We start from the raw sequence: 111,147 nt of genomic DNA on the forward strand, positions 1-111,147 counted from the left end.
GCGAGCACCTCGATATCCCGCTCGGCTACATCAGGGATTACATCGTCCGTGTCGAACGAGGCGAGGAGATCGACCGCCCCACTGCGAAGATAGCCGCCGAGCGCGACCGCATCACGAAGGAATATGCCGAGCTGCTCGACGCGGACGCCCGCGCCGCGTTCGAAGGCAAGCTCGGCCTGGCGCGCACCGTGTTTCCCTATGTCGAGAACCACAATTTCTACATCGAGCATTGGTCGATGGGCGTGTTCTGGCGCAAGATGCGCGGGCTGAGCCGCATGCTCCATGAAGCGGGCTTGTGGGAACAGCCCGACGACATGTTCTATTTGACGCGGCAGGAAGTCCGCGACGCGCTGTTCGACTACGGCAATGCCTGGGCAGTCGGCACCGATCCGATTGGGCCTGATTACTGGCCGGCGGAGATCGCGAGCCGCCGGAAGATCATGGCGGCGCTGGCGACACAGGCGCCGCAGCCGGCGCTGAACGAACCTCCCGCCGTGATCACCGAACCCTTCACCATCATGCTGTGGGGTATCACCACCGAGAGCGTCGGACGCTGGTTGAACGGGTCCGCCGACAAATCGGTCCTCACCGGAATGGCGGCGTCTCCAGGCACCGTCGAGGGCCGGGCGCGCGTGCTGCGGTCCGCCGACGATCTCGGTCTGATCGAACCCGGAGAAATTCTCGTTACCCCCGTCACGGCGCCAAGCTGGGCGCCGGTGTTCGGCAAGATCAAGGCGACCGTCACCGACATCGGCGGGATGATGTCGCACGCGGCGATCGTGTGCCGCGAATACGGCCTGCCGGCCGTGACCGGCACCGGTAATGCGACCACGTCAATCAAGACCGGACAGATGCTCCGTGTGAACGGCTCGACGGGCGAGGTCACCATCCTGTCCTGACGAAAAGCAACGGCGTGGCGGTGAAACCGCCGTCACGCGAAACGGAATCCTGAATATGCTGACCAGATCAGATACAACCGGCCGCTACGATGCCGTCTGGCGTGAAGCCGAACCCTATATGCGCGCCCGCAAGAACGACGTGCATATCCCGCTGTCCTTTGCCTTCGCGCAGGCGCTGCTGAAGCTTCATCCCGACGCCGACGAGGATATCGTTTCGCTCGCCATCCTGCTGCACGACATCGGCTGGTGGTCGATCGACATGACCGACATCATCGAGAAAGGGTTTGGGCCGAACATGATGCAATCCGACGTGCGCTTCCTGCACGAGAAGGAAGGCGTGCGGCTGTCGCGCGAGGTACTGGCGAACACCGGCTGGTCGGAGCCCATCATCGTGGCCGTCGGCGAGATCATCGACGGCCACGACACGCGGCCGTATCCCCGTTCGCTCAACGACCGGCTGGTGCGCGACGCCGACAAGCTCTGGCGTTTTACGGTCACGGGTGTTGCGGTCGCCTGCGACTGGTTCAAGCTCAATCCGCGCCAATATGCCGATCGCCTCGATGGCCAGTTTGCACTGCTGGAAACCGAGGCCGGTCGACAGATGGCGACGCAGGAGCTGGCCAGCACCAGGCAGGCTCTGATGCTCCATTTGATCTGAGCGAAGCCGATGGGTGAGCTCGAACTGGGCGGAAAGCGGGTGATCGTCACTGGGGCAGCGGGCGGCCTCGGCCGCGCCTTTGCCGAAGCCTTCGCCGCTGCCGGCGCCAGCGTGGTCGCCGCCGACATCGACGTTGCCGGCGCCGAAGAGACCGCGCGATTGATCGTGGCAAAAGGCGGCCAGGCCCTTCCGCAGGCCGTCGACGTAACCGACCTCGCCTCGGCCGAGCGGCTGGCCCGTGCGGCGCACGAGGGTTTCGGTGGCGCCGACGTGCTGGTCAACAACGCTGCTGTCTATGCGGGGCTCCAACGCACGAGCTTTGAATCGATTTCCGAAGCGGAATGGGATCGCGTGATGAGCGTCAACGTGAAGGGCACCTGGATCATGACCAGGGCCATCGCGCCGCTGCTTCGCGCGTCAGGCGGCGGCGCGATCGTCAATGTGTCGTCCGCGACCGTCATGAGCGGATCGCCGATGTGGCTGCACTACGTTTCCTCAAAGGGCGCGATCATCGCCATGACCAGGGCGCTCGCCCGCGAACTCGGCGACGATAACGTCACGGTCAACGCGATCGCGCCCGGCCTCACGCTGACCGAGGCGAGCCTGGGGCTCGTGGACAATGCCGCCGAATACGGCGTGATGCGGGGTGCGCTGAAGCGTGCGGCGGTGAGCGGCGACATCGTCGGCGCCGCGCTGTTTCTGGCCTCTCCCCACGCAACCTTCGTTACCGGCCAGACGCTCGTGGTCGATGGCGGAAGGCAGTTCCTCTAGCGTTCAGGCCGCGACGCTCACCGCGACGCCGATTTCGCCGATGGCGTTACGCGCCAGATCGTGTTGCCGACGTCGTCGGCAACCAAAAGCGCGCCCTGCTTGTCGAGCCGGACGCCGACGGGGCGGCCCTGCGCCTCGCCCTTGTCGTTGAGGAATCCGGTCAGCACGTCCTGTGGCGCACCCGAAGGTTTGCCGTCCTTGAACGGAACGAAGATCACCTTGTAGCCGGCGCGGGGCTTGCGATTCCACGAACCGTGCTGGCCGATGAAGGCGCCGTCTTTCATCTCGGGCGGAAACAGATTGCCGGTGTTGAAGGTAAGACCAAGCGAAGCTGTATGCGCGCCGAGCGCATAATCCGGGGCCATCGCTTTCTGCACCAGGTCGGGCCGCCGCGGCTCGACGCGCGTGTCGACGTGATCGCCGTAATAGCTGTACGGCCAGCCGTAGAAGGCGCCTGATTTCACCGAGGTCATGTAATCGGGGACGAGATCATTACCGAGTTCGTCGCGCTCGTTGACGACAACCCAGAGTTCGCCGGTTTTCGGATTCCATGACGGACCGTTCGGATTGCGCAGGCCGGATGCAAAGACGCGCCATTGGCCGCTGGCACGGTCGACTTCCAGCACCGCGGCGCGATCCTTCTCGGCCTCGATGCCGTTTTCGCCGACATTGCTGTTGGAGCCAACGGTTGCATACAGCTTCGTCCCGTCTGGACTGGCGGTGAGGTCCTTGGTCCAGTGGTGATTGATGGTACCGGCGGGCAGGTCCGCAAGCTTGACGCCGGGCGCGCTGATTTTGGTGTCCCCCTCGTGGTAGGGGAATTTCATGATCGCATTGGAATTGGCGACATAGAAATCCTCGCCGACCAGCACCATGCCGAAGGGCGAATTCAGCCCGCTGAGGAAGGTGCTGCGCGTTTCGGCAACACCGTCGCCGTCGGCATCACGCAGCAGCGTGATGCGGTTGGCGCTCGGCACGCCGGCACCCGCCCATTTCTGCGCCTGCCTGTAGACAAAACCCTTGATGCCCTTGCCGTCGTCCGGCTTCGGCGGCGCGTTGCTCTCGGCGACCAGCACGTCGCCGTTCGGCAGCACATAGATCGTGCGCGGATGCTCGAGCCCGGTCGCAAGGGCCGTGACCGTCATGCCGTTGGCGGCGATCGGCTTGGCGCCGTCGGGCCAGCGGCTGACCGAAGCGATATCGACCATCGGGATCCACGAATGTTCCGGCGGCGGCAGGTTCGGCGAAGGACCGTAGCTCTGCGCCACGGTCGCGGTGTCTTTGGGGTCGTTACAGGCGGCAAGCGGCAGCGCCAGTACGGCGACGCAAGTTGCCAGGAGGATGTTCTTGGACATGGCGGGGTTCCCTGGGGGTGTCGCTTTACCAATGCGATGCCGGCCCAAACGTTCGTGAGGGCGGCATGAATTCCCCGTGAAATGGCCGCCGAGTCGAGCCTCGCGCTCAGGTGGAGGGTAGAGTGCGACCGTGCTGTACAATCCCGCAGGCCCCCATTGCACCCTACGCACGTGGAATCACCCCCTGCCGTGCTAGGAACAGCCGCGCCGCGGCCCAAGCCCGCGCGCGGGGAGTAGAAATGTCCGATATCGGCGTTGCCGAAATTCCCGTCGACGAGGACGAACGCCCGCTTCCGCCGCCGGCGGCGCTGGTGAAGAACGCGCTGCTCGACGGCCCGATCCTGCGCACGCTGTTATGGCTGGCCTGGCCGAACGTGATCGCGCTGACCGCCGGCACCTGCGTCGTGATCGCGGAGACTTCCTATATCGGCCGGCTGGGCGTGGAATCGCTGGCCGCGATGGCGCTGGTGTTCCCAATCGTGATCCTAACCATGACCATGTCGGGCGGGGCCATGGGCGGCGGCGTGGCCTCGGCGATTGCGCGCGCGCTCGGTGCCGGCGATATCGACCGTGCCTCGGCGCTGGCCGCGCATGCGCTGCTGATCGGCGTCTGCTTCGGTCTGACCTTCATGCTGGGCATGCTGATCTTCGGCCCCGCTTTGCTCGAACTGCTCGGCGGCCGCGGCAAGGTGCTGACGCAGGCGGTGGCCTATACGCAGATCTTCTTCGGCGGCGCCGTGCTGCCCTGGCTGATGAACACGATGTCCGGCATTTTGCGCGGCACCGGCAACATGAAGCTGCCGTCGCTCATGATGCTCTGCTCGGCGGTTTGCCAGATCATTCTCGGCGGCACGCTGGGCCTGGGCCTCGGCCCGATTCCGCAATTCGGCATGCGTGGTGTCGCCGCCGGTTCGTTGACCGCCTATTTGATCAGCATCTCCGTGATGTCCTGGTATCTCTTCTCGGGCCGCGCGCGTGTCGTTCCCAAGATTCGCGGCCTTCGCATTCGCATGCCGATGTTCATCGATATCCTGAAGGTCGGCGCCATCGCCTGCTTGTCGCCGCTGCAGTCGGTTCTGACCATCAGCATCTTCACCCACATGCTGGCGAGCTTCGGCACCGAAATACTCGCCGGCTATGGCATCGGCGCGCGGCTCGAATTCATGCTGACCTCGATCGCGTTCGCGGTCGGCATCGCCTCGGTGCCGATGGTCGGCATGGCGATCGGCGCGGAGCGCATCGCGCGGGCTCGCAGGATCTGCTGGATCGCGGGGTTCGTCGCATTCGTTTCGGTCGGCGCGGTCGCAAGCTTCATTGCGGTATTTCCCGACATCTGGGTGAATCTTTTTACCCATGATGCGAGCGTGCGCGCCGCCAGCCGGCAATATCTGTCAACGGCGGCGCCGATGTATGCTTTTCTCGGCCTTTCGACGACGTGCTATTTTTCATCGCAAGGCGCGGCCAAGGTGATCGGCCCGGTGCTGGCGCAGACCGCGCGGTTGCTGTTTATCGGCACCGGCGGCTGGTGGCTGTCGACGCATGATGCGACCGCACAGGACTTCTTCAAGCTGGCGGCGGCCTCGATGATATTGCTGGGCGTGCTCTCATGCATCAGCGTGATGTTGACCCGATGGGGGCCGAAACAGCGGCCCGCGCCCGCAGCGCGGCCGGCGTTGTCGTGATACGCGTCATTGCGAGCCACCGGGTCGCGCGAATGCGCGCCCGATGACAGGCTCCGCGAAGCAATCCATTACGCGGTACTGGAGATGGATTGCTTCCGCCTTCGCTCGCTGAGCTACGGCGGACAAGTCGTCGCTACACTCCTCGCATTGACGGAAACGATTACCGCCGCCGGTGACGCCGGCCATGACGGCGGCCGCCGACATTGGCCATGCGCATCAGTTGCGGCGCCATGCCCATCAGCTCGCCAGCGCCAGCACCGCCGAGCATGCCCATGACGTCGCCGCCGCCGAAGCCGCCGATGTTCATACCGCCGGTGGTTACGCCGTATCCTTCGGGTACGTAACCGACGCCAAAGCCGCCGGGAATTCCGCCGCCGCCCATCATGCCGCCGCCGCCTTCCATCATGCGGCTCATCATCGGGCCCATGGTCTGCATCATCGCGGCGAAGCGGCGCTTGCCCATCTTCGCCTTCATCATTTCGAGCATCGGCGCCATCTGCGTCATCATGTCTTGGCCGCCGCCGCTGCCTCCACCGCCGAATTGTGCCTTGGCCGGCGTCAAGGTCAGCGTGAACAGCAAAAGCAGCGTGGCCGCCTGACAGACTATTTTGTCAGCTCCAGTCATGGTTCGACTCCTCATGCGCGGGCGGCCGCGAACGCGGCACCATTCGAACGCGCGGGTCGAGGCTAGGAGCGGGCCGGGAGCCGATCTGTGAGAAAGATCACGCGTCCCTGCGGCGGGCGGTGAACTCGGTGACGACACGCCATGTCGCGCCGTGGTCGGCCGAGACTTCGCCGCGCCAGAGGAATGAATCGACGCTGATGTCTCTAAAACTCCAGCGCGCGCGTTGGCCGTCCGGCCGCGTGCCCAGTTGCACGATGTCGCGGCCTTCTGCGCGGCCGATCATCTGCAAAAAATTCCGCGTCACCGGGTCGGTCCACTGAATCCGCCAGGCATCGATATCGGGATCGTAGATCCGCAGCGTGGTGCCGTATGAGTTGAAATTGGCCGCGGCATCGCCGTGCCGCCGTTCGCCACGTGGCGGCACGATCCAGACATCCTGGACCGCGCGGCCCTCCAGCGCCCAGCCAAAATGCCATTCGCCGGCGCGGCGGTGCTCCCTGCCGTCTTCGGAAAACTGCCTGACATCGAGATCCCAGGAGCCGACGAAGCGGCCATAGAGATCCATCCTGCCGGCGCGGTCGGCTGAGGGGCCGTCCGCGCCGAGAGCGTTGAGGAAAGCCGACGTCATGCGGCGCTGCGTCCCAGTGACTTCTGCATCGCGAGCAGACCCAGGTCCATCTGTGCGTCCATATAGGGCGCGATCTCGTTCGGAAGCACGTCGGCGATCCATACGAAACGGGTGCGGCCATCGCTTTCGGCGAACACCTGTGCGGAGGCGCTGTGCTGCTTGATGCGCTCGCTGACGATGGCATAGACCAGCCGCCGCTTCGCATCGTCGCAATCGACCAGGATTTCGCGCGCCACCGTGCCGTTGGCGAAGGTGACGATGCGCGCGTCGCCGTCGAGTTTGGTGTCGGTCACGAAGCCGGGCACCAGCCGCGTATGCAGCGCGCCGAAATCGCGCAGCGCGTCCCAGACGTGATCGGGAGAGGCGTCGATGATGATTTCTTTGTGGATGGAAGCCATGATTCTAGTCCGTTGTTGTTGGGGGATGGTGTCAGTAGTTGTCATTGCGAGGAGCGGAGCGACGAAGCAATCCATCGCTCCGCTGCGGCTCCATGGATTGCTTCGCTTCGCTCGCAATGACGCTGAGGGGTCACGTACAAACCGCCTCGACATTGTTGCCGTCGGGGTCGATCAGGAACGCTGCAAAGTAGGTCGGGCTGTAATCCGCGCGCGGCCCGGCGCCGCCATTGTCGCGGCCGCCGGCTTTCAGGCCTTCGGCGTGGAATTGCCTGATCGTTGCGTGATCATTCCCGCGGAACGCGACATGCGCCGCTGACCCTGCCGATCCCTTGTGCAGATGCAGCCAGAGCGCGGGGGCGCCCTTCGGGCCGAAGCCCGCACCGGAATCGTCCTGCGAGCACAGCACAAAACCGAGCGGCGCGAGCGCGGCCGTATAGAAGCGCACGCTGGCTTCGAGATTTTCGACGCGTAATCCGATGTGGTCGTACATGACATTCTCCAGTTCAAAAGCGCGCGAAGCCGCGCGGCCTGGAGAAAGCCTAGCTAGTGGAGGGCCAGCCGTTCTTGGAAAATCTTGCGGTCACCCCGCGAGGCCTGACGGAATTTCAGCGGCGAGGCGCCGGCGGCGCGGCCAAACGTGCGCACGAAATTGGACAAGTCTGCGAAACCGACATCATAGGCGATATCGGTGACCGGGCTGTCGTCATCGGCGAGCCGTCGCGCGGCATTGCGCAGTCGCGAGCGCACCAGATATTGGTGCGGCGTGACGCCGAGCGCTTGCGAGAACAGCCGCAGGAAGTGGAACGGGCTGATCCCGGCCTGCGCTGCGGCATCTTCCAGATTGATCTGGTGGCGTGAGTTGGCGTCGATCCACAGCGCGGTCTCGACCGCGCGGCGGCGGTCGCGCGCCGCATCAGGACCGGATTTGCGTGGCTTGCCGGAAACCACCTCGACAAAGCGGCTCGCCAGCACCTGACCGATCTCGTCGAGACCGATGCCGCTGCTGCCATCTGCTGCCGCTTGCGCCAGTTCGCCCAGCACCACCAGTTCGGGCAATGGCGGCGCGGACCCGATCTGCCAGGGTGCCCCGCTGTCGCCGATCGCTTCCACGAGTTCGGGCGCCAGGAAGAACGACAGGCACTCGTCGCCGCAGACGTGCTCGTGGGTGCAGGTATACTCATCGCCGGGATGGCCGATCAGCACCGATCCCGCCACCAGCTCGCTGAACTTGCCGCGGCAGTGCAGGCCGAAACTGCCCTTGCGCACATAGGAGATCGAGTGGCAGCGATGCTGCTCCGCAAACGGCTCGTCGCCGGGCCCCGCGGTGCAGCGAAAGTCGGAAACGGAAATGGATTTGCGTTCGAGAAGCCTGGTGGACGTCATCCCGTTGATTTAGGGATGCGCGCGGGGCGGCGCAACCGGCAGCAGCACGTCGCGCGCCTGGAAGTTTAGGAAGTTAACAGTGAGGCGAAAAGGGAGATGGAACAGCTTGGCGGATGGCGCGAGGTCGGCTAATCATGGGGACGATCGCGGGCGTAGTTCAATGGTAGAACGGCAGCTTCCCAAGCTGCATACGAGGGTTCGATTCCCTTCGCCCGCTCCAAAACACCCGTACCCCAGATGCTTCTCCACAGCGCAAGAGTTTGGATAGAGCTGCGGTCGTAGCTTATTGTGGACATAGCGCGCGTTGCGAGAAATCTGTAGAGCGGGCGATCAATCTAACGTCTCGTGAGAAAGATCGGACCCTCCGCGAAAGTCTGCTGCGGAGCTGCGATTGCCGAGCTGAATAGAAAGCCGGGTGTGTACTCGCTACTACCGGCGATTGATTGATGGAGGCAACGAATGGCCAACGAAGAGGAGAGGGCGCGTTTAGAACGCATCGTGGCCATTGCCTGTGATCAAGGTGGCTTTACCCTTAAAGAATCTCTGAAAGTCGCTTTGCCCGATGTGAAGTGGCTGGATTTGGGCACAGATAGCGCCGCTTCCGTCGACTATCCCGATTTCGCTGACAAGCTGGCCGATGCCATCAAGGCCGGTAGGGCCGGATGCGGCATTCTGATCTGCGGATCGGGCATCGGCATTTCGATCGCTGCCAACCGCCATGCGCATATCCGCTGCGCGCTTGCGCATGATGTCACGGGCGCGCGGCTGTGCCGCCAGCATAATAACGCGAATGTTTTGGCGATGGGCGGACGAATGATCGGCGAAGCGGTGGCGAAAGAATGCGTCGAAGTGTTCTTGAACACGAAATTCGACGGCGGTCGCCATCAACAGCGCGTCGATAAACTGGGTTCCTGTTAGGACTGCAGAGTTCGGGTGCGTCAGCCGTGTGCCAGTTCTGTTCAGCGCCGCCGCGAGTCGGACGCCCTTCGTGATGTTGAGTTCTTGGCGCTTGGCGTGATTGCATCGACGAGTGCGGCCCGCATCCGGCTTCCCCGTGTTTCTACGGTCAAGAGCGCGTTCAACGGTCGATCGGTGCGTTGACTAAGCACGCCGACAGCTTCTTCGCAGCACTGGCTCTATGTTCCAAATCGTTCCGCACCAACAGGAAAGCAACAGTCTTGCCTGAAAAAGCTGGCCGCTCAGAAAATGAGCTCCCATTTTTTTTGGAATCTGGCCTCCTTAGTTGCCGGGAGTTCGTGTGATTCGCGAATTGATGACAGTCCACAATGGAGGCTGCCATGAAAGCGTTCGGTCGCGTACTAACGATGTTCGGTATTCTTCTTCTGGTGTGCTTTCGCGTTGACGCTCACGATCCGTCGATGGAGCACCACGAGTGGTTCAACGCGCAGGAAATGAATCCGGCCGCACGGAAACGGCTCGGCGTCCCCTGGAAATCGTGTTGCGACAACGGCGATGTCTTCAAAACCCGCTTCAGGGTAGCTGAAGATCGCTCGGACCAGTGGCAATACCTGAAGGATGGACAGTGGAGAACCGTCCCGCCTGACATCATCAAGGAAGAGGATACGCCGGACCATCTGCCCGTGCTGTTCATCAACAAGCACACGGGAACGGAACTCTGCTTCTTCGTGCCGAAGGGTGGATTGTGACGCTTTAGGCCTGTCGCCAGTTCGACCGCCGACTGTGGGCAACAGAAGCCTATCTTTCGCGAGCGATCACGCGTAGGGTCGCCTGGTCGCAAGACGATGGCGCTGAACCTTAGAGTGGACTGCGGGCAGACCCGGGGGCAGTACCCGGCGCCTCCACCTTAGCAGCTTGAGCTTAAAGGTCTCATTTCGGTGAGATCGATTCTGCCGAAAGGCCGAATCCCAGGGCTGCTAGGGCGGGGGCGAACCAGGATCGATGGTCGCAAAGAAACTCTGAATTGTGCTCGGCATGATACCGCCGTTATCGGGTCAAAAACCTAAATGCAAACGATAACGTTGCATTGAACGAAGTGCGCCTCGCGGCGTAACCTGTTCGGGGTTGGTCCACCTGGCAACAGAACGGCCATCGCCGCGTCAACCTTCGGGTTGGCGCGGCTTTTATTTGGGCCGGACTCGCGCCTCGCCCGCTGCCTTCAATTTCCATCGCTGTCGTGCTAGGCGTTGCGCTGGTCGCAAAAAAGGAGTGCGCGTTGAGCCAGGCGATCACGTCCGCTGACACTTCCCGCAACCTCCTCATCGTCGCCGCCGGCGGCGTCATCTCCGGCATCCTCACGCCACTGTTGCCGGCGCTGATCGACCACGTTGTCGGCTTGCCGGGCCAGCTTCGCATTTCGCTGATCGCGGTGCCGTTCGCCGTGCTCGTCTTCATTCTGGTGCAGCGCTTCAGCGCCAATCCGCTTTGGGCAGCGATGCTTGCCGCCATCATCACCATGATCGCGTTTGTCTGCGCGGTGAACGCGGCCATCTTTATCGAGGGACAGACCACGGGCGCTGCGGCGGTCATGCGCTATCTGCTCGCCGGATTGACCGGCGGTCTTGTCGGCACTGCCGTGATGGCGCTGGGGATCGGTCGGTTGCCATCAGGGCCGCATGCGGCCGCCGCGTGGTGGCCGATGCTGATCACGGGAACGCTCGCCGGCACGCTGCTGGCGCTCGACAATGCGCTCGGCCTCGACCGGACGTCGTTCCTCTATCCGGTCTGGCAGGCTGGCGTCGCGGTGCGGCTGGTGACGGCGCTGCGATCCTGACGGACCGGAGTCGCGAGCAGCTCCGTAATTCTACCGACCCGCATTTAAGCCTGCATTAAGGCTGCCTTAGCCGGGCTCCGCATACGTTGGATGCTCCCTCACGCAACGGAATCACAACATGCGGATCGGTCGGCTCTTTGCGGTTTCGATGCTTTCAGTGACGGTCCTGACGGTCGTGCTTGGCGCCGGTGTGCTTGTCCCGCAGTACCTGACCTTTGCCAGCAAGACCGAGGCGATCAAGGCGGTGGAGGCCTACGGCACGGTGCTGGCGGTTGGCCAGCAGGTTGCTGGCTATCGGGCGCCCTATGTCGGACCGCTATTCCAGGAATCAGCCGCGACGCCCGCGCAGATCGAGACAGCCGCGAAGGCCGGGCAGGCGGCAGAGGCAGCATTCGCGAAAGCACGGACCGCCGTCGGCGCGCTCAGCGATGGCGCGGCGATCGTCCAGGGTCTCAATCAGGCGGCGGCGAAACTGGCCGAGGTTCGCACAGCGAGCGATCGCGCGATGGCGCTACCGATGAGCGCGCGCGATACTGCGGCGATGAAAGGCTTCCTGCCAGGCATTGCCGCGGTTGTCGGGATTCTCGAACCGCTGTTGAACCGGCTGGAAAACCGGGTGGCGACGGCGGATGCGTCGTTGACGGCGCTGTTGAATATCGCGCGCACGTCGCAGGATCTGCGGATCTCGGCCGGCGGCCGGGCTGCTACCGTATCGCTTGCGATCAGCACCCGCCGTCCGCTGACGGCGGCTGAAATATCCGTCACCGATCGCGCCCAGGGCCGCATCGATCTCGATCGTGAGCGGATCGAGGCTGGTGTGGACCAGATCGGCAGCCCGCCGCGCATTGTGAAAGCGATGAGCGACGCCGTCGAAGGCTATTTCGGGAAAGTCGCGCCGTGGCTCGAAAGAGAGATCGCGGCCGGACGCGCAGATGGCAACTACGCCATCAACGAGAGTCAACTCGCCGGCACGATCGTGCCGGCGGTGCAGGCCTTCTTCGCCGTGCGCGACGCCGCGCTGGCGGAAGCGGAACAACGCGCGGGCGCTGCGCGCGATACCGCCCTGACCATGCTGGCGCTGGCCGGCCTTGCCGTCGTGGCACTGCTCGGCGTGCTCGCGGGCGTCACCGTGATGTTGCGCCGTCGCATGATCATCCCGCTGGCGACCATGACCGGCATCGTCGGCGACCTCGCCGCCGGCCGGCATGACGTCACGATCCCGACTGCCGAGCGTGCCGATGAAATCGGCGCCATGGCCGGCTCGCTGCAGGTTTTCAAGGACGCCCTGATCGCCAAGAAGGCCGCCGACGAGACCGCTGCAGTCGAAGCGGATGCCAAGATCAAGCGCGGCCAGCGCGTCGACCGGATCACCAGCGATTTCGAGACGATGATCGGCGAAATCGTCGAGATCGTGTCACAGGCTTCGACCGAGCTGGAAGCCTCCGCCGGGACGCTGACGGCGACCGCGGAGCGTTCCGAAGAACTTGCCACCACGGTTGCGGCGGCGTCCGAGGAAGCCTCCACCAACGTGCAGTCGGTCGCATCCGCGACGGAAGAGATGGCTTCCTCGGTCAACGAGATCAGCCGCCAGGTCCAGGGCTCGGCGCGGATCGCCGGTGAGGCGGTGGAGCAGGCGCGGAAGACCAACGACCGTGTCGGTGAACTCGCCAAGGCGGCCACGCGGATCGGCGACGTGGTGGAACTGATCAACACCATCGCCGGCCAGACCAATCTGCTGGCGCTCAATGCCACCATCGAGGCGGCGCGGGCCGGCGAAGCGGGGCGCGGCTTTGCGGTTGTGGCGTCCGAGGTGAAGGCGCTCGCCGAGCAGACAGCGAAAGCGACCGGCGAGATCAGCCAGCAGATATCGGGCATCCAGGCGGCGACCCAGGAATCGGTCGCGGCCATCAAGGAGATCGGCGACACCATCGGGCGAATGTCGGAGATCGCCTCCACGATCGCCGCCGCGGTCGAGGAGCAGGGCGCGGCGACCCAGGAAATTTCCCGCAACGTGCAACAGGCCGCGAACGGTACGCAGCAGGTTTCCGCCAACATCGTCGACGTGCAGCGCGGCGCCAGCGAGACCGGGTCCGCTTCGGGCCAGGTGCTCGGCGCGGCAAAGTCATTGTCCGGCGAAAGCGAGCGGCTCAAGCGCGAGGTCGGCAAGTTCCTCAGTTCGGTGCGGGCGGCCTGAGCCGACAGCAACCACAAAGGCGGACGACGCTACGGCGCGATCGTCAGCACGGCCTTCATGTTGGGATGGAAGCGACAGTAATACTCCACCGTGCCGGCCTTCTTCAGAATCGACATGACGGTCTTTTTCGGCGGCGTAGTCACGTCGAAATCGCCGTTGCGGGCGGTCGCGGTGTGCGCGAGCACATCCTTGTTGATCCATTCGATGGTGTCGCCGACCTTGGCGGAAACCTCAGTCGGTGCGAACACCATATTGTCGATCGTGATCTGGATCGTCGCCCCATGCGCCGGAACGGCTATCGCGCCGAGCAGCAGGGCGGCCATAGCCAGCAGATAGCGTCCCGGACGCATGGCAAGCTCCTTACTTCAGCGTGGCGGCGACGTGTTCGGCATGTTGCTGATGGCCCTGAAAAATCTTCAGGCCGGTCTGCAGCAGGCTTTTCAACTCGGCATTGCTGGCCGACGGAATCAACTGCGTCTCCAGCGCGCCGTTGACGGCCTTATGGTAGGCGACCTCGTTGGCGACATAGGCCTTGTCGTAGTCCGCGCCTTTCAGCTTGGCGAGTTCGGCGAGCTTCTCAGTGGCCTGCTTCGACAGCGCCTTGCTGGTGTCGTTGTCCTCCGGCGTCACCTTCAGCTTCTTGACGAGATCGAGCGCCTGCTTGTTCACGGCTTCATGGTCGCGCACCATGTCCTGCGCGAATGCCTTGACGTCCTTGTTGCCGGCCTTCTCGATCGCCTGCTTGGCGGCGGCGATGTCGATGACCCCTGCGGTGTAGGCGACATGCGCGATCTGCGGATCGGTGGGCTTTGCGCCCTGCGCCAGCGCGGGGCCGGTCAGCAGGCTTAGTGCGGCGATCGCCGCGCTCAATCGAACGAACATGGTTGATACTCCTGTGGCGCGGGGCAGATGCCGCGCGTTGTTGATGCACAGGAGTTGGATGGTCTTGGAGTGGAGAGGTTCCCGGATAATTGCAGCGGATGGACAGCAGTTGGGCTTTCATGGTTCGCCCGGCGATGCAGCGCATCGTCCGGAGACGCGCGGCGATGCCGCGCTCCTCAACATGAGGATCACGATCACACCTCATCCTGAGGAGCGCGCTTGCGCGCGTCTCGAAGGATGAAAGCCCCCGCTTTCGGTTGCGCTAGAAATCCAGCCGCTTCAACACGGCGTCCGTCAGCCGCTCGCAGCGCTTGCCGGCAAAGGGAAACGCTTCCATCACCACCGGGCCAATCTTCTTCTCGACGATGTCGCGCAGCATGTTGCGGGCGCGATGCAGCCGGCTCTTTACCGTCTCGGGCTTGAGCGAGAGAATCTCGGCGGTCTCTTCCACATTCATGCCTTCGATCACGCGGGTGATGAAGACGAGACGGAAGGCCTCCGGCAACTCATCGATGGCGTGCTCGACGACGGCTTGAATTTCACGTTGGGCCATGGATTTTTCCGGATCGGCGGCGGCGGAGAGGGGGAACTGGATGATCTCCGCTTCGAGCGCGCCTTGCGGCAAGGAGTCCAGTTCCACGGCGGGCCGCCGGCGGCGCAGCCGGCCCAGCGCCTCGTTCATGGCGATCCGCGACAGCCAGGTCGACAGGCTGGAATCGCCGCGAAAGCTCTCCAGATGGGTGAAGGCGCGGACATAGGCTTCCTGCACCACGTCCTCGGCGTCGCTGTCGTTGCGCAGGATGCCGCGGGCGAGGCGATAGAGCCTGCGGTTGTTCGCCTGCATGATGGCGCGAACCGCCGCCTCGTCACGCGCCAGCGCCCGCCGCACCAGTTCGGTGTCGCCGGATTCGACGGGCGCGATTTGCGGTATCTGGGCCTGGCGCATGATGTCCACCAATAACAGGGTATTGGGGTTGGATGCGTCAAGGGGAGGGAGGTTCCCGAAATAATTTCGGCTTTGTAGCTTCGTAGGGTGGGCAAAGCGAAGCGTGCCCACCATGACCTTCGCTGGTTGACGAGGGTGGGCACGCTTCGCTTTGCCCACCCTACACCCCGCTACGCCTTCGGCACCTGATCCAGGAACCCGGTGATGCTGCGGATGCGGCCGTCGCTCAGCACGGCGAAATCCGTGCCCTTGATCGGGCTGTCGCCGCCGTCAGGGCCCAGCCCCCAGGAGAAACGGACGTGGTCGCCAAAGCCGTTGGGTTCGCCGATCAGCCTGAATTTGAAATCCGGAAAGCGCTGCTGCACGCCGGCGACGAGTGCATCGACGCCGTCATGGCCATCGCCCGACATCAGCGGATCGACATATCGGGCATCGCTGGTCCAGTTCTGGCTGAGAATTTCGCGGCGGCGGCTTGGCGTCCGCTCGTTCCACAAATCGATGTAGCGGCTCGCGACGGTCTTGTGATCGGTCATGTTGCTCTCCTTCGGTAGCGCCGGATATTTCGGCTGAACCCACTATCGAAGGTTCGTACGCGCCAATCGATTACCTCGGAGGTCAAGAATTGACCTTCCGAGGTCAAGGAATTCGATTTTGCAAGTCCTGCGTTCCGCCGCCGCCCCGGCCATGAGCGTCCAGGGCGTCGAGGAAGCATCGCACTTTTGCGGGAACGAACTGGCGGGCCGGCAGCAGTGCGTGAATGTTGAGCGGCTCGCAGACATGATCGGTGAGGATTCGCCGCAGCAGTCCCGCTTCCACCGCCGCGTTGGTAAAACTCGCCGTCACCCGCAACACCCCGAGGCCGGCGAGCGCCGCCTGCAAGCGGATGTCGGCGTTCGAGCTCACCAGCCGCGCTTTCTGCACCGTGAGATGTTCGGTGACGCCGGCCGGTGTGGTCAGCGCCCAGGGCGCGTCGTTGGGGCCGGTCAGCATCGGAAGGCGGGCGAGCTCTTCCAGCGTGCGCGGCTCGCCGAATTTTTCCACCAGCGCCGGCGCCGCGTATAGTCCGCGCTCGAGCGATGACACCCTGCGAATAACGATTCCTGTCGACGGCAGCGGCTGTTCCAGCATCGCAAACACGATGTCGTAATTCTCGGCGACGGGACTGACGATCTCGTGCTCGACATCGATCCGGATCACGAGATCCGGATAGCGAGCCATCAGTTCGAGCGCGACCGGGCCGGCATGGTGCGCGCCGAACTCGTAGGGCGACTTGATGCGAAGCGTGCCGGCGACGGCGCTGCTCATCGCCAGCGCCTCGCCATGCGTATCGTGCAGCGCAATGAACAGCGGCCGAACCCGCTGATAGATGGTGTCGCCGGCATCCGTCAGCCGCAAATGGCGTGTGGTGCGCTCGATCAGACGCAGGCCGAGATTGGCTTCCAGCCGTTGCACTGCAGCACTGAGGCTCGACTTGGGATGGCCGAGCACGCGCGCGGCGGCGCTAAAGCCGCCATGCTGCACCACCTCGCAAAACAGCTCCCAATCGCGCCAGTCCATCGGGGCCATCGTCCATGTGGCGGGACGGTGTGTCCAGGAAATCCGGATACAAGCGAAGCCGCCTATCCCATAGAAGATGACACAAAAGCAGCGCGGTTCGCAAAACACACCGAGGGAGAAACGGCATGTCGGATGACGGAATCTTTCTGCGCAATTCCTGGTATGTCGCGGCCTGGAATCACGAGCTGATCGACGGCCGAAAACTCGCCCGCACCATTCTCGAACGGCCCGTGGTGATTTATCGGGGCGCCAGCGGCAGGGTCGTCGCGCTCGACGATCGCTGCTGCCATCGCGCGGCGCCGCTCTCGATGGGCCGGATCGAAGGCGACGATATCCGCTGCATGTATCACGGCATGAAGTTCGAGCCGGGCGGCAGGTGCATCCAGATCCCCGGCCAGGACGTGATCCCGCCCAAGCTCGGCGTGCGCGGCTATCCCGTGGTCGAGCGCTACAATCTGATCTGGATCTGGATGGGCGATATCGAACAGGCCGATCCGAACCTGATCGTGGATTATCCGCCGCTCGCCGATCCCAAATGGCGGGGCTTGCCCGGCTACATGCACTACAAGGCGAACTGGCTCTTGATCGTCGACAATCTGAGCGACTTCGCCCATCTCGCCTTCGTGCATACGCATACGCTCGGCGGCTCCGAGGAATATGCCTACAAGACCAAACCGGTCGCGATCGAGAAGCTCGATGACGGGTTTCGCGTCGAGCGCTGGCACATGAGCGCCGATCCGCCGCCCTATCATTGCAAGGTGATTTCCAACAAGACCGACAAGATCGATCGCCGCAATATCGGCCGCATGCTGATCCCCGGCATCTTCCTGCTCGACACGATGTTTGCGCCGGCCGGGCAGGGTGCTGAGAAAGGCGTCCAGGTGCCGGGCACGCGGCAGTATCGCAACGCGCAATTCATGACCCCGGAGACGCGCAGCACCACGCATTTCTTCTGGAACTATCTGCACGATTTCGACCTCGACAACCCGAACATCGCGCTGTCGCTGCGCAACAGCCTCGAAGAGGCTTTCAACGAGGATCTGGCGATCATCGAGGCGCAGCAGAAAGTGTTCGACGCCGATCCGAACTATCAGTTGCTCGCCATCGGCGCGGATGCCGCGCTGACCTATTTCCGCTGGCTGCTGGCGCGGCGGATCGAGGCGGAGGGGAACACGGCCCGGGCGGCATAGGGGAACGGCGCGGCCGCGGCCGCGTTACCCGCGGTCGCATGACCGTTGATCGGGCTGGGGCCTGCGCGAGATTTGGCGTAGAAGCTGACCGACCTCGCTGGTTTTGATCGGGGTCAAAGCCTGGGCCCTCGCCATCCTCATCATGGTGGGATGGTCAATCGGTGAACCGCTATGGCAGAACAGACCAAGGACCCGCATGCGGGCGCCGACTGGGCGCAGCAGGTCTGGCTGTGGCCGCTGGAAGCCACGAAACTGGCGCTGCACTCTTATGCGCAATTGTTCGCCGCTCAGAAATCCGCGCCTTCCCGCGCGCCGGAGCAGGAGCCGCTGGCCTGGACCACGCCGAACGCGGTGGTGCTGGAACTTCCATCGATGCGATTGCGGGAGTTTTCGCGGGGGAACAGGGCGCAGCAGCCGGTTGTCGTCTGCGCTCCCTATGCGCTTCACGGCGCGCTGATTGCGGACTTTGCACCCGGCCACAGTCTGGTGGAGGCGCTGCAGAAAGACGGGGTGAACCGGATCTATGTTCCGGACTGGCGCTCTGCCTCGCCGGAAATGCGCTATCTCTCGATCGACAATTATCTCGCCGATCTCAATGTGGCGATCGACGAGATCGGCGCGCCGGTCGATCTGGTCGGCCTGTGTCAGGGCGGATGGCTGTCGCTGGTCTATGCCGCCCGGTTTCCCGGCAAGGTGCGGCGGCTCGTGCTCGCAGGCGCCCCTGTCGATATCTCCACGCCGTCAGAACTCTCGAAGATGGTGGCCGCACTTCCACAGCAAGCCTTCGAGCAGATGGTGCAGCAGGGCGACGGGCTCGTCAGCGGCGAGCACATGCTCAAGCTCTGGAATCTTCCGTTCAACCAGCAAGACGTGGAAGCCGTGCTGCAACGGAATCTCGGCGATGGATCGGGTGAGGCGGGGCGGCTGCTGGATCGTTTCGAGCGCTGGGACAACGCGACGCTGGATTTGCCGGGGACCTATTATCTTGAGGTGACCGACCAGGTTTTCCGGCAGAATCAGATCGCCGGAGGCCGCTTCGTGGCGCTCGGTCACAGGATCGATCTCGCCGAGGTGCACGTGCCGGTCTTCCTGCTGGCGGGAGCGGATGACATCGTCGTTCCCATTGATCAGGCGTTCGCCACCGCACGACTGTTGGGCACGCGGCCGGCGTGGCTGGAACAGGCCTGCGAGCCGTGCGGCCACCTCAGTCTTTTCATGGGACGCAAGGTCTTGGGCCATTCCTGGCGCCGGATCGCCCGATGGCTCCAGGCCGACATCGGCGATGCCGCCGGCACGAGGATCAGCGCGTGATATGAAAATGCCCCGGACTGCGCGTGCAATCCGAGGCAAGATTCTCTGTGGCGCATGGCGTTACTTCGCCGCGACCACCATGATCTCGACATTGTACTGCGGCGAGGCCAGCTTGGCCTCGACGGTGGCGCGCGCCGGCGTATTGCCGGCCGACACCCAACCGTCCCAAACCTTATTCATGTCGCCGAACGTCTTCATGTCGGTGATGTAGATCGTGGCCGACAGCAGCTTCGACTTGTCGGTGCCGGCCTTGGCGAGATGGCTGTCGATGGTCGCCAGGATGTCCTGGGTCTGTTCGGTCACGCTCTTGCCGGCCGCGTTGCTGGCGACGACGCCGGCCAGATAGACGGTGTTGCCGTGGACGACGACCTGGCTCATGCGAGGTCCGGTTTCGAAGCGCTGGATGGTCATGTTTTTCTCCTGTGAGGGGCGGCGGCTTCTTAGCGCGCTCGGGTCGTGAGGGCTACTGCGTTATTTGCATTGAACCTCGGCTTAGGCGAGCGAAAGCGACGCTGTCCTTCAGACGGCTATGTCAGGGCTTGACGAGAACGCGTTTCACCCTGCCGCCTTCGCCGCCGCGCGTCCCGCATTTCGCCCTGAGAACAGGCAGCCACCGAGAAAGGTGCCTTCCAGCGAACGGTAGCCGTGCACGCCGCCGCCGCCGAAGCCTGCGGCTTCGCCTGCGGCATAAAGTCCCCGGATGATCTCGCCGTTGCTGCCGAACACGCGCGAGTCCAGATCGGTCTCGAAGCCACCCAGGGTCTTGCGCGTCAGGATGTTGAGCTTGACCGCGATCAGCGGGCCATGTTCGGGATCGAGGATGCGATGCGGCTTCGCGGTGCGGATCAGCTTGTCGCCGATATAACGCCGCGCGTTATGGATGTTCATCACCTGCGCGTCCTTGACGTAGGGGTTTGACATCTCGCGGTCGCGCGCCTCGATCTGCGCCTTGATGTGATCAAGCTGGAGCAGATTGTCGCCGGACAGCGCGTTCATCGCGCTGACGAGATCGGCGAGATTGTCGCGCACGATGAAATCCGCGCCGTTCTTCTTGAACGCTTCCACCGGTGCCGGTGCGCCCTTGTTGGTGGCGCGCTTGATCGTCATGCGCCAGCTCTTGCCAGTGAGGTCAGGATTTTGCTCGGAGCCGGAGAGCGCAAACTCCTTCTTGATGATGCTCTGGGTCAGGATGAACCAGGAGTAATCGTAGCCGGTGCTCATGATGTATTCGAGCTGGCCGAGCGTGTCGGAGCCCGGGAACAGCGGCGCGGGCAGCCGCTTGCCGGTGGCGTCGAACCACATCGAGGACGGGCCAGGCAGGATGCGGATGCCGTGGCGCGGCCAGATCGGATTCCAGTTTTGGATGCCCTCGACGTAATGCCACATCCGGTCGCGGTTGATCAGCCGAGCGCCGGCTGCCTCGGTGATGCCGATCATGCGACCGTCGACATGTTCGGGCACGCCGGAGATCATAAATTTCGGCGGCTCGCCCAGGCGCTTCGGCCAGTTCTGCCGGACCATGTCGTGGTTGCCGCCGATGCCGCCAGAGGCGACGATCACCGCCTGTGCACGCAGCATGAAATCGCCGATCACCTTGCGTGACGAGCTCTTGCCGCGTTCGACGCTGTCAGGCTCGAGCACCGAGCCGCTGATGCCCTCGACCACGCCGTTCGTCATCACGAGTGTGTCGACGCGGTGGCGAAACCTAAACGTTAATCGGCCGTTTCTTTGCGCTTCGCGTGCGCGGCGTTCGAACGGCTCGACGATGCCGGGGCCGGTGCCCCAGGTGACGTGAAAGCGTGGCACCGAATTGCCGTGGCCCATCGCGTCATAGCCGCCGCGCTCGGCCCAGCCGACCACCGGAAAGATACGGTGGCCCATCGCGCGCAGCCAGTCGCGCTTCTCGCCGGCCGCGAACGCGACATAGGCTTCCGCCCACCGCTTCGGCCAATGGTCGTCGTCGCGGTCGAAGCCCGCGGTCCCCATCCAGTCTTGCAACGCGAGATCGTAGCAATCCTTGATGCCGAGCCGGCGCTGTTCGGGAGAGTCCACCAGGAAGAGTCCGCCGAACGACCAAAAGGCTTGTCCGCCAAGGCTTTGCTCGCCTTCCTGGTCGACGACGACGACGCGCTTGCCGGCATCTGCGATCTCCGTCGCTGCGACCAGCCCGGCCAGTCCGCCGCCGACCACGATTACGTCTGTGACCTCAGTCATCGTTTCCTCCCCCGTGCCATTTATGATTCAAGCCCGCGTCCTTGTGCGCGGTCAACGCCAAAGGGAGCTTGCCTGTAACCCCGTCGCCACCTCGGCGAGAGTCGCTTGTTCCAGTTTGGGACCTTTTCGCGCGGAGGGTGCAGCGGCCCGGCAACACTTGATTTGAATTTGTTTTGAGGAGCTGTGTCTGCCTAGACAAAATCACGATCTCAAACGACGCTACATCCTGTCTTGCATCACTGAGACGATCAGATTCGGTTTCGACATTCTTCGACTGGGGCTGGGAAATGAAGCTGCTGACGGGGTTGCTTGCCGCGGTACTGCTGCTGGCGGGAGTGGGGACGAGCCAGGCGGTGGTGCGGATAGCCGACGACCGCGGCGGCCGGATCGGCACCTATGTCGACAAGTACCAGGGCCTGCGCACCTCGGGCGAAACCGTCATCATCGACGGCCTGTGCGCCTCGGCCTGTACCATCGTGCTCGGCGCGGTTCCCCATGACCGGATCTGCGTCACCTCGCACGCCAATCTCGGCTTCCATGCCGCCTGGGATTTCGGCTCCAACGGCCGCGCCGTCACCAACACCGAAGCCACCCACATGCTGTATTCGATGTATCCGCCGGTGGTCCGCAAATGGATTGCTGCGCGCGGCGGCCTGACCCCCCGCATGATCTTCCTGCGTGGCAAGCAACTGCAGTCGATGTACAAGCCCTGCTACCTCGACGCGCAGGCCTCCGCCAACAAGCCGGCTTCGCGCTGAACCAGGGCGTTTCGCCGCAAAAGTGACGTGGTGGCCGGGTCTTCCCGGCCATTTACTTTTCGTGCACCTCTCGCCAGCCTGCCCCTCCGCATGACGTGATGTCGGGCGCGGCCATTCCGCTTGCCTGCCCCCGGAACTAGCCCTATCTGAAACGCATGGCTCAGCCGATTTCCACCCAAGACGGAATGATGACCGCGACCCCGCGTCAGGGCAGGGTGGCCTCGATCATTGTTTGGAGCGCAGCCACATCGAGCGCGCTGGCCGTGCTCGGGGCGGCGGCATTGTGGTTCCATTACGGCACCGCGGTGTTTTTCGAAATGATCGCCGCTGGCATCTCGGCCTGCTTCTGATACGGCGAAAAGGAAATCGACGATGGACCGGACGATCCGCCCGCTGGTGATTATCGCTGCCTTCGCCGCAAGCCTCGTGGTTGGGCTGGTGATCATGCTGTGGGCGATGGGCGGCCTGCGCACCGTCACGGCGCCGGCAGCGATCGGTGGGCCCTTTCAACTGACCGACCAGGCCGGCCAGGCCGTCACCGAGCAGAGCTTGAAGGGCAAGCCGACGCTGATCTTCTTCGGCTTTACCCACTGCCCGGACGTTTGCCCGACCTCTCTGTTCGAGATCTCGGAAGTGCTGAAGGCGATGGGCACGGACGCCGACAAGGTCAATGCGTGGTTCGTGTCCGTCGATCCCGAGCGCGACACGGCCGCAGCGATGAAGGATTACCTCTCCAGCTTCGATCCGCATCTCAAGGGGCTGACCGGCGAGCCGCAGGCGGTGGCCAAGGTGATTTCGGCCTATCGGGTCTATGCCCGGAAAGTCCCGCTCAAGGACGGCGACTACACCATGGACCATACCGCGCTGATCTACCTGATGGACCGCGACGGCAATTTCGTCGCGCCCTTCAACCTGAAACGGACGCCGGAGGAAGCCGCCAAGGATTTGAAGCGGTATCTCTGAGCCGGCAAGGCTCGCCAAAAGCCGTAAAACGGTCCTCGCATCGCGGGCCGGATGGTCTATAAGGCCGTGAAATTCCGCTAGCATTGCCGAAGATGCCATATCCTAACGCCCCGTTAACCAATTCAAGACTGCATCGAACCATCAGCGCCTGGCTGGCCGGGTTTCTGGTCGCGTCTGCATTGATGGCGGCTGGCGGTGCTGCGGCGCAGGCGCAAACGCAGCCCCGCCCGGCGGTCGGGGCGGCTCCGCAGGCGGTGCCCGGTTTCTGGGATCCGCGGCGGCGTCCGGACCGGCCGGACATGTCGCGCCTCACCGTGATCCGGTTCCTGACCGAGACCGATTACCCGCCGTTCAACTTCACCGGCGCCGATGGCAATCCGGCCGGCTTCAATGTCGATCTGGCGCGCGCGCTGTGCGACGAGATCAAGATTTCCTGCACCGTTCAGATGCGCCGGTTCGAGACGCTGGTCGACGCCATCACCAGCAACCGGGGTGATGCCATCATCGCCTCCATGGCGGTGACGCCGGCCCTGCGTGCCCGACTCGATTTCACCGATCCCTATTACCGCGCGCCGGCGCGCTTCGTGTCGCGGCGCGACGCCGTGATGCCGGAGGTCCGCCCGGAATATCTCGAAGGCAAGAAGGTCGGCGTCATCGCCGGCACCTCGCACGAGGCCTATCTGAAGGCGATGTTCACCGACGCCGAGATCAAGTCCTACGGCAATGACGACGCACTGCGGCTGGCGCTGCGGCGGAGCGAAGTCGACTTCATCTTCGGCGACGCGATCTCGCTGGCGTTCTGGATCAACGGCACCGATTCAGGTGAATGCTGCGCCTTCTCCGGCGGGCCCTTTGTCGAGAGCCGCTACTTCGGCGAGGGCATCGGCATCGCCGTCCGCAAGGGCAACGATCTGCTGCGGACGTCGCTGAACTGGGCGCTGTTCCGGCTCTGGGAGAAAGGCCGCTTCACGGATTTGTGGCTGCGGTATTTTTCCATCAGCCCGTTTTGACCCCTCGTCAGCTTCGTAGGGTGGGCAAAGCGAAGCGTGCCCACCATCGCAGCTGCGGGTCGGTGAGAGATGGTGGGCACGTCGCTTGCGCTCCTTTGCCCACCCTACGGACCGCCCGTCATTTTGCATTTTGCCCCGGAAACGCTAGTTTCCGCGGCTTCCGAAGAGAGCCCTGATAAATGTCCATGATCGATCCTCCCTTTAGCCCGAGCGATTTGCGCGCGCTCGCCGAACAATCCAATGCCTGGCCGTTCGAGCAGGCCAAGGCGATTGTCGCGCGGCTGAAGAAAAGCCCGAAGGAAGAGGTGCTGTTCGAGACCGGCTACGGCCCGTCGGGCCTGCCGCATATCGGAACCTTCGGCGAGGTCGCGCGCACCTCGATGGTGCGCCATGCCTTCCGCGTGCTCACCGAGGACAAGATCAAGACGCGGCTGCTCGCGTTCTCCGACGACATGGACGGCCTGCGCAAGGTGCCGGACAACGTGCCGAACAAGGAACTGTTGGAAGCCAATCTTGGCAAGCCGCTGACCAAGGTGCCCGACCCCTTCGGCACCCATCCGAGCTTCGGCCAGCACAACAACGCGCGGCTGCGCGCCTTCCTTGATCAGTTCGGATTCGACTACGAATTCGCGAGCGCGACCGATTACTACACTTCGGGCAAGTTCGACGCGGCGCTTCTGCGCATGCTGGAGCGGATCGAGAAGGTGATGGCGATCATGCTGCCGTCGCTGCGCGAGGAGCGCGCGGCAAGCTATTCGCCATTCCTCCCGATCTGCCCGCGCACGGGGCTGGTGCTCTACGTGCCGGTGACCGCGCATGACGCCATGGCCGGCACCATCTCCTATGAAGATCCGGAGACCAGGGAGAGCGTCACCGTTCCCGTCACCGGCGGTCACTGCAAGCTACAATGGAAGCCGGACTGGGCGATGCGCTGGTTCGCGCTCGGCGTCGACTATGAAATGGCCGGCAAGGACCTGATCGACTCGGTGAAGCTTTCCGGCAAGATCTGCTCGGCGCTTGGCGGCACGCCGCCGGAGGGGTTCAATTTCGAACTGTTTCTCGACGAAAAGGGCCAGAAGATTTCGAAGTCGAAGGGCAATGGCCTCACCATCGACGAATGGCTGCGCTATGCCTCGCCGGAATCGCTGTCGCTGTTCATGTACCGCGAGCCGAAGGCGGCGAAGCGGCTGTACTTCGACGTCATCCCGCGCAACGTCGATGACTATCAGCAATTCCTCGACGGCTTTACGCGGCAGGATGCCAAGCAGCAGCTCGCCAATCCGGTCTGGCACATCCATTCCAGCAAGCCGCCCAAGGCCGACATGCCGGTCACGTTCCAGCTGCTGCTGACGCTGGTGTCGTCATCGAATGCGGAAAACGCCGAGACGCTGTGGGGCTTCATCGGGCGCTATCGCCCGGGCGTGACGCCGCAGACCCATCCGAAGCTCGACGCGATGGTCGGCTACGCCATCAACTACTATCGCGACTTCGTGGCGCCAACGAAGCTGTTCCGCGAACCGACCGACGGCGAGCGCGCAGCGCTGCAGGATCTGCGCGATGCGCTGTCGCAATTGCCAGCGGGATCGAGCGCCGAAGACATCCAGAACGTGGTCTACGAAATCGGCCGCCGCGAGCCGTTTTTGGATCCGGTGAAGAAGGGCAAGGACGGCCGGCCCGGCGTCTCGCTCGACTGGTTCAACATGCTCTACCAAGTGCTGCTCGGCCAGGAGAAGGGCCCGCGCTTCGGCTCGTTCGTCGCGGTGTATGGCGTGCAGAACGCCGTCAACATGATCGACGGCGCGCTGGCGAGGAGTGCGTAATCTTCCTTCTCCCCTTGTGGGAGAAGGTGGCATAGGCGGCTTATGGCCGCCGTCTCTTAGAACGCCGATGCTTTGCATCGGCTATGGCGCCGGATGAGGGGTTCTCTCAACGAGCATGACTCGCGAAGACAGACCCTCATCCGCCTCGGCTTCGCTCCGGCACCTTCTCCCACAAGGGAGAAGGGAAGGCGCGACAAATTGAGATAGCAGGCCCGCCGCAATTTCAGCCACGGCCGCGCTGGATTGCGCTACAATGACTCGCATAACAGCCATCGAAGCCCCCGCTGAGGGGCAGGCAGCATAGCGGGAGAAGGTTTATGCAGTTCAGGGTTTCGCCGCAATCGCTCGAGAACTACAGCACCGAGGAATGGCGGGCGCGTATCGACCTCGCCGCGGCGCACCGGCTGGCGTTCAACCAGGGTTTTTCCGAAGGCATCTTCAACCATCTGACCTTCGTGGTGCCGGGCCGCAGCGACCGCTACTACCAGATTCCGTTCGGCATGCATTGGTCCGAGGTCACGGCGTCCTGCTTCATGGAAGTCGGCATCGACGACGGCGAGGTCAAGCGCGGTGAAGGCGAGGTGGAGCGCTCCTGCTATTGCATCCATGCCCCGATCCACAAGGCGCTGCCACAGGCGAAAGCGGTGTTTCACACCCACATGCCCTATGCCAGCGCGCTGACCCGGCTCGAAGATCCCCGCATCAAGGAGATCGGCCAGACTGAAGTCGGCCTTTCCGGCGCCATTGCCTATGACGACGAGTATACCGGTCCGGCGCTCGACCCGGCCGAAGGTGCGCGTCTGGCCGGCGTGATCGGCGACAAGTCCGTGCTGTTCATGGCCAATCACGGCATCTCCACCGTCGGCGCGACCGTCGCGGACGCCTATGACATGCTGTATTACGTCGAGCGCGCCGCCCAGGTGCAGATCTACGCCATGTGGACCGGCCAGAGGCTGAAGCAGCTTCCGGCGCCCGTGGTGGAGAAAACCAAGCGCGATTACAAGGACGAGCAGCTCTACAAGGGGCCGACCCCGGCCCAGCGGCACTTCGATGCGCTGAAGCGGATGCTGGACCGCAAGGAGCCCGACTACGCGACGTAGCGCTTCTTCCCTTCTTCCCTTCTCCCCTTGTGGGAGAAGGTGGCGCGAAGCGCCGGATGAGGGGTTCCTTCAACGAGCAGGGCTCGCGGAGACAAACCCCTCATCCGCCTTCGCTTCGCTACGGCACCTTCTCCCACAAGGGGAGAAGGGACGGCGTCACCCCGCCGCTCTCACCTCATCCGCAAACTGCTGCCAGATCTCCGGACGCCAGCTTCCATTGGCGGCGCCGGAGGTCGACGGCAATATCCACACCCTGGTGTCGCCGATCACCTCCGCCTGCTCGCCGTACTCTCGCTTGCCATCGAAGAATTTCTGTCCGGCCGTCTTGCTGGTGAAGGCGAGGAATTGCGGGCGAAATGTTGCGATGGCGCTGCTCAATCGCGCGCGATCCGCCGGCGTCAGTTTCGGAAGCGTCGCGCGGTCCATCCCCGCGCCTGCTTTCACGAGATCGGTCAAGCCGATCCCATGTTGCAGCAGGCTGCGATATTGACGCGGCTGCAACTGCTCCGGCGTGAGCCTCGTCTCGTGAAGGATCTTCCAGAACTTGTTTTGCCGGTGCGCGTAGTAGGCCCGCTCGGCCGCGGATGTCGTCCCCGCGGCGGTCCCGCACAACACGATGCGAAGGGAATGTTGCAGCAGGTCGCTCAGCACATCCGTCACGGTGGCGACAATCCTACTGGCTCGCCCACACGATCCTTGCGATCCAGGCGACGTCGTCGGCATCCAGCGTACGGTCGGCCTGGGCCGGGTTCAGCGAGGCCAGTTCCAGCGTCCTGGTGGTGCGGCGCTTCAATTCCTTGACCATCACTTCGCCATCAGATGTTTTGAGCACGACGCGGTCGCCGCGCCGGATCGCCGTGCCCGGCGACACCACGATGATGTCGCCGTCGCGATAGGCAGGCTTCATCGCATCGCCGGAGATCTCCAGCGCATAGGCATGCTCATCGGAGGCCTGTGGCAGCGCCACCTCGTCCCAGCCTCGGCCGGCGGGAAAGCCGCTGTCGTCGAAATGACCGCCGCTGCCGGCTTGCGCCAGCCCCAGCAGCGGCACCGATTGCAGGCTGCGCGCGCCGTCGCCGATCAACTGCACAAAGGTGTCGATCGATGAATTGGTTGCGGCCAGCGCCTTGGAAACCGATTCGGTCGATGGCCACCGTTCGCGGCCGTCGGCGGTGATGCGCTTGGATTTGTTGAAGGTGGTGGGGTCCAGGCCACTGCGTTTGGCGAGGCCAGAAGGCGACATCCCGGCGCGTTCGGCCAGCCGGTCGAGCGCGGTCCAGACCTGGCTGTGGGTCAGAATCCGTTGCGCCTTGGATTGTCTCGCCATCGCAAATCTCTGAATCGCCTAGGAATTATTGCCTCATTCGGCCGGTTTGTGCAAATCTCCCTTGGCGCTCTCCGGTAGGATGGATGCCGGTTCGTGGGGAGAAAACGTCGCAAAACAGGAAATTGGCACGCCGTTCTGTCGAATCAGAGCCGGACAGGCGCTTTGCCTGCCGCAGCAGCGCTTGAGTTGGCGGCCTGCCGCCTTTACGGTCGGCCGCCACCCGGCCATTTTCCGGGAAAATCCCAACCGTCTCAACGACAAGCCCGGAAAGCCGTGCGCACGATCTATAAAATCACTCCCGCCTCGGCCTGGCGCGAGGCCGAACGGCAGGGCGTCTACCGGGGCGGTCCCGACGATCTGCGCGACGGCTACATTCATTTCTCCACGGCGTCGCAGGTCGCCGAAACGGCGCGAAAGCATTATTTCGGCCAGACCGGCCTGTTTCTGGTCGCGGTCGATGCGGACACGCTCGGCGATGCCTTGCGTTGGGAGCCCTCGCGCAACGATGAACTGTTTCCGCATCTCTATGGCGAACTCGATCTCGGCGCGGTGACCGCCATTCTCGACATGCGCGCGCGATCGGATGGCTATCACGACATTCCGGAGCTTATCCCGTGATCCGCGCCTTCGATGCCTTTTCGCTGCCGCTGCTGCGCTGGTTCGATCCGGAGGACGCGCATCGCATGGCCATTCAAGGCCTGCGGCTGCTGCCGCCGGTCAAGCCGCGGGCCGACGACCACAAGCTGGCGGTGCGGGCCTTCGGTCTGAATTTTCCCAATCCGATCGGCATGGCCGCAGGCTTCGACAAGAGCGCGGAGGTGCCCGACGCGCTGTTGCGGCTCGGCTTCGGCTTTGTCGAGATTGGCACGGTGACGCCGAAGCCGCAGGGCGGCAATCCGCGGCCGCGGCTGTTTCGTCTCGAGCGCGATGAAGCCGTGATCAACCGCATGGGCTTCAACAATGACGGCGCCGAGGTTGCGCTGCGCCGGCTGGCGGCGCGCGCCAACCATGGCGGCATCGTCGGCGTCAATGTCGGGGCCAACAAGGATTCGTCCGACCGCGTCGCCGACTACGTCAAGCTGATCGAGACGTTCGCGCCGGTGGCGAGCTATTTCACCGTCAACGTCTCTTCGCCGAACACGCCGGGCCTGCGCAATTTGCAGCAATCCGCGGCGCTCGACGATTTGCTCGCCAAGGTCATCGATGCGCGCGAGCGGGTGCGCAAGAATGCCGGCGATTCGCCGGTGCTGCTGAAGATCGCACCGGATCTCAGCCTGACCGAACTCGATGACGTCGTGCACATCGCGCGCTCGCGCCGGGTCGACGGCATGATCGTCGCCAACACGACGCTGGCGCGTCCCTCGGTGTTGCGTGAACAGGCGAGAGCGAAAGAGCAGGGCGGATTGTCGGGGCGCCCGCTGTTTCGATTGTCGACGCGGATGGTGGCCGAGACCTATGTCCGCACCGAAGGTGCATTTCCACTAATCGGCGTCGGCGGCATCGATTCCGGTGGCGCGGCGCTCACAAAAATCCGCGCCGGCGCCAGCCTGATCCAGCTCTATTCGTCGCTGGTCTACAAGGGGCTTGGCCTGGTCGAGGACATCAAGAACGATCTGGCTTCGACGCTATTGCGGACCGGTCGCGACTCGCTGTCGGAGATCGTCGGCGCGGATGCGGCGACGATCACGGCCGAGGACTGGCCGGTGCAGTAGCCGCATTCTCGTAGCCCGGATGGAGCGAAGCGTAATCCGGGACAGACTAACCGCTTGCACCAAGGTCCCGGATTGCGCTGCGCTCCATCCGGGCTACGAGTAAACGACTTCTTCAACAGCGCTGGATAACGCAGCGCTTCCAGCCCGCCGCGGGCGGCGTAGTGCACCAGCAGCGCGCCCCATAGTCCGGCATTGCCGAACGATCGTAGCGCAAACCATGCGGTGAGGAAGATCAACAGCGAAGCCACCATCAGATTGCGCATGTCGCGCGCCCAGGTCGCGCCGATATAGATGCCGTCAAAGGCAAAGGCGAATACGCCAAGCAGCGGCGCAAAAATCACGAACGGCAGATAATCCCGCGCGATGCGCCGCACCTCCGCGCTCGCCGTCATGATGTCGATAAACGCAGGCCCGAACACCAGGAAACAGGCGGCGACTGCGAGCGCGAAGCCAAAGCCCCACATCACGACGAGTTTTACGGTGCCTGCGAAGGCCGCCTTGTCGCGGGCGCCATAGGCACGGCCGCAGAGCTGCTCGGCTGCATTGGCGAGACCGTCGAGGAAAAACGCGCCGAACAGCAGAAAATTGTTGAGGACCGCATTGGCGGCCAGCGTCATGTCGCCGGCACGCGCGCCCTGCGCGGTGAAAAACAAAAACGCCGCGATCAGCGACGCGGTGCGGATCATGATGTCGCGGTTGACGGAAAGCATTCGCGCCAGCTTGGCGCGATCGAACAGCAAAGCGCGGGAAGCCGCGAATTGCCCTTTCGAAAGGTGGCGCGCGACCAGCAAACCGAGCACGAAGCCTGCGGCCTCCGCGATTAACGCCGCGATGGCCGCGCCAGCAATTCCGAAGTCGAACACCAGCACCAGCACGACGGTCGCCGCCACGTTGATGAGGTTGATTGATATCTGCATGCCGAGCGCCAATTTGGCGCGAGCCTGCCCGATCAGCCATCCCAGCACGACATAATTGCCGAGCGCCAGCGGCGAAGACCAGATCCGGATGATGAAGTAGGTTTGGGCCGCATTCGTGACGCCCTCGCTGCCGCCCATCGCATTGAGCAGAAGGGTGGCGAGCGGAATCTGCAGGGCGATCAGCGCAGCCCCAACCAGCGCCGCGACGATCAGCCCGCGCAGCAGGATCGCGCGTAATTCCGACGTCTCGCCGGCGCCGAGCGACTGCGCCGTGAAGGCGACCGTGCTCATGCGCAGGAAGCCGAACAGCCAGAACATGCAGTCGAACAGTACCGAGGCCATCGCGACGCCGCCGAGCAGCGTGGCGTCGCCGAGCCGGCCGATCGCCGTGGTCGAGACGATGCCGATCAGCGGCGTGGTCAGGTTCGCGACCATCGCGGGCCCGGCGATGGCAAATACCTGTGCCGTCGTGACCCTGGATGCAGTTACGGGCGAATGCATGCCTAGAGCTCGACAATCATGCCGTCTTCGGCAGCCGCATAGGGCAGTTCGCCCAGCCGAGCGAGCATGTCCTCGCTCATATGCGTCAGCACCAGCCGCTTGGCGTTGATCTCAGGCAGGTGCGCTTCCAGCGTCTTCAGGCTGAGATGGTTCTTGACGAGCTTGTCGTAATAATACGCCTCGGCAATGAACAGGTCCGCGCCGCGCGCCGCCGGGATCAGCATATCCGTCCATTCGGTATCGGCGCTGTAGGTGATGACGCGGCCCTCGGCCTCGATGCGATAGGCCAGGAATGGCCCGCCGGATTCGCCGTGAACCACGGGATACGGCGTCACTTTGAGCTCGCCAAACGCCCGGCTCTGCTCCGGCTCGAGCGCAACGACCGAGAGATCGAACCGCTGCTTTGTCTTTGAGGAATGCTCGAACAGCGCCTCCATCAAATTGGCGAGCTTCGTCTCGATACCTGCCGGCCCGGCGATGACGAGCGGCCGGGCGCGGCGCGTGAACTGCGCGTCCAGCAGCAAAAACGGCAGGCCGCCAAAATGGTCGCCATGGAAATGCGTGATCAGGATCAGGTCGATGTCGTCGCGCACGATGCCGAGGCGTTTCAGCGCGGGCAGCGACGACGCGCCGCAATCGATCAGGAAATTGACGCTGTTACCCGTGACGTGGAAGCAGGTGTTGAACCTGCCGCCGGAGCCGAGCGCGTCGCCGCAGCCGACAAATCGCAATTGCATCGGCTGCGGCCTTACGCGTTCAATCTATCGCCCGCGGGGGCTGCCGAACAGCCGCGACAGCAGCCAGATCGGGATCACGATGACAGCGCCGAGCAGGAAGTAGCGCCACAGCCAGTTGACGGCGTCGAAGCCGAGATCCCACAGCCGCCGGAACAGCATCTGGATGCTGTGCAGGATATTCCAGGGATCGAAGCCGATTGCGGCGAGCACCACGCCGACCAGGATCGACAGCAGGATCAGCCGGAACGCCACCGCCAGCGGCGAGCCGCCGAGGAAGCGGTACAGGCCGTCATTGCTGGCCGGCAGGTCCCTGACGTCGTTCGGCATCGGTTTCTCCCGCGGAAGGTCTCGCAAACAGTATAGAGCACGGCGGGGCAGATGGGGAACCCGCTAGTCTCAGTCAATGGCCGCCATGCGCCGCCGGAATGTTAATTTGCCGTCACATCCTTCAGCATCCGCTCCAGCGTTTCCAGCCGGTCGGCCTCGCGTGGCGGCTTGTCCCAGCGCAGCCGGCTGATGCGTGGAAACCGCATCGCGACGCCGGATTTGTGCCGTGGCGAGCGCGCCAGCCCCTCGAAGGCGACTTCCAGCACCAGGCCTTGGTCCGGCTCATGCACGACGTGGCGCACGGGACCGAATTTTTCTGTCGTGTTGCGGCGGACGAAGCGGTCGATCTGCAACAGTTCCTCGTCAGTGAAGCCGAAATAGGCTTTTCCGACCGGCACCAGCTGCTCGCCGTCCTCGCCATTGGTCCAGACGCCAAACGTGTAATCCGAATAGTAGGACGAGCGCTTGCCATGACCGCGCTGGGCATACATCAAGACGGCGTCGATGATGTGCGGGTCGCGCTTCCATTTCCACCACTGGCCTTTTGGGCGACCCGGCAAATAGGGCGCGTCGCGCCGCTTCAGCATGACGCCCTCGACGGCTTCGGCATCCTCGCCGGCGCCGGCGCTTGAGGGATCGGCCCGCGCTGCCGTCAGCGCCTCCCAGCTATCGAAGGCAACCGTCGGCGACAGGTCGATGCGCGGATCGTCCAGCTTCCCGATGAATTTCTCAAGATGCGCGCGGCGCTCGGCAAACGGCAGCTCGCGCAGATCGTTCTCGTCGTCGCCGAGCAGGTCGTAGGCGCGCAAGTGAATAGGAAAATCCTTGATCAGTTTCGGCGAGACGACTTTTCGATTGAGCCGCTGTTGCAGCACGTTAAAAGTCTGCACGCGGCCCTCGCGCAGCACCAGTAGCTCGCCATCGATGGCGCCGGGCAGATGCAGCGACGGCGCCAGGTCGGGAAAGCTTTTTGTAATGTCCTCGCCGGTGCGCGAATAAAGCCGCGCCTGCATGTGGCCGCGCTCATCGCGGCCCGAGACTGCCTGCACGCGAATGCCGTCCCATTTCCATTCTGCAATGAAGTCCGCAGGATCGAGACTGGCGAAATCCGTATCCTCGATCGCATGCGCCAGCATTACCGGGCGGAACGGCGCTGGGTCGCGGTTGACCGGCTTGTCACCGCGCCCTTCCAGCCACGCGAACAGGTCAAGATAGGGCGGGGCTAGTCCGGGCCAGATCAACTCGATCTCATGCGGATCCTTGTCGCCAAGCGCGGCCGCGGCGGTTTTCGCCAGCCGTGCCGAAATCCCGATCCGCATTGCACCCGTCACGAGTTTTAAAAGCGCCCAGCGGCCGGTCTCGTCCAGCTCGTCGAGCCAACGCGCGAGCTGCTTTGGCAGTTCGGTCTTGCCGAGGGTGCGGAGGGTCGTGACGACCTCGGAGAGGGTGGGTGGCGGCGGATTGTTGTGGCCGGGCAGCGGGACCTTCGGCCACATCAGCGCCACCGTCTCGGATAAATCGCCGACATAGTCATACGACAGTCCGAACAGCACCGGATCGGTACGATCCATGATCAGATCGCGGATCAGCCCCGGCTTGGCGTGCTTGAACGACAGCGCGCCGGTCAGCGCCGCCAGTGCGTAGCCGCGGTCGGGATCGGGCGTCTCGCGAAAATACGCCGTGATCAGCCGCAGCTTGTTGTTGCGGCCGGGCTCGTAGGCGAGGCGGTCGAGCAGTTCGGCAAAACGGTTCATGCCTCGGCCTCGTCGGCCGCGACCGCCTCGTGCTCTTCCTCATCGCCGTAGCCGACGAGATCAAGCGGCCGTGCGGCAAGCCCACGCGCCCTGCACCAATGCACCAGCGCGTCTTCCTGGCCGTGCGTGACCCAGACCTCGCCGGCGCCGGTTGCGGCGATGGTCGCGGTCAGCCCGTCCCAGTCGGCATGGTCCGAGATCACCAGCGGCAACTCGATGCCGCGCTGGCGGGCGCGCGCCCGCACCCGCATCCAGCCCGAGGCGAACGCGGTGATCGGGTCGGGAAAGCGTCGCGTCCAGATATCTGAGGTGGCTGACGGCGGCGCCAGCGTGATGGTGCCGGCGAGATCGGCCTTCTTCATCCCCTTGACCAGGCGTAGTTCGCCGAGCGCGATGCCACGGCTTTCATAATAGCGCGTGATCGCTTCCATTGCGCCGTGCAGATAGATCGGCGCGTCGTAGCCCTGCTCACGCAACAGCGCGATCACGCGCTGCGCCTTGCCGAGCGAATAGGCCCCGACCAGATGCGCGCGCTCCGGAAACAGCGCGACCGACGCCAGCAGTTTCTTCACCTCATCTGCCGCATTGCCATGGCGGAACACCGGCAGGCCAAACGTCGCCTCGGTGATGAAGACGTCGCAGGGCACGACTTCAAATGGCGTGCAGGTCGGATCGATGGCGTCCTTGTAGTCGCCGGAGGCGACGATGCAGGTATCCTTGCAGGTCACCGCAATCTGTGCCGAGCCCAGCACATGGCCCGCGGGATGGAATTTGATCTTGACGTCGCCGAGCCGGATTTCCTCGCCGTAGCGAATGGCCTGAGTGGTCGAAGCAAAGTTGTCGCCATAGCGCAGCCGCATCATGTCGAGCGTTTCCTGCGTGGCGAGCACGGCGCCATGGCCGGGCCGGGCATGGTCGGAATGGCCATGGGTAATGACGGCCCGCTCGACCGCGCGGACCGGGTCGATATGGAAGCCGCCCGGCTTGCAGCACAGGCCAGCGGGAGCGGGGATCAGGATGTCTTGCGGACGCATGCGGGGTTATATAGGAGGTCTTGGGTCGAATTTTACCCGTCATGCGTGGGCCTGACCCGCGCATCCATATTGGAACCCATGTCCTCGCGCCTGTTTGTCTCCTCCGGCGATCTGATGGCCGACCGCCGGTTTGATTTCGCGCGCGACCTGCAATTGAAGGGCGATCCGGCCGCTGCTGCCGATCTGCTGATGCAGGCGATCGAGCTGGCGCCGAATTTTGCTTCGGCCTGGTTCACGCTCGGCGGCATCCGCGAAGAACTCGGCGAGCACCGGGCGGCGATTGCGGCCTATCAAAAGGCGCAGGCCAGCGATCCCGGCGATCGCCACGGCGCAGGTCTTCGATTGATGCGGCTTGGCGCAGAGCCCGTGTCCGGCATGCCGCAGGCCTACGTGCAAACGCTGTTCGACCAGTATGCGCCGCGGTTCGAAGCCTCATTGGTGGGCGATCTCGGCTATCGCGGCCCGGCGCTGCTCTTCAAGGCGGTGCTGTCGGTGCGATCGGCCGCGCGCAAGCCGGCGTTTTTCAAGCGCGCCATCGACCTCGGCTGCGGCACCGGACTGGCGGCGGCAGCGTTTGCAAACGGAGTGGATCATTTCACCGGCGTCGATCTGTCGCCGCGCATGATCGAGCGGGCGCGCGCCACCGGCTTCTACGCCGAGTTGGAAGTTGCCGATATGCTGCAGGGTCTGCGGGCGCGGGGGGATGGCAGCGCCGATCTCATTCTCGCCGCGGATGCGATGGTATACGTCGCCGATCTCGCGCCGGTGCTGGCTGAAGCCGCGCGTGTGCTTGCGCCGGGCGGGCTGCTCGCCTTCACCACCGAAACCCATGGCGGCGAAGGCGTCGTGATCGGCCAGGGGCTGCGCTATGCCCATGCGGGGGCTTACGTGCGCGCCGCGGTCAAATCCGCCAGCCTCAAACTGTCCCTGCTGGAGGATCGCTCCGCCCGCAACGAGGACAACGCGCCGGTTCCCGGCCTGGTCGCCGTTGCCGCGAAAACTTGAGTCTAGACGCTAGGCGCTCGCCGAATAGCGGCATGCGTGCGACATGTCTGCTATTGCCAGTAGCGGCGGAATGCCGGATCAAGACTCCCATAAGGGAGAAAACAACAATGAAGAACAAACAAACCCGGCGCGAATTCGGCGCCACGGCGCTTGCCGCCGCGCTCGCATCGGCGATGCCTGCGCCCTTCGTCTGGGCGGCGGAGAAGAAATACGATCCGGGCGCCAGCGACACTGAAATCAAGCTCGGACAAACCGTGCCGCACTCCGGGCCCGGCTCGCTCTACGGCGTGCTCGGCCGCGTCGGCGAGGCCTATTTCCAGATGCTCAACGAAAAGGGCGGCATCAACGGCCGCAAGGTGAAGTTCCTCACCATGGACGACGCCTACAGCGCGCCGAAATGCGTCGAGGCGACGCGGCGGCTGGTCGAGCAGGAGGAAGTGCTGGCGCTGTACGGTTCGCTTGGCACCGCGCCGCAGACCGCCGTGCACAAATATCTCAACTCGAAAGGCGTGCCGCAGCTATTGCTCAATACCGGCGCGTCGAAGTGGAACGACCCCAAGAATTTCAAATGGACCATGGCGGGCCTGCCGCTCTATCCGACCGAAGCACGCATTCTCGCCAAGCATGTCGTGGGCGTGAAGCCGAACGCCAAGATCGGCATCCTCTACCAGAACGACGATTTCGGCCGCGATTTCCTTGGGCCCTTCAAGAAGGTGCTCGCGGATGCCGGCGGCACGGCCAAGGTGATCATGGAGCAGACCTACGATCTGACCGATCCGACGATCGATTCCCAGCTCATCAATCTCTCGAAATCCGGCGCGGACGTTTTCTACAACATCACTACTGGCAAGGCGACGTCGCAGTCGATCCGCAAGGTGGTCGAGCTCGGTTGGAAGCCGTTGCAATTGCTCTCGGCGGGATCGACCGGACGTTCGATCCTCAGTGCCGCCGGCTTCGAGAATGCCACCGGCATCGTCGCGATCCGTTACGCCAAGGAAGTCGGTGTCCCGCGCTGGGAAAAGGACCCCGACGTGATGGCATTCGAGGAGTTGCGCAAGAAATATCTGCCCAATGTCGATCCTGACAACACCATCGCCTTTGCCGGCTATGGCCAGGTCGCGAGCATGGCGGAAATCCTGCGCCGCTGCGGCGACGAACTCACCCGCGCCAACGTGCTGAAGCATGCGACGACGCTGGCGGGCTTCCACTCGCCGTACTTCCTCGACGGCATCAATTTCAGCTACACGCCCGAGGACTATACGCCGATGAAGACGCTCTACATCTCGGAGTTCAACGGCAAGGATTGGGATATTTCCGACAAGCCCGTGACGGAGTAGGGCCGGGCGCGCCGCTGTCTCTTAACCCTCTCCCCGTTCTTCACGGGGAGAGGGTTGGGGTGAGCGGCTCTCTCCGCGCAAAGGTGCCCGCCGATAGTCCGGTACCCCCTCACCCGGATCGCAAGGGCGATCCGACCTCTCCCCGCAAGCGGGGCGAGGTAAGGGCAGCCCCTCGACGAAGCCGCTTCGACAGCTTAGCTCTAACGGGTGCCGTCGCCTGATCCCTTGCCCTTCACGCCGCTTGAAACGGCTGCGCTCTTGCCCGACCGCTTCCGGCGTTGGTTTGCCGCGCGGGGCTGGTCGCCGCGTGAGCATCAGCTGGCGCTGCTGGCAAAAGCCGACGACGACCGCTCGGCGCTGCTGATTGCCCCGACGGGTGCCGGCAAGACGCTGGCCGGCTTTCTGCCGACGCTGGTGGAGCTATCTTCTCCGGCCGCCTCAAAGGGCACCGGCGAGAAGAGCCTCATCTCCACCGGCCGCACCGTGAAGCGCACTGGCGGCCTCCACACCCTCTACATCTCGCCGCTGAAGGCGCTCGCGGTCGACATCGCGCGCAATCTGGAGACGCCGATTGCCGAGATGAGCCTGCCGATCAAGGTCGAGACTCGCACCGGCGACACGCCGGTGTCGCGGCGGCAGCGGCAGCGGCGCTATCCGCCGGACATTCTGCTCACCACGCCCGAGCAACTGGCGTTGTTATTGTCGTCCGACGACGCGCCGTTTCTGTTCTCCTCGCTCAAGCGCATCGTGCTCGACGAACTGCATGCGCTGGTCACCTCCAAGCGCGGTGATCTGTTGTCGCTCGGGTTGGCGCGGTTGTGGCGGCTGGCGCCGGAGATGCGCGCGATCGGGCTGTCCGCGACGGTGGCCGAGCCGGAATCGCTGGCGCGCTTTCTGGTGCCGCAGCGCGACGGCAAGGAGGTCTCCGCCGATATCGTCGTGGCCGGTGGCGCCGCGGCGCCGGTCGTCGAGATGCTCGATACCAAAGAACGCCTGCCTTGGGCCGGGCACACCGCGCGCCATGCGCTCGGCGAAATGTACGATCTGATCAAGCGCAACAAGACCACGCTGATCTTCGTCAACACCCGCAGCCAGGCCGAAATGCTGTTCCAGGATTTCTGGCGCATGAACGACGATGGCCTTGCGATTGCGCTTCATCACGGCTCGCTCGACGTCGCCCAGCGTCGCAAGGTCGAGGACGCGATGGCGGCCGGCAAACTGCGGGGCGTGGTCTGCACGTCCTCGCTGGATCTCGGTATCGACTGGGGCGACATCGATCTTGTCATCAATGTCGGCGCGCCAAAAGGCTCTTCGCGCCTGATGCAGCGGATCGGCCGCGCCAACCACCGGCTCGACGAGCCCTCGCGCGCCGTCTTGATCCCCGCCAATCGTTTCGAGGTGCTGGAATGCCGCGTCGCGATCGATGCAATCGCGGAAAACGCGCAGGACACGCCGCCCTTGCGCACCGGCGGGCTCGACGTGCTGGCGCAGCACGTATTGGGTTGCGCCTGCGGCGAGCCGTTTCTTTCCGACGAACTCTATGCCGAAGTGCTGACCGCGGCGCCTTATTCAGCGTTGACGCGAACCGATTTCGACGATGTGGTCGATTTCGTAGCCACCGGCGGCTACGCGCTGAAGACCTACGAACGCTTCGCGCGCATCAAACAGGACAAGCAGGGCCGCTGGCGCGTCACCAATCCGCGGGTGCGGCAGAGCTATCGTCTCAATGTCGGCACCATCGTTGAAGAGGCGATGCTCAAGGTGAAGCTGGTGCGTGGCCGCGGTGGTGGGGGCGGCTCCACCGGAATGATCGGCCGCGGCGGCCGGATGCTCGGCGAGATCGAGGAATATTTTATCGAGGGACTGGTCGCCGGCGATACTTTTGTGTTCGGCGGCGAGATCGTGCGCTACGAGGCGCTGGTCGAGGACCAGGTCTATGTCTCTCGCGCCAACGACAAGGACGCCAAAGTGCCGTCCTATATGGGCGGCAAGTTTCCGCTGTCGACCTATCTGGCCGAACGCGTGCGGAAACTGCTCGACGACCGCCGCCAGTGGAATGCGCTGCCGGAGCAGGTGCGCGACTGGCTGTCGCTGCAGCGGCATTTTTCCCGCGTGCCGGCCGTGCGCGAACTTTTGATCGAAACCTTTCCGCGCGGCGGCAAGCATTACATGGTGTGCTATCCCTTCGAGGGTCGGCTCGCACATCAGACGCTCGGCATGCTGCTGACGCGTCGGCTGGAGCGCGCCCGCGCCCGGCCGCTGGGATTTGTGGCGAACGAATATGCGCTCGCGATCTGGGGGCTCGGCGACGTCTCCTTCATGGTTCGCCATGGCAAGCTCGATTTCGCCGCGCTGTTCGCGCCCGACATGCTCGGCGACGACCTCGAGGCGTGGCTGGCCGAATCCGCGCTGATGAAGCGCACCTTCCGCAACTGCGCACTGATCTCCGGCCTGATTCCGCGCCGTTTCACCGGTGAGGAAAAGAGCCGCCGTCAGGTCTTGTTCTCGACCGATCTCGTCTATGACGTGCTGCGCAAGCATCAGGCCGACCACGTGCTGTTGCGCGCGGCGCGCGCCGATGCCGCCGCCGGCCTACTCGATCTCAAGCGTCTTGGTGATATGCTCTCGCGCATTCAGGGCCGAATCACCCACCGGGAACTCGAACATGTTTCGCCACTCGCAGTTCCCGTGATGCTGGAAATCGGCCGCGAGTCAGTTTATGGCGAAGCGGCGGATGAGTTGCTGGCGGAAGCCGCCGATGAACTCGTCAAAGAAGCGATGGGGTAAGACGTGACGGCAGGGGTGCAATCTTCGGAAGACGACCAGCAGATGCGCGTCTCAAAGGTCATGGTCGCAGATGTGACGTTCATCGCCGACCTTTCCGGCGCGCTGTTCTGGCAGGAGCAGCGCCTGCTCGTCGTCTCCGATCTGCATCTGGAAAAAGGTTCCAGCTTTGCCATGCGCGGTGTGCTGCTGCCACCCTATGACACGGTGGCGACGCTCGGCCGTCTCGCCGCCGTCATCGCGCGGCACGACCCGCGCATGGTGATCGCGCTCGGCGACAGTTTTCATGATCGCGACGCGCATGAACGGCTGTCGGCGTCCGACCGTGAGGCGCTCTCGGCGATGCAGGCGCGGCGCGACTGGATCTGGATTTCGGGCAATCACGATCCGGCGCTGCCGTCCGATCTCGGCGGCGTGGTCGCGAGCGAAGTCGCGATCGGCCCGATCGTGTTCCGCCATGAGCCGACCGGGACTGCGGGTGAAATCGCCGGCCATCTTCATCCCAAGGCCCGCGTCGCCACAAGGGGACGCTCGATGGAGCGGCGGTGTTTTGCGAGCGATGGCGAACGCGCGGTAATGCCGGCGTTCGGCGCCTATACCGGCGGCTTGAGCATTCGCGACGTCGCGTTTTCAAAAATCTTTGGCGCGCCCGGCTTCATGGCGCACGTGCTCGGTGACAACCGGGTACATGCGATCGCGGCTTCGCGCTGTTATTGAGAAGTCGCTGCGAGCCGCGGCGCCGTAGGGTGGGCAAAGCGCAGCGTGCCCACCATCTCGCAGCGAATCCTATGACAGATGGTGGGCACGTCGCTTCGCTCCTTTGCCCACCCTACCATTGATCACGCCGCCTTCGCCTGCACCGTGCTGCAGAATTCGGCGAGCCGGTCCGCCAGCCGCAAGGTCGCGGGACTGGCATCCGGGGCCGCCACCAATGCCACTTCGGTCCGGTCGATCGGTGCAAAACCATCCTTCGCCGTCAGTACGCGGTGATCGGCCTGGATCGCCATTTCCGAGAGAATGGAAAGGCCCATGCCGGCGGCGACCGCAGCCTGGATGCCGGAGAGGTTGGAAGAGGTATAAGCCATATGCCAGTTGCGTCCGGCGCTTTCCAGCGCATGGATCGCGCCCGCCCGGTACAGGCAGCCGGTAGGAAAGCCGATCAGCGGCACCGAGCCCGTGCGGGTATCGCGCGGATGGCTTTTGCTGGTGACCCAGTGCACGCGCTCCGGCCACACCGCGATGCCGCCCTTTTCCCCCGCGGCGCGCTTGAACAATGCGAGATCGAGTTCGCCGCGTTCGAGCTCCCGCTTGAGGTTGGCGCTTTGATCGGCGCGGACGTCGAGCCGCAGGCCGGCATGCGAGCGCGAGAATGCCGCCAGCAGTTTCGCCAAGCGATAGGCGGCAAAATCCTCGGGCACACCGAGCCGCACCGCGCCCTCGCTTCCGGGACGCGCCACCACGTCGCGCGCCTCTTCCGCCAGCGCCAGCAGGCGCCGCGCATAGGACAACAGCCGCTCGCCGGCTTCCGTCGGCGTCACGTCCTTGCCGTTACGATTCAGCAGCGGCTGGCCGACATCGTCTTCCAGCCGCTTGATCTGCTGGCTGACGGTCGACTGGGTGCGGTGGACGCGTTCGCCGGCGCGGGTAAAGCCGCCGGCATCGACCACGCTGACGAAACTGCGCAGGAGCTCCAGATCGAGCATGCGAATGCTCCATTTATAAATCCACTGCATATCAGTTTATCATTTAATTTCCAAATAGCAAGACGCGGGCCTAGATCATGGACAAAGGAGACTTCCCATGTCGCTCGCGCCCTCGGTCGCGGTTCCCCGCGCCACCTTTAATCCGCTCCCGCTCTATATCGGCCTGTTCTGCCTGCTCTGGAGCTTTGCCTTCGTCGCCGGCAAGATCGGCGTCACCGATTGCCCGCCGCTGATCCTGCTTGCCGCGCGCTTCTCGCTGGCTGGCATCCTGATCCTCGGCATTACGGCACTGCGTGGGGAAGCATGGTCTTCGCTCACCTGGCGCGACGCCGCCATCTTCGCGATCCTCGGCGTTGCCAACAATGCGCTCTATCTCGGTCTCGGCTATACCGGGCTGCAGACCGTATCCGCCGGCCTCGGCGGCCTCATCGTCAGTGCCAATCCGGTGTTCACCGCCGTGCTCGCGGCGGCCTTTCTGGGCGAGGCGCTGACCGGGCGCAAGGTGATAGGCCTCATGCTCGGCATCGCCGGCGTCGGCTTTATCGTCTGGCACCGCATGTCGGTCGGTACCGATGACTGGCACGGCATCCTGTTCACACTGGCCTCGCTGGCCTCGATCGTAGCCGGCACGATCCTGTTCAAGGTGCTGGCGCCGAAAGGCAGTCTGTGGGTCGGCAACGGCGTGCAGAATCTTTCAGCCGGCATCGTGCTGCTGCCGTTCGCGTTCACGCTGGCTGATGTCGGCGACATCGTGCCGAGCGCGCGGCTCGTGGGCGCGTTCGCCTTCCTCGTGCTTGGCGGCTCGATCCTCGCCTATCTGCTCTGGTTTCATCTGTTGAAGGTTTGTGGCGCGACCGCCGCGAGCGCCTATCACTTCCTGATGCCGCCGCTGGGCATGCTGTTCGCCTTTCTCGTGCTCGGCGAACATGTCGAATTCCGCGACCTGCTCGGAATCGTTCCCGTAGCCCTCGGCATTTATCTGGTGACCCGCCCAGCGGCATCGATCGAGAAGAGTGCGGCATGACTTCGATCCTGATGCCGGCTCGCTTGTCTGCCACGGCGTCCTCGGGCAAGGTCACGGCCAGGAACCTGTTCCCGTCAGGTTCGTTGTCGCTGCGGCTGGACCGGGAATGGCAGAGCACAACAAGTCGAATCCGAAACATCACGCGAACAAGCATCCCGGTGGTGGCAAGCCGGCCGCGACGGCCGCATCGGCCCGGCCGTTTCGCCTCCGCGATGCGCTGAAGGCGCTCGGTCCCGGCCTGATCACCGGCGCGTCCGACGACGATCCGTCGGGGATCGGCACCTACAGCCAGGCCGGCGCGCAGCTCGGCTACGGCATCGGCTGGACCATGCTGCTGACGTTTCCGCTGATGGTCGCGATCCAGGAAATCTCCGCGCGCGTCGGTCGCGTCACCGGGCACGGCATTTCAGGCAATGTCTGTCGGCATTATTCGTCATGGCTGCTCAATGTGGTGGTGGCGCTGCTGTTCATCGCCAACACCATCAACATCGCCGCCGACCTCGGCGCCATGGCGGACGCCAGCAAACTGCTGATCGGCGGCCACAGCATCGTCTATGTGCTGCTGTTCGGCGTGACGTCGGTGGTGGCGCAGATCTTCCTCGATTACAAACGCTACGTCTCGGTGCTGAAATGGCTGACGCTCAGCCTGTTCGCCTATGTCGCGGCGCTCGCCTTTGCAAAAGTATCGTGGGGCGAAGCGCTGGCCGGCGTTCTCGTTCCGCGCCTGACCTGGAGCCTCGACTATTTCACCACCATCGTCGCCATCCTCGGCACCACGATCTCGCCCTATCTGTTCTTCTGGCAGGCCTCGCAGGAAGCCGAGGACCAGCGCGTCGATGCGACCAAGCGGCCGCTGATCGAAAAGCATTACGGCGCGCGCAAGGAATTTTACCGCATCCGCGCCGACACCATCATCGGCATGGCGTTTTCCAATCTGATCGCGCTGTCGATCATTGTCACCGCTGCGGCGACGCTGCATGCGGCCGGCAAGACGGATATCCAGACCTCGGCGCAGGCAGCCGAAGCGCTGCGTCCGATCGCCGGCGCGTTTGCGGAAGTGATCTTTGCGCTCGGCATCGTCGGCACCGGGTTGTTGGCGATTCCCGTGCTTGCCGGCGCCACGGCGTACGCCGTCGGCGAGGGGCGGCAATGGCCGGTGGGACTCGCGCGCAAGCCGAAAGAGGCCGCCGCCTTCTATGGCGTGCTGGCGTTGTCGGCGGGCATCGGCATCGCGCTGAACTTCACCTCCATCAACCCGATCTCGGCGCTGTACTGGAGCGCCGTCGTCAACGGTGTCCTCGCCGTGCCTGTGATGGTGTTGTTGATGTTGATGGCGCGGCGCAAGGACGTGATGGGCCGCTTCGTCGTCGGTGGCACGCTCTATTGGCTGGGCTGGCTGTCGACGCTGGCGATGCTGCTCAGCGTAGTGGCGATGGGCGTCGGATTCTTTGTCGGTAAGTCGTAGGGTGGGCAAAGGCGCCCTTGCGCCGCGCCCACCATCTATCCAACTCGTCGTCGGAATGGTGGGCACGCTTCGCTTTTGCCTACCCTACGAACTGAGCGACTGGCTCAATCCTTCCGGAACACGATCGATGCCATCCAGCCGGTCATCAGCGCCATGAAGGCGGTGATCAGCCCGTAAACAAAACCGTGCTGCTGCGCGGTGGTGGCGACGAACTGCTCGAAGCCGACCTTGACGATTTCGAACGCGGTGTCGGTCTTGGCTACCAGCGCGCCTTCGGCGAACAGCTTGATCTCGACGTTATAGAGGCCGATCGGCACTTCAGCGGGCAGCGGAATGCCGGTGCGGAATAGCGTCGGCGTCAGAAACGTCACCGCCGAGGTCTCCTCGCGATAGAGGCCGTGCTGCCGGCGCAGCCGCACGAAGGCGCTGCGGAACACGTCGTCGGGCACCACGTCGGCGTAATCGCCGCCGACCCGCTGGGTCAGCAGGACGTTATTCAGCCCAAGCTGCTGCCGCCGCTGCACCTCGGGCGAGGCGATGGCGTCGAACGGCCGGTTGGAGAACAGCGCTAGGTAGCTCGGCACTTTCAGGAACTGCCGGGAGTCGGTGTTGATCCAGATCCCGAACCGGCGCTCCTTGCGGCGGGTGACCATGTCGGCGCGCGGACCGGCCACCGTCACCACCAGATCGTAGGTGCGATTGGCCGGCGTATTGGCGTCCTTCTCCACCGAGCCGAACAGCACAAGTTCCTCGCCGGAATAATTCGGTGTCACGGTGACGCGGTGGTTCGACACCGACACGATCAGCCGTTCGGCCCGCGCGGGCGAGGCCGTGAGCGCTATGCCCAGCAGCAAGCCAACAAGCGTGAGCGGGACGCGCGCGATCATCCGGTCACCCCGGTTTCGCGGATGGTGAACAGATCCTCGGGCCGGAGCACCAGCTCGACGGCAAAGCGGACGCCGACGGCGAGCACCAGCAGCCCGAGCAGCAGCCGCAAATGTTCGCCGCGGATTTTCTGTCCCGCGCGCGCGCCGAACTGCGCGCCGGTGACGCCGCCGACCATCAAAATCAGCGCCAGCACGGCATCGACCAGGTGATTGGTGATGGCGTGCAGCATGGTGGCGAACACCATCGTGACCAAGGTCAGCACCATCGAGGTGCCGATCACGGTCGAGGTCGGCACCCGCAGCACGTAGATCAACAAGGGCACCAGGATGAAGCCGCCGCCGATGCCCATCACGGCGCCGATGAAGCCGATGACCAGGCCGATCACTACGACAGGAATGACGGACAGATAGATTTTCGAGCGCTTGAAGCGCATCTTCAGCGGCAAGCCATGGATCCAGACATGGCTGCCCGGGCGGCGCATGGTGACCGGACCGCCGCGGCGAGCCCGCAACAGCGCCCGCAGGCCCTCCCAGAACATCAGGCCGCCAACGGTGGTCAGCAGGATCACGTAGGACATCGCGATCATGAGATCGAGCTGACCCAACGAGCGCAGCAGCGTGAAGGTCCATACCCCCAGCGCCGTGCCCATACTGCCGCCGGTCAACAGCACCGCCGCCAGCAGCGGATCGATGGCGCGTCGTCGCCAATAGGTGAGCGCGCCGGAGAACGAGGAGGCGGCGATGTGGCTGGCGACGGAAGCGACCGCGACCGCCGGCGTAATGCCGACGAAGATCAACAGCGGCGTCATCAGGAAGCCGCCGCCGATCCCGAACATGCCGGACACGAACCCAACCGCCGCGCCCATCGCCAGGATGAGGAAAACATTGACTGGAATGTCGGCGATCGGGAGGTAGAGCTGCACGCGCGTCTGCTTTTTTAAGCTTTGCCGCAAGCGACGGCCGGGAGGCCGCCAAGGGCATGGTTTCTGTTGTATTTGCCGGCAGTGGAAGCCGGTTCGCGCATGCACCTTTGCGTGCGCAGGGCCGGTTCCCGCATCTTTGCATAACTGAATTCGTCCGCGTGAGGGACTAAAAATGCCCGGGAAGGCAAATTTTTGCCTGACGTGCCTGCGCGTACATCAGGACGTTGAAACGCTGTTACAAATCCGGAGGCAGGTCGGTTCGTGGGACCGGCTCAGGGCTTTCCGAGCGGGTCGGTGACGAGGTTCATCGCCAGCGCCTGTTTGGGGCTGAGCCAGCGAATGTCCCGCGTTTCGGACATCGCTTCGACGATGGAGGACGAGACCCCCATTTTGGTCATGTAGCCGAGTACGGCGCCGGAAATCCGCTGCGCCTCCGCGACGGGGTCGTTCACGGGCCTGGTTGTGACAAACCGATGAACGCCTAGCGCCGAGCCCAGGACGCCGAAGCGGGTCTTGCCCCCGGCATAGACCAGCACGCAGGCACTGGCGCAATAAGCCGGCTTCACCCGGCCCGAGGCGTCGGCGTCACCGACCGCGGTCGCGAGCCCGCGTGAGCGGATGATCTCGCCCATGATCGTGGCCTGGTTCAGATCGCCGCCGGGGGAGGCCAGCAGGACGATGTCGCCGGGAGCGAGATTGGCCTGGTCCAGTCTGTCGCGAAACAGCGCTGCGGCGGCGGGGCCGATCGTGCCGCTGACAAAGAGTGCGCGACGGCCCTGCGCGGCGCCGTCGAGGTCGACCTTGTCGATCAGCGAAAAAGTCAGGCTCGGCGAGACGTACTGGTCTTTCCAGTAGTGCCAGGCCTCGGGCTGCGACAGGTCGCGGTAGGCGCGAATGCAGACGCCGGAGACCAGCAGGATAAAGATGGCGATCGACCAGAAATGCCGTCTGCGCCGAGGTGTCGGAGGTGGTGGTGGCGCCGGTGCCTGAGCGGCCGGGATGCGCGGCGGCGCGACTGCGGGGCCGGTCGGCGACCTGCGGAAGCGATTTTCGTCACCCTGGTTGTCTTCGGTCGACAATCGGTCCTCGTCGCAAGTCGACCCGTTTGGGGTCGAACTGGCCTGAAGCATTATACGAATTTGTGGCCGAGGATATGGCGGCGATGCCGGCGGCATCGCGATCGGTCTTATTGAGCAGCGGCGGTGCGCTTGGCCGGGGCGGCCGGCTTGGCGCCGGGCTTGCCGGTGGCCGGTGCGGGAGCCGAATCCCAGCCGCCGGCGGGCGAGGCTACGTTGACAGCGTCGTCGGGCTGCGGCTCCGGCGTGAAGGTCTGGATCGCGAGCCGCGCCGCCGCCTGCGACTGGACGTCGAGGCGCTTGGCGATATCGTCGCGCTTGCGCCCGGCATCCGCGTCGCCCTGGGCTGCCGCGAGGCTGAACCATTTGAAGGATTCGGCGAGGTTCTGTTCGACGCCGATGCCGCGGGCATAGAGGATGCCGAGGTTGAACTGGCTGTCGGCGACGCCGCGATCGGCGGCTTTGCGGAACCAGATCGACGCGCTTTTGTAATTGGCGCCCTTGCCGCCGCCATCGGCGTCAAGCACGGCCAGATTATGCATCGCCTTGGCGCTGCCGCGCTCGGCTGCCTGCGCATAATAGCGCCGCGCGATATCGACGTCCTTCTTCACGCTCAGACCCTTCTCGTAGAAGGTCCCGAGCCGGAACAGCGCCGGCACCACGCCGGCCTGCGCCGCGCGGTCGTACCATTTGGCGGCCTGGTCGAGATCCACGGCAACGCCCTTGCCTTCGGCAAAGCGCACGCCGATCTCGTAAGCCGCGGCCGGGTCGCCCTTCAGCGCGGCGGCGCGCAGTACCGGGCCGCCGATGCCGTCAGGCAGCCGCTCTGTCGGCGGCACCGCGATCATGACGAGCTTGCCGCCGGTACTCGGGATTGTCGTGATCGCACCAGTAATGTCGTTAGTTGCAGGCGGGGGCGGCGCGGCCTGCGACGGCACCGCAGTCCGTGTGCTGTCCAGCGTGTTCGGTGCGGAAGAATTGTTCGACTGCTTCTCGACCGGCGTCGGCGAGATCATCAAGGGCCCCGGCGTCGCCGGCATTGCCGGCTGTTTGGCGCTCTCGGCAGGCGCGGGCGCCTGCGCCGGTGCGGCCGGCTCGCTGGGCTGCTCCATCATCGGCAGTTGCAGCACGCTGCCGGTGTCAAGCAGCGTCATCGCCATCTTGAACGTGCCGAGCACGATCACGACCACGCTGGCGCCGACCAGCAGCGAGCGGATCTTGGAGGACATGGTCGAGGGGATCTTGTTGTCCGCTTTGGCCTTGTCGCCGCCCTTGTCCTTTGGCGCGGCCTTCGAACGTCCCGCCTTCTCGGGCGGCGGCGCGGCGGCCGCGGCCTGTGCGGCGCGGCGCGCGGCGGCGATGAAGCTCGACGAACTCACCGGCTCCTTCGGGCCGGAAGCGATCTCGCTGATGGCGTTTTCGGAAGCGGCGATCCGTTCCGACGGCGAAGACATGCGTCCGGGCGGCCGCGTGCCCGGCTCGAGCGGATGATCCGGCGGCAATTCCGGCGCGATCGCGGTGCGCGGCGCGGCGGCATGCGGCTCCAGGATTTCGCTGATTGCGCGCGGCGGCAGCGGCGGGGCGGCGGCCGCCAGCTCTGCGGCGTGGAATTCACGCGGCGCGGCGGCAAAATGTTCGGCTTGCAGCTCGGCGGGGTTCGGCAACTCCGGCTTCGATTGCTGCGGCCAGGTCTGCAGCGGCGTCATCAAGCGGGGCGCTTCTTCGAGCACTTCAATCGGCGGCGGAGAAGGCTGGAGTGCCGCCGGCGGCGCGGTGCGAACCGTGCGCAGATCGCCTTCGATCGTGGACAGGCGGTCGACCACGTGGCCGAGCGTGCTGTTGACGGTTTCGAGCGAATCCTGCGTGCGGCGGTCGGTTTCCGACTGGCTGAAGCGGATGTCGGACAGCTCGCGCTTGACCAGATCGACGATGCCGGAGTCCACCGGCTGGGCCGTGTCGCCGGAAGTGCGGCTGTTGGAATCGGCAAGCGCGACCAGGCTGGCGTGCTGGCGTTCGAGCGAACGCAGAATGTCGTGCAGGCCTTCCTCGACCCGTCCAAGGTCGATGGCCGGCGCGGCGGACCTGTCGTTGTTGGAGGCTTCCAGGCGCTCCAGCAGATAGGACACGCGCTGTTCGAGATGGGCAAAGGCCGACGCGTTGTCGTTGCCGACCGGGAGGCGGTCGAGCCGTTCCGACAGCGAGCGCACCGCGTTTTCGAGCAATTCCGAATGCTCGTTGGCCGCCGGCGGCTGCCTTGTTTCCAGCGTCGAGGTCAGCGCGGCCAGGCGCTGCTCGAGCATGCCGAACGCATCGCTGTTGCCGTCAGAGCGGGGAAGCTGGTCGACCTTGGCCGACAGCGTGTGCACGTCTTCGGCGAGCCGCGCCAGCGCGTCGTTGGAAGCGACGTTGGAGACGATACCGCGCAGCGCCGCAATCGCGCTTTCGAGTTGCTGCACGGTCGACGGATCGTCGTTCGAGCGCAGGATCAGATCGAGCTTGGCGCCGAGATTGCGGATCGCCTCGTCGTAGCCGGTGAGCTGCTCGGCCGGTGTCAGCGAGCGCAGTACCTCGCGGATTTCGCCGAGCGCGCTCTCGATGCCGGCCAGCGTCTGGCCGTCGCTGCCGTGCTGTCGGTTTTCGTCGATGCGGCGCGACAGCGAGCGGATTTCGTTCTCGAGCGATTCGATCTCCCGGCGCGGCACAGCCTCGGTGATGGCCTGACGAATTTCGGCGAGCTCGCTGCGGAACGCTGCAATCGAATCCTCGACATGATCGGGACGCTGCAGCGCCTCGATCTGGCTGGTGATCTTGAGCAGGTGCCGTTCGAGCGAAGAAAAATCCAGCCCGGCCGGCGCGGCCTGCATCGGCGCTTGCGAAAAATTGAGCTGCGCCGAATTGGGCTGGGCGGAAGAGGGTGCGTGCGCGGCATGGCGCTGCGGCGTCTGCCGCGGCGGCGGACTGTCGAGTTCGTTCTGGCGCGCGGTGATTTCCGCGATCGCAAAATCCATCGAGGCCGGACTGAGCGGCGGTGAGGGGCGATAGACTTGCGCTGCGGCACGCTCGACCAGGTCGGACTGACGCTGCTTTTCCTGCATCTGGGCCTGCCGGGTCGGCGCGGGGTTGGAAATCTGCGACAGCCGCGCGTCGAGGCGCGAAATGGCCTCGTTGAGCTGTCGGGCCACCGTCGGCTCGCTACAGGCAGCGTCGCCGCGCGCAGTGTCGCCGCGCGGCGTGGCAGGCCGCGAAATCTGTTCGATCTGCCGGGTGATTGAATCCAGCCGCTGGTGAATGTCGGCCACGTCGGGCATTTGCCGCGGCATCGCCGGCCGTGGCTCGGAAGGCGCGCTGAAATTGGGCGGGGCCGATTCACCGACAGTTGAATTGATCCAGTCGCTCAGCGACATGCCGGCACGGCGAGCTGCCGCCTCGGCCCTTTCGCGGACAGAGGGATCGATGCCGTCAACACTCCACGATACGCGCGAATTCATGCTTTCGTCCGGTTCCGCTTCGGCGCCCCACCTGCGCCATCAGCCTCCCCGCGCGTCCCACCCAAGAGACAATCGTATTTCCGCGCGGGTCGCCTGCCTCAGCGCTGACTTTTTCGCGTTACGGTAAAGAACGGGTTAAGGAATGGAACAGACGACGCCAAAAGTTGCCGGGGCGTCAAATCCACCGTGGGGCCGCAGGCGAAATATCGAAAACAACCCCATGCAAAGTAGAATGGAGCCTGGCGCGCACTAGCCGTTGTTTTCGCGATTTCCGCGCTGGCTGTCTTCAATCGGCACGACGTTGGTCCGCGCCGCGCCGGAAGTGAGGGCCGACAACGCCTCGATCGCCTCTTCGCACCATTCCGCCACGGCGCGCTCGTGGGCGAGGCCGATGCGAAGCCCGAGCAGCTTGCCGAGATCGGCGGGCGGTGACGTGCCGTCCGGAAAGCGTTTGTTGAGCAGGCGCTCATATCGGGCAAACCGGTCGCGGTGATGTTCCAGCCGCGCCATCAGGTCGGTGCGCAACGGTTCGACGTCGACGCTGTCGAGCGCATAGAGCCGCACCAGCAGGTCGTCCTTGATCGAGGCCGGCACGCTCGGCCGCGCGGCCCAATGCCGGAGTGCGGCCCGCCCTTCCGGGGTGAGCGTATAGACCAGCTTGTTGGGCTTGCCGGACTGCACCACCTCGCGACCCTGGATATGGCCGCGGTCGCGAAGTTTTGTCAGTTCCCGATAAATTTGCTGGTGGTCAGCCTTCCAGAAGAATCCAATGGAGTTGTCGAACGTCTTGGCGAGCTCATAGCCCGTCATCGGACGTTCGGTCAGGCAGGCAAGGATCGCGTCACCAAGCGCCACGACGCCGGCCTCCGGATTAACTGTGATTGACATTATGCATAAAGTTGCATATGCGTCAATGCGCATAAGTTCCGGAGAAGCCCATTCCCCGGCGCCAGCCCGTCACGCCCATCAGAACTGCCCGCCAGAGGAGACATGATGACCATGAGCGGCCTCGACAAGTGGTACGGCTACATGAAGTCGCATGACACGGCGGCGTTGTGGGACCTGTTGCATCCGGATGCGGTGTTCGAAAGCCCGGTCGTCCACACGCCGCAGCGCGGACGCGACATCACCTTCAAATATCTGGCGAGCGCCGAGAAGGTTCTTGGCGGCCCCGGCTTCAAATACACAGGCGAATGGCGCAGCGAGCGCGGCGCGGTCCTCGAATTCGAAAACGAGATCGAGGGCATCAAGATCAACGGCGTCGACATCATCACCTTCAGCGATGACGGTAAGATCACGCATTTCAAGGTGATGGTGCGTCCGCTGAAGGGAATCAACCTGCTGCACCGCTTGATGGGAGAGCAACTCGCCAGGCAGTGAGCCGGGCCTGTGCGATCACGCCCGCCGTTTATGTCGCAATGGCTAACGAGATATTTGCTGGCCCGCTCACTCCCTAGAATCTCCGGAAGCGGATAAGGTCTGCTTCCGGATCGCCACGACGAAATCATTTCAGCGCCTTCGCCACTCTTTGCCCCTGCCGGGAGAACAAAATGCCGATCTACAAAGCCCCCGTGGAAGACGTCACCTTCCTGCTCAACGACGTGTTCCAGATCGATCGCTACGATAATCTCCCCGGTTTCACCGACGCCTCCGCCGATGTGCGCGAAGCGATCTTGAGCGAGGCCGCAAAACTCTCCGAAGAGGTGCTGCAGCCGCTCAATCGCACCGGCGATCTCGAAGGTTGCAAGCGGAATGACGACGGCTCCGTGACCACGCCGAAGGGTTTCAAGGAAGCTTTCAAGCAGGTTGCCGAGGGCGGCTGGCTCGGACTGTCGGCGCCGGCGGAATATGGCGGGCAGGGGCTGCCGGTGACGCTGAGCCAGGTTGTCACCGAATTCCAGAGCGCGGCCAACATGGCGTTCTCGATGTATGGTGGCCTCACCATGGGCGCCACCGCGGCGCTGATGGTGCATGGCAAGCCCGAGCAGAAGAAGATGTTCGTGCCGAAGATGGTCGCAGGCGAGTGGACCGGCACCATGAACCTCACCGAGCCGCAATGCGGTACGGATCTCGGCCTGTTGCGCACCAAGGCGGTGAAGCAGGCCGACGGCAGCTACAAGATCTCGGGCACCAAGATCTTCATCTCGTCCGGCGAGCACGACATGGCCGACAACATTATCCATCTCGTGCTGGCGCGCATCGAAGGTGCGCCGGCCGGCATCAAGGGTGTATCGCTGTTCGTGGTGCCGAAGGTGCTGGTCAATGCCGACGGTTCGCTCGGCGCCCGCAACGGCGTGTCCTGCGGCTCGATCGAGCACAAGATGGGCATCCACGGCAATTCCACCTGCGTGATGAACTATGACAACGCCACCGGCTGGCTGATCGGCGAAGAGAACAAGGGCATGCAGGGCATGTTCGTGATGATGAACGAGGCCCGCCTCGGCGTCGCCGTGCAGGGTCTCGCGCAGTCTGAAGTCGCCTACCAGAACGCCGTCCAGTATGCGCGCGAGCGTCTGCAGGGCCGCTCGCTGACCGGCGCCAAGGAGCCCGACAAGCCGGCCGACCCGATCATCGTGCATCCGGACGTGCGCCGCGTGCTGCTCACCATCCGCGCCTTCAACGAGGCCGCCCGCGCCATGGTGGTGTGGACCGCGCTGAAGAGCGACGTTGCGCATCGCTCGTCCGACCCGAAGGATCGCCAGGAGGCCGACGACCATATGGGCCTGATGACCCCGATCATGAAGGGCGTGATGACCGACGTCGGATTCTCCAACTCGGTGCTGGCGCAGCAGATGTATGGCGGTCATGGCTATATCGCCGAGCACGGCATGGAGCAGTTCGTGCGCGATGCGCGCATCGCCATGCTCTATGAGGGCGCCAACGGCATTCAGGCGCTCGACCTGGTCGGCCGCAAGCTGCCGCGCGAAGGCGGCCGCGCCGTGATGGCGTTCTTTGCCGAAGTCGGCGCGTTTGCCAAGGAACACGGCGGCGATGAGGCGATGAAGCCGTTCGTAACCCCGCTCTCGGCCGCCCTCGGCCATCTGCAGCAGGCCACCGGCTGGCTGATGCAGAACGCGCTGACAAAACCCGACAATGCCGGCGCCGCCGCCACCGACTACATGCAATTGTTCGGCCTCGTTACCTTTGGCTACATGTGGGCGCGGATGGCGAAGGTGGCGCAGGACAAGATTGCAGGCTCCGGTGCAACGCCCTATCTGAGCACCAAACTGGTCACCGGCCGCTTCTTCATGGAGCGGATGTTGCCGGAGACCTCGGTACATCTTGCGCGCGTCCAGAGTGGAAGCGCGACCACCATGGAATTGGCGGCGGAAGCATTCTGAGATTTTCCGCCGTTTCCTGTCCTTATCGCCTATAATATTATGATCCTCATACCAGGAGGGCGTCATGCCTGAGGCATATATCTACGATCACGTTCGCACCCCGCGCGGCCGCGGCAAGGCCGATGGCGCGCTCCACGAGGTCACCGCGCTGGCGCTCGCCACCGTGCCGCTGCAGGCACTGAAGGAACGCAACAATCTGGCCGAAGACGTGGTCGATGACGTCGTGCTCGGCGTGGTGGATCCGGTCGGCGAGGCCGGCAGCGACATCGCGCGCTTTGCCGCGCTGAAGGCGGGGCTTGGCGAGGCCGTCCCCGGCGTGCAGATCAGCCGCTTCTGCGCCTCCGGCCTCGATGCCGTGAATTTCGCCGCCGCCCAGATCATGGCCGGCCAGCATGAGCTCGTGATCGGCGGCGGCGCGGAATCGATGAGCCGCGTCGGCATCGGTGCGTCCGGCGGCGCCTGGCCGATGGACCCCTCGATGGCGGTGCCCTCCTATTTCATGCCGCAGGGCGTCTCGGCCGACCTGATCGCCACCAAGTACGGTTTTTCGCGCGACGACGTCGACGCCTATGCCGTGCAGAGCCAGCAGCGCGCCGCAAAGGCCTGGGACGAGGGCCGTTTCAACAAGTCGGTGGTGCCGGTCAAGGACATCAACGGCCTGACCATCCTGGCCAAGGACGAGCACATGCGTCCGACCACGACGATGCAGTCGCTCGGCCAGTTGCAGCCGTCCTTCGTCGTCATGGGCCAGATGGGCGGCTTCGACGCGGTGGCGATCCAGTCGCATCCCGAAGTCGAGAAGATCAACTATGTGCATCACGCCGGCAATTCCTCGGGGATCGTCGACGGCGCGGGCGCGGTGCTGCTCGGCAGCAAGGAGGCCGGTGCCAAGCACAGCCTGAAGCCGCGCGCAAGAATCCGCGCCTTTGCCAATATCGGCTCGGAGCCCGCGATGATGCTGACCGGTCCGGTCGACGTTACCGAAAAGCTGTTCGAGCGTTCCGGCATGAAGAAGTCGGATATCGATCTGTTCGAACTGAACGAGGCGTTTGCTTCGGTCGTGCTGCGCTACATGCAGGCCTTCGACATCGATCCTTCCAAGATCAACGTCAATGGCGGCGCGATCGCGCTCGGCCATCCGCTCGGTGCGACCGGCGCCATGATCCTCGGCACCGTGCTCGACGAACTCGAGCGCACCAACAAGTCCACCGCGCTGGTGACGCTGTGCATCGGCGGCGGCATGGGGACGGCGACGATTATCGAGAGGGTGTAGCTGCGTCGCTTCGTAGGGTGGGCAAAGCGAAGCGTGCCCACCATTGAATTTTACGCAAGTGATGGTGGGCACGGCGCAAGTGCGCCTTTGCCCACCCTACGAGACCTACGAAATCCAATTCAACCGCCGCGCCTGACATCGGCTGCCGGCATCGAGGGAGCAACCACCATGGCCTTCAAGAATTTCAAGCTAGAGACCGACGCCGACGGCATTGCGCTCGTCACCTGGGACATTCCCGGACGTTCGATGAACGTGCTGGACGAGACCTCGACCAGCGAACTCGAGGCGATCCTGAAGCAGACGACTGAGGATGCCGCGGTGAAGGGCGTCGTCATCACCTCCGCCAAGGACGCGTTCTGCGCCGGCGCAGACCTTTCGATGCTCGAAGGCATGAACCAGGAATACGCCAAGGTCTTTAAAGAGAAGGGCGAGGTCCCAGCCAACCAGATGCTGTTCGAACAGGCCCGCCGCTTCTCGCTGGTGCTGCGCGGTATCGAAACCTGCGGCAAGCCGTGGGCGGCGGCGATCAACGGACTGGCGCTCGGCGGCGGTTTTGAAGTGACGCTGTCCTGCCACTACCGCGTTGCGGCCGAGAATCCGAAGACGCGGCTGGGCTTGCCCGAAGTGAAGGTCGGCCTGTTCCCCGGCGCCGGTGGCACCCAGCGCGTGCCGCGTCTGGTGCCGCCACAGGACGCGATGACGATCCTGCTCAAGGGCGATCCAGTCACGGTCGACAAGGCCAAGGTGCTCAATCTGATCCACGCCATCGTGCCGGCGGCCGATCTGGTCAAGGCGGCCAAGGACTGGATCAAGGGCGGCGGCAAGGCCGTCGCGCCCTGGGACGAAAAGGGTTTCAAGCTGCCGGGCGGCCCGGTGTTCTCCAAGGCCGGCATGATGATGTTCCCGGCCGGCAACGCCATCTATCGTCGCGAGACCTACGACAACTATCCGGCCGCGCGTGCCATCATGAGCTGCGTCTATGAGGGCCTGCAGTTGCCGATCGACGCCGCGCTGCGCGTCGAGTCGCGCTACTTCACAAAAGTGCTGCGTTCGAAGGAAGCGGCAGCGATGATCCGCAGCCTGTTCCTGTCGATGCAGGAGTTGAACAAGGGCGCCCGCCGTCCGCAAAACGTGCCGCCGACCAAGATCAAGAAGGTCGCCGTGATCGGCGCCGGATTCATGGGCGCCAGCGTCGGCTACGTCTCGGCGCGTGCCGGCCTCGACGTCGTCCTGATCGACCGCGATCAGGAAAGCGCCGACAAGGGCAAGGCCCACGCCAAGAGCGTCATCGACGGTCTCATCGCCAAGGGCCGCGCCAAGCAGGCCGAGGCCGACGCTATCATGTCGCGTATCACCCCGACGGCGGACTACGCCACATTGAAGGACTGCGACCTCGTCATCGAGGCCGTGTTCGAGGACCGCAAGGTCAAGGCGGATACGTTTGCCAAGGCGCAGCAGTACCTCAGGCCCGATGCGATCTTCGCTTCCAACACCTCGACGCTGCCGATCACCTCGCTCGCCGAAAGTTTCAAGGAGCAGGGCAAGTTCGTCGGCATCCATTTCTTCTCGCCGGTCGAGAAGATGATGCTGGTCGAAATCATCCTCGGCAAGAACACCGGCGACGTGGCGCTTGCCGCCGCGCTCGACTATGTGCGGGTGATCGGCAAGACGCCGATCGTCGTCAATGATTCGCGCGGCTTCTATGCCAACCGCTGCGTCGGCCGTTACATTGCCGAAGGCAACGAGATGTTCCTCGAAGGCGTGCCGCCGGCGATGATCGAGAACTGCGCCAAGATGGCCGGCATGCCGGTCGGCCCGCTTTCGCTGTCGGACGAAGTCGCCCTCGACCTCGGCCTCAAGGTCATCAAGGCGACCGAAGCCGATCTCGGTCCCAACTCGATCAACCCCGACCAGAAGAAGCTGATGGTGGAGCTGGTCGAAAAGCAGGGCCGCTTGGGGCGTAAGAACAGCAAGGGCTTTTACGACTATCCCGAGAAGGGCAAGGGCCAGAAGAGCCTGTGGCCGGGGCTTTCGGCGCTGCAGCCCAAGCAGCTCGATCCCGATACGCTCGACATCGAGGAACTGAAGCAGCGTTTCCTGGTGGTGCAGGCGGTGGAAGCCGCGCGCACGGTGGAGGATCACGTCATCACCGATCCGCGCGAGGCCGATGTCGGCTCGATCCTCGGTTTTGGCTTTGCGCCGTTCACCGGCGGCACGCTGTCCTATATCGACTTCATGGGGACGCGAAAATTCGTCGAGCTCTGCCACAGACTCGAAGCCAAATACGGTTCGCGCTTCACCCCGCCAAAGCTGCTGGAAGATATGGCGGCGAGAAACGAGACCTTCTACGGCCGCTTCCCGCCGAAGAAGCAGGCGGCGTAAGGCTTGTAGCCCGGATGGAGCCAACGGGTCGCGCGAATGCGCGCCCGATGACAGGCTCCGCGAAATCCGGGGCAGGTCCCTCCGTTTGATATCGTTTTCCCGGATTGCGCCGCGCTCGATCCGGGCTACGTACCGCGTTCGCAGTGAGGGCTTGCCCCTCACGCCAGAACCGTCCGCGCGATCAGGCGGTTCAGTTCGTCCCGGCTTTGCTCCTTGACGAACTTGACGGCGAATCCGTTCGGAAAATGCCGGATGACGCGGCCAATGCAGGCGCCGATCGCAAGCGGCGTTCCGGTCGGTGGCTGGACTTCGGCAAACACCGCAACGCCCGACATCGAGACGTCGATGATGTGGCACGCATGAACGGTGCCCTCGGCGAGTGTCAGGGTGGATCGCGAGCCTTTTGGAACGAAGCGAGGATTTTTCCGGGCCTCGCTGATGCTGAAGGGGTCCTTGGCCTTCTTCTCCAGCCAGATCAGCTTTTCCGCGAGCTTGGCTCGCATTGCCCGGGTCATCTCGAGTTCGAGCAGCAGACCGCCCTTCGTCGTGTCGCTGATCGTGCCCTCGAAGTGGCCGAAGTCCTGGAAGTAGGAGGTAAGGCTGTCACCGACCTTTCCAACCACCGGGACCTCCACGATCATGCGGAACGGGGAAACGCGCGTGGCGCGGCAGGCGAAGGTGCGAAGGCGGCCCTGCGGGTCGTACCAGTTCGACAGCATATAGGTTCCGTCCATCATGAGATCGACGGCGCGCTGTCTCAGGAACCTCTCGATAGACACGACAAAGCCCTCACGGACGGAAGTTGCACCTGCTTCAGCGAACTGTGGACCGATTGAACTTCGTGATGAGTTCTTGAACGACCGATACGGTTTCGGGCGGACTGCACCCGGCGTTGATCCGGAAATTTACGAGCGAATTGCTAAAAAATTGTAATATCAGGGTACCGTCCGCGAAATGGCTGCATCCGTTCGCAATTCATGCGTGTCGTCGGCGCGGCGTGCTACCCGGTAATCGATGCCGGACCTCTGCAGCTTCCGCCCGAAATGAAGACGGGTGAGGAATGTCTCCTCACCCGTCTTCCTGCACCATCGCGCTCGCACTTCGAACGAGAGAACCGCGAAGCCGTCGTCTCACGCTGCCTTCATCAGGCCTTCCTTGGTAAGCGCTTCCTGCACCTTCGGGCGCGCGCCGACGCGGGCCTTGTAGGCCATCAGGTTGGTGAGATGAGCGAGATCCCATTTCATCCGTTCGGCCCATGACAGCATCGTGAACATGTAGCCGTCGGCAACCGAAAACTGCTTGCCCATCAGGTAGTCTTTGCCGGCCAACTCGCCGTCGACGTACTTGAACTTGCCCATCACCCGGTCCTTGAAGAAGGCCTTGGCGTCATCTGACAGCGCCGGGGCGAACTGCGGACCGAGGTTCTTGTGCAGCTCGCTGTTGATATAGGTGAGCCAGGCCTGCAGCTTGTAGCGATCGGCATGGTCGCGGCTGGGGGCCAGATTCTTGTCCGCGGCCTTGTCGGCAATCATCTGGACGATGACCGGGCCTTCGGTGACCAGTTCGCCGGAATCCAGCGCCAGCGCGGGCACCTGGCCCTTCGGATTGACCGCCAGATAGTCGTCGCCGTTTTCCAGCTTCTTGGCGCGCAGATCGACCTTGACCAGGTCGTAGGGGAGGCCGGCCTCCAGTAGTGCGATATGGGGGGAAAGTGAGCAGGCGCCTGGCGAATAATACAATTTCATTGGATTTTCCTTTCGTTTCCGTCCCTTGGAAATCTTGGCTTTGGGCGATGGAACGACTAAATGCATCTGCATGGAATAGTCAAGATTGATGCACATGCATTTAGTGCGGTACACTGATCTGTGACAGATACGGACCGGATGATGAAACGCAAACCTTCGACCGAGGCGACCGCCGCCTGGATCCGCCTGATGCGGGTGCAGAGCCGGGTGCTCGATGCCGTCGAGCAGGATTTGAAGAAAGCCGGCTATCCGCCGCTGGCCTGGTATGACGCGCTCCTGGAACTTTCGCGTGCGCCGTCCGGCGAGATGCGCCCGGTGGAACTGGAAAAGCAGATGCTGATCCCGCAATATTCCACCTCGCGGCTGATCGACCGCCTGGTCGACGAGGGCCTGGCGGCGCGGCGCGAATGCAAGATCGACAAACGCGGCCAGTTCGTCGAGATCACCGAGGCCGGGCGCGAACTGCAGAAGAAAATGTGGAGCGCCTATTCGGCGGCGATCGAAAAGCACGTTGGCTCCAAGCTGTCGGATGTCGACGCCATGAAGCTTTGCGGTCTGCTCGACCGGCTGGGCTGCTCCTGCTCCGAGGTCAAGGCCGCCGCAGCCCGCGACGGCGTGCCGGCGCGATGACCGCCCTGATATGTTTCGTTGTTGTGGACGACGCTGTCTGCATTCCCTTGGCCACACGGCGCGTTCGGTCGAATCGCCAGATACCCGGATTTTTTCATGGCGCGTGACCAGATCGATATGACGCCGCTGCAATCGCGCGACGAACTCGTCGCGTGGTTCGAGGCCGGCAGCAAGCCGCCGTCCGAATTCCGCATCGGGACCGAGCACGAGAAAACCCCGTTCACGCTGGAGGGCCATCAGCCCGTGCCCTACGAAGGTGCGCGCGGTATCGGTGCGCTGCTCGAAGGCATGCAGCTTTTGCTCGGCTGGGAGCCGATCATGGAGCGCGGGAACATCATCGGGCTCTACGACGTCACGGGAGGCGGCGCGATTTCGCTGGAGCCCGGCGGCCAATTTGAGCTGTCCGGCGCGCCGGTCGAGACCGTGCACCAGACCCAGGCCGAGCTGATGGCGCATCTGGCGCAGGTCCGCGAGATCGCGGCGCCCTTGGGGATCGGCTTTCTCGGGCTTGGCATGACGCCGTCCTGGTCGCGGTCGCAGATCCCTGTCATGCCCAAGGGCCGCTACAAGATCATGACCAACTACATGCCGAAGGTCGGCCAGTACGGCATCGACATGATGTACCGGACCTGCACGGTGCAAACCAATCTCGACTTCTCCTCCGAAGCCGACATGGTCAAGAAGCTGCGCGTGTCGATCGCGCTGCAGCCGGTGGCGACCGCCTTGTTCGCCAATTCGCCGTTCACCGAAGGCAAGCCGAATGGCTTCCTCACGTTCCGCTCCGAGATCTGGCGCGACACCGATAACGCGCGCTCCGGTATGTTGCCGTGGGTGTTCGAGGACGGCATGGGGTTCGAGCGCTATGTCGATTACGCGCTCGACGTTCCGATGTACTTCGTCAAGCGCGGCGAGGACTATATCGACGTCGCCGGTTCCTCGTTCCGCGCCTTCTTCGAGGGCCGCAACAATTCGCTTCCCGGCGAGCGGCCGACCTTGTCGGACTGGGCCAATCACCTTTCGACGATTTTCCCGGAAGTTCGCCTGAAACGTTATCTGGAAATGCGCGGTGCCGACGGCGTGCCGTGGGGCCGGCTGCCGGCGCTGCCGGCGTTCTGGGTCGGGCTGTTGTATGACGACGCAAGCCTGAACGCGGCCTGGGATCTGGTCAGCCACTGGACTGCGGCCGAACGCCAGGCATTGCGCGACGACGTCCCGCGCTTCGGCTTCAAGGCCAGGATCAGGGATCGTTATCTGTTCGAGATCGCCCGGGAGTGCCTGACGCTGTCGCATGCCGGCCTCCGGCGGCGTGGCCGCATCGATCAACTCGGCCGCGACGAGAGCCGCCACCTCGAACCTCTGGAGCGCATCCTCGAATCGGGCCGCACGCCGGCGGAAGAGATGCTGGACAAGTTCAACGGCGAGTGGGGCGGTTCCGTGGAGCCGGTCTATCGGGAATACGCGTTTTAACTGAGCATGTTGCCTCGCCTTTGAGCCGTTCATCCACCGTACAGGTTGATGGCGCTCAAATGGCGGTCGGATCAACGAAACAGGGCGGGATGATGATTTGAGGTCATCCCGTTCTGAAAGCGCATTCGAAAGCAACGTGCATGGGGACTGTTCGCCTGCTCAGGGCGTGTGTGGTGGCGCTCGCCTTTTTGGCGGCGGCGGTATCCGCGCGCCCGGCACTGGCGCAGGCCAATTTCGACCGTCCCGGCGGCGACTATCTGAGTGCGCCTGTGACCTCGGGCGATCCGGCGGAATGCGCGCTGGTATGTGAGCGAGACCGCCGCTGCCGGGCCTGGACTTTCAGCTATCCGACCGACCTCGCCAACCGCGCGGTGTGCTGGCTCAAGAGCAACGTGCCGGCGCGGGTGCAGAGCGACTGCTGTGTCACCGGCGTGCGCGGCGCCGGCGTGGTCGAACGGCGCAACGACACCAGCGAAACCTCGATCGACCGGTTCGGCGGCGACTACAAGAGTTTTGATCTCAAGAGCAGCGACGGCGGCGACGACGCCTGCAAGGCAGCCTGCGCCGCCGACAGCAAATGCCGCGCCTGGACCTATGCGCGGCCGGGCTATGCCGGCAAGGAGGCGCAATGCTTCCTGAAGAAAGACATCAAGCCGCCGCGGCGGAAGGCGGGGTTTACCTCGGGCGTGGTGCGGTAGGGCTACGGGCGAAGTCTGGTAGGATGGGTAGAGCGGAGCGAAACCCATTATGCACCCGCGATGGATTGATGGGTTTCGCTCCGCTCTACCCATCCTACGGGACGGCATCCGCCGGCAGCACCGTGATCTCCGGCCACAGCGTTTTCCATCGCGCCGCTTTCGCTTCGTAATTCGCGGCGGAAAAATTCGCGCCGGGATTGGGCCGCACGATCAGGGCTGCGACCTCGTCGTAGCCGTTCGGCGCGTACACTTCATAACTCTCCTGGGTGCGCCGGATTCCGATCTGCGTATTCTTGGTCAAAAACCGGTCGATGCCCTGCGTCGAACAACGCAGCTCCGGGTAGGGCAGGCGGTGTTTTTCGGGGTACCAGAGATGAACGCGGGCCTGGTTGCGCGCCTCGACCTGGATGCCGCGGTCGGCAAAACGCTTCGCCAGCGTGCGGATGACCTTGTCTTCCGCCTCCCATGACGTATCGGGATCGAAATAGAACACGTCGTAATCGTTGATGCCGTGATCGACCGCGCGGCCGGTCAGCACGTTCCACGCGGTCTGCACCAGGCATCCGGAAACCAGCCACGCATCCGGCAGCGCCAGCCGAAGCAGTTCTTCGGCAATGATTTCGTTGGCGGGATTTTGCAAGACGGCGGTGAGGAATTGGTCTTTATCCATAGACGCGCTGCCGTAGGGTGGGCAGAGGAGCGTAGCGACGTGCCCACCATCCATCAACGAGCAATCCGCGAGATGGTGGGCACGCTACGCTTTGCCCACCCTACGAATCCGAATCGAATTCCTTCATCGCCTTCTTCGACGCCAGCGTGCGCCAGTGCCGCCGCAGAAACGGCTCGACGGTCGCGCGCGGGGCTTTCGACAGGCGGATCAGCACCATCGGATAATCGCGGTAGTGATCGGTGAAGTAAAACAGCTTCGGCTGGCTTTCCACCAGCATCAGCGCGCTCATCCTGTGGCACGCCCGGCATCACAAGGCTGTCGCCGTCTTCCTTCAGCCGCGCCAGCATCTTCTTGCGCACTTTCAGCGCCGGCGTGCCGTAGGACGTGCCGTCCTCGACCTCAGGCCAGAGAAGCGCGAATTTCCTGACGTCGTCGAAGGTCATGGGCACTGGGACCGTAGGGTGGGCAAAGCGAAGCGTGCCCACCATTGATGTCGCGGAATTGAGAGATGGTGGGCACGGCGCGTGCGCGCCCTTGCCCACCCTACGTTCTCATCCGGGCTACGTCCTCACTGCACGGGGGTGAAAAACCGCGCCAGCCGGAAACCCGACAGCCATGTCCACATCGGCTGGCTGCGCATGCCGAGATCCCAGGAGCCGACCACGGCATCCGCCCGGCCGATCAGATTGTCGATCGGCAACAGTCCGACGCCGCCGTCGCGCACCGCGACGCGGCTGTCGGCGGAATTGTCCCTGTTGTCGCCGAGCACGAACAGCTTGCCCGGCGGCACCGTCACCTCGGGCGTGTTGTCGAGCCGGCCGTTGTCGCGCATCTTGAAGATCGCGTGGCTGACGCCGTTCGGCAGCGTTTCGACAAAGCGATAGGCCTGTTCGGTGCTGCCGCGATCGTCTTCCGCTTCACCCATCCCGTCGGGCTTCAATGCGGCGGCGTGGTCGTTGATGAAAAGCTGGCCTTGTCGCAACTGGATACGGTCGCCCGGCAATCCCACCACGCGCTTGACCCAGGCCTGCGAGCGGTCGCCCGGCCAGCGGAACACGACGACGTCGCCGCGCTTGGGCGTGTCGCCGAACAGGCGGCCGGTTTCCGGCAGCGTGATCTGGATCGGCAGCGACGCCGCGCCGTAGCCGTAAGGGAATTTCGAGGCCAGCAGCGCATCGCCGATCAAAAGCGTCGGCTCCATCGAGCCGGACGGCACGTAAAACGGCTCGGCCAGCGCGCCCTTGGCAACGAACACGACGGCCACGATCGCCGCCAGCTGCACGGCCTGCGCACGCCAGCTAACAGGCTTGGCGCCCGCGCCGTCCTTGTTCTGGTCGCTCGTCACCTTCTCGCTCATGCGCCCGTTCCTCCGACCGTAATCTTTTCCATCCGTAGCGTCGGCTGGCCGACGCCAACCGGCACGCCCTGGCCATTCTTGCCGCAAGTGCCGATGCCGTTATCGAGCGCGAGGTCGTTGCCGACCATAGTGATGCGATGCAGGTCGGTCGGCCCGTTGCCGATCAGCATCGCACCCTTCAAAGGCGCGCCGAGCTTGCCGTTCTCGATCTTGTAGGCCTCGGTGCACTGGAACACATATTTGCCCGAGGTGATGTCGACCTGGCCGCCGCCGAAATTCGCGGCGTAGATGCCGTTCTTCACCGACGCCAGAATTTCCGCCGGGTCGCGCTGTCCCGCCAGCATGTAGGTATTGGTCATGCGCGGCATCGGCACATGGGCGTAGCTCTGCCGGCGGCCGTTGCCGGTCGGCTTCATGTTCATCAGCCGCGCGTTCTGGCGGTCCTGCATGTAGCCGACCAGAATGCCGTCCTCGATCAGCACGGTGCGGTTGGTCGGGGTGCCCTCGTCGTCAATGGAAAGAGAACCGCGCCGCGAGGCCATGGTGCCGTCGTCCACAACCGTGACGCCCTTGGCCGCGACCTGCTTGCCCATCAGGCCTGCGAAGGCCGAGGTCTGCTTGCGGTTGAAGTCGCCTTCGAGGCCATGACCAACCGCTTCGTGCAGCATCACGCCGGGCCAGCCGGCGCCCAGCACCACGTCCATCTCGCCGGCGGGGGCGGGGACCGATTCCAGATTGACCAGCGCCTCGCGGATCGCGCCGTCGGCGGCCTCGCGCCACGCCTTGGTCTCGATGAAGCGGGCATAGCCCTCGCGGCCGCCATAACCCTTGCTGCCGCTCTCCTGCCGGTCGCCCTGGCCGGCGACCACGGAAATGTTGACCCGCACCAGCGGGCGGATGTCGCGATAGCTCTCGCCGTCGGGGCGGAGAATTTCGACGACCTGCCAGGTGGCGCCCAGGCTGATGGAAGCCTGCCTCACCCGCGGATCCTTGTCGCGGACATAGGCGTCGATCTCGGCCAGCAGTTTTACCTTGGCCTCGAACCCCGGGGCATCCAGCGGATTGTCGTCGCCATAGAGCCGCACATTGGTGTGCGCCGGCGCGGCGGCGAAATGGCCGCTGTAGCCACCGCGCACGGCCGCCACCGCGTCCGCCGCGCGGATCAGCGCCGGCAGCGACACGTCGGAGGAATGCGCGTAGCCGACCACATCGTCCTTCACCGCACGCAGGCCAAACCCCTGGCTGGTGTCGTAGGTCGCCTGCTTCAGCCGGCCATTGTCAAAACCGAGCGCTTCGGTCTGGCCGTATTCCAGGAACAGCTCGCCGTCGTCAGCGCCGGCCAGCCCCCGGGTAATCTCACGTCGGACGGCGTCGCGGTCGAGGTTGGCGCGGTCGAGAAGGGAGGTTGTAGCGGGATTGGTCATCAAATCAGTCCGTTGTCGGAGGGGCACATCCAAGATAGTTGTTTCCCGGCCATTCCGCGAGGGGCGGGGTCAACACGTTGCCGAGACGATGGCTTCAGTCGAAATTGTTCCGATAACGCAAGACCATATCGAAAGCTTTCATGAAGCCCTCGATTTCGTCGCGCGGGAGCGGCGCTATCTCTCGTTTCTGGAAGCCCCACCGCTTGAGTCGGTGCGGGCCTTCGTTCTCGACAATATCACCCACGGTTATCCGCAACTGGTCGCAGTGTCGGCCGGCCAGGTTGTCGGCTGGTGCGACGTCGTGCCCAAGCCAAGGCCGATTTATGCCCATGTCGGCGTTCTCGGCATGGGCCTGTTGCCGGAATTCCGGGGGCGGGGGCTGGGCGATCGCTTGATCCGGCAGAAACTCGCCGCGGCGCGGGCCTTCGGGCTCAATCGCGTCGAGTTATCGGCTCGGGAAAACAACGTAGGCGCGATAGCGCTCTACGAGAGGGTCGGCTTCGAGATCGAAGGCTTGCAGCGCAACGCCACCAGGGTCGATGATGCCTACGAAAACGTGGTCTTGATGGCCATTCTGTTCTAGCGGCAACTACCCTCACGGCAGCTTGTCATACCCCTCGCCGAGCCCGTTCAGGCTGAGCGGAAAGCCGATGCCCTCTTCGGGCGTCTCAAAAATAATAAAAGTTGCGGTTTTGGCCGACCGGAGCTGCCCGAGCAGCTTCTCGTCCATCACCACCTCCGCGACGCAGCCATTGGGCAGGCAGCGGACAAAGCCGGCGCGGCCGACGTCCTGGTTGTCGAGTTTCAGGCCGAGGCCGGAGGGCAGCAACACGCCGAGCGGCGCCACGACCCGCATCAGCTTGCTCTTCTGGTCGGCCGTCTTGAGCACGATCACGGTGAGGCCGGCGTTGGAGCGGTCCTCGGCCACCACGCTCTGGATCAGGGCGCATTGTTCGCCCTGGGCGCCCGGCGGGGTGTCGCAGCGGATCTGCCAGTCGCCATGAACCGAGCGCACCGCGCCTTGGGCGCTCGCCGCCTGGGTCAGGCCGAACAGGAAGGCTGCGGCGAGCAGGCCGCCGAGCCAGCGGGCCGGTTCCATGCCAACTCCCGACTGATGTATCGAACGCCCCATCTGGGTCGATCCTCTTGCGATTTCCGGCTGTGCCGGTGACATTTCCGGCCCATGCCGGCAAGCCCCGTCTTGTAACTGGACTTACCCGGACTGATACGCAATGACGGCGCCTTAAAGGCGGCCTGCGGCCAATCCACGCCGTCCAGGCCTTATCCGGTCCGTGCCGCGAATCAGGCCGCTCGGGACCGCGCCAACTGTGCCTACATCCGGCAATCGGGCTGTCAAGCGCCGAGGCTCCGCAATGCGGCGGGTTTTGCCTGAATTGCCGGGAAAATCAGACATCCGGCGAATAGCAGGTGACGCATGGCGTTGTGCCCTACTACTGCATTGCGAGAGCCTTGGAATTATGGTTTGAGAGGCTGGATTTCGACGCGTTCTAACGATCTGGCCCGAGGTACTGTCGCAATGCTGTTGCAGGTACTTTTGAAGGTGTACTTCCAAAAGTACCTCCGGTAGGCCGTTTGTGAGGGCGGATCGTGCGGCATTTTCCGCCATTCGGCGGGAGTGCTTTGGGGACTTATTCAAGGGAGCGCGAGCGGCATGAAGATGTCGAGTGGCCAGATGGGCCGGCGATTGCTGGGGTTGACGGTGGCGGGCATGACGCTCGCAGCCGGCGGGATGGCTTTGGCGGCGCAGCCGCAGCCGTGGGAAATGACGCTGCAGCCAGCCGCCTCTCCGGTGATGGAAAACATCATCAGCTTCCATAATTTGCTGCTGGTGATCATCACGGTGATCACCCTGTTCGTGCTGGCGCTTCTGGTCATCGTGGTGGTGAAGTTCAACGCCAAGGCCAATCCGGTCCCCTCCAGGACCACCCACAACACGCTGATCGAGGTGGCCTGGACGCTGATTCCGGTGCTGATCCTGGTCGCCATCGCGGTGCCGTCGTTCCGCCTGCTGTTCCAGCAGCTCGACATTCCCAAGGCCGACCTCACGGTGAAGGCCACCGGCAAGCAATGGTACTGGAGCTACGCCTATCCGGATAACGGCAAGTTCGAATTCGATTCGCTGCTGGCACAGGACAAGCAGCCGCGCCTGCTCGGCGTCGACAACGAGATGGTGGTGCCGGTCAACAAGGTGATCCGGGTCCAGACCACCGGCGCCGACGTCATTCACGCGTTCGCGGTGCCGTCGTTCGGCATCAAGATCGACTCGATCCCCGGCCGCCTGAACGAGACCTGGTTCAAGGCCACCAAGGTCGGCATGTATTACGGCCAGTGCTCGGAACTGTGCGGCAAGGACCACGCCTTCATGCCGATCGCGGTGCGGGTGGTGAACGATCAGGAATTCGCGACCTGGGTTGAGGCGGCGAAGAAGAAATATGCGACCAATCCGGCGAACACGTTCGCTGCGGCTGGTAGCCAGGCCGCGCAGTAAGGCGCGGCCAAGGGACAAGCAGGGACAAGGGCGACGGGACCTGAAAGGGTCCGAAAAGGGACTGCAAGGCAGGATTTCAAAATGGCAACGACGACACACGACGATCACGCCCATGACGATCACGCTCATGCCAATCCGACCGGATGGCAGCGCTGGGTCTATTCGACGAACCATAAGGACATCGGCACGATGTACCTTATCTTCGCGATCATCGCGGGCTGCATCGGGGCGGCGATGTCGATCGCGATCCGCGTCGAGCTGATGTATCCCGGCGTCCAGTTCTTCCACGAAACGCACACCTACAATGTGTTCGTGACCTCGCACGGCCTGATCATGATCTTCTTCATGGTGATGCCGGCGATGATCGGCGGCTTCGGCAACTGGTTCGTGCCACTGATGATCGGCGCGCCTGACATGGCGTTCCCGCGCATGAACAACATCTCGTTCTGGCTGCTGCCGGCCTCGTTCGCGCTGCTGTTGTTGTCGACCTTCGTCGAAGGCGAGCCGGGCGCCAATGGCGTCGGCGCGGGCTGGACCATGTACGCGCCGCTGTCGACCTCGGGCCATCCGGGACCGGCGGTGGATTTCGCGATCCTGTCGCTGCATCTGGCCGGCGCCTCGTCGATTCTGGGCGCCATCAACTTCATCACCACGATCTTCAACATGCGCGCGCCGGGCATGACCCTGCACAAGATGCCGCTGTTCGTCTGGTCGATCCTGGTGACGGTGTTCCTGCTGCTGCTGTCGCTGCCGGTGCTCGCCGGCGCCATCACCATGCTGCTCACCGACCGCAATTTCGGCACCACCTTCTTCTCCGCCGACGGCGGCGGCGACCCGCTGCTGTTCCAGCATCTGTTCTGGTTCTTCGGCCACCCCGAAGTGTATATCCTGATCCTGCCCGCGTTCGGCATGATCAGCCAGATCGTCTCCACCTTCTCGAAGAAGCCCGTGTTCGGCTATCTCGGCATGGCCTACGCCATGGTCGCGATCGGCGGCATCGGCTTCGTGGTGTGGGCGCACCACATGTACACGGTCGGCATGTCCAGCGCGACGCAGGCCTATTTCGTCGCCGCCACCATGGTGATCGCGGTGCCGACCGGCGTGAAGATCTTCTCCTGGATCGCCACGATGTGGGGCGGTTCGATCGAGTTCAAGACGCCGATGCTGTGGGCGATCGGCTTCATCTTCCTGTTCACGCTCGGTGGCGTCACCGGCGTCGTGCTGGCCAATGCCGGCGTCGACCGTGTGCTGCAGGAAACCTACTACGTGGTCGCGCACTTCCACTACGTGCTGTCGCTCGGTGCCGTGTTCGGCATCTTCGCCGGCTGGTACTACTGGTTCCCGAAAATGTCGGGCTACATGTACTCGGAAACGATCGGCAAGCTGCACTTCTGGTTCACCTTCATCGGCGTCAACCTGGTGTTCTTCCCGCAGCACTTCCTCGGCCTGTCCGGCATGCCGCGCCGCTATGTCGACTATCCGGACGCGTTCGCCGGCTGGAACATGATCTCGTCGTACGGCTCCTACATCTCCGGCTTCGGCGTGCTGATCTTCATCTACGGCGTGTACGATGCCTTCGCGAAGAAGCGGGTGGCCGCGGCCAATCCGTGGGGCGCGGGCGCCACCACGCTGGAATGGACGCTGCCGTCGCCGCCGCCCTTCCACCAGTTCGAAGTGCTGCCGCGCGTGCAGTAAGCGGTTATTCGCGGCGCGCTATTCCTTGCGCGCCGCTGCTTTAGTGAAGCGAGATAAATCTTGTCGGTAGTCGATCACAACGCCATCGATGTTCTCCCCCGGATTTCCGAGGCGGAGGTCGGTGACTACCTCGCGCTGCTGAAGCCGCGGGTGATGTCGCTCGTGATCTTCACGGCACTGGTCGGCCTCGTCATCGCGCCTGGCCACGTTCACCCCGTTCTGGCGTTCACCGCCATCCTCTGCATCGCGGTCGGGGCCGGCGCCTCGGGCGCGATGAACATGGCCTATGAAGGCGACATCGACGCATTGATGTCGCGCACCGCCAACCGGCCGATCCCGCGCGGACGCATCACGCCGGGCGAAGCCATGGCGTTCGGCCTGATCCTGGCGTTCTTCTCGGTGCTGACGCTCGGCATCCTCGTCAATTTGCTGGCCGGCGCGCTCTTGGCGTTCACGATCTTCTTTTATGTGGTGGTCTACACCATGTGGCTGAAGCGCTGGACGGCGCAGAACATCGTGATCGGTGGGGCTGCGGGTGCGCTGCCGCCGGTCGTGGCGTGGGCCGCGGCCACCGGCTCGCTGTCGATGGAGCCGCTGCTGCTGTTCCTCATCATCTTCTTCTGGACCCCGCCGCATTTCTGGGCGCTGGCGCTGTTTCGTTCCGACGACTATGCCCGCGCCGGCATTCCGATGCTGCCCGTCGTCGCCGGGCCGGATGCGACGCGGCTGCAGATCCTGCTCTATACCATCGTGCTGGTCGCGATCGCCGTCGCGCCCTGGCCGCTCGGCTATTTCGACGCGATCTATGGCGTCACCTCGCTGGTGCTCGGCGCCGGCATGATGTGGCTGGCCATCGAGGTCTACCGTTACCGTGAAGGCAAGAGGGCGCAGCGCGCGACACGCCGGCTGTTTGCCTTCTCGATCCTGTATCTGTTCGCGCTGTTTGCGACCCTCCTGCTCGAGGTCGTGGTCCGCGCGGCCGCACCTCTTCTCGGGTAGGGGGCGCATGGAAAGCGTATGGACGACAATCGGAAGCCAGATGGAATCGTCCTCACCGAGGCGCAGAAAAGAAGCCGCCGCCAGCGCTCGATCGCCATTGCGCTCGCGCTCGGCGTCCTCGTCGTGCTGTTCTTCGCGGTCACCATGGTCAAGGGGCCGGCTGTTCTCGTCCGGCCCATGTAGCCTCTGAATGTAGTTGAGATGGAAAGCAAACCGCAGATGGGTGAGGGCGTGACGGGGAGCGGGAGCGGCAAGGCCGCTTCGCGCCGTACGCTGACGCGCGATGCGGTGGTCGCCTCGATCTGCGGCTTCGTCGTCGTGCTGATGGTCGGCGCCTCCTATGCCGCCGTGCCGTTCTACGACTGGTTCTGCCGCGCTACCGGTTTCAACGGCACCACTCAGGTCGCGACCGCGGCACCGTCGGACGCGCCGTTGGCACGAAAGATTTCCGTGCGGTTCGACGCCAATGTCGGCCCTGGCCTGCCCTGGAAATTCGAGCCCGAGCAGAACGAGATCGAGGTCCGGATCGGCGAAGTCGTCACCGTGTTCTATACCGTGACCAACCAGGCCGCGCGCACCACCACCGGAGTTGCGGCCTACAACGTCGCGCCGCTGACGGTCGGCGCCTATTTCCAGAAGATCAACTGCTTCTGCTTCACCGAACAGACCATGGGCCCGGGCGAGAAGCGCGAGATGCCCGTGGTGTTCTACGTCGATCCGCAGCTTGCCAAGGAGAGCGAGAACGACGGCCTGAATACCATCACGCTATCCTACACCTTCTATCCCGTGCGCGAGACCGCGCCGAAGCCGGTCGCGGCCGGCGAAGCCGACAAGCGCAAGGGAAACTTGTAACGCGAAGTTTGTGTCAGGAAACTCGTGAACCAGGAGTTCCGTATCTAACGGGATTTCGGATTTGAAATTTGAGACGAATATGTGCCGAAGGGAACGGCACACCTAACGGAGAGACCGCAATGGCTACGGCGCACGCGAAGCAGCACGACTACCACCTCGTCGATCCGAGCCCGTGGCCGGTGGTCGGCTCGATCTCGGCCTTCATCATGGCGGTGGGTGCGATCACCTGGATGCACCACATGACCGCCGCTGCGCCGTTCATCTTCGGCGCCGGCACCATCGGCGTGCTCTACACCATGGCGAGCTGGTGGGGCGACGTGATCCGCGAAGCCCAGTACAAGGGCGACCATACCCGCGTGGTGCAGATCAGCCATCGCTACGGCATGATCCTATTCATCGCCTCCGAGGTGATGTTCTTCGTCGCCTGGTTCTGGGCCTTCTTCAACTCGGCGCTGTTCCCCGCCGACGCGGTCCACGCCACCCGCGATGCCGTGTTCGGCTGCGGCGCCGGAACGGCGATGGGCGCCTGCAGCGTGCCGGGCACCTGGCCGCCGAAGGGCATCGAGACCTTCGACCCCTGGCATCTGCCGCTGCTCAACACGCTCTTGCTGCTGACCTCGGGCACAACCGTCACCTGGGCGCATCACGCGCTGCTCGAGAACGACCGCCAGGGCCTGAAATACGGCCTGATCCTCACCGTGCTGCTCGGGGCCGCCTTCACCTGCGTGCAGGCCTATGAATACGCCCACGCGACCTTCCACTTCTCCGGCAACGTCTACGGCGCGACCTTCTTCATGGCGACCGGCTTCCACGGTTTTCATGTGCTGGTTGGCACCGTGTTCCTGCTGGTCTGCCTGATCCGCACCTATGCCGGTCACTTCACGCCCACCCAGCATCTCGGCTTCGAATTCGCTGCCTGGTACTGGCACTTCGTCGACGTGGTGTGGCTGTTCCTGTTCATCTGCATCTACGTTTGGTTCCGCGGCGCGGGGGCCGTGGCCGGCGGGCACTGATACAGCCCTGACGTGCTACAATGGGGGCGGTCGGAAAGACCGCCCCTTTTTCTTTCTTCCCTTCTCCCCTTGCGGGAGAAGGTGCCTTGCCGAAGGCAAGGCGGATCAGGGGTTCTTTCCGCGGACGCAGACCCCTCACCCGTCTCGAATGAGCTTCCGCTCATTCGATCCACCCTCTCCCACAGGGGGAGAGGGGAAGGAACGAGTATGACGCCTGATCAATCGCCCACCGTCACCCAGAGCGCACTCCGCGGCATCGCCTGCCGCTGTCCGCGTTGCGGCAAGGGCAAGCTCTATGCGGGCTTCCTCGACCTGCGCCCAAATTGCGAAGCGTGCGGGCTCGACTACGCCTTTATCGATGCCGGCGACGGGCCTGCGATTTTCATCATCATGCTGGCGGGCGCGATCGTCGTCACGGCGGCCCTGATCGTTGAAATCAAGTATCAGCCGCCGTTCTGGCTGCATGCAGCGTTGTGGCTGCCGCTGATTGTCGCGACCACGCTGCTGCCGCTGCGCTCGATGAAGTCGTTGTTGATCGCGCTGCAGTTTCATCACAAGGCGGCGCCCGGCCGGCTGATCGACCGCGAGCCGAAATGACCGGTCTCTCGTCACGGCGCCCGGCGGTCACCGGTTTCGCCATCTTCACGCTGCTGATGGTGATGGCCTTTACGGGCCTCGGGATCTGGCAATTGCAGCGCCGGGTCGAAAAGCACGCGCTGATTGCGATGCTGAACGAGCGGCTCGCGGCTGCGCCTGGGGCGCTGCCGGCGCGGGCGCAATGGAACACGCTGACGCCGGCCAAAGACGAATTCCGCCGCGTCAGTTTTACCGCGACCTACGTGCCGGTGCCGGATGCGATGGTCTACAGCTCTGGCTCCGCGGTTCGTGACGACGTCGCCGGCCCCGGCACCTGGGCGTTCCTGCCGGCGCAACTCACCGACGGCAACACCGTCGTGATCAATACCGGCTTCGTCCAGAACACGATGCAGGATCGCAGCCAGCAGGATCGCGCTGTGGGCCGGCTGATCACGGGCGATCCTGTGGAGCTCACCGGCTACATCCGGTTTCCGGAAAGCGCCGGCACGCTGACGCCGCCGGAGAGCATCGCCAAACGGCTCTGGTTCACCCGCGATCATCTTGCGATGTCGCGCGCGCTGGGCTGGGGCGAGGCGCGCAAGGCCGTCGCGCCGTTCTACGTCGACCTCGAAACGCCCGCGCCCGAGAGCGGCATTCCAAAGCCCGGCTCGCTCTCCGTGCATCTCAAGGACGATCACCTGCAATACGCCATCACCTGGTTCACGCTGGCATTTGCGGTTGTCATCGCTTTCGGCGTGTGGTGGCGCGGCCAGCGCCGCGCCTGAGTTCCGGCCGTCTCCGTATTCGACCGGACTAGTTGCAGGAACCTTTGTTCCGCACAATCGTTTGAGTTTCGACGGTGCGTACCGAACAATAGGCCGTTCAGTGTCCATTCACGACGATCGCCATACTCTGTCAGCCGCGTCAGCGCTCGGGACAAGGTATCTCGACGTGGATGGGATCGCGGATTTGGCCGGTGATTTCGATCAGGTTGCGCTGGTGGTCGACTGGCTCGACGCATGCCGGAATCGCGATCTGGCGGCGTTGCTCGACCTCTATGCCGACGATGCCAAGCTCGAATGCCAGTGCGGCGAGGTCGAAGTCAGCGAAGGCCGCGCCGAACTCGAATCCTATTGGCGGCCGCGTCTCACTGCGCTCGTACCCACCGCCTTCGGGCTGGAGGAAATCACGCCGACCGCCGAAGGCGTCGTGCTCGACTATCTGAGCCACGAAGGCAAGCCGGTCCGCATCGTGTTCACCTTTTCGCGCGACGCCAAGATCCAGCGTACCGCCTGCGCATCTGCAGGGCAGGCGTCGTGTCAGGCGGTTGCCGGCGTTGCGGGTCAGGCTGACTGATCGCCAGCTTTGTCTGCGCCTCGCGCATGTGCGGCGAAATCACCGGCCGGAATCCGACAGCGCACGCAGGTGCGGCCTTCTTCGCGCAGCAGTTCAAGCGTCCCGCTCAGCGCCCGCGCGCGCTCCAGCATTCCCGTCAATCCCCGGCCGAACCTCCGGTCCGCCGGAAAGCCGATGCCGTCGTCGGATATTTGCACGATCACCTCGCGGCCGCTGATGTCAGCCGCGACATGCATCGCGTTCGCCCTGGCGTGACGAAGCACGTTTGTTACCGCCTCCTGGATCACGCGATAGACCGTCTGCGACAGCAGACCGTCGACCCCGTTCAGATCAGCGTCGATCTGTGACGTTACCTTGAGTCCAGGCGCCTGCGCCTTCGCGTTCTGCAGCAGCGTCTGGATGCTTCGCTCCAGGCCGAGCTCCTGGATGTAGAGCGGCCGCAGCCGGTCGAGGATGCGGCGGTTCGCCTGCTGCAACGTTTCGACCGAGTGCAGAATGCCCTCGGCAGCGCCCGTCAACTTCACCTGGCCGGCGGGAATCGATTCCAGCAGCGCCACCGTGTTGGCGCGGATCCCGAACAATAGCGGCCCGAGTTCGTCGTGAAGCTCGCGCGCCATATCCTGCCGTTCGTCGTCCTGCAGCGACACGATCCGCCGCAGCAGGCTGCGGTTATCCTGACTGAGGCGACTGAGGGTGCGGGCGAGTTCGTTGGCTTCCTCTGCGCTCTTGCGGATCTCCGGCGCGCCGGCGGATGGAATCGGCTGTTCGTATTCGCCCGATCGCATTCGGGTCAGGCCGTCGCCCAGATTTTGCAGCGGTGCCAACACCGAACGCGCGGCGAAATGGGCAAAGGCGCCCGTCAACAGCATCAGGGCAATTGCGGAGCAGACGATCGCCAGAAATCCGATCCACTTCTCGTAGATGTCGGCGGACATGTCGGGCGCAACGACAATGTCGCCGACCTGCTTTCCCTCGACCGTCACGGGGAAGACGGTTTTGAATTCGGGTAGGACGAGGAGGCGGACGAACCAGTCAGGCACCGTTCCCAGCGGAGTCTGCACCTCGGGAGGATAAACATCGAGGTCGGTCCCGAGGCGTCGAAACCGGATGGCTTCGGAGGTGCCGAGCGATTGCACGAATGCTTCCAGCGTCGCTTGCGGATTGCTGGAGGCCTGAAGCGCACCGTTGAGCGCAGCCGCGACGGCCCTGGCCGAGCGAGCAGTCGGTTCGGTTTCTTCCATAAGTTGCGCCGTAGCAAAGATCTGGAGCGAAACGCCTCCGGCCAGCAGCGCGGCCACGAACATCAAGCCGAGCGGCAGCAGCAATCGCGTTCGAAGAGAAAGTCTTTCCCACATTTCGACCTATATAACTCCCGCAACCCAAGATTTCTCTTTTCAAAAATCGCCAACCGCCTATTTATTCCGGAAGGGGATTAAAGGATGCAGAATTCTACCAGATCGGCAACGAGGGTCCTGATCGTCGACGACCACCCGGTGGTCCTGTCGGGGTGCCGGTCGCTGTTTGCGTCAGACAATTCCGTGAAGATCGACGAGGCCACCGACGCCAAGTCCGGGCACCGCGCCTATGTGACGAAGCGGCCCGACGTCACGGTGATCGATATCAAACTACCGGATGTCTCCGGTTTCGAACTGATGCGGCGCATCCGCAAGGACGATCCGCACGCCAGGATCATCATGTTCAGCATGAACGACGATCCGGCGTTCGTGGTTCGCGCCATCGAGATGGGCGCGCAGGGCTATGTCTCCAAGGGCGACGATCCAAGGATGCTGGTGAAGGCCGTCCGCAAGGTGGCGGCGGGAGACAATTTCATTTCACCGCAACTGGCGGAGGCGGTGACGTTCTCAGGCGCTTCGATCAAGGCCAATCCGGCCTCGCAAATGACCGCGCGCGAACTGGAAATCCTGCGGCTGCTCGGCCGCGGCGACAAGATCGTCGAAGTCGCCGATGCGCTCGAGATTTCCTACAAGACGGTCGCCAACACCACCTCTCTGCTCAAGCAGAAGCTCGGCGCCAAGAATCATTCGGACCTGATCCGGATCGCGGTGGAGATGGGGCTCGGCTGAGGTGGCTAAATCGTCCACCCTTTAGACCGCTGAACCGGCCGCGCCGTGGAGGCGCGACCCGTTCGCGCCGCTGCAATTCGCGTTCGCCCGGGCAATGGGATGACGAAGGCGAATTCAGCGAAAAGGCTTATCGGTGATGGCGATGCCTGTGGTGGCCGCGGCCCCTGTACCACCCGTAATGATGCCCGTGTCCGCGGTGCATGTGTCCGTGGCCGTGGCCGCGCCCATGCTTGATCTGGATCACGGAGCCGTCCTGCGCGGCCATCGGGGCGATGCCCAGCCTGGCGGAAGCCGATGCGGTCATTGCCAGTAGCGCAAGACCAATCAGGGCGATACGTCTCATTCAGTGTCCTCCCGTTCGCGTGATTGCGACGTCAGGCACAAGTTCCCGGTGGAACGTTTGTTCCGGCGCGCCTGAAGTAAATAGCAACGCGCCATTCAGGCCGCCTTCGCCGTTCATTTGCGGCCTGGATCCACTGTGCGATCGCGCGCTGTGGTGCATTACGCGTGGCACGCGCGGCCGATGCCGTTCGTGGAACGCCGCTGTGGTGTTTCCGGGAAAAATAGGCAATGCGCGTCCGATGGTCGATGACAGGAGCAGTGAATGGCGGAGCCGGATATCGTGGAGATTGCCTGCGCACGGGCGTGGGGCGTCTATCTCCTGATCAACAGCGGAATTTCCGATAATGATACGCTGCGGAAACGGCTGAAGCATTTCATTCGCGTGCGCTGCGAGGCGGGTGACAACGACACGGAGCTGCTGGCGGTCGAGGGTCTCAAATACCTCAAGCAGCTGGACGGCTCCCGGACCGGGTAGGGTACCCGCCAGCGGATCAGGATCGGGAAAAAGCGGAACATTTGATTGCTTCATGGGTTGCCGGGTGCATCATATAAAAGCCTGAGGAGGACGCCCTTGAAGAAGTTTCTGATGATCGGAACGCTGGTCTTTGCCGCATCGGCGGTCGTTGAAACCGCGGTCGCCGCCGAATTCTACGTGGTGCGCGACGCCACCACCAAGAAATGCACGATCGTCGACACCAAGCCGACCACGACGACCACCACCGTCGTCGACAACGGCACGTTCAAGACCAAGACGGAGGCCGAAACCGGCATGAAAACCATGAAGGTCTGCACCACGGACTAACGACAGACCCTTCCAGGAGAGAGGGCCGCGAGCTCAGCTTGCGGCCCTTTATCGTCGGGTGGCATTGGCCGCGGCAACGCAACGCCGCAACCCACGCCGGCGTGTTCGCCGCACCCGATCCCGCATGGCGGGAATATGGCGGTGGATGAAAATTGTTCATCGAAGCATACGTTCGAATCGTACCGAAAACGCGCTAAAGTGGGGCTATGGAGAATCCCTCGCCCCCGCTGCCGTTCTCGGCGTTCGAATGGCTGCTGTCCGGGCGCTACTTGCGGGCCCGTCGCAAGGAAGGCTTCATCTCCGTTATTGCCGGCTTCTCTTTCCTCGGCATCATGCTCGGCGTGGCGACGCTGATTATCGTAATGGCCGTCATGAACGGCTTTCGCAAGGAATTGATCGACAAGATCGTCGGCATGAATGGCCATCTGGTGGTGCAGCCGATCGAGTCGCCGCTGACGGATTGGCAGGACGTCACCGAACGCATCCGTCAGGTTCCCGGCATCCGGCTTGTCGTTCCCGTAGTGGACGGACCGGCGCTGGCGTCATCGGCGCAAAATTCCTCCGGCGTACTCATTCGCGGCATTCGCGCCGACGATCTCAACCAACTCGCCTCCGTCTCCAGCAACATCCAGCAGGGTTCGCTGGACGCGTTCGAGCAGGGACAAGGTGTCGCCATCGGACGCCGGCTTGCCGAACAATTGTCGCTGCGTGCCGGCGACAACATCACGCTGGTCGCCCCTGACTCAGCCGTGATGTCGAAGGCCATTGCGCCGCGTATCAAACCTTACAAGGTCGCGGCGGTGTTCAGCACCGACATGTCGGAATATGATTCCGTGATGGTTTTCCTGCCGCTTGCCGAGGCGCAGGCCTATTTCAAGCGCGCCGATGACGTGAGCGCGATCGAGATTTTCCTAGATGCCAGGCCGGACAGGGTCGACGAATTCCGACGACCGGTGGCGGACGCCGCCGGGCGACCGGTGTTCCTGGTCGATTGGCGGCGGCGCACCTCGGCCTTTTTCGCCGCGCTTCAGGTCGAGCGCAACGTCATGTTTCTGATCCTGACCCTGATCGTGCTGGTCGCCGCGCTGAACATCGTTTCGGGCCTGATCATGCTCGTAAAGGACAAGGGCAGCGATATCGCCATTCTGCGCACCGTGGGCGCCTCGCGAGGATCGATCATGCGCGTGTTCCTGATCGCGGGCGCCGCAATCGGCGTGGTCGGCACGCTGACCGGGCTTCTCGTCGGCATGCTGATTTGCCTGAATATCGAATCGATCCGGCAATTTCTCTCCTGGCTCACCAATACCGAATTGTTTCCGCCAAAACTCTACTTCCTGTCGAAGCTGCCGGCCGAGATCGATTTCGGCGAAACCGCCGCCGTTGTGATCATGGCGTTGACGCTGTCATTCCTCGCGACGCTCTATCCATCGTGGCGCGCGGCACGGCTCGATCCGGTCGAGGCATTTCGATACGGGTGACTGGACGTGCGCGGGCTTCGCGCTGCCTTGGAACGATGGTCCATCGTCGTCCCTGCGACCGCAGGGACCCATAGCCACCGAACGTAATTGGTTTGCGAGGTCTTTGTTATCTTGTCTTTTTCAGCAACACCGGCCGCGGAGTATGGGTCCCTGCGTTTGCAGGGACGACGGCACGTGTTTCGCGAGAGCCAACCCCTCTCTTTTTCACCCTCATGCCATTTCCCCTTCGCCCCAAAACGCTTTATGGTGCCCCTCGCTTCGCGCTTGGCGAAATGAATTCATGATCAATATCAAAGGCTTGGCATAGGGCTTGCGCCTTTGGAGGGTGGTTTGACGCGCTATATTTCGACGCGGGGGGAGGCCCCCGTCCTGGGTTTCTGCGATGTGATGCTGACCGGGCTTGCCCGCGACGGCGGCCTCTATGTGCCCGAGGTCTGGCCACAGCTCTCTGCCGAGACCATCGCCGGATTCTTCGGCAGGCCCTATTGGGAAGTCGCGGTCGATGTGATCAGGCCGTTCACCGCGGGTGAAATCTCCGACGCCGATCTCGGACGCATGGCGAACGAAGCCTACGCCACGTTCCGCCATCCGGCCGTGGTGCCGCTCGATCAGATCGGGCCCAATCAATTCGTGCTGGAGCTGTTCCACGGCCCGACGCTGGCGTTCAAGGACGTCGCGATGCAGCTGATCTCGCGGCTGATGGATCACGTGCTGGCCAAGCGCAATCAGCGCACCACCATCGTGGTCGCGACCTCGGGCGATACCGGGGGCGCAGCGGTCGATGCGTTTGCCGGCCTCGACAATGTCGATCTGGTCGTGCTGTTTCCGAACGGGCGCATTTCCGACGTGCAGCGGCGGATGATGACGACGACGGGCGCGGCCAACGTGCACGCGCTCGCGATCGAAGGCACTTTTGACGATTGCCAGGCGCTCGTGAAGGCGATGTTCAACCATCACGGCTTTCGCGACGCAGTCTCGCTGTCGGGCGTCAACTCGATCAACTGGGCGCGGATCGTAGCCCAGGTGGTGTATTATTTCACTTCCGCCGTCGCCCTCGGCGCGCCCGCGCGCACGGTGGATTTCACCGTGCCGACCGGCAATTTCGGCGATATCTTTGCGGGCTATGTCGCCAAGAAAATGGGCCTGCCGGTCCGCTGGCTGCGCATCGCCTCCAACGTCAACGACATCCTGCCGCGCACGCTCAAGACCGGCATCTATGAGGTGCGCGAGGTGCACGCCTCCGCTTCGCCCTCGATGGATATCCAGATCTCCTCGAATTTCGAGCGGCTTTTGTTCGAGGCGAGCCGCCGCGACGCCGACAGCGTTCGCCGGCTGATGGGCTCGCTGAAACAGTCCGGACGTTTCGTGCTGCCGGATGCCATGCTGGCCGCGATCCGCGAGGAGTTCGACGCCGGCCGCGCCGATGAGACCGAGACGTCGGCTGCGATCCGCGCCGCCTGGCGCGAGGCCGGCGATCTCGTCGATCCCCACACCGCGGTGGCGCTGGCGGTAGCGGACCGTGATACCTCGGATTCAGGGATACCCAATATCGTGCTGTCGACCGCGCACCCGGCCAAGTTCCCCGATGCGGTGGAAGCCGCCTGCGGCGTGCGGCCCCAACTGCCGGCCTGGCTCGACGGTCTCATGACCAAATCCGAACACATCACGGTGATGAAAAACGATTCAACCGAAGTGGAGCGATTCGTGCGCTCGGTGAGCCGTGCCGCGAAGCAGGGAGTTGCCGGATGAGCGTTGACGTAACCAAGCTGCCGTCCGGTCTGACCATCGTCACCGACACCATGCCGCATCTGGAAACGGCAGCGCTCGGCGTCTGGGCCGGCGTCGGCGGTCGTGACGAGAAGCCGAACGAGCACGGTATCTCGCATCTCCTGGAACACATGGCCTTCAAGGGCACGACGCGCCGCTCCTCGCGCGAGATCGTCGAGGAAATCGAGGCGGTCGGCGGCGATCTCAACGCCGGCACTTCGACCGAAACCACCGCCTATTATGCCCGGGTGATGAAGGCCGACGTGCCGCTCGCGCTCGACGTGCTCTCCGACATTCTGGCCAATCCGTCCTTCGTGCCGGACGAACTCGAACGCGAGAAGAGCGTCATCGTGCAGGAAATCGGCGCGGCGCAGGATACGCCCGATGACGTCGTGTTCGAGCACCTCAACGAACTCTGCTTTCCGGACCAGCCGATGGGCCGTTCGCTGCTGGGCACCGCCAAGACGCTGAAGGATTTTGATCGCGACATGCTGCGCGGCTATCTCTCGACGCACTATCGCGGCCCCGACATGGTGGTAGCGGCCGCGGGCGCGGTCGACCACAAGCGCGTGGTCGAGGAAGTGACGCAAAGATTTGCCAGCTTCGACGCCACGCCCGCGCCGAAGCCGGCGCCTGCGATGTTCGGCAAGGGCGGCTCGCGCGTGGTGCACCGTGATCTCGAACAGGCGCACCTGACGCTGGCGCTCGAAGGCGTGCCGCAGACGGATCTATCGCTGTTCTCGCTGCAGGTCTTCACCAACACGCTCGGCGGCGGAATGTCGTCGCGGCTGTTCCAGGAAGTGCGCGAGAAGCGCGGCCTGTGCTATTCGATCTACACCTTCCATGCGCCCTATTCGGACACCGGCTTTTTCGGCCTCTATACCGGCACCGATCCCGACGACGCGCCGGAGATGATGGAAGTGATCGTCGACGTTATCAATGAGGCGGTGGAAACCTTGACCGAGGCTGAGATCGCCCGCGCCAAGGCGCAGATGAAGGCGGGGCTTCTGATGGCGCTGGAAAGCTGCTCCTCCCGGGCCGAACAGCTGGCGCGGCACGTGCTGGCCTATGGCCGGCCGCAGACCGTGGAAGAACTGGTGGCGCGGATCGATGCGGTCAGCGTCGAATCGACCCGCAATGCAGCGCACGCATTGCTGTCCCGCAGCCGGCCGGCGGTCGTAGCACTTGGCAGCGGCAGGGGGCTGGACACGGCGGTGGCTTTTGCGGAAGGATTGACGAGGTCGAAGGCGAAGACGCTCCTGCATTGAGGCAGGGAGCGGGGAGTAGCGGGCATGGCCCTGTTTCGTTTGCCAACCAGTGGACCGGCTGCGCTTATGCCGCGCGGCCACGGGCTTCTGCTGCGCGCCCCGCAAATGTCGGATTTCCTGCAATGGGCCCAATTGCGCGAACTAAGCCGCGCCTACCTCACGCCGTGGGAGCCGATCTGGCCGTCGGACGATCTGACCCGCGCCGGCTTTCGCCGCCGGCTGCGCCGCTACGCCGAAGATATCGCCGCCGACCGCTCCTATCCGTTCATCGTCTTCCGCGCCTCTGACGGCGCCATGATCGGTGGCATCACGCTCGCCAATGTTCGCCGCGGCATCGTGCAGGCCGGCACGATCGGCTATTGGGTCGGCGAGCCCTATGCCGGCCGCGGCTACATGACCGCGGGGCTGCGGGTGCTGCTGCCGACGCTGTTCGGCGAGCTCAATTTGCACCGCATCGAGGCCGCCTGCATTCCCTCCAATTCGCCCTCGATCCGGGTGCTGGAGAAATGCGGCTTCACCCGCGAGGGGTTGGCGCGGCGCTATCTCTGCATCAACGGCGTCTGGCAGGACCATCTGCTGTTCGGCCTGCTGCATGAGGATTTCCGCGGCTGAACCGTTGATTTCCAGACCTTTTGGGTGCCTTGGGTTCGCCGCCATTGGGCTGCTATAAGGCCGCCGTGGAACAATGACGTAAGATAATGGGATCAGGGACGTCGCATGAGTGACAATCGTTTGGCCAGGGTGATGGCCGCTGCGGCGGTTGCGGGCGGGCTGGCCTGCGTGACGGTGGCGCCGACGTCGGCGCAATCGATCACCGATCGTTTCAAGAGCCTGTTCGGCGGCAAGTCGGACGAGGAGCCGGCAACAAATGCGCCGGCGGCAGCGGTGCCGCAGGACACCGGCGACCTGACCTGTCCGCCGGTAACCGTCAGGGCCGGCGCATCCACTTACGCCGTCGCGGCGCCGGGCAAGCAGCCGGTCGGCAACGACCTGCGCTTTCAGGCCACGATCTCCAAAATGGCCCGCGAATGCACCGTCAATGGCGGTGTGGTCACGGCGCGGATCGGCATTCAGGGCCGCGTCATTGCCGGCCCCTCCGGTGCCCCGTCGTCGGTGCAGGTTCCGATCCGCGTCGCGGTGGTGCAGGGCGGCGTGTCCGAAAAAACCATCGCCACCAAGGCCTACCAGACCACCGTCAACATGACCGAAGGCGGCAGCGAGCCGTTCACGCTGGTGGCCGAGGATCTTACCTATCCGGCGCCTCCCGGCGCCATCGGCGACAGCTATATTTTCTATATCGGCTTCGACCCGCAGTCCCTGAAGCCCGAACGCCCGGCGCCAAAAAAGAAGAAATAAAAAAAGCCGGCGCGATCGTCTCGCGCCGGCTTTTTTAGGTGGTTGAAAGCGCTCAGTTCAGCTTGGCGCGAACTTCGGCAATGCCCTTGGCGAGCAGGTCGTCGGCGACCGAGCCCTTGACCGACTGCGACAGGATGGTCGAGGCGGCTTCGACCGCGGCATTGGCGGCGGCGGCGCGGACATCGGCCAACGCCTGGGCTTCGGCGAGCGCGATCTTGCTCTCGGCGGTCTTGGTGCGGCGGGCGACGAAGTCTTCCATCTTGGCCTTGGATTCGACCGCGATGCGTTCGGCTTCGGCCTTGGCGTTGGCGATGATTTCCTCGGCCTCGCGCTCCGCGCTGGCGCGGCGGGTCTGGTACTCGCCGAGCAGCTTGGCGGCCTCTTCCCTGAGACGTTTGGCGTCGTCGAGTTCGGCCTTGATGCGCTGGGCGCGATGATCGAGCGCCGTCAGCACGGTCTTGTGGATGCCGAGATAGGCAAACAGCGCGAACAGGATGACGAAGGCAATCGCGACCCAGGTTTCCGGTTGGGCAAACATCGGCTATCCCTTCAACGTAGCATCGACGGCGCTGCTGACGGTTTTGCCGTCGGGCAGCACGCCGGTGAGGCGTTGCACGATCGCGCCGGCCGCATCGGCGGCGATGCCGCGGACATTGCTCATCGCGGCCTCCCGGGTCGCCGCGATCTGCTTCTCGGCGGCGGCAAGCTTGATGGTCAGCTGGTCTTCCAGCTTCTTGCGCTCGGCTTCCGAGGCCGCGTTCAGCTTCTCGCGGGTCTCGTTGCTGATGGCCTGCGCGCGGGAACGTGCCGAAGCGAGTTCCGTCTCATACGCCTTCAGCGCAGCGTCGGACTCGTCCTTCAGCTTCTGCGCTGCGGCGAGATCGCCCTCGATCGCGTTCTGGCGTGCGTCGATCACGCTTTCGACGCGCGGCAGCGCAAAGCGGGATACGATCACATAGAGCGCGACGAACGCGATAACGAGCGACACCAGCTGCGAAGCAAACGTGCTCGACTCGAACGGAGGAAATCCTCCGCCGTGTCCGCCGTCGGCTTGCATGTGGGCGCCGGTACCATGACTCTTTTCAGCCACGGAGTTCTCCTGTTGCTGTCAGGTGCGCCGCCCGGATCGGGCGGCGCGGGAAGGTGCAGCTCAGAGCGGAACGAACAGCAGCAGCAGCGCGATCAGCAGCGAGAAGATGCCCAGCGCTTCGGTCACGGCGAAGCCGAAGATCAGGTTGCCGAACTGGCCCTGGGCTGCCGAAGGATTGCGCACCGCTGCGGCGAGGTAGTTGCCGAAGATGATGCCCACGCCAACGCCCGCGCCGCCCATGCCGATGCATGCGATGCCCGCGCCGATAAGTTTTGCTGCTGCCGGTTCCATTTTCTAGAGCTCCTTGAGAGATAAGTAAGACAGAGTGAGGGTGGAAATTCCCCGGACGCTTAGTGTCCCGGATGAATGGCGTCGTTGAGGTAGATGCAGGTCAGGATCGCGAACACGTAGGCCTGCAGGAATGCGACCAGCAGTTCGAGCGCGGTCAGCGCGACGGTGAGCGCCAGCGGCAGCATGCCGCCGGCCCAGCCGAGCGCGCCGAGCGAGACGCCGAGCATGGCGACGAAGCCCGCGAACACCTTCAGCGCGATGTGACCGGCCAGCATGTTGGCGAACAGACGGACGCTGTGCGAGACCGGCCGCAGGAAGAACGACAGGATTTCAATGAACATGACCAGCGGCAGGATGTAGATCGGGACGCCGGAGGGCACGAAAATCTTGAAGAACTTCAGGCCGTTCTTGTAGATCCCGTAGATCAGAACGGTGAAGAAGACCAGGAAGGCCAGCGCCGCGGTGACGATGATGTGGCTCGAAACCGTGAATGTGTAGGGGACGATGCCGATCAGGTTCGAGATGCAGATGAACATGAACAGCGAGAAGATCAGCGGGAAGAACTTCATGCCTTCCGAGCCGGCGGTAGAGCGGATCGTTGTGGCGACGAACTCGTAGGAGATTTCCGCGATCGACTGCAGCCGCCCGGGGACCAGCTGCCCTCTCGCCATGCCGCCGATCATCATCAGCGAAATCACCGCCACCGCGAGAAACATGTAGAGCGACGAGTTGGTGAAGGCGATCGTGTGGTTGCCGATATGGCCGATCGTGAAGAGGGGCTCGATATTGAACTGGTGGATCGGGTCGATTTTCATCCGCGCGGCTCTTTATCCACCGGCCTGGCCGGCAATCGAATTTCAAATGTCGTGACTTCCCGTCGACGCTCAGCGCCTGCCTGGACCTGCGCCTGCGGTTCTCACCACGTTGACCACGCCGGCGACGAAGCCAAGCAGCAGGAACACGATGAAACCGAACGGCGATGTCGACAATAAACGGTCGAACCCCCAGCCAATCGCCGCCCCGACGACAACACCCGCGACCAATTCCGAGGAAAGCCGGAAACCAAGCGCCATCGCAGAAGTTCTGGCAGCTCTGTCTCCGCTTTCAGTTCCGGGTTGATCAGTCTTGATTTTTCGGCTGTCACGAATTTCGGACAACCGGTGATCCAGACTTCCGAGCCTTGCGGAAAGCGCAGCTTCGTCGGAAGACGGCTGATCGCGATTGCCACTTGCGTTGTCATTCTTGTCTTCGGCCATGCCCAAGACACTAAACGATGCCAACGGTTGATGGAAATTACGCCCGTCACCCTTGAAAGCCGCGCGGACCATACTTACCGCGTCTAATCAAGTCAAGATTAGGCCGCAACCAGGTATTTGATTGATTTTATTGGGTTTATTGAGTTGTTGCCTGCGACACTGTGGACCCGAGATCGCAGTGCAGCAGTATTGCCACACGGATCAATCTTGCGCCCGTTCGAATGCTCTGTTGGGATGTCCGAAGCAAAGCAGAAATCCCCCATGCCGGAGCCCGCATGCCGCGTCAGGTCGATTACTATTTCTCGCTGCAATCGCCCTGGGCCTATATCGGGCATCAGTCCTTTCGCCGTCTGGTAAGTACTTATGATCTCACGGTAAATCATAAGCCGGTGGTGCTGGTCGATTTGTTCTCGGAGACCGGCGGCCTGCCCTTGATGAAGCGCCATCCGGTACGGCAGCGCTACCGGATGGTCGAACTGCAGCGCTGGCGCGACAAGCGCGGATTGAAATTTCATCTGCAGCCGGCGAACTGGCCTTTCAATGCGCGCCTGGCCGATGGCGTCGTGATCGCGGCGCTCGAGGCCGGCCACGATCCCGACCGCTATTTGCGACGCGCCTATGCCGCGGTCTGGGAAGATCAACTCAATCTCGCCGATCCCGCAACGATCGCGAAGCTCGCCGACGAGTCCGGGCTGCCCGGCCAGCAATTGGTGGAACGCTCCGGCGCGGAGGAAGTCAGCGCGGCGTATGAACGGAACCGGCAGGACGCGCTGGCAGCGGATGTTTTCGGCTCGCCGGTCTATGTGCTGGAGGGCGAGGTGTTCTGGGGACAGGACCGACTCGAATTGCTGGAAGATGCGTTGAAGTCGGGCCGCACGCCCTATAGCTCAGTCGTATAGGGACGCCTTGAAAGCGCCCTGACGGTCGGGGAAACCGGTAACTCCTGAGGCGGGAGCAAGCCCATGAGCACAGCGAAATCGTCCTCGAAATTCTCCAGCGTTATCGTGTTGGCGCTTTGTCTCGCAGGCGGCGGGCAGGCGCTCGCGGGCGCGCTGCCGGAAACCGAGAACGGCCGCTACGCGCTGTCGCCGACGGGAGATGGCGTGCTTCGGCTCGATACAAGAACCGGTGTGATTTCGACCTGCAACAATTCGGGCGCGGGCTGGGCCTGCTATGCGGTACCCGACGAGCGTGTGGCGATGGACACGGAAATCGGCCGTCTGCAAGCCGACATTGTCCGGCTGCAGGCCGACAATGAAAGGCTCAAGGCCCAACTCGCCGAGCGCGAGCCCACGGTGCCGGGCAAGATCGAAGAGCCGCTGCCGAAATCGGATTCGCTGAAGCCGAGCGAGCCGAAGGTGGCGGACGGCGAGCGCAAGATCGAAATCCCGCTGCCGAGCGACCGCGACATGGACCGCATGATGTCGTTCCTGGAACAGGCCTGGCGGCGCCTGATCGAGATGGCCAACCGGGTGCAGCGAGACGTCGGCGGCAAGATTTGACGGGGCACCCCGTCGTCCCTGCGAACGCAGGGACCCATAACCACCGCTGTTGGTTGTTTGCAAAGAGTATCAACTCTCCGATCGCCTGAAATCGAGAGGCCGCGGAGTATGGGTCCCTGCGTTCGCAGGGACGACGGAAAGATGAGTTCATATGACGTCACCCAAATCCGTCTCTCGCTCAGCGTCCTCCGCCGTCGCCGCCACGTCCATCGCATCCTCGCTGCTGACGGTACAGACATCAGGCGCGGGCTTTACCGATCTCACCGCCGAGGTCGCGAAATTTGTGCGCGACGCGCGGGCGCGCGAAGGCGCGGTGACGCTGTTCATCCGCCACACCTCGGCGTCGCTGACGATCCAGGAAAATGCCGATCCGACCGTGCTGGTCGATCTGACCACCGCGCTGAACCGGTTCGCGCCCGAGAATGCCGGATGGCGCCACGATACCGAGGGGCCGGACGACATGCCGGCGCATATCAAGACCATGCTGACCGCGACCTCGCTGCACATCCCGGTGCTGCAGGGGACGCTCGCGCTGGGCACGTGGCAGGCGGTCTATCTGGTCGAGCATCGCGCGCGGCCGCACCGGCGCGAGGTCGTGCTGCAGTTCATCGGCGCAACGGATTGAGGCGTCTTTTTATTTGAGCATGATCTTTTCGGAAAACCGGTTTCCACTTTTCCGGATCATGCTCCAAAAGCAAACCGGCCGCGGATTGCTCCGCGGCCGGTTCGTGTTCGCCGTCCGGCCGAAGCCGGACGGGTCAATTACTTCGTGATGTCGACGTCCTTGGTTTCCGGCAGGAAGAAGAAGCCGACGACCACGGTGATCGACGCGAAGATGATCGGATACCAGAGACCCGCGTAGATATCGCCGGTCGAGGCCACGATCGCGAACGCGGTCGCGGGCAGCAATCCGCCGAACCAGCCGTTGCCGATGTGATAGGGCAACGACATCGAGGTGTAGCGGATCCGGGTCGGGAACAGTTCGACCAGCATCGCCGCGATCGGCCCGTACACCATGGTGACATAGAGCACCAGGATGAACAGCAATCCGATCACCGCCGCGACCTGCGGACGGAAGATGTCGAACGGATGCGCCATCTTCACGATCTGGGCGTCGCCGGCCTTGGGATAACCGGCGCCCTGAACCGCTGCCAGCACCGCCGGGTTCGAGGCCTTGGCGTCGGTGTAGGCAACGTCCTTGCCGTTGACGACGACCTTCACGCCGGAGCCTGCCGCGCCGTAGCTGGTCGAATACTTGACCGACTGCTGCGCCAGGTAGGCACGGGCAGTATCGCAGGGCGCGCTGAAGATGCGGGTGCCGACCGGGTTGAACAGATCGCCGCAGCCTGCGGGATCGGCGACAACCTCGACCTTGGTGTTCTCGATCGCCTTTTCCAGCGCCGGGTTGGCGTTGGTGGTGATCATCTTGAAGATCGGGAAGAAGGTCAGCGCCGCGATCAGACAGCCCGCCAGAATGATCGGCTTGCGGCCGACCTTGTCGGACATTGCGCCGAACACGATGAAGAAGCCGGTGCCGAGCAACAGCGACCAGGCGATCAAAAGGTTGGCGGTGTAGCCGTCGACCTTGAGGATCGATTGCAGGAAGAACAGCGCGTAGAACTGGCCGGTATACCAGACCACGCCCTGGCCCATCACGCCGCCGACCAGCGCCAGGATCACGAGCTTGGCGTTGCTCCAGTTGGCGAAGGCTTCGGTCAGCGGGGCCTTTGAGCCCTTGCCCTCGTCCTTCATTTTCTGGAACACCGGAGACTCGTTCAACCGCAACCGGATCCAGACGGAAACACCGAGCAACAGCACCGAAACCAGGAACGGAATACGCCAGCCCCAGGCGGCGAATTCAGGCTCGCCGAGTGCCGTACGGGTGAACAGGATCACCAGCAATGACAGAAACAACCCGAGCGTGGCCGTGGTCTGGATGAACGAGGTGTAGTAGCCGCGCTTGCCCATCGGCGCATGTTCGGCCACGTAGGTCGCCGCGCCGCCATACTCGCCGCCGAGCGCGAGGCCCTGCAGCAGGCGCAATGCGATCAGGATGATCGGCGCCGCGATGCCGATGGTCGCCGCGTTGGGCAGCAGGCCGACGATGAAGGTCGACAGGCCCATGATCAGAATGGTGACGAGGAAGGTGTATTTGCGGCCGACGATGTCGCCGATGCGCCCGAACACGATGGCGCCGAACGGGCGTACCAGGAAGCCGGCGGCGAAGGCCAGCAGCGCGAAGATGTCGCGGGTTGCCGGCGGATAGGCCGAAAAGAACTGCGCACCGATGATGCTGGCGAGCGATCCGTAGAGGTAGAAGTCGTACCATTCGAAGACGGTGCCGAGCGAGGAAGCGAGAATGACGAAACGTTCGTCCTTCGTCATTCCTGCGGCCTTGCCGGATGTGGCAGTCATAGTGGACATTTCAACACTCCCCAAAATTGATGCAAAGTCCGCCCTCGCCGAACTTGGCCGGATTACCTGGGCTTCGCCCCAAGGTAACATCCCCGTGAAACCAGCCCCAATACGACTTTCGGCCCTTTGCACGGCGTTTTGATCGCATTGGCGGGTCCACTTTGCACCGGTCGCGCCGAAGCGGGCAGGGTGTATTGCGGCGCACAAGCCAGCGGGTTAACTGCTTTCAAACATGATAGGATTGGGCGCTTGCGCAAGCCGGTCCAACGGGAGACAAAGCGAAGCGGACTAGTCGCAAGCCCGATGCAAGAGAGCCGAATGACGACCGCTGCCAATACCCATCTCGTCATCGCCGATGATCACCCGCTGTTCCGCGACGCGTTGCGTCAGGCGGTTACGAGCGTTGTGGCGTCGGCCAAAGTCAGCGAGGCCGGATCGTTCGACGATCTCACCGCGCTGCTGGAACGGGATTCCGACGTCGATTTGATCCTGCTCGATCTCACGATGCCGGGGATTTCGGGGTTCTCCGGTCTGATCTATCTGCGCGCGCAGTATCCGGCGATTCCGGTGGTCATCGTGTCCGCCAGCGACGATGCCGGCACGATCCGCCGCTCGCTGGATTTCGGCGCCTCCGGCTTCATCCCCAAGCGCTTCGGCGTCGAAACGCTGCGCGACGCCATCATGAAGGTGATGGAGGGCGACGTCTGGGTTCCGCCGGACACCGATCTCACCTCGGCCGACGACCCCGACATGGCGCGGCTGCGCGACCGGCTGGTGACGCTGACGCCGCAGCAGGTGCGGGTGCTGATGATGCTGTCGGAGGGCCTGCTCAACAAGCAGATCGCCTATGAGCTCGGCGTGTCGGAAGCGACCATCAAGGCGCATGTTTCGGCGATCCTGCAGAAGCTCGGCGTCGAGAGCCGGACGCAGGCCGTGATCGCCGCCGCGAAGATCGCCGGCGGCCAATGGCGCCAGGGCACGCCGACGGGGTAACTGCCGCATGTCCGGATCCGGGAGGGCGCTGCTGTTCGATATCGACGGCACGCTGGCCGACACCGATGCGCTTCATCTGGAAGCGTTCAATCAAGTGTTCGGGCCTCATGGCCACGTGTTCGATCGCGACCGCGCCTCGAAAGAGTTGATGGGGTTTTCCAACACTTCGATCAGCGACCGGTTTTTGCCGGGCCAGTCGCCGGAGCGCCAGGCGGCCATCATGGCGGAAAAGGAAGAAGCGTTCCGCAAGCTCGCGGCGGGACAAATCAAACCATTGGCGGGTCTGATGACGCTGCTTGCTTTGGCGGATCGCGCTGACATCCCCATGGTGGCGGTAACCAACGCGCCCCGCCTCAACGCCGAAATGTTGCTTTCCGGGCTCGGCATCATGCCGCGGTTCAAAGCTGTCATCATCGGCGATGAGCTTCCGCATGGAAAGCCGCACCCGTTGCCGTATCTGGAAGGCTTGCGCGCGGTGGGCGCGGCGCCAGGCCTGTCTCTCGCATTCGAGGATTCCCGCTCCGGCGTTCAATCCGCTTCCGCTGCCGGCATCGCGACGGTTGGAATACGAACGAGCCTTAAGCATGGTGATCTGGTGGCGGCTGGCGCGGTCTGTACGGCCGCCGCCTTTGACGATCCGGAATTGGTCGGGCTGGTCGGCAAGACGATGAACTGGTGACGCTGCGACGCGCACGTCGGCCTACTCCGCCGCCACCATCTGTTGCGCCCGCCACTGGCCGAGCAAAGCGCGGAGCGAGGCCGGCTTCACCGGTTTGTTGAGGATCGCGATGTTTTCCTCGCGCGCGGCGGCTCGCACATTCGGGCTGCGATCCGCCGTGATCAGGATGGCCGGAATGTTTTCACCGAAGCGGCGGCGGATCTCGCGGATCGCGGCGACGCCGTTGCCGCGGTCGAGATGGTAGTCGACCAGAAGGCCGGTTACGCTGCTGCCTGCGGATTCGATCGCCGCGATCGCAGCGTCGGGGTCAGTCACCGCGATCACCTCGGCGTCCCACGCCTTAAGTAGCGTCTTCATGCCGTCGAGGATCGCCGGATCGTTCTCGATGCAGACGATCAGGGCGCCGCTCATCGGCGTCCTGGAAAGCGGCGTCGCGCTGGTGACCGCGGCGGTATGGTTGATCGCTGTTGCAATCGGCACCGTCACTGAGAACACCGAGCCGCCGCTGGCTGTGCCGTCGATCGCGATGCCGTGGTTGAGCACGCGGGCCAGCCGTTCGACGATCGACAGGCCAAGACCGAGGCCGCGGGCGATTCGCGCGCCCTGTTCGAGGCGGTGAAACTCCTTGAAGATCTCGCCGCGTTTCGCCACGGGAATGCCGACGCCGGTGTCCCAGACACCGATCTGCAGCGATTGTCCGTGGCGGCGGCAACCGACCAGCACGCGGCCGCGCGGGGTATATTTGATGGCGTTCGAGATGAAATTCTGCAGCAGCCGGCGCAGCAGCGAGCGGTCGGATTGCGCCGCAAGGGAGCAGGGCACGAAGGTCAACTCCAATCCCTTGGCGCGGGCGATCGGCGCGAACTCGATCTCGAGCGAGCGCATCAGGTCGGCCATCTTGAAGCTGGTGATCGAAGTCGTCATCGCGCCCGCGTCGAGCCGCGAGATGTCCAGCAGCGCGCCGAGGATTTCCTCGATCGCCTCCAGCGAGTCGTCGATGTTCTCGACCAGGCGCGAATCCTCGCCGCCGTTCTGCCGCTCCACGAGACTGGTCACATAGAGCCGCGCCGCGTTGAGCGGCTGCAGGATGTCGTGGCTGGCGGCTGCGAGAAAGCGGGTCTTCGAGATATTGGCGTCCTCGGCAGTGCTTTTGGCCCGCGCCAGCTCGGAGTTCAGTCGCGTCAGTTCCTCGGTGCGGTCGCGGACGCGCTTTTCCAGCGTCGCATTGGCGCGTTCCAGCGCCTCGGCGGCCTCGAAGCTCGGCGTGACATCGGAGAAGGTGATGACAAAGCCGCCGCCCGGCATCCGGTTGGACCGAACCTCGATCACCATATGGCGATCCTGCAGGCGTTCCAGCCAGGGTTCGCCCTCGGTGGTGTAGGCCTCCAGCCGCCGCAGTAGCAACGCGTCGGGATCGCCGTAGTCGGCCGGGCTGACGGCGCCCATGAATTCGAGGATTTCCTGCAGGGGGATGCCGAGCTGCATGAGATGCGGCGGCAGCGCGAGAATTTCGCCGAACTGGGCGTTCGAGCAGATCAACTGCAAATCCGCGTCGAACACCGCGATGCCCTGGCGCACGTGGTTCAGCGCGGTCTGGAGGATCTCGCGGTTGAAATGCAGCGCGGCGTGGGAATCGTCGAGCAGTTTCAGCGCGGCCTTGGCCGAGACGGTCCGCTTGCGCAGCAGCAGCGACATCACGAGGCGCGAGGAGGCGGCCCCGATCGAGGAGGCAATCAGGCGTTCGGCGTGCTGCAGCAATTCAAAATCGGCGGGCGCGGCCGGGTCGAGACCGCCGGGATGGCTGAACGCAAAGGTTTCGAAGGCCTGGGCGGCGCGCTCGGGGCCGAGATATTGCGCCACCGTGCTCTGGATGTCCTGCACGGTAACAGTCGTGCGCCAGCGCCGGAAGGTCGGCGCGATCGGCGTCAGCGCGCTGGGCACGAACAGATCCGCCTGCAGCCGCTCGATTGCCGAGGGCCGTTGCGCGAGCGACATCACGATGAAGGTCAAAATGTTGAGCGACAGCGACCAGAGCACGCCGTGCATCAGCGGCGGCAGGTCGGCGCCGAGCAAGGCCTGCGGGCGCAGCGACTCGATACCGAACGGTCCGTGTTGCAGCAAAAGAAGACCGGCGGGATTGCCGTCCAGGAAGCTCGGCAGGAACAGCGTATAGGCCCACACCGCAAAGCCGACCAGCATGCCGGTCATGGCGCCGCGCGCCGTTCCCTCGCGCCAGAACAGGCCGCCGAAGAAAGCCGGCGCCAACTGGGCAAGCGCTGCGAACGACAGCAGGCCGATTGCCGCGAGCTGCGTATTGCCGAGCGCGCGGTAGTAGAAATACGCCATCACCATGATGGCGAAGATGGCAAAGCGCCGGATCCTGAGCAGGAAGTCGCCGAAATCCTTGTTGCCGTCGCGCGTCGCCGGGGCGCGCTGCAGCACCAGCGGCAGGACGATGTCGTTGGAGACCATTATGGAGAGCGCGACGCATTCCACGATCACCATCGCGGTCGCGGCCGACAGGCCGCCGACGAACACGGCAATGCTGAGCAGCGGGGAATTCGCCTCGATCGGCAGCGCCAATACGTACATGTCGCTGTCGACGGCGCCGAACGGAAAGGTGACGAGGCCGGCCAGCGCAATCGGAATCACGAACAGGTTGATGGCGACCAGATAGAGCGGAAACAGCCAGCGCGCGCGGCTGACCTCCGCGGGGCCGGAGTTCTCGACCACGCTGACGTGAAACTGCCGCGGCAGCAGCATGATCGCGCAGAACGACAGCAGCGTCATGGTCAGGAAATTGCCGATCGACGGCACGTAGTCGATCGCGCGCACCGCCTCAGGGGTCTTCATCGCGCGTTCGATCAGTTCGACGGGCGTGAACATCCAGAAGGTGACGAAGGCGCCGGCGGCGAGAAACGCCACCAGCTTGACGATGGATTCGGTGGCGACCGCCAGCATCAGGCCGTGCTGGTGCTCGGTGGCGTCGGTCTGGCGGGTGCCGAACAACACCGCGAACGCCGCCATCGCCAGCGTCACGACCAGCGCGATGTCGCCGATGATCGGGATCGAGGAGAACAGCTTGTCCTCGCTCAGGATCGTCTCCAGCGAGGATGCCACCGCCTTGAGCTGCAGCGCGATGTAAGGCACCGAGCCTACGATCGCGATGACAGCCACTGTGGCGGCGACGGCCTGGCTCTTGCCGTAGCGCGCCGCGATGAAGTCGGCGATCGAGGTGATGTTCTGCGACTTGGCGAGCTTGATCACGCGCCGCAAGAGTGGCGTGCACAGCCCGATCATCAGGATCGGGCCGACATAGATCGCGAGGAAGTCGATGCTGGTGCGGGTGGCGGAGCCGACCGAGCCGAAGAAGGTCCAGGAGGTGCAGTAGATCGCCAGCGACAGCGGATAGATCAGCATGCTGGCGCGGCCGCGCTGGCTCGGCGACAGCCGGTCGCCGTAGCTGGCGACGCCGAACAGCAGGCCGATATAGGCGAACGCGGCGGCGATAACGCCCCAGTCGTGCAGCATCGCTGCGGGTCTCCCTCTCCGATCGGACGCGCGCGAGCGACGAGGCTGGAACGCATGGCCGGAAGCGGTGAGTATAAACGCTTTGGGCCGGCAGCGCATCGCGCTACCGGCCCAATTTGCCAGGGTTAGGAGGGTAGGGTTACTCGGCCGCCAGCGATTTCTGCTTCACGGGCAGGCCGAGACGATCCCAGACCTGCAGCAGCGCTTCCGCGAGCCGGTCGATCAGACCGTCATCGTGATAGGGCGAGGGCGTGATCCTCAAGCGCTCGGTTCCCTTCGCGACGGTCGGATAGTTGATCGGCTGGATGTAGATGCCGTGCTCCTCCAGCAGCATGTCGGAGGCCTGCTTGCACTTCTCGGGATCGCCGACGAACAGCGGCACGATGTGCGTGTCGTTGGACATCACGGGCAGGCCAGCGGCGTTGAGGATCGCCTTGACCCGGGCGGCGCGGTCCTGGTGGCGCTCGCGCTCCCAGTTCGAAGCCTTGAGGTGACGGATCGCAGCGGTCGCGGCCGAGCAGATCGCCGGCGGCAGCGCCGTCGTGAAGATGAAGCCCGGTGCGTAGGAGCGGACGCAGTCGATGATGTCGGCGCTGCCAGCGATATAGCCGCCGAGGCAGCCGAACGCCTTGGCGAGCGTGCCTTCCAGCACGTCGATGCGGTGCATGACGCCGTCGCGCTCGGCGATACCGCCGCCGCGCGGGCCGTACATGCCGACCGCATGGACCTCGTCGACATAGGTCATGGCGCCGTATTTCTCGGCGAGATCGCAGATCTTCGATAAGGGCGCGACGTCGCCGTCCATCGAATAAAGGCTCTCGCAGGCGATCAGCTTCGGCCGCTCGGGACCCGCCGCGATTAGCAGCTCTTCCAGATGCGCCATATCGTTATGGCGGAAGATCTGGCGATCGCAGCCGGCCTGGCGCACGCCTTCGATCATCGAATTGTGGTTCAGCGCGTCGGAGAGAATGAGGCAGTTCGGAATGAGCTTTGCGATCGTCGAAATGCCGGTCTGGTTCGAAACGTAGCCGGAGGTGAACAGCAGCGAGGCCTGCTTGCCGTGCAGGTCGGCCAGTTCCTGTTCGAGTTGCACCAGCGGATGATGGGTGCCGGCGATGTTGCGGGTGCCGCCGGCGCCGGTGCCCACGCGTGTGGCGGTCTCGACCATGGCGCCGACCACTTTCGGATGTTGGCCCATGCCGAGATAGTCGTTGGAGCACCAGATCACGACGTTGCGCGGCCCCTTCGGCGAGTGCCAGAGCGCATGCGGGAACCGGCCGGCGATCCGTTCGAGGTCGGCGAAAACGCGGTAGCGCCGCTCGTCATGAAGGCGGGTGAGGGCGGTGTGGAAGAATTTGTTGTAATCCATCGCAAAACCTGAAGCGGAAGAAGACCTGGGGCGGAACCGGCCGATTGGCTCCCGCCTTTTTAGAGCTTTTCCAGCTTTGGTGTCTACGCGAAATCCCACATTTGATCGCGGCTCCGGGATGCTACTTAGCCGGGGAAAATGTTGATAGAGATCAAGGCGCTAGGCGGGATTTATGGTCGCGGTGTTTTCGTCGCGTGCCCGAAACCGTGAACCGTCCGCGGGGCGACGCAAATCCGGCTAAACGTCCAGTTCCCTGATGGCTCGATTCGCGGCGATGACGGCGTCTTCTTCGGACTTGCTGTCTTCCGCCGTCACAAAGCCCCGGATCGCCTGACCTCGCGTAATCGTGGCGGGCTGAACAATCGGCGTCATGTTGGCGCGCCAAAGTCCGGGTTGCCGCTGAAAGGTGACGATCCTGTAGTCAGACGTTTTGGCCATTGCAGTCCTTTTGGCAGCCCTTTTGCGGTGGTCCTTTCGCGCCAGCGGCGCCAGGGCGGAACGATCGCGGGCGGCATTGCCGCAGGACAAGGAAGTCACATCGATGAATAGCGAATCGCACTTTTCAGCGCGCCATCGATCTCGTCAGCCAATTCGGCCTCACCGATCGCATGAAGCGCGGACGCCATCGTCGATGCCTGCACCGCGCTCATCGAAAGCGGCTCGCTTGCCTCATAGCTGAACTTGATCCGCCAAATTCCGCCGGGGTTGCGATGCGGCTCGACAAGCAACGCTGGAAGATCGGGCAGTCCGTTCTCAAAAAGCAGGGCCGACAGCGTCAACATGGCGGCATCGAATCAGGGCCGCAGTTATGTAAAACTTGAACACGGAAAAGCGTCTGGTGTGGCGTCAGGACTCGCATGCCGCGACCGTGCGCTCATTTGGGCGCAATAGCTATGGATTAGTTTGGAGCCCTTCTCCCGGCATTTTCGCTGCTGTCGAAATTCCAGTAACCGCGCAACAGCGCCGCCGCCCAGCCGGCCTAAGCGTACCTAGCGCCGGTCCTCCAGACATCGCCGGGCCACATGTTTGAGGCCAACTCCAACGGCCCTGCCAAGGCAGGCCGGATCGCTTTTGGCGGTTGGCCGGCCGGTTTCGCATATCTGTTTTGACTGGCCTGAGCTATGGTTCCAGGGTCGATATCGAGCCAATGCTCTCACTCGCATTGGCTAAGCGCGGAGCCGCTTCCGATGAGCGACACCTCTTTCGAGACGGCGCTGGGCACTCGCGTTGATGACATGCTGGACGCGTGCACGCGTTGCGGCAAATGCGTCGAAGCCTGTCCAAGCGTAACCCCCGCCGGGATCGTGGACGCGAGTTCCAGCGACATCATCAGCGGTATCCTTGACATCCTGTGCACGGGTGACGGGCCCGAGGCATCACGCAAGTGGGCGTCCGCCTGCATGCGGAGCGGCGAGTGCATCAAGGCGTGCGACTACGGCGTCAATCCGCGTTTCCTGCTGACCATGGCGCGCGTCGCGATGGCCAAGAGCCGGTATGAACTGCCCGAACGGCGGCGCCAGGGCTTGACGCTGTTCCGCGACGACAGCCGTGATGTGGCTGTGCTGTCACAATTGCAGCTCGATGGCGAGGTGCTGCAGCGGCTCGGCCAAAAATCAGCATCGGCCGCGATACCGGCCGAGGCGCCGGATTTCGTGTTCTACACCGGCTGCAATGTGCTGAAGAATCCGCATATCGCGCTGCTTGCCCTCGACATCATGGATGCGCTCGGCGTCATCTACCAGGTGATGGGCGGGCCGAGCCATTGCTGCGGCATCAAACAGATGAATACCGGCGACGTCGAGATGTCCGGACGCATGGGCGCAAACTCGATAGAGAAGATGTCGCACTCGAAATCCGGTCAGGTGATCTCCTGGTGTCCGAGCTGCTACGTCCAGTTCACCGAGGTGAATATTCCGGCCATTGAGCGACAAGGCGGCGCGCGGCCGTTCGAGATGACGCCCTTCCTGCTGTTTCTCCGGGAGCGACTGGCTCAGCTGACCCCGCTGTTGCGCCGCGAGGTCAAGATGCGTATCGCGCTGCACCGCCATCCTGGCGTGGCCGGCGTGGTGGAAGCCGCCATGGAAATCCTGCAGGCGATCCCTGGCGTCGAACTCGTCGATCTGCAGCAACCGGCAGTCGGCCTGCAGAGCAACAATCTCCGCGTCCTGCCGGCGCTCAAGCGCGAGTTGCAACGGAATGAGCTTCAGGCGGCGTCCGATGCCGGCGTCGACGCGCTGGTCGCAGTCTATCATTCCGATCATCGCGAACTATGCGCGCACGAACGCGACTGGCCGTTCCGCATCATCAATGTGCTCGAAGTCGTCGGCGCGAGCATGGGCCTGCACCGCCACGACCGCTACAAGGAGCTCAAGCTGATGCAGGATGCCGACCAGATTGTCGCCGAATGCAAGGATTTGATCGAACAGCATTCGCTTGATGTCACGACGGCCCGCAATGTCATTGCCAAGGGAATGCTCGGTGATCAGCCGCTGCCGCTGAAATAGGCGCCGAGCGCATTCGGCGGCCCGCTATCAGGTGGTCCGGAACCGCAGCACGCCGTCGGTCACTTCCGAGGTCAGGCGGCCTTCGTTGAGCATGTAATTGACGTGGGCGATCAGCTCGCCGGAAGCAAAGCCCATCTGGTGCACATCGAGCGGGTATTTGTTGAATACGACCGGTACCAGTTCCCGCGACGTTTGCGGCACTTCACGACAGGCTTCCGCGATCAGGCGGCAGCGGTCCTCGTGATGGTCGGCGAGCTGCTTGATTCGGGTCTTGAGGCCGTAAAACGGCACGCCGTGGCCGGGCAGCACCATGACGTCGTAGGGCAGGGTGGTGGTCAGGCTGGCGAGCGAGGCCAGATATTCACCCAGCGAGTTCTGTTCGGGCTCGACGGCCCAGACGCTGACATTGGGCGAGATCTTGCTCAGGACCTGGTCGGCGGAGAGAAACAGCTTGTCGGCGGCGCAATACAGCATGACCTGGTCGAGGGCGTGGCCGCCGCCGGTGATGACCTTGAAGCGGCGGGTGCCGATCACGACCTCGTCGCCGTGGGAGATGCGGTGGTAGGCCGGCGGCAGCACCGAGACGCGTTTCAAATAATCCTGGCCGCGGCCGAGCAGTTTGTCGGTCAGGTCCTCGTCCATGCCGTGACGGCGGAAGAACAACCGCTGCGCGTTTTTCCGCTCTTCGGTGCCGCGGTTCTGGTGATAGACCGATTGCAGATATTCGACCTGCGACATCTGCAGCGGGCAGTCGAAGCGCTCCGTGATCCAGCCGGCAAGGCCGACATGATCGGGATGGGAATGGGTGACGATCAACCGCGTGACCTTCACATGCCGCAGCGGTCCCTCGAACAGCGTCGTCCACGCCGCGATGGTTTCCTCATTGCCGAACCCGCAATCGACCATCGCCCAGCCGTCGCCGTCGGCCAGCAGATAGATGTTCACGTGATTGAGCCGGAACGGCAGCTTCAGGCGGACCCAAAGCACGCCGGGCGTCACCTCGACGACCTGATCGTGGCCGGGGTGGTTTTCCCAGGGGTATCGCAGTGCCTCGGCCGAGGACTGCACGGTGTCGGTTTTCGAATGCATGCTACCGGCTTAGCGGTAGAGGCGCCGCCGCGCCAGCCGAAAAAGCGGACAGGGGATCGGCAGAACACAGGGACCGGGGTTGTCATTCCGGGTTCGTCCTTCGGACGCCCCGGAATGACGGTGTTATTTACGCCGCCCGGATATTGGACAGGAACGCGTCGATTTCCTCGCGCAGCACATCAGCCTCACGGCGCAGCGCTTCGGAGGCGGTCAGCACCTCGCTGGCGGTAGTTCCGGCCTGCGCCGAGGCGCTGGAGACGCCGACGATGTTGGTGGACACCTCGCTGGTGCCGCTGGCGGCGTGCTGGATGTTGCGCGCGATTTCGCGCGTCGCCGCACCCTGCTCCTCGACCGCGGCCGCGATCGCGGTGGTGACCTCGTTGATCTCGGCGATCGTGCCGCTGATGTTGCGGATCGCGGAGACCGCGCTCTCCGTCACCGTCTGCATGCTGCCGATTTGCTGGCGGATCTCGTCGGTGGCCTTCGCGGTCTGGTTGGCGAGGCTCTTCACTTCGGAGGCGACCACGGCAAAGCCGCGGCCGGCGTCGCCGGCGCGCGCCGCTTCGATGGTGGCGTTCAGCGCCAGTAGATTGGTCTGCGAAGCGATGGTCTGGATCAGGTCGACCACCACGCTGATGCGTGCGGCGTTGTCCGCGAGTCCCTGCATGGTGGCGTCGGTCGCGCCGGCGTCCTCGACCGCCTTGCGGGCGATTTCAGATGAGGTGACGACCTGACGGCCGATTTCCTCGATCGAGGAGGACAATTCCTCGGTACCGGACGACACGGTCTGCACGTTGGCCGAGGTCTGCTCGGCGGCGGTCGCGACCGTGGTCACCAGCGCGCTGGACTTGTCGGCGGTCGCCGACATGGTCTTTGCGGTCGACTGCATCGAGCCCGCGGCGGTCGACAGGCTGTCGAGCGTGGTGCGAACGGTGGTTTCGAACTCGACGATGCGCGCTTCCATGCGGTTGGCGCGCTCGGACTTGGCGATGCGGTCCTTGTCCTGTTCGGAGGAGAGCGCGCGGCTCTGGATCATACTCTCGCGGAACACCTGCAGCGAATCCGCCATGGCGCCGATCTCGTCCTGGTGGTGGGTCTGATAGACCTCCGATTCGAGATCACCACTAGACAATACTTGCATCGAGCGCTGCAGATTGCTGATCCGCCGCAGGATGTTGCGGCCGACATAGAGCCAGACGAACAGGATCGAACCGACCAGCGTCGATACGCCGAGGGCGAGCATGACCATGGTGCCGAATGAAATCTCCTGGCGCGCCTGCCAGGTCGCGGCGTCGGTTTCCTTCTGCACGGCGTCGACCAGCTGCTGCACGCTGATGCCGAGGCCGACATTGAGCTTGCGGGTTTCTTCCAGAATGGTCTGGCCGTAATCGTCCGCATCCAGTTCCTGCTGGCGGACCTTGAAGACGCCGGTCTTGCCGTCGGCAAGCGCCAACAGGCTGAGGGTCGTGTTTTGAACGGACCGCATCGCCGTGGTCTTGGGCAGCGCTTCGAGATTCGCCTTCACACGCGCCTGCGCGGTGCGGAAGTCCCTGCCGGTCGCTTCGAGCACATCGCCGCTGTTGGTCGAAAGCGCGGCGATCATGTCGAACGCCATGAGATTGCCGCTGGCGGCGATGTCGGCGAGCTGGTCGGCGGTTTTGTGGGCCCGGATGGCTTCGGCTTGCGAGAAGTTGGGGGCGGCGTAGATGCTGTAGAGTTCGGTCTGCGCGTCGATGGCCGCAGGTCCCGCCGCCGCCACGAAACGCCGCTGCGCCTTGCGCACGGCGTCGTAGAGCTTTTCGTGCTGGGCACCCAGTTCGAGCCGCTCGCGCGCGGCCGAGCCGAGGCTCTTGATCACGTCGTCGATGTTTTTCATGTTCTCGGTGAGCGCGGCGACGACCGCCTTGTCGGCACCGAGCTCGACGATCTCGCCGAGCTTCTGCAGCGCGACCGCCTGGGTTTCCTTCATTTTCTTGGTTCGGTCGTTGAGCGCCTCTTCGCTGCGCGCAGCCAATAGCGCCGGCCCCTGGCTGGCGAGGCTCGCGCTCTGTGCGGATAGCTGCAGGCTGGCGGCGAGACGGGGGATATCCCGGCCACTCAGGTCGACCATGGTCCCGCCGAGGCGCCCGAGCATCAGGCCGGCGCCGGCAGAGATGACGATCGCCATGCCGGCGATGACGGCGAAGGCGGCAAACAGACTGCCCCTGACGCCAAAGCTAAAACCCTTGGATTTGAATCGTGCCGCCATTTGCCCGCCCCGTCCACGCTACCTTGAGGTGTTTCCTCGCGCGGCAGTATCCCTGTACCCGGTTAACAAGTTTGGAAGCGGAAGGCTTTTCGCCGCATTTTTGACAGCGAATTGCTTGCCTTTGGCCGGCTTTTTCCGTGAACCGGAAAACGGTGACCAAAAAACAAAAGGCCGGCGTGAAAGCCGGCCTTCCGCAATTCGCAGTTGAAGGCGCTCAGTAGCGTGCCACCACCGGGCTCGCGAAGTTGAAGCGATAATTGACGCCGAGCTTCAGCGTGTGGTCGTCGGTGCGGAAACTTCCGAACGGCGCCAGCGCGACAGGGCTCACGAAGCGGGTGCTGCCGAAGTCGTAATACATGTACTCGCCTTTGACCGCCCAGTTGGGAGCGACCATGTACTCGAGGCCGGCGCCGACGGTCCAGCCGTTGCTGTGGTTGCCATTGAGCAGGAAGGCGGTCGGGACGCCGGCCAGCGTTACGCGCTCGTTGTTGTCGGAAAAGGCGTAGCCGCCTTTGACATAGAGCAGGCCCGGACCCCAAGTGTAGCCGAGGCGGGCGGTGACCGAACCGAGGCCGCGCTGATCATTGGTGTAGACGTAGGCTCCGGGGAAGGTGGCGGTGAGGTTGCTCTTGCCGAGCCAGGAATACTGGCCCTCGGTACCGAGCACCCAGTTCTGCGCGAACTGCCAGTCAAGGCCGGCCTGGACGCCGCCGAGCACGCGGGCGCTGGAATCGCTCAGCACGGCGCCGTTGAAGCTGTTGCTGCCGCTGAAGGCGCCGCCGACGTGGCCGCCGATATAGAAGCCGGTCCAGTTATAGAGCGGCGCCGCGAAAGCAGGAGGCGTCTTGTAGTAGGAGCGGTTGCCGAGATCGGCGCCGAAAGCAGGCGCGGCGGCGGTGATGGCTGCGACGGCCACAAGCGTTGCGAGGATCTTCTTCATGATGCTGGTCTCCGAAAACCGTTGGACGACCTGCATGCGGGCCGCCTTCAATGGACACGGAGATAGACGGCTTTTATCTAAAATGCTGTCACTTGGAGGTGACAGCGAATGCTAACCCAACCCATTGGCGGACAAACGTTTTTTGTACTTAATGAAGGCCTAATCAAAGGTTAGGAAAGGCTTAATTTTCGGCGCGTCCAAGCCCTCCCGGCAAGCTTTGCTTAACCAATGCGGCGCCGCACGTCGCCGCGCATCTGTTCGCGAAATGCCTGCCGGCGGGCGGGGCGGTCCTTCACCGGGACGTCGTGGCGGTCGAACACGTTGAACATTTCGAGGATCGGATAGTGGTCGCTGGCCATCGCCAGGATGCGCAGCAGCTCCGCCACAGGTCCGGTCGGGCCGGTGACTTCCCATTTGCGGATGGTGTCGGCGCCATCGGTAGCCGGCAGCCCGCAGAGTTTGGCCATGTCGGCGACCGACAGCGGCTGGCCGATGGCCTCACCGAGATGCTGACGAAGTCTCTTCAATTCCGCTCCGGTCACGGGCTCTCCGTTCAAATCCACTTCTGTGAAGTGCGTCACACACGGTGTCCGAGGTGGAGGCTATACGCAACGCACATAAGGTTTCCTGATGAGGAGAGGCAACCATGCGCCGATTACTCGAAAGCCTGACCCCCGACGCACGCCGGATTTACTGGCAATGGGTCGGCGGCATGTTTGCTCTTTATGTCGTGCTGCTGCTCACCGCCGCAGGCGTATTCGTCGGTCACGAATCATCGCGCAAGCTGGCGCAGGAACCGGCCACGACTATGGCGATCGACGGCCATCAGCGCTCTATCGGCGAGGTCTCGACGCCGTTGCGGCAAGCCGCGCGGTACTAGAGCGTTTTCCAGCGAAGTGGAGACCGGTTCACATCAAGAAAACGCGTCAAATCATCCAGCGGCGTTCAGACGCCGATCGCGTTCCGCGCCACCACGTCGCGATAGAAGGCGACACTGAGTTTGGGCGTCCGGCGCTGCGTCTCGAAGTCGACATGGTAGAGCCCGAAGCGCTTCTCGTAGCCAAAAATCCATTCGAAATTGTCCATCAGGCTCCAGAGGAAATAGCCGCGCACCGGCACGCCCTCCGACGTCGCGCGCTGCAATTGCCTGAGATAATTGCGCAGATACATGATGCGATCGAGATCGTAGACCTGGCCGTCGGCGTGAAGCTTGTCTTCCGATGAGGTGCCGTTCTCGCTGATGTAGATCGTCTCGATGTTCCAGACTTTTGCCGCCAGCCGCGGCGCCCAGTAGATCGTCTCCGGCCCCACGCGCAGCCATTCCGAATTCATGTGCGGGAACGAGGCGGGGAACGGCAGCACCCGCCAGCCGGACGGCTTGTCGGCAGCGGCGATATAGAATTGCGGGGCGTAGATGTTGAGGCCGACGAAATCATTGGGCGAGGAAATGATCTTCAATTCCGCATCGGTGAATTTCGGTGCGGCCTTGCCGGCATATTCCAGGAATCCGTCGGTGTATTTGCCTTCCAGAATCACGCCGAGGAAGCCCGAGTTCAATTCGCGCGTCGCGATCTCGGCGGCGCGAACGTTCTCCGGCGTGTCGAACGCCGGCACGCAGGCCGCGATGTTTTCGGCCGGGCCCACTTTGGTGCCCGCGCGTCCCTGCGCGCGGATCGCTTGCACGGCGAGGCCGTGGGCCAGCGCCACGTGATGGCGGACCTGGTTGACCTCTGCGTCCGGCAGTTTGAGGCCGGGCGCATCGATGCCCCAGCCATAGCCGAAATTCACGAACCTTCCGGCTTCGTTGATCGTGAAGATCGACCTGACGCGATCAGTGATGCGCGCCGCCACGTAGCCGGCATAATCGCCGAATGCTTTCGAGGTTTCGCTGGATCGCCAGCCGCCGACCTTGTCCTCGAGCGCCTGTGGCAGATCCCAGTGATAGAGTGTCGCGTAGGGCTCGACGCCCTGCCTGAGCAATTCGTCGACGAGGCGGTCGTAGAAGTCGAAGCCCTTGGGGTTCGGCTTGCCCGTTCCTTCCGGAAATACCCGCGGCCATGCGATCGAAAAACGGTAGGCTTTTGCGCCCAATTCCTTGATCAGGCCGATGTCTTCCTTGTACCTGGTGTAGTGCTCATTGGCGCGATCGCCGGTGGTGTGATCTTCGATCTTGCCCGGCGTGTGCGCGAAGGTGTCCCAGATCGAGCGGCCGCGGCCGTCCTCGTTCACGGCGCCTTCGATCTGATAGGCCGAGGTGGCGGTGCCCCACACGAAGTCTTTCGGAAAGCTCGCAGGCCCCGGCCGATCGGCTACGGCTTGCGCGGTGGCGCCGGTCGGCGCCGTGGCAATGCCGAGCGCGGACAGGCCTGCAAGCTTTGCAAGATGCCGGCGCGAGAATTCTCCGAACATCGTCATCTCCGGTCAGCGTTCGTCGATCTGGTAGGCGGATATCCTGTCGATCTCGAATACGACAACATTGGGAGATTCGCCGTCGACGAATCCCACGCCCTCCAAAGTCTTTGAGCCCATTGCAAGGTTCACGATCATGTACATGGGATCATGGAAGCCGACGGGGACCTTGATCTCCGACATTGGCTGGCGGTCGATGAAATAGGTGATGCGGTCCGGCTGCCAGAGCACACCGTAATTGTGGAAAGTGGTCGGCGCGTCCGTCACCGTGACGTCGAACCCGCAGCGTTCCACGCGCTGCGTGGCGGGTATCCTCCAATGCGTCGTCATCACGATGTCGCCCGGCCGTTGCCCGCGACCCTCCATGACGTCGACCTCCGGCGGCCAGCCGCCGTCATCGGCGAGCATCCAGAATGCCGGCCACACGCCGATGCCGACCGGCACCTTGGCGCGCATTTCGAAGTAGCCGTATTTCTGGGAAAACCGGCTCTGCGTCGTCAGGATGCCTGAGATATATTCATTATTGAACAGCACGCTTTTCAGCGCCGGCGGGGTGCGGCTGGCTGTGATCGAGAGGATGCCGTCCTTGACCTTGAATGGATCGAGGCCGAGCGGCGTTGTTTCCCGTCCGGCATAACGCGGATCGACATAGATCTGCTGTTCGCCATTATAGCTGCTCTTGCGCCTGAAGTCGGAGCCCTCGCCGCCCCAGTAGCGCGCTTCGGGCCAGGCGGCGCCGCCGGCGTAATAGGGCGCCCATCGATCGTTCAGCAGCGGATGAGCGTCGAAATCATCGTGGAAGGTTCGGTGCAGTGATACCGAAGCCAGCGACGCAGGCTCCGACGCTTCGATGCGGCGGCATTTTTCGCCCAGGATGGCGGTCGCGACCTGCAGCGAGAGTTTGGTCGTCGCGCCGGCGAGATCGGCCTGGGCGGACGCTGGAACAGCGGCGAACAGACAGCCGATCGACACCAGGGCGCGCAGGATCAATCTGTCGGTCTCCGGTTCGCTTCGAGACGACGGGAGATCATTCACTGACGACGCCCTCGATTCGACGACCCTGCGGAACCCGACCAGCATTCTCACCCGTTTGGGGTCCGTAGTTATACGAGGTCGGAACTTAACGGCAAGGTAGCCAAGTCGGATGTTGATTAAAATGCCTGAAATGCGGGTGGCGCCGGGGGCGGGGCTCGATCGTTCGATTATCGGTGAGAGGTTTCATTATTCTTTTCAGTGCTTCAATTTTAAAGGGCAGCTAACTCACGGCGTACGGAAGTTCCACGAATGCTCGTCTACTTTGTGACAGACGAACCGACGAAGTTGCCGGCGATTCGCGCGATGCTCGAACCGCAACACGCCGTGGTGCCCTGGGTGCTGGACGGTGACGGCACCGGGATCAGGTCGCATGGCGTGCTGATGGTCGACATCGACCTGCGGCAGATGGCGCGCGTCAATCAAGTCAGGTTCATTATGCAAGAGCTTTCCGGCATTCCGGAAAAGCTGTTCGTCGTTCACAATCTCTCCCGTTCGATGGTTGCGCAGGCCTATGCGCTCGGCGCGACGGCGGTGATTTCACGCCCCAAGGAAGCCGCTCTCAAGGTCGCGCAGATCGAAGAGGCGGAAACGGCCGAGGAAGATAACGCTGCAGACCCGGCAGTGGAGATGGACGCAGGCGTTGCGGCCTTTGCCTCGATGTTTTCGGATGTGCGCCGTGGCAGGCCATTGAAGCTTGTCGATGCCAAGCAAGCGACGTCGAAGATCATCACCCGCGTCGGGCAGGACGGGCTTTCGAACTGGCTCGACGAGGTGCGTCGCTATCACGAGGGCACGTTTCAGCACTGCCTGCTTGTGACCGGTGTTGCGGTCGCCTTCGGGCTGGATGTCGGATTCTCCGGCGGAGATGTCTCGCGGCTCGGAATAGCGGCGACTCTCCACGACATCGGCAAGGCGCGCATCCCGCTGTCGATCCTGGACAAGCCGGGACGCCTCGACCCCGAGGAAGAGGGGATCATCCGCCGTCATCCCGCGATCGGATATGATCTGTTGAAGGGCGTCTCGGGCATCAGTCCGGAAATTCTGGATGGCGTGAGGCATCATCACGAATATCTCGACGGCTCCGGCTATCCCGATGGGCTGTCAGGCTCGCAGATTTCCGATCTGGTCAGATTGCTGACGATCTCGGACATCTTCGCAGCCCTGGTCGAGTCCAGGCCATACCGGCCGCCCATGGCCCGGCAGGACGCCTACCAGATCCTCTGCGGCATGGAGGGCAAGCTGGAGGGAGCGCTGATCAGGGCGTTCCGCAAGGTCGCACTTGCGTCGTGAACAACGCCTGCCGACAATCCACGTTGGCGGGAGAGGTCGCGAAATAAAACAGAATGCACAGTCGCGTTTGCAGGTTCTTTGATTGATTGCTGACGTGCTGCAGGTCAATTCGTTGCGGAAGATTGCAGCGATTTAACTGGCTGATTTCTTCGGGTCGGGCGATAGCAGCCGACGCGGCCAACACCGGCGCGCGATAGTTTCGAGAGCGATGCCGGAAATAGAAATCACCGAGGAGTGCCGCGCGTTGATTGCGGCCGAGTTCCCGTACGAGGAGCCCGTGCGTCGCTTACGAAACGGCGAGTGGCGGATGCAGATCGGTGCGGAAACGTGGCAGCGGTTGCAGAAGGTACGGCGGCAGGGCGAAACCATATCCGACTGCATCATCCGCGTTATAATCGTCACCCAGCACAGGCGCGGCTTGCGATAATTGCCCGCGCGGATGGGCGCCAGTTATTTGGATGAGAACTAATCGTTTTCATCATCGAAGGTGGGCAGGGTAGGTGTGGTCATCATGGCCTGACGCCGATGCTGTGCATCCTTCTCCGACAAATCCTCAGAGCCGCTGGCCAAGCCCGCGGCGCGGTTACAAGTCCGCGGCGTGGTCAGCGGTGCCGAGAGAGATGCTGAGGTGCGTCTTGCACGAACCGCGCGGCACTGTCGACCTCTCCATTACCAAGATAGCGGGCAGCGACCGATAACGCTCTGATGTCTAATAGAATTTCGGCTACCCAAACGTGAAGTCCCCGGATTTTTCCCTTATATCCTACGGCCTGTCGGGTACGCTGAGTTTTTGTGCGCTTGCGATAGCTTCCAATTCTTCCAGCATACGATTGTAGGCTTCCTTAGTTCGGATCAGTGCAACAGATGACGCTAGCTGCAGCCGCCTTTCCTCTGAGACATAGGGCCCAACAATCCTTTGCATTTGCTCTAGGTGATTTGCCGCTCGAACGGTGAAGAAAGTGCGATTAACTTGCAGAAGTATTACACCCACGAGACCAACCATTGTCCCACGAACTATCCATCGAACCGCCTTCGGTTGTTTGCTCAGATTTGTGGGCGTTACGAATCTGGCCGAGACGAGCGCTGCTATAACTCCGGCCAATCCGGCTAGGATAAACACGGCTGCCCGTTCGTAGCTTCCCTTCGCAATATCGGAATACATCGAATCGCTCAGGGCGCTGGAACCCAGATTTGTAACAACGACCACCCTTTCGCCTAGCCACAAGAAAATGGGCTTGAAGATGAAGTCCCAAAAGGCAGAGCCGACAATTGCCACTGCTAGGGCTCCGGCGCCGCCGACAATTACACTACGGTATTTGCTCGAATTGGTATTTTCGGTCGGCTCATCAGCCATAGCCCATGCCCCCCAGCAATCGGCTCTTGTTTTTAAGGCGATAATGGCGAATCCCACTTTATTTTGCAACTGCAGGATGTTTTATCCCCTCCCATGGCAAAACATCGATTGATGCTGCCAGATGAGCAACATTCACATGCGCGTACCTTAACACCATCTTCTCCGACTTCCAGCCGCCGAGTTTCATCAATCCAATGATGTCGCGATTAGCGGTGGAGTGCCACGTCGCCCAAGTGTGCCGGCAATCGTGCGGGCAAAAGTCATCGATACCTGCCCGCCGGCACGCGCCTTTGAAAGCGGTCTTGATTTGGCCGCCCGCCGCCTCGATTCGCTTATATGCAAAACCATCCGGGCGGCGGAAAACCTCGTCAACGCGATGCGGCAGCGATGCCAGCGTTGCAAGCGCTCGCGGGTGCAGAGGCACACCACGAGAGTCGCCGTTCTTGGTGTCGATAAACTGAACCTGTGCGCCCTGCAAATTGACATTACGCCAATCGAGATAAAGGGCCTCAGACATGCGCGCGCCAGTATAGAGCAAAAAAATTACCAGCGGGCGAAGATGCGGCGAGCATGCTGCGATCAACCGATCGGCTTCATCCGGCGTAATCCAGCGAACCCGACCCTTGGGAAGTACCGGCCGCGCGATCCGGCGCGCATCGCAAAGCCCGCGCGCGGCGACGTGGTTGAGGATGGCCGACACGGGCGCATAAAGCTGCCGATTCAATGTCGCGTTTGCGGCGGTGGGACAAAGAGCGCGGGCAGCACGATCGATTGCGGCCTGATCAATTTTGGCAGGCGCGCCGGTTGATTTGCCACGCGAATCCGGAGAGGTTCGGCTCTGCGATAGATGGAGCGCACGATGTTGGATTCGAGCGATGTTCAATTTGCTTGTAACGATGCGCGGTTGCGCAATGCGGCGATCGTCGATCTGATTCATCAAGGGGACCGGCACGCGTTGGCGCTACTTCAAT

General features: G+C 63.5%; 110 protein-coding genes, 1 tRNA gene, 1 other RNA gene and 2 pseudogenes (2 of these 114 cut by a window edge). 61 read left to right on the forward strand and 53 right to left on the reverse strand.

What is annotated here, in order from left to right:
* The 3 genes in view from ACPPVP_RS04205 to ACPPVP_RS04215 are tightly spaced (at most 55 nt apart) and all read left to right on the forward strand, a layout consistent with a single transcriptional unit that may run on beyond the window.
* A protein-coding gene (locus ACPPVP_RS04205; protein WP_426531583.1) for a PEP-utilizing enzyme crosses the window boundary here: on the forward strand, positions 1-899 show its 3' end. It extends 910 nt beyond the left edge of the window; the window shows 899 of its 1,809 coding nt (coding positions 911-1,809); its start codon lies beyond the left edge, outside the window; the stop codon is at positions 897-899.
* 55 nt (positions 900-954) lie between these two features.
* Positions 955-1,557, forward strand: a complete 603-nt coding sequence (locus ACPPVP_RS04210) for an HD domain-containing protein (protein WP_426531585.1) — start codon at positions 955-957, stop codon at positions 1,555-1,557.
* A 9-nt stretch (positions 1,558-1,566) separates the two neighbouring features.
* Positions 1,567-2,328, forward strand: a complete 762-nt coding sequence (locus ACPPVP_RS04215; RefSeq protein WP_426531587.1) for a glucose 1-dehydrogenase — start codon at positions 1,567-1,569, stop codon at positions 2,326-2,328.
* A gap of 17 nt (positions 2,329-2,345) precedes the next feature.
* Here ACPPVP_RS04215 and ACPPVP_RS04220 read toward each other — a convergent pair whose 3' ends face one another.
* Entirely contained in the window at positions 2,346-3,683 is a 1,338-nt protein-coding gene (locus ACPPVP_RS04220; protein WP_426531589.1) for a PQQ-dependent sugar dehydrogenase, read from the reverse strand.
* A gap of 239 nt (positions 3,684-3,922) precedes the next feature.
* On the opposite strand from ACPPVP_RS04220, the gene ACPPVP_RS04225 reads away from it, so the two are divergent.
* The gene (locus tag ACPPVP_RS04225) at positions 3,923-5,365 is read left to right on the forward strand and encodes an MATE family efflux transporter (protein WP_426531591.1); all 1,443 of its coding nucleotides are present in this window, start codon (positions 3,923-3,925) and stop codon (positions 5,363-5,365) included.
* A gap of 160 nt (positions 5,366-5,525) precedes the next feature.
* Here ACPPVP_RS04225 and ACPPVP_RS04230 read toward each other — a convergent pair whose 3' ends face one another.
* The 5 genes from ACPPVP_RS04230 to ACPPVP_RS04250 form a co-directional block, all read right to left on the reverse strand.
* Entirely contained in the window at positions 5,526-5,990 is a 465-nt protein-coding gene (locus ACPPVP_RS04230) for a hypothetical protein (RefSeq protein WP_426531593.1), read from the reverse strand.
* 97 nt (positions 5,991-6,087) lie between these two features.
* Positions 6,088-6,618, reverse strand: a complete 531-nt coding sequence (locus ACPPVP_RS04235) for a hypothetical protein (RefSeq protein ID WP_426531595.1) — start codon at positions 6,616-6,618, stop codon at positions 6,088-6,090.
* Positions 6,615-7,016: an SRPBCC family protein gene (locus tag ACPPVP_RS04240; RefSeq protein WP_426531597.1), complete on the reverse strand. Its 402-nt coding sequence runs from the start codon at positions 7,014-7,016 to the stop codon at positions 6,615-6,617. The genes ACPPVP_RS04235 and ACPPVP_RS04240 overlap by 4 nt, the downstream gene beginning before the upstream one ends.
* 130 nt (positions 7,017-7,146) lie before the next feature.
* On the reverse strand, positions 7,147-7,506 hold the full coding sequence (locus ACPPVP_RS04245) for a VOC family protein (protein WP_426531599.1): 360 nt from the start codon (positions 7,504-7,506) through the stop codon (positions 7,147-7,149).
* A gap of 53 nt (positions 7,507-7,559) precedes the next feature.
* Positions 7,560-8,399 carry a helix-turn-helix transcriptional regulator gene (locus tag ACPPVP_RS04250; RefSeq protein WP_426531601.1) on the reverse strand — a complete coding sequence of 280 codons (840 nt, stop codon included), beginning with the start codon at positions 8,397-8,399 and terminating at the stop codon, positions 7,560-7,562.
* Between the two features lie 146 nt (positions 8,400-8,545).
* Between ACPPVP_RS04250 and ACPPVP_RS04255 the strand changes: the two genes are divergently transcribed.
* The 6 genes from ACPPVP_RS04255 (at position 8,546) to ACPPVP_RS04280 (ending at position 13,345) form a co-directional block, all read left to right on the forward strand.
* Positions 8,546-8,619 (forward strand) — tRNA-Gly (locus tag ACPPVP_RS04255).
* A 239-nt stretch (positions 8,620-8,858) separates the two neighbouring features.
* On the forward strand, positions 8,859-9,317 hold the full coding sequence (gene rpiB / locus ACPPVP_RS04260; protein ID WP_426531603.1) for a ribose 5-phosphate isomerase B: 459 nt from the start codon (positions 8,859-8,861) through the stop codon (positions 9,315-9,317).
* A 380-nt stretch (positions 9,318-9,697) separates the two neighbouring features.
* A complete protein-coding gene (locus tag ACPPVP_RS04265; RefSeq protein ID WP_426531605.1) occupies positions 9,698-10,066 on the forward strand; it encodes a hypothetical protein in 369 nt (122 codons plus the stop codon).
* A gap of 46 nt (positions 10,067-10,112) precedes the next feature.
* Positions 10,113-10,474: a transfer-messenger RNA gene (gene ssrA / locus ACPPVP_RS04270) on the forward strand.
* Positions 10,475-10,593: 119 nt separating this feature from the next.
* Complete coding sequence (locus ACPPVP_RS04275; protein ID WP_426531607.1) at positions 10,594-11,151, forward strand: hypothetical protein; 558 nt, start codon at positions 10,594-10,596, stop codon at positions 11,149-11,151.
* A gap of 118 nt (positions 11,152-11,269) precedes the next feature.
* On the forward strand, positions 11,270-13,345 hold the full coding sequence (locus ACPPVP_RS04280) for a methyl-accepting chemotaxis protein (protein WP_426531609.1): 2,076 nt from the start codon (positions 11,270-11,272) through the stop codon (positions 13,343-13,345).
* Between the two features lie 29 nt (positions 13,346-13,374).
* On the opposite strand, the gene ACPPVP_RS04285 is transcribed toward ACPPVP_RS04280, so the two are convergent.
* The 5 genes from ACPPVP_RS04285 to ACPPVP_RS04305 all read right to left on the reverse strand — a co-directional run bounded on the left by ACPPVP_RS04285 (position 13,375) and on the right by ACPPVP_RS04305 (position 16,730).
* The gene (locus ACPPVP_RS04285; RefSeq protein ID WP_426531611.1) at positions 13,375-13,695 is read right to left on the reverse strand and encodes a cupredoxin domain-containing protein; all 321 of its coding nucleotides are present in this window, start codon (positions 13,693-13,695) and stop codon (positions 13,375-13,377) included.
* A gap of 10 nt (positions 13,696-13,705) precedes the next feature.
* Entirely contained in the window at positions 13,706-14,227 is a 522-nt protein-coding gene (locus tag ACPPVP_RS04290; RefSeq protein ID WP_426531613.1) for a DUF4142 domain-containing protein, read from the reverse strand.
* 262 nt (positions 14,228-14,489) lie between these two features.
* Positions 14,490-15,173 (reverse strand): RNA polymerase sigma factor, encoded by a 684-nt coding sequence (locus ACPPVP_RS04295; protein ID WP_426537660.1) that lies wholly within the window; start codon positions 15,171-15,173, stop codon positions 14,490-14,492.
* Positions 15,174-15,343: 170 nt separating this feature from the next.
* The gene (locus ACPPVP_RS04300; RefSeq protein ID WP_426531615.1) at positions 15,344-15,706 is read right to left on the reverse strand and encodes a nuclear transport factor 2 family protein; all 363 of its coding nucleotides are present in this window, start codon (positions 15,704-15,706) and stop codon (positions 15,344-15,346) included.
* 103 nt (positions 15,707-15,809) lie between these two features.
* Positions 15,810-16,730, reverse strand: a complete 921-nt coding sequence (locus ACPPVP_RS04305) for a LysR family transcriptional regulator (protein ID WP_426531617.1) — start codon at positions 16,728-16,730, stop codon at positions 15,810-15,812.
* A gap of 125 nt (positions 16,731-16,855) precedes the next feature.
* Between ACPPVP_RS04305 and ACPPVP_RS04310 the strand changes: the two genes are divergently transcribed.
* The gene (locus ACPPVP_RS04310; RefSeq protein WP_426531619.1) at positions 16,856-17,920 is read left to right on the forward strand and encodes a Rieske 2Fe-2S domain-containing protein; all 1,065 of its coding nucleotides are present in this window, start codon (positions 16,856-16,858) and stop codon (positions 17,918-17,920) included.
* Positions 17,921-18,091: 171 nt separating this feature from the next.
* Positions 18,092-19,231, forward strand: coding sequence for an alpha/beta fold hydrolase (locus ACPPVP_RS04315; protein ID WP_426531621.1), 1,140 nt, complete (start codon positions 18,092-18,094; stop codon positions 19,229-19,231).
* 60 nt (positions 19,232-19,291) lie between these two features.
* Here ACPPVP_RS04315 and ACPPVP_RS04320 read toward each other — a convergent pair whose 3' ends face one another.
* Both ACPPVP_RS04320 and ACPPVP_RS04325 read right to left on the reverse strand, forming a co-directional pair.
* Complete coding sequence (locus ACPPVP_RS04320) at positions 19,292-19,642, reverse strand: RidA family protein (protein ID WP_426531623.1); 351 nt, start codon at positions 19,640-19,642, stop codon at positions 19,292-19,294.
* Positions 19,643-19,786: 144 nt separating this feature from the next.
* Positions 19,787-21,445: an FAD-binding dehydrogenase gene (locus ACPPVP_RS04325; protein ID WP_426531625.1), complete on the reverse strand. Its 1,659-nt coding sequence runs from the start codon at positions 21,443-21,445 to the stop codon at positions 19,787-19,789.
* 287 nt (positions 21,446-21,732) lie between these two features.
* Here ACPPVP_RS04325 and ACPPVP_RS04330 point away from each other — a divergent pair, with 287 nt between their 5' ends.
* From ACPPVP_RS04330 to ACPPVP_RS04355, 6 genes are all read left to right on the forward strand, one after another.
* Complete coding sequence (locus ACPPVP_RS04330; protein ID WP_426531627.1) at positions 21,733-22,203, forward strand: hypothetical protein; 471 nt, start codon at positions 21,733-21,735, stop codon at positions 22,201-22,203.
* A 188-nt stretch (positions 22,204-22,391) separates the two neighbouring features.
* On the forward strand, positions 22,392-22,553 hold the full coding sequence (locus ACPPVP_RS04335) for a hypothetical protein (RefSeq protein WP_426531629.1): 162 nt from the start codon (positions 22,392-22,394) through the stop codon (positions 22,551-22,553).
* 22 nt (positions 22,554-22,575) lie between these two features.
* Positions 22,576-23,166, forward strand: coding sequence for an SCO family protein (locus tag ACPPVP_RS04340; protein ID WP_426531631.1), 591 nt, complete (start codon positions 22,576-22,578; stop codon positions 23,164-23,166).
* A 182-nt stretch (positions 23,167-23,348) separates the two neighbouring features.
* Positions 23,349-24,176, forward strand: coding sequence for a transporter substrate-binding domain-containing protein (locus tag ACPPVP_RS04345; RefSeq protein ID WP_426537662.1), 828 nt, complete (start codon positions 23,349-23,351; stop codon positions 24,174-24,176).
* A 179-nt stretch (positions 24,177-24,355) separates the two neighbouring features.
* The gene (locus ACPPVP_RS04350) at positions 24,356-25,996 is read left to right on the forward strand and encodes a lysine--tRNA ligase (protein WP_426531633.1); all 1,641 of its coding nucleotides are present in this window, start codon (positions 24,356-24,358) and stop codon (positions 25,994-25,996) included.
* A 317-nt stretch (positions 25,997-26,313) separates the two neighbouring features.
* The gene (locus ACPPVP_RS04355; RefSeq protein ID WP_426531635.1) at positions 26,314-27,096 is read left to right on the forward strand and encodes a class II aldolase/adducin family protein; all 783 of its coding nucleotides are present in this window, start codon (positions 26,314-26,316) and stop codon (positions 27,094-27,096) included.
* A gap of 156 nt (positions 27,097-27,252) precedes the next feature.
* Here ACPPVP_RS04355 and ACPPVP_RS04360 read toward each other — a convergent pair whose 3' ends face one another.
* Positions 27,253-27,756, reverse strand: coding sequence for a mismatch-specific DNA-glycosylase (locus ACPPVP_RS04360; protein ID WP_426531637.1), 504 nt, complete (start codon positions 27,754-27,756; stop codon positions 27,253-27,255).
* A 13-nt stretch (positions 27,757-27,769) separates the two neighbouring features.
* Positions 27,770-28,423, reverse strand: a complete 654-nt coding sequence (locus ACPPVP_RS04365; protein WP_426531639.1) for a S24 family peptidase — start codon at positions 28,421-28,423, stop codon at positions 27,770-27,772.
* 273 nt (positions 28,424-28,696) lie between these two features.
* Between ACPPVP_RS04365 and ACPPVP_RS04370 the strand changes: the two genes are divergently transcribed.
* Complete coding sequence (locus ACPPVP_RS04370) at positions 28,697-29,041, forward strand: DUF952 domain-containing protein (protein WP_426531641.1); 345 nt, start codon at positions 28,697-28,699, stop codon at positions 29,039-29,041.
* The gene (locus tag ACPPVP_RS04375) at positions 29,038-30,135 is read left to right on the forward strand and encodes a quinone-dependent dihydroorotate dehydrogenase (protein ID WP_426531643.1); all 1,098 of its coding nucleotides are present in this window, start codon (positions 29,038-29,040) and stop codon (positions 30,133-30,135) included. Before ACPPVP_RS04370 ends, ACPPVP_RS04375 begins: the two co-directional genes overlap by 4 nt.
* 95 nt (positions 30,136-30,230) lie before the next feature.
* On the opposite strand, the pseudogene ACPPVP_RS04380 reads toward ACPPVP_RS04375, so the two are convergent.
* From ACPPVP_RS04380 to ACPPVP_RS04400, 5 genes and pseudogenes are all read right to left on the reverse strand, one after another.
* Positions 30,231-31,553, reverse strand: a pseudogene (locus ACPPVP_RS04380) (MATE family efflux transporter); the annotation flags it as partial.
* Between the two features lie 2 nt (positions 31,554-31,555).
* Positions 31,556-32,290: an MBL fold metallo-hydrolase gene (locus ACPPVP_RS04385; protein ID WP_426531645.1), complete on the reverse strand. Its 735-nt coding sequence runs from the start codon at positions 32,288-32,290 to the stop codon at positions 31,556-31,558.
* A gap of 24 nt (positions 32,291-32,314) precedes the next feature.
* Positions 32,315-32,617: a DUF6460 domain-containing protein gene (locus tag ACPPVP_RS04390; RefSeq protein WP_214492052.1), complete on the reverse strand. Its 303-nt coding sequence runs from the start codon at positions 32,615-32,617 to the stop codon at positions 32,315-32,317.
* A gap of 101 nt (positions 32,618-32,718) precedes the next feature.
* Positions 32,719-34,371 carry an ATP-dependent DNA ligase gene (locus ACPPVP_RS04395; protein WP_426531647.1) on the reverse strand — a complete coding sequence of 551 codons (1,653 nt, stop codon included), beginning with the start codon at positions 34,369-34,371 and terminating at the stop codon, positions 32,719-32,721.
* On the reverse strand, positions 34,368-35,405 hold the full coding sequence (locus ACPPVP_RS04400; RefSeq protein ID WP_426531649.1) for a ligase-associated DNA damage response exonuclease: 1,038 nt from the start codon (positions 35,403-35,405) through the stop codon (positions 34,368-34,370). Before ACPPVP_RS04400 ends, ACPPVP_RS04395 begins: the two co-directional genes overlap by 4 nt.
* A gap of 78 nt (positions 35,406-35,483) precedes the next feature.
* On the opposite strand from ACPPVP_RS04400, the gene ACPPVP_RS04405 reads away from it, so the two are divergent.
* The 4 genes from ACPPVP_RS04405 (at position 35,484) to pdeM (ending at position 41,248) form a co-directional block, all read left to right on the forward strand.
* Positions 35,484-36,410 carry a methyltransferase domain-containing protein gene (locus ACPPVP_RS04405; protein WP_426531651.1) on the forward strand — a complete coding sequence of 309 codons (927 nt, stop codon included), beginning with the start codon at positions 35,484-35,486 and terminating at the stop codon, positions 36,408-36,410.
* Positions 36,411-36,517: 107 nt separating this feature from the next.
* Complete coding sequence (locus ACPPVP_RS04410; RefSeq protein ID WP_426531653.1) at positions 36,518-37,747, forward strand: ABC transporter substrate-binding protein; 1,230 nt, start codon at positions 36,518-36,520, stop codon at positions 37,745-37,747.
* Positions 37,748-37,954: 207 nt separating this feature from the next.
* Entirely contained in the window at positions 37,955-40,534 is a 2,580-nt protein-coding gene (locus ACPPVP_RS04415) for a ligase-associated DNA damage response DEXH box helicase (protein ID WP_426531655.1), read from the forward strand.
* A 42-nt stretch (positions 40,535-40,576) separates the two neighbouring features.
* Positions 40,577-41,248, forward strand: a complete 672-nt coding sequence (pdeM, locus tag ACPPVP_RS04420) for a ligase-associated DNA damage response endonuclease PdeM (protein ID WP_426537664.1) — start codon at positions 40,577-40,579, stop codon at positions 41,246-41,248.
* A 122-nt stretch (positions 41,249-41,370) separates the two neighbouring features.
* Here the strand turns inward: pdeM and ACPPVP_RS04425 are convergent, their stop codons facing one another.
* Positions 41,371-42,234, reverse strand: a complete 864-nt coding sequence (locus tag ACPPVP_RS04425; RefSeq protein ID WP_426531657.1) for a LysR family transcriptional regulator — start codon at positions 42,232-42,234, stop codon at positions 41,371-41,373.
* Positions 42,235-42,331: 97 nt separating this feature from the next.
* On the opposite strand from ACPPVP_RS04425, the gene ACPPVP_RS04430 reads away from it, so the two are divergent.
* Positions 42,332-43,258 (forward strand): DMT family transporter, encoded by a 927-nt coding sequence (locus tag ACPPVP_RS04430; protein ID WP_426531659.1) that lies wholly within the window; start codon positions 42,332-42,334, stop codon positions 43,256-43,258.
* A gap of 106 nt (positions 43,259-43,364) precedes the next feature.
* The gene (locus tag ACPPVP_RS04435; RefSeq protein ID WP_426531661.1) at positions 43,365-44,723 is read left to right on the forward strand and encodes an NRAMP family divalent metal transporter; all 1,359 of its coding nucleotides are present in this window, start codon (positions 43,365-43,367) and stop codon (positions 44,721-44,723) included.
* 104 nt (positions 44,724-44,827) lie between these two features.
* Here the strand turns inward: ACPPVP_RS04435 and ACPPVP_RS04440 are convergent, their stop codons facing one another.
* From ACPPVP_RS04440 to ACPPVP_RS04460, 5 genes are all read right to left on the reverse strand, one after another.
* Positions 44,828-45,610, reverse strand: a complete 783-nt coding sequence (locus ACPPVP_RS04440) for a TIGR02186 family protein (RefSeq protein WP_426531662.1) — start codon at positions 45,608-45,610, stop codon at positions 44,828-44,830.
* Entirely contained in the window at positions 45,607-46,533 is a 927-nt protein-coding gene (locus tag ACPPVP_RS04445; protein WP_426531664.1) for a sulfite exporter TauE/SafE family protein, read from the reverse strand. The genes ACPPVP_RS04440 and ACPPVP_RS04445 overlap by 4 nt, the downstream gene beginning before the upstream one ends.
* A 272-nt stretch (positions 46,534-46,805) precedes the next feature.
* Positions 46,806-47,612, reverse strand: coding sequence for a hypothetical protein (locus ACPPVP_RS04450; protein WP_426531666.1), 807 nt, complete (start codon positions 47,610-47,612; stop codon positions 46,806-46,808).
* A gap of 107 nt (positions 47,613-47,719) precedes the next feature.
* Positions 47,720-51,097 carry a hypothetical protein gene (locus ACPPVP_RS04455; RefSeq protein WP_426531668.1) on the reverse strand — a complete coding sequence of 1,126 codons (3,378 nt, stop codon included), beginning with the start codon at positions 51,095-51,097 and terminating at the stop codon, positions 47,720-47,722.
* 249 nt (positions 51,098-51,346) lie between these two features.
* Positions 51,347-51,952 carry a PadR family transcriptional regulator gene (locus ACPPVP_RS04460; RefSeq protein WP_426537666.1) on the reverse strand — a complete coding sequence of 202 codons (606 nt, stop codon included), beginning with the start codon at positions 51,950-51,952 and terminating at the stop codon, positions 51,347-51,349.
* A gap of 138 nt (positions 51,953-52,090) precedes the next feature.
* Here ACPPVP_RS04460 and ACPPVP_RS04465 point away from each other — a divergent pair, with 138 nt between their 5' ends.
* The 4 genes from ACPPVP_RS04465 (at position 52,091) to ACPPVP_RS04480 (ending at position 58,093) form a co-directional block, all read left to right on the forward strand.
* Positions 52,091-52,477: a nuclear transport factor 2 family protein gene (locus ACPPVP_RS04465; RefSeq protein ID WP_283031842.1), complete on the forward strand. Its 387-nt coding sequence runs from the start codon at positions 52,091-52,093 to the stop codon at positions 52,475-52,477.
* A 170-nt stretch (positions 52,478-52,647) separates the two neighbouring features.
* The gene (locus ACPPVP_RS04470) at positions 52,648-54,438 is read left to right on the forward strand and encodes an acyl-CoA dehydrogenase C-terminal domain-containing protein (RefSeq protein ID WP_426531671.1); all 1,791 of its coding nucleotides are present in this window, start codon (positions 52,648-52,650) and stop codon (positions 54,436-54,438) included.
* Positions 54,439-54,502: 64 nt separating this feature from the next.
* Positions 54,503-55,711, forward strand: coding sequence for an acetyl-CoA C-acetyltransferase (locus ACPPVP_RS04475; protein WP_426531673.1), 1,209 nt, complete (start codon positions 54,503-54,505; stop codon positions 55,709-55,711).
* A gap of 168 nt (positions 55,712-55,879) precedes the next feature.
* Positions 55,880-58,093 carry an FAD-dependent oxidoreductase gene (locus tag ACPPVP_RS04480; RefSeq protein ID WP_426531675.1) on the forward strand — a complete coding sequence of 738 codons (2,214 nt, stop codon included), beginning with the start codon at positions 55,880-55,882 and terminating at the stop codon, positions 58,091-58,093.
* A 158-nt stretch (positions 58,094-58,251) separates the two neighbouring features.
* On the opposite strand, the gene ACPPVP_RS04485 is transcribed toward ACPPVP_RS04480, so the two are convergent.
* Entirely contained in the window at positions 58,252-58,872 is a 621-nt protein-coding gene (locus ACPPVP_RS04485) for a PilZ domain-containing protein (RefSeq protein WP_426531677.1), read from the reverse strand.
* 351 nt (positions 58,873-59,223) lie between these two features.
* Positions 59,224-59,838, reverse strand: coding sequence for a glutathione transferase GstA (gene gstA, locus ACPPVP_RS04490; RefSeq protein ID WP_426531679.1), 615 nt, complete (start codon positions 59,836-59,838; stop codon positions 59,224-59,226).
* A 141-nt stretch (positions 59,839-59,979) separates the two neighbouring features.
* On the opposite strand from gstA, the gene ACPPVP_RS04495 reads away from it, so the two are divergent.
* The 3 genes from ACPPVP_RS04495 (at position 59,980) to ACPPVP_RS04505 (ending at position 62,633) form a co-directional block, all read left to right on the forward strand.
* Positions 59,980-60,468, forward strand: a complete 489-nt coding sequence (locus ACPPVP_RS04495; protein ID WP_426531681.1) for a MarR family winged helix-turn-helix transcriptional regulator — start codon at positions 59,980-59,982, stop codon at positions 60,466-60,468.
* Between the two features lie 96 nt (positions 60,469-60,564).
* Positions 60,565-61,935, forward strand: coding sequence for a glutamate--cysteine ligase (locus ACPPVP_RS04500; RefSeq protein WP_426531683.1), 1,371 nt, complete (start codon positions 60,565-60,567; stop codon positions 61,933-61,935).
* A 140-nt stretch (positions 61,936-62,075) separates the two neighbouring features.
* A complete protein-coding gene (locus ACPPVP_RS04505; protein ID WP_426531685.1) occupies positions 62,076-62,633 on the forward strand; it encodes a PAN domain-containing protein in 558 nt (185 codons plus the stop codon).
* A gap of 94 nt (positions 62,634-62,727) precedes the next feature.
* Here the strand turns inward: ACPPVP_RS04505 and ACPPVP_RS04510 are convergent, their stop codons facing one another.
* The 4 genes and pseudogenes from ACPPVP_RS04510 to tldD form a co-directional block, all read right to left on the reverse strand.
* Positions 62,728-63,303 carry a nucleotidyltransferase family protein gene (locus ACPPVP_RS04510; RefSeq protein ID WP_426531687.1) on the reverse strand — a complete coding sequence of 192 codons (576 nt, stop codon included), beginning with the start codon at positions 63,301-63,303 and terminating at the stop codon, positions 62,728-62,730.
* Between the two features lie 100 nt (positions 63,304-63,403).
* Positions 63,404-63,746, reverse strand: a pseudogene (locus tag ACPPVP_RS04515) (MmcQ/YjbR family DNA-binding protein).
* A 125-nt stretch (positions 63,747-63,871) separates the two neighbouring features.
* Positions 63,872-64,660 carry a signal peptidase I gene (gene lepB / locus ACPPVP_RS04520; protein ID WP_426531689.1) on the reverse strand — a complete coding sequence of 263 codons (789 nt, stop codon included), beginning with the start codon at positions 64,658-64,660 and terminating at the stop codon, positions 63,872-63,874.
* A complete protein-coding gene (tldD, locus tag ACPPVP_RS04525) occupies positions 64,657-66,084 on the reverse strand; it encodes a metalloprotease TldD (RefSeq protein WP_426531691.1) in 1,428 nt (475 codons plus the stop codon). Before tldD ends, lepB begins: the two co-directional genes overlap by 4 nt.
* 88 nt (positions 66,085-66,172) lie before the next feature.
* On the opposite strand from tldD, the gene ACPPVP_RS04530 reads away from it, so the two are divergent.
* Positions 66,173-66,667 (forward strand): N-acetyltransferase family protein, encoded by a 495-nt coding sequence (locus ACPPVP_RS04530; protein ID WP_426531693.1) that lies wholly within the window; start codon positions 66,173-66,175, stop codon positions 66,665-66,667.
* A gap of 12 nt (positions 66,668-66,679) precedes the next feature.
* On the opposite strand, the gene ACPPVP_RS04535 is transcribed toward ACPPVP_RS04530, so the two are convergent.
* Complete coding sequence (locus tag ACPPVP_RS04535; RefSeq protein ID WP_426531695.1) at positions 66,680-67,183, reverse strand: invasion associated locus B family protein; 504 nt, start codon at positions 67,181-67,183, stop codon at positions 66,680-66,682.
* A 573-nt stretch (positions 67,184-67,756) separates the two neighbouring features.
* Between ACPPVP_RS04535 and coxB the strand changes: the two genes are divergently transcribed.
* The 9 genes from coxB (at position 67,757) to ACPPVP_RS04580 (ending at position 75,084) form a co-directional block, all read left to right on the forward strand.
* Positions 67,757-68,593: a cytochrome c oxidase subunit II gene (gene coxB, locus ACPPVP_RS04540; protein ID WP_426531697.1), complete on the forward strand. Its 837-nt coding sequence runs from the start codon at positions 67,757-67,759 to the stop codon at positions 68,591-68,593.
* An 81-nt stretch (positions 68,594-68,674) separates the two neighbouring features.
* Positions 68,675-70,288 (forward strand): cytochrome c oxidase subunit I, encoded by a 1,614-nt coding sequence (gene ctaD, locus ACPPVP_RS04545; RefSeq protein ID WP_426531699.1) that lies wholly within the window; start codon positions 68,675-68,677, stop codon positions 70,286-70,288.
* A gap of 60 nt (positions 70,289-70,348) precedes the next feature.
* Complete coding sequence (locus ACPPVP_RS04550) at positions 70,349-71,287, forward strand: heme o synthase (protein ID WP_426531700.1); 939 nt, start codon at positions 70,349-70,351, stop codon at positions 71,285-71,287.
* Positions 71,288-71,305: 18 nt separating this feature from the next.
* Positions 71,306-71,470: a CoxF protein gene (locus ACPPVP_RS04555; RefSeq protein ID WP_108522215.1), complete on the forward strand. Its 165-nt coding sequence runs from the start codon at positions 71,306-71,308 to the stop codon at positions 71,468-71,470.
* A gap of 36 nt (positions 71,471-71,506) precedes the next feature.
* Complete coding sequence (locus ACPPVP_RS04560) at positions 71,507-72,139, forward strand: cytochrome c oxidase assembly protein (protein ID WP_426537668.1); 633 nt, start codon at positions 71,507-71,509, stop codon at positions 72,137-72,139.
* A 119-nt stretch (positions 72,140-72,258) separates the two neighbouring features.
* Positions 72,259-73,152, forward strand: coding sequence for a cytochrome c oxidase subunit 3 (locus ACPPVP_RS04565; RefSeq protein WP_426531702.1), 894 nt, complete (start codon positions 72,259-72,261; stop codon positions 73,150-73,152).
* A 207-nt stretch (positions 73,153-73,359) separates the two neighbouring features.
* A complete protein-coding gene (locus tag ACPPVP_RS04570) occupies positions 73,360-73,749 on the forward strand; it encodes a DUF983 domain-containing protein (protein WP_426531704.1) in 390 nt (129 codons plus the stop codon).
* Entirely contained in the window at positions 73,746-74,513 is a 768-nt protein-coding gene (locus ACPPVP_RS04575; protein ID WP_426531705.1) for an SURF1 family protein, read from the forward strand. Before ACPPVP_RS04570 ends, ACPPVP_RS04575 begins: the two co-directional genes overlap by 4 nt.
* Positions 74,514-74,679: 166 nt before the next feature.
* Positions 74,680-75,084 carry a nuclear transport factor 2 family protein gene (locus tag ACPPVP_RS04580; protein ID WP_426531707.1) on the forward strand — a complete coding sequence of 135 codons (405 nt, stop codon included), beginning with the start codon at positions 74,680-74,682 and terminating at the stop codon, positions 75,082-75,084.
* Here ACPPVP_RS04580 and ACPPVP_RS04585 read toward each other — a convergent pair.
* Positions 75,072-76,439: a histidine kinase gene (locus tag ACPPVP_RS04585; protein WP_426531708.1), complete on the reverse strand. Its 1,368-nt coding sequence runs from the start codon at positions 76,437-76,439 to the stop codon at positions 75,072-75,074. The genes ACPPVP_RS04580 and ACPPVP_RS04585 overlap by 13 nt on opposite strands.
* A gap of 84 nt (positions 76,440-76,523) precedes the next feature.
* Here ACPPVP_RS04585 and ACPPVP_RS04590 point away from each other — a divergent pair, with 84 nt between their 5' ends.
* A complete protein-coding gene (locus tag ACPPVP_RS04590; RefSeq protein ID WP_426531709.1) occupies positions 76,524-77,168 on the forward strand; it encodes a response regulator transcription factor in 645 nt (214 codons plus the stop codon).
* 127 nt (positions 77,169-77,295) lie between these two features.
* Here ACPPVP_RS04590 and ACPPVP_RS04595 read toward each other — a convergent pair whose 3' ends face one another.
* Complete coding sequence (locus ACPPVP_RS04595; protein WP_426531710.1) at positions 77,296-77,511, reverse strand: hypothetical protein; 216 nt, start codon at positions 77,509-77,511, stop codon at positions 77,296-77,298.
* A gap of 261 nt (positions 77,512-77,772) precedes the next feature.
* On the opposite strand from ACPPVP_RS04595, the gene ACPPVP_RS04600 reads away from it, so the two are divergent.
* The 7 genes from ACPPVP_RS04600 to ACPPVP_RS04630 all read left to right on the forward strand — a co-directional run bounded on the left by ACPPVP_RS04600 (position 77,773) and on the right by ACPPVP_RS04630 (position 84,181).
* Positions 77,773-77,985 (forward strand): hypothetical protein, encoded by a 213-nt coding sequence (locus ACPPVP_RS04600; RefSeq protein ID WP_426531712.1) that lies wholly within the window; start codon positions 77,773-77,775, stop codon positions 77,983-77,985.
* Between the two features lie 111 nt (positions 77,986-78,096).
* Positions 78,097-78,312 (forward strand): hypothetical protein, encoded by a 216-nt coding sequence (locus ACPPVP_RS04605; protein WP_426537670.1) that lies wholly within the window; start codon positions 78,097-78,099, stop codon positions 78,310-78,312.
* A gap of 206 nt (positions 78,313-78,518) precedes the next feature.
* Positions 78,519-79,790, forward strand: coding sequence for a lipoprotein-releasing ABC transporter permease subunit (locus ACPPVP_RS04610; protein WP_426531713.1), 1,272 nt, complete (start codon positions 78,519-78,521; stop codon positions 79,788-79,790).
* A gap of 330 nt (positions 79,791-80,120) precedes the next feature.
* Positions 80,121-81,539: a threonine synthase gene (gene thrC, locus ACPPVP_RS04615; protein WP_426531714.1), complete on the forward strand. Its 1,419-nt coding sequence runs from the start codon at positions 80,121-80,123 to the stop codon at positions 81,537-81,539.
* Positions 81,536-82,825, forward strand: coding sequence for a M16 family metallopeptidase (locus tag ACPPVP_RS04620; protein WP_426531716.1), 1,290 nt, complete (start codon positions 81,536-81,538; stop codon positions 82,823-82,825). The genes thrC and ACPPVP_RS04620 overlap by 4 nt, the downstream gene beginning before the upstream one ends.
* A 24-nt stretch (positions 82,826-82,849) precedes the next feature.
* Positions 82,850-83,437 carry a GNAT family N-acetyltransferase gene (locus ACPPVP_RS04625; RefSeq protein ID WP_426531718.1) on the forward strand — a complete coding sequence of 196 codons (588 nt, stop codon included), beginning with the start codon at positions 82,850-82,852 and terminating at the stop codon, positions 83,435-83,437.
* Between the two features lie 105 nt (positions 83,438-83,542).
* Positions 83,543-84,181 carry a hypothetical protein gene (locus tag ACPPVP_RS04630; protein WP_426531720.1) on the forward strand — a complete coding sequence of 213 codons (639 nt, stop codon included), beginning with the start codon at positions 83,543-83,545 and terminating at the stop codon, positions 84,179-84,181.
* Positions 84,182-84,233: 52 nt separating this feature from the next.
* Here ACPPVP_RS04630 and ACPPVP_RS04635 read toward each other — a convergent pair whose 3' ends face one another.
* From ACPPVP_RS04635 to ACPPVP_RS04655, 5 genes are all read right to left on the reverse strand, one after another.
* Positions 84,234-84,719, reverse strand: coding sequence for an ATP F0F1 synthase subunit B (locus ACPPVP_RS04635; RefSeq protein WP_426531721.1), 486 nt, complete (start codon positions 84,717-84,719; stop codon positions 84,234-84,236).
* Between the two features lie 3 nt (positions 84,720-84,722).
* A complete protein-coding gene (locus ACPPVP_RS04640) occupies positions 84,723-85,238 on the reverse strand; it encodes a F0F1 ATP synthase subunit B' (RefSeq protein ID WP_426537672.1) in 516 nt (171 codons plus the stop codon).
* A gap of 93 nt (positions 85,239-85,331) precedes the next feature.
* Entirely contained in the window at positions 85,332-85,562 is a 231-nt protein-coding gene (locus ACPPVP_RS04645; protein WP_016847054.1) for a F0F1 ATP synthase subunit C, read from the reverse strand.
* A gap of 59 nt (positions 85,563-85,621) precedes the next feature.
* Positions 85,622-86,377 carry a F0F1 ATP synthase subunit A gene (locus tag ACPPVP_RS04650; protein ID WP_426531723.1) on the reverse strand — a complete coding sequence of 252 codons (756 nt, stop codon included), beginning with the start codon at positions 86,375-86,377 and terminating at the stop codon, positions 85,622-85,624.
* A 69-nt stretch (positions 86,378-86,446) separates the two neighbouring features.
* Positions 86,447-86,818, reverse strand: a complete 372-nt coding sequence (locus ACPPVP_RS04655; protein ID WP_426531725.1) for an AtpZ/AtpI family protein — start codon at positions 86,816-86,818, stop codon at positions 86,447-86,449.
* 275 nt (positions 86,819-87,093) lie between these two features.
* Between ACPPVP_RS04655 and ACPPVP_RS04660 the strand changes: the two genes are divergently transcribed.
* From ACPPVP_RS04660 to ACPPVP_RS04670, 3 genes are all read left to right on the forward strand, one after another.
* On the forward strand, positions 87,094-87,717 hold the full coding sequence (locus ACPPVP_RS04660; RefSeq protein WP_426531727.1) for a 2-hydroxychromene-2-carboxylate isomerase: 624 nt from the start codon (positions 87,094-87,096) through the stop codon (positions 87,715-87,717).
* A 63-nt stretch (positions 87,718-87,780) separates the two neighbouring features.
* A complete protein-coding gene (locus ACPPVP_RS04665; RefSeq protein WP_426531729.1) occupies positions 87,781-88,320 on the forward strand; it encodes a hypothetical protein in 540 nt (179 codons plus the stop codon).
* A 151-nt stretch (positions 88,321-88,471) separates the two neighbouring features.
* Entirely contained in the window at positions 88,472-88,945 is a 474-nt protein-coding gene (locus ACPPVP_RS04670) for a secondary thiamine-phosphate synthase enzyme YjbQ (protein WP_426531731.1), read from the forward strand.
* A 137-nt stretch (positions 88,946-89,082) separates the two neighbouring features.
* Here the strand turns inward: ACPPVP_RS04670 and ACPPVP_RS04675 are convergent, their stop codons facing one another.
* Complete coding sequence (locus ACPPVP_RS04675; RefSeq protein ID WP_426537674.1) at positions 89,083-90,705, reverse strand: MFS transporter; 1,623 nt, start codon at positions 90,703-90,705, stop codon at positions 89,083-89,085.
* Positions 90,706-91,053: 348 nt separating this feature from the next.
* Between ACPPVP_RS04675 and ACPPVP_RS04680 the strand changes: the two genes are divergently transcribed.
* Positions 91,054-91,728: a response regulator gene (locus tag ACPPVP_RS04680; RefSeq protein WP_426531733.1), complete on the forward strand. Its 675-nt coding sequence runs from the start codon at positions 91,054-91,056 to the stop codon at positions 91,726-91,728.
* Positions 91,729-91,735: 7 nt separating this feature from the next.
* Positions 91,736-92,407, forward strand: coding sequence for an HAD family hydrolase (locus tag ACPPVP_RS04685; RefSeq protein ID WP_426531735.1), 672 nt, complete (start codon positions 91,736-91,738; stop codon positions 92,405-92,407).
* A 21-nt stretch (positions 92,408-92,428) separates the two neighbouring features.
* On the opposite strand, the gene ACPPVP_RS04690 is transcribed toward ACPPVP_RS04685, so the two are convergent.
* The 4 genes from ACPPVP_RS04690 to ACPPVP_RS04705 all read right to left on the reverse strand — a co-directional run bounded on the left by ACPPVP_RS04690 (position 92,429) and on the right by ACPPVP_RS04705 (position 98,089).
* Positions 92,429-95,938, reverse strand: coding sequence for a hybrid sensor histidine kinase/response regulator (locus ACPPVP_RS04690; protein ID WP_426531737.1), 3,510 nt, complete (start codon positions 95,936-95,938; stop codon positions 92,429-92,431).
* 139 nt (positions 95,939-96,077) lie between these two features.
* Positions 96,078-97,307 carry a 5-aminolevulinate synthase gene (gene hemA, locus ACPPVP_RS04695; protein ID WP_426531739.1) on the reverse strand — a complete coding sequence of 410 codons (1,230 nt, stop codon included), beginning with the start codon at positions 97,305-97,307 and terminating at the stop codon, positions 96,078-96,080.
* 237 nt (positions 97,308-97,544) lie between these two features.
* Positions 97,545-97,745, reverse strand: a complete 201-nt coding sequence (locus ACPPVP_RS04700) for a hypothetical protein (protein ID WP_426531741.1) — start codon at positions 97,743-97,745, stop codon at positions 97,545-97,547.
* 95 nt (positions 97,746-97,840) lie between these two features.
* On the reverse strand, positions 97,841-98,089 hold the full coding sequence (locus ACPPVP_RS04705) for a hypothetical protein (protein ID WP_426531743.1): 249 nt from the start codon (positions 98,087-98,089) through the stop codon (positions 97,841-97,843).
* Positions 98,090-98,494: 405 nt separating this feature from the next.
* Here ACPPVP_RS04705 and ACPPVP_RS04710 point away from each other — a divergent pair, with 405 nt between their 5' ends.
* Complete coding sequence (locus tag ACPPVP_RS04710; protein WP_426531745.1) at positions 98,495-99,811, forward strand: heterodisulfide reductase-related iron-sulfur binding cluster; 1,317 nt, start codon at positions 98,495-98,497, stop codon at positions 99,809-99,811.
* 27 nt (positions 99,812-99,838) lie between these two features.
* Here the strand turns inward: ACPPVP_RS04710 and ACPPVP_RS04715 are convergent, their stop codons facing one another.
* The 4 genes from ACPPVP_RS04715 to ACPPVP_RS04730 form a co-directional block, all read right to left on the reverse strand.
* Complete coding sequence (locus ACPPVP_RS04715; RefSeq protein WP_426531747.1) at positions 99,839-100,900, reverse strand: MBL fold metallo-hydrolase; 1,062 nt, start codon at positions 100,898-100,900, stop codon at positions 99,839-99,841.
* 127 nt (positions 100,901-101,027) lie between these two features.
* Complete coding sequence (locus tag ACPPVP_RS04720; RefSeq protein ID WP_426531749.1) at positions 101,028-103,148, reverse strand: methyl-accepting chemotaxis protein; 2,121 nt, start codon at positions 103,146-103,148, stop codon at positions 101,028-101,030.
* Between the two features lie 214 nt (positions 103,149-103,362).
* A complete protein-coding gene (locus tag ACPPVP_RS04725; RefSeq protein ID WP_426531751.1) occupies positions 103,363-104,088 on the reverse strand; it encodes an outer membrane protein in 726 nt (241 codons plus the stop codon).
* A gap of 221 nt (positions 104,089-104,309) precedes the next feature.
* Entirely contained in the window at positions 104,310-104,615 is a 306-nt protein-coding gene (locus ACPPVP_RS04730; RefSeq protein WP_426531753.1) for a hypothetical protein, read from the reverse strand.
* 119 nt (positions 104,616-104,734) lie between these two features.
* Here ACPPVP_RS04730 and ACPPVP_RS04735 point away from each other — a divergent pair, with 119 nt between their 5' ends.
* Positions 104,735-104,968: a hypothetical protein gene (locus ACPPVP_RS04735; protein WP_426531755.1), complete on the forward strand. Its 234-nt coding sequence runs from the start codon at positions 104,735-104,737 to the stop codon at positions 104,966-104,968.
* A gap of 65 nt (positions 104,969-105,033) precedes the next feature.
* Here the strand turns inward: ACPPVP_RS04735 and ACPPVP_RS04740 are convergent, their stop codons facing one another.
* Both ACPPVP_RS04740 and ACPPVP_RS04745 read right to left on the reverse strand, forming a co-directional pair.
* Positions 105,034-106,497 carry a GH1 family beta-glucosidase gene (locus tag ACPPVP_RS04740; RefSeq protein ID WP_426531757.1) on the reverse strand — a complete coding sequence of 488 codons (1,464 nt, stop codon included), beginning with the start codon at positions 106,495-106,497 and terminating at the stop codon, positions 105,034-105,036.
* 12 nt (positions 106,498-106,509) lie between these two features.
* On the reverse strand, positions 106,510-107,487 hold the full coding sequence (locus ACPPVP_RS04745) for a glycoside hydrolase family 16 protein (protein ID WP_426531759.1): 978 nt from the start codon (positions 107,485-107,487) through the stop codon (positions 106,510-106,512).
* 294 nt (positions 107,488-107,781) lie between these two features.
* Between ACPPVP_RS04745 and ACPPVP_RS04750 the strand changes: the two genes are divergently transcribed.
* Positions 107,782-108,822: an HD-GYP domain-containing protein gene (locus ACPPVP_RS04750; RefSeq protein WP_426531761.1), complete on the forward strand. Its 1,041-nt coding sequence runs from the start codon at positions 107,782-107,784 to the stop codon at positions 108,820-108,822.
* A 208-nt stretch (positions 108,823-109,030) separates the two neighbouring features.
* On the forward strand, positions 109,031-109,249 hold the full coding sequence (locus tag ACPPVP_RS04755) for a hypothetical protein (RefSeq protein ID WP_426531763.1): 219 nt from the start codon (positions 109,031-109,033) through the stop codon (positions 109,247-109,249).
* A 336-nt stretch (positions 109,250-109,585) separates the two neighbouring features.
* On the opposite strand, the gene ACPPVP_RS04760 is transcribed toward ACPPVP_RS04755, so the two are convergent.
* The gene (locus ACPPVP_RS04760; protein ID WP_426531765.1) at positions 109,586-110,176 is read right to left on the reverse strand and encodes a hypothetical protein; all 591 of its coding nucleotides are present in this window, start codon (positions 110,174-110,176) and stop codon (positions 109,586-109,588) included.
* A gap of 58 nt (positions 110,177-110,234) precedes the next feature.
* On the reverse strand, positions 110,235-110,900 hold the full coding sequence (locus tag ACPPVP_RS04765) for a site-specific integrase (RefSeq protein ID WP_426531767.1): 666 nt from the start codon (positions 110,898-110,900) through the stop codon (positions 110,235-110,237).
* 135 nt (positions 110,901-111,035) lie between these two features.
* On the opposite strand from ACPPVP_RS04765, the gene ACPPVP_RS04770 reads away from it, so the two are divergent.
* Positions 111,036-111,147, forward strand: partial view of a hypothetical protein gene (locus tag ACPPVP_RS04770; protein WP_426531769.1) — the 5' portion only. The gene runs 389 nt beyond the window's last position; 112 of the gene's 501 nt are visible here — the first part of the coding sequence; it begins with the start codon at positions 111,036-111,038; its stop codon lies beyond the right edge, outside the window.

It is taken from the genome of Bradyrhizobium sp. McL0615, assembly GCF_049993905.1.
Taxonomy (GTDB): domain Bacteria; phylum Pseudomonadota; class Alphaproteobacteria; order Rhizobiales; family Xanthobacteraceae; genus Bradyrhizobium.

What these genes read in the sequence shown, in the direction of transcription:
- ACPPVP_RS04210 (WP_426531585.1), top strand. Translation starts at nt 955, where the DNA reads ATGCTGACCAGATCAGATACAACCGGCCGCTACGATGCCGTCTGGCGT.
- ACPPVP_RS04215 (WP_426531587.1), top strand. Translation starts at nt 1,567, where the DNA reads ATGGGTGAGCTCGAACTGGGCGGAAAGCGGGTGATCGTCACTGGGGCA.
- ACPPVP_RS04220 (WP_426531589.1), bottom strand. Translation starts at nt 3,683, where the DNA reads ATGTCCAAGAACATCCTCCTGGCAACTTGCGTCGCCGTACTGGCGCTG.
- ACPPVP_RS04225 (WP_426531591.1), top strand. Translation starts at nt 3,923, where the DNA reads ATGTCCGATATCGGCGTTGCCGAAATTCCCGTCGACGAGGACGAACGC.
- ACPPVP_RS04230 (WP_426531593.1), bottom strand. Translation starts at nt 5,990, where the DNA reads ATGACTGGAGCTGACAAAATAGTCTGTCAGGCGGCCACGCTGCTTTTG.
- ACPPVP_RS04235 (WP_426531595.1), bottom strand. Translation starts at nt 6,618, where the DNA reads ATGACGTCGGCTTTCCTCAACGCTCTCGGCGCGGACGGCCCCTCAGCC.
- ACPPVP_RS04240 (WP_426531597.1), bottom strand. Translation starts at nt 7,016, where the DNA reads ATGGCTTCCATCCACAAAGAAATCATCATCGACGCCTCTCCCGATCAC.
- ACPPVP_RS04245 (WP_426531599.1), bottom strand. Translation starts at nt 7,506, where the DNA reads ATGTACGACCACATCGGATTACGCGTCGAAAATCTCGAAGCCAGCGTG.
- ACPPVP_RS04250 (WP_426531601.1), bottom strand. Translation starts at nt 8,399, where the DNA reads ATGACGTCCACCAGGCTTCTCGAACGCAAATCCATTTCCGTTTCCGAC.
- rpiB (WP_426531603.1), top strand. Translation starts at nt 8,859, where the DNA reads ATGGCCAACGAAGAGGAGAGGGCGCGTTTAGAACGCATCGTGGCCATT.
- ACPPVP_RS04265 (WP_426531605.1), top strand. Translation starts at nt 9,698, where the DNA reads ATGAAAGCGTTCGGTCGCGTACTAACGATGTTCGGTATTCTTCTTCTG.
- ACPPVP_RS04280 (WP_426531609.1), top strand. Translation starts at nt 11,270, where the DNA reads ATGCGGATCGGTCGGCTCTTTGCGGTTTCGATGCTTTCAGTGACGGTC.
- ACPPVP_RS04285 (WP_426531611.1), bottom strand. Translation starts at nt 13,695, where the DNA reads ATGCGTCCGGGACGCTATCTGCTGGCTATGGCCGCCCTGCTGCTCGGC.
- ACPPVP_RS04290 (WP_426531613.1), bottom strand. Translation starts at nt 14,227, where the DNA reads ATGTTCGTTCGATTGAGCGCGGCGATCGCCGCACTAAGCCTGCTGACC.
- ACPPVP_RS04295 (WP_426537660.1), bottom strand. Translation starts at nt 15,173, where the DNA reads ATGCGCCAGGCCCAGATACCGCAAATCGCGCCCGTCGAATCCGGCGAC.
- ACPPVP_RS04300 (WP_426531615.1), bottom strand. Translation starts at nt 15,706, where the DNA reads ATGACCGATCACAAGACCGTCGCGAGCCGCTACATCGATTTGTGGAAC.
- ACPPVP_RS04305 (WP_426531617.1), bottom strand. Translation starts at nt 16,730, where the DNA reads ATGGACTGGCGCGATTGGGAGCTGTTTTGCGAGGTGGTGCAGCATGGC.
- ACPPVP_RS04310 (WP_426531619.1), top strand. Translation starts at nt 16,856, where the DNA reads ATGTCGGATGACGGAATCTTTCTGCGCAATTCCTGGTATGTCGCGGCC.
- ACPPVP_RS04315 (WP_426531621.1), top strand. Translation starts at nt 18,092, where the DNA reads ATGGCAGAACAGACCAAGGACCCGCATGCGGGCGCCGACTGGGCGCAG.
- ACPPVP_RS04320 (WP_426531623.1), bottom strand. Translation starts at nt 19,642, where the DNA reads ATGACCATCCAGCGCTTCGAAACCGGACCTCGCATGAGCCAGGTCGTC.
- ACPPVP_RS04325 (WP_426531625.1), bottom strand. Translation starts at nt 21,445, where the DNA reads ATGACTGAGGTCACAGACGTAATCGTGGTCGGCGGCGGACTGGCCGGG.
- ACPPVP_RS04330 (WP_426531627.1), top strand. Translation starts at nt 21,733, where the DNA reads ATGAAGCTGCTGACGGGGTTGCTTGCCGCGGTACTGCTGCTGGCGGGA.
- ACPPVP_RS04335 (WP_426531629.1), top strand. Translation starts at nt 22,392, where the DNA reads ATGACCGCGACCCCGCGTCAGGGCAGGGTGGCCTCGATCATTGTTTGG.
- ACPPVP_RS04340 (WP_426531631.1), top strand. Translation starts at nt 22,576, where the DNA reads ATGGACCGGACGATCCGCCCGCTGGTGATTATCGCTGCCTTCGCCGCA.
- ACPPVP_RS04345 (WP_426537662.1), top strand. Translation starts at nt 23,349, where the DNA reads ATGGCGGCTGGCGGTGCTGCGGCGCAGGCGCAAACGCAGCCCCGCCCG.
- ACPPVP_RS04350 (WP_426531633.1), top strand. Translation starts at nt 24,356, where the DNA reads ATGTCCATGATCGATCCTCCCTTTAGCCCGAGCGATTTGCGCGCGCTC.
- ACPPVP_RS04355 (WP_426531635.1), top strand. Translation starts at nt 26,314, where the DNA reads ATGCAGTTCAGGGTTTCGCCGCAATCGCTCGAGAACTACAGCACCGAG.
- ACPPVP_RS04365 (WP_426531639.1), bottom strand. Translation starts at nt 28,423, where the DNA reads ATGGCGAGACAATCCAAGGCGCAACGGATTCTGACCCACAGCCAGGTC.
- ACPPVP_RS04385 (WP_426531645.1), bottom strand. Translation starts at nt 32,290, where the DNA reads ATGCAATTGCGATTTGTCGGCTGCGGCGACGCGCTCGGCTCCGGCGGC.
- ACPPVP_RS04390 (WP_214492052.1), bottom strand. Translation starts at nt 32,617, where the DNA reads ATGCCGAACGACGTCAGGGACCTGCCGGCCAGCAATGACGGCCTGTAC.
- ACPPVP_RS04395 (WP_426531647.1), bottom strand. Translation starts at nt 34,371, where the DNA reads ATGAACCGTTTTGCCGAACTGCTCGACCGCCTCGCCTACGAGCCCGGC.
- ACPPVP_RS04400 (WP_426531649.1), bottom strand. Translation starts at nt 35,405, where the DNA reads ATGCGTCCGCAAGACATCCTGATCCCCGCTCCCGCTGGCCTGTGCTGC.
- ACPPVP_RS04405 (WP_426531651.1), top strand. Translation starts at nt 35,484, where the DNA reads ATGTCCTCGCGCCTGTTTGTCTCCTCCGGCGATCTGATGGCCGACCGC.
- ACPPVP_RS04410 (WP_426531653.1), top strand. Translation starts at nt 36,518, where the DNA reads ATGAAGAACAAACAAACCCGGCGCGAATTCGGCGCCACGGCGCTTGCC.
- pdeM (WP_426537664.1), top strand. Translation starts at nt 40,577, where the DNA reads ATGCGCGTCTCAAAGGTCATGGTCGCAGATGTGACGTTCATCGCCGAC.
- ACPPVP_RS04425 (WP_426531657.1), bottom strand. Translation starts at nt 42,234, where the DNA reads ATGCTCGATCTGGAGCTCCTGCGCAGTTTCGTCAGCGTGGTCGATGCC.
- ACPPVP_RS04430 (WP_426531659.1), top strand. Translation starts at nt 42,332, where the DNA reads ATGTCGCTCGCGCCCTCGGTCGCGGTTCCCCGCGCCACCTTTAATCCG.
- ACPPVP_RS04435 (WP_426531661.1), top strand. Translation starts at nt 43,365, where the DNA reads ATGGCAGAGCACAACAAGTCGAATCCGAAACATCACGCGAACAAGCAT.
- ACPPVP_RS04440 (WP_426531662.1), bottom strand. Translation starts at nt 45,610, where the DNA reads ATGATCGCGCGCGTCCCGCTCACGCTTGTTGGCTTGCTGCTGGGCATA.
- ACPPVP_RS04455 (WP_426531668.1), bottom strand. Translation starts at nt 51,097, where the DNA reads ATGAATTCGCGCGTATCGTGGAGTGTTGACGGCATCGATCCCTCTGTC.
- ACPPVP_RS04465 (WP_283031842.1), top strand. Translation starts at nt 52,091, where the DNA reads ATGACCATGAGCGGCCTCGACAAGTGGTACGGCTACATGAAGTCGCAT.
- ACPPVP_RS04470 (WP_426531671.1), top strand. Translation starts at nt 52,648, where the DNA reads ATGCCGATCTACAAAGCCCCCGTGGAAGACGTCACCTTCCTGCTCAAC.
- ACPPVP_RS04475 (WP_426531673.1), top strand. Translation starts at nt 54,503, where the DNA reads ATGCCTGAGGCATATATCTACGATCACGTTCGCACCCCGCGCGGCCGC.
- ACPPVP_RS04480 (WP_426531675.1), top strand. Translation starts at nt 55,880, where the DNA reads ATGGCCTTCAAGAATTTCAAGCTAGAGACCGACGCCGACGGCATTGCG.
- gstA (WP_426531679.1), bottom strand. Translation starts at nt 59,838, where the DNA reads ATGAAATTGTATTATTCGCCAGGCGCCTGCTCACTTTCCCCCCATATC.
- ACPPVP_RS04495 (WP_426531681.1), top strand. Translation starts at nt 59,980, where the DNA reads ATGAAACGCAAACCTTCGACCGAGGCGACCGCCGCCTGGATCCGCCTG.
- ACPPVP_RS04500 (WP_426531683.1), top strand. Translation starts at nt 60,565, where the DNA reads ATGGCGCGTGACCAGATCGATATGACGCCGCTGCAATCGCGCGACGAA.
- ACPPVP_RS04505 (WP_426531685.1), top strand. Translation starts at nt 62,076, where the DNA reads ATGGGGACTGTTCGCCTGCTCAGGGCGTGTGTGGTGGCGCTCGCCTTT.
- ACPPVP_RS04510 (WP_426531687.1), bottom strand. Translation starts at nt 63,303, where the DNA reads ATGGATAAAGACCAATTCCTCACCGCCGTCTTGCAAAATCCCGCCAAC.
- lepB (WP_426531689.1), bottom strand. Translation starts at nt 64,660, where the DNA reads ATGAGCGAGAAGGTGACGAGCGACCAGAACAAGGACGGCGCGGGCGCC.
- tldD (WP_426531691.1), bottom strand. Translation starts at nt 66,084, where the DNA reads ATGACCAATCCCGCTACAACCTCCCTTCTCGACCGCGCCAACCTCGAC.
- ACPPVP_RS04530 (WP_426531693.1), top strand. Translation starts at nt 66,173, where the DNA reads ATGGCTTCAGTCGAAATTGTTCCGATAACGCAAGACCATATCGAAAGC.
- ACPPVP_RS04535 (WP_426531695.1), bottom strand. Translation starts at nt 67,183, where the DNA reads ATGGAACCGGCCCGCTGGCTCGGCGGCCTGCTCGCCGCAGCCTTCCTG.
- coxB (WP_426531697.1), top strand. Translation starts at nt 67,757, where the DNA reads ATGAAGATGTCGAGTGGCCAGATGGGCCGGCGATTGCTGGGGTTGACG.
- ctaD (WP_426531699.1), top strand. Translation starts at nt 68,675, where the DNA reads ATGGCAACGACGACACACGACGATCACGCCCATGACGATCACGCTCAT.
- ACPPVP_RS04555 (WP_108522215.1), top strand. Translation starts at nt 71,306, where the DNA reads ATGGACGACAATCGGAAGCCAGATGGAATCGTCCTCACCGAGGCGCAG.
- ACPPVP_RS04560 (WP_426537668.1), top strand. Translation starts at nt 71,507, where the DNA reads ATGGGTGAGGGCGTGACGGGGAGCGGGAGCGGCAAGGCCGCTTCGCGC.
- ACPPVP_RS04565 (WP_426531702.1), top strand. Translation starts at nt 72,259, where the DNA reads ATGGCTACGGCGCACGCGAAGCAGCACGACTACCACCTCGTCGATCCG.
- ACPPVP_RS04570 (WP_426531704.1), top strand. Translation starts at nt 73,360, where the DNA reads ATGACGCCTGATCAATCGCCCACCGTCACCCAGAGCGCACTCCGCGGC.
- ACPPVP_RS04575 (WP_426531705.1), top strand. Translation starts at nt 73,746, where the DNA reads ATGACCGGTCTCTCGTCACGGCGCCCGGCGGTCACCGGTTTCGCCATC.
- ACPPVP_RS04585 (WP_426531708.1), bottom strand. Translation starts at nt 76,439, where the DNA reads ATGTGGGAAAGACTTTCTCTTCGAACGCGATTGCTGCTGCCGCTCGGC.
- ACPPVP_RS04590 (WP_426531709.1), top strand. Translation starts at nt 76,524, where the DNA reads ATGCAGAATTCTACCAGATCGGCAACGAGGGTCCTGATCGTCGACGAC.
- ACPPVP_RS04595 (WP_426531710.1), bottom strand. Translation starts at nt 77,511, where the DNA reads ATGAGACGTATCGCCCTGATTGGTCTTGCGCTACTGGCAATGACCGCA.
- ACPPVP_RS04600 (WP_426531712.1), top strand. Translation starts at nt 77,773, where the DNA reads ATGGCGGAGCCGGATATCGTGGAGATTGCCTGCGCACGGGCGTGGGGC.
- ACPPVP_RS04605 (WP_426537670.1), top strand. Translation starts at nt 78,097, where the DNA reads ATGATCGGAACGCTGGTCTTTGCCGCATCGGCGGTCGTTGAAACCGCG.
- ACPPVP_RS04610 (WP_426531713.1), top strand. Translation starts at nt 78,519, where the DNA reads ATGGAGAATCCCTCGCCCCCGCTGCCGTTCTCGGCGTTCGAATGGCTG.
- ACPPVP_RS04620 (WP_426531716.1), top strand. Translation starts at nt 81,536, where the DNA reads ATGAGCGTTGACGTAACCAAGCTGCCGTCCGGTCTGACCATCGTCACC.
- ACPPVP_RS04625 (WP_426531718.1), top strand. Translation starts at nt 82,850, where the DNA reads ATGGCCCTGTTTCGTTTGCCAACCAGTGGACCGGCTGCGCTTATGCCG.
- ACPPVP_RS04630 (WP_426531720.1), top strand. Translation starts at nt 83,543, where the DNA reads ATGAGTGACAATCGTTTGGCCAGGGTGATGGCCGCTGCGGCGGTTGCG.
- ACPPVP_RS04635 (WP_426531721.1), bottom strand. Translation starts at nt 84,719, where the DNA reads ATGTTTGCCCAACCGGAAACCTGGGTCGCGATTGCCTTCGTCATCCTG.
- ACPPVP_RS04640 (WP_426537672.1), bottom strand. Translation starts at nt 85,238, where the DNA reads ATGCAAGCCGACGGCGGACACGGCGGAGGATTTCCTCCGTTCGAGTCG.
- ACPPVP_RS04645 (WP_016847054.1), bottom strand. Translation starts at nt 85,562, where the DNA reads ATGGAACCGGCAGCAGCAAAACTTATCGGCGCGGGCATCGCATGCATC.
- ACPPVP_RS04650 (WP_426531723.1), bottom strand. Translation starts at nt 86,377, where the DNA reads ATGAAAATCGACCCGATCCACCAGTTCAATATCGAGCCCCTCTTCACG.
- ACPPVP_RS04655 (WP_426531725.1), bottom strand. Translation starts at nt 86,818, where the DNA reads ATGGCCGAAGACAAGAATGACAACGCAAGTGGCAATCGCGATCAGCCG.
- ACPPVP_RS04660 (WP_426531727.1), top strand. Translation starts at nt 87,094, where the DNA reads ATGCCGCGTCAGGTCGATTACTATTTCTCGCTGCAATCGCCCTGGGCC.
- ACPPVP_RS04665 (WP_426531729.1), top strand. Translation starts at nt 87,781, where the DNA reads ATGAGCACAGCGAAATCGTCCTCGAAATTCTCCAGCGTTATCGTGTTG.
- ACPPVP_RS04670 (WP_426531731.1), top strand. Translation starts at nt 88,472, where the DNA reads ATGACGTCACCCAAATCCGTCTCTCGCTCAGCGTCCTCCGCCGTCGCC.
- ACPPVP_RS04675 (WP_426537674.1), bottom strand. Translation starts at nt 90,705, where the DNA reads ATGACGAAGGACGAACGTTTCGTCATTCTCGCTTCCTCGCTCGGCACC.
- ACPPVP_RS04680 (WP_426531733.1), top strand. Translation starts at nt 91,054, where the DNA reads ATGACGACCGCTGCCAATACCCATCTCGTCATCGCCGATGATCACCCG.
- ACPPVP_RS04685 (WP_426531735.1), top strand. Translation starts at nt 91,736, where the DNA reads ATGTCCGGATCCGGGAGGGCGCTGCTGTTCGATATCGACGGCACGCTG.
- ACPPVP_RS04690 (WP_426531737.1), bottom strand. Translation starts at nt 95,938, where the DNA reads ATGCTGCACGACTGGGGCGTTATCGCCGCCGCGTTCGCCTATATCGGC.
- hemA (WP_426531739.1), bottom strand. Translation starts at nt 97,307, where the DNA reads ATGGATTACAACAAATTCTTCCACACCGCCCTCACCCGCCTTCATGAC.
- ACPPVP_RS04700 (WP_426531741.1), bottom strand. Translation starts at nt 97,745, where the DNA reads ATGGCCAAAACGTCTGACTACAGGATCGTCACCTTTCAGCGGCAACCC.
- ACPPVP_RS04705 (WP_426531743.1), bottom strand. Translation starts at nt 98,089, where the DNA reads ATGTTGACGCTGTCGGCCCTGCTTTTTGAGAACGGACTGCCCGATCTT.
- ACPPVP_RS04710 (WP_426531745.1), top strand. Translation starts at nt 98,495, where the DNA reads ATGAGCGACACCTCTTTCGAGACGGCGCTGGGCACTCGCGTTGATGAC.
- ACPPVP_RS04715 (WP_426531747.1), bottom strand. Translation starts at nt 100,900, where the DNA reads ATGCATTCGAAAACCGACACCGTGCAGTCCTCGGCCGAGGCACTGCGA.
- ACPPVP_RS04720 (WP_426531749.1), bottom strand. Translation starts at nt 103,148, where the DNA reads ATGGCGGCACGATTCAAATCCAAGGGTTTTAGCTTTGGCGTCAGGGGC.
- ACPPVP_RS04725 (WP_426531751.1), bottom strand. Translation starts at nt 104,088, where the DNA reads ATGAAGAAGATCCTCGCAACGCTTGTGGCCGTCGCAGCCATCACCGCC.
- ACPPVP_RS04735 (WP_426531755.1), top strand. Translation starts at nt 104,735, where the DNA reads ATGCGCCGATTACTCGAAAGCCTGACCCCCGACGCACGCCGGATTTAC.
- ACPPVP_RS04740 (WP_426531757.1), bottom strand. Translation starts at nt 106,497, where the DNA reads ATGTTCGGAGAATTCTCGCGCCGGCATCTTGCAAAGCTTGCAGGCCTG.
- ACPPVP_RS04750 (WP_426531761.1), top strand. Translation starts at nt 107,782, where the DNA reads ATGCTCGTCTACTTTGTGACAGACGAACCGACGAAGTTGCCGGCGATT.
- ACPPVP_RS04755 (WP_426531763.1), top strand. Translation starts at nt 109,031, where the DNA reads ATGCCGGAAATAGAAATCACCGAGGAGTGCCGCGCGTTGATTGCGGCC.
- ACPPVP_RS04760 (WP_426531765.1), bottom strand. Translation starts at nt 110,176, where the DNA reads ATGGCTGATGAGCCGACCGAAAATACCAATTCGAGCAAATACCGTAGT.